We start from the raw sequence: 115,343 nt of genomic DNA, 5'->3' as shown, positions 1-115,343 counted from the left end.
CAGGTCGTCGCGCAGCCCGATCTGGCTATACGGCGCGGGCGAGAGATACATCCAGTTGGTGCCTCCCATTTCGAACTCGCCGTAGAGGTGCTGCACGTACTTGTCGGGAGACGCGTTGATGCGGGTCCAGGCCTGCTTCACCAGATCCTCGCGCGGGCCCCAGGTCAGGGCCTCCATGGGGCAGGCGTTCACGCAGGCCGGAAGCGCGATCTTGCCCGCCTGGATGTGCGGATGGCACATGTGACACTTCTTGACGTAGGGAATCAGCTTGTCGAACTCGTAGCAGGGCACGTTCCAGGGGCAGGCCATCATGCAGTAGCGGCAGCCCACGCACACGCTGGGATTGTATATCACCGCTCCCTCGGGAGTCTTGGTGAACGCCTTGACAAAACAGGCCGAGGCGCAAGCCGGTTCCTTGCAGTGCATGCACTGCATCTTCTTGAAGACGGACTCCTTGCCGCCCAGGTCCGCGGGTTCGTACTTGTTGACCACCGTGAACGTATAGGCGTCGGTACGCCGGACGGCGTCCGGCACGGACAGGTCGGAAAAAGGCTTGGCCGGCTTGGGCAGGTCGTTGACGGCGTTGCAGGCCCGTTCGCACTGGCGGCAGCCGATACAGCGGGTCGCGTCGAAGAGCACGCCCATGGAACCGGGGTGACCGGGAAAGTCCCCGCCCGCCGAAGCCGCGGCGGGGCCGGCCGCGACAGTGGCGCCCGCGGCGCCGAGAAGCCCCAGAAAGGTTCTGCGCTTCATAGACGCCTCACTTTTTGGCCGTATGGCAGGTCTCGCAATCGGTGGGGGCGGGAGCGCCCGCGGCCATGGCCTTGTGACACTGATTGCACTGGATGTGATAGGCGGCCATCAGGCCGGGCCGCTTGGGGTCCTGGCCCTGGAACGGCTTGGAGTGACAGCTCCCGCACTTGGGCGGAGTCTGGCCGAGGGGCGTGTGGTGATGGCATCCCTGACAGAGCGTGCCCGGCTGGGCATGGAAGGCTTGGGCCAGGGGCGAGCCCTTGGAGATGGCCGCCAGGGCCTCGACATGGACCGAATGGTCAAAGGTGCAGGCGTCGAACTTCTTGGAAAGCGATCCGATGACCACGCTGTCGGGACCGGTCGGCTGGGCCTGGGCTTGCGCTTCAACCTGGGCCTGGGTCTGGACCTTGGGTTGGTGGTGGCACGCGGTGCAGGAAGTAGGGTTGGGGCCGGCCGCGATGTGTTGATGACAACCGGCGCAGTTTTGCTTTCGGGTTTCCTTTTCGTGACAGCCCACGCAACTCATGCGGGCCCGAGGGTCGTGCATGGCCCGCGAGAGCTGGATGTACCCGCCGTCCGCCGCTCCGGCGCTGGTATGACAGGCGGAGCACCGGTCCATGGAGGCATGATGGCAGGTCTCGCATTGCGCGACCGCCGCCTCGTGCTTTTGGTGGTCGAAAGCGGCCTTGGACAGGGGGCTCGTGGAAGGCTGGCCGTCTATCCCTGTGCCGCTTATGACCATTTGCGGGGCTTGCGCGTTGGCCGCGCCGCCGCCGCTCCATCCCGACCCGACCGCGAGGGTCGTGGCCAGGGCCAGCGCCAGGATCAGGACTGCATTTCTTGCCCGGCGTAACACTCCTACGAATTTTGTCATACGCATCCGTCCTTCCCTTCAGATGTTATGCACTCCAAAGTTCGCACCGGGAGGATTTCTCCTCCCCTGTGAGCGCCTTTTGTCGACATTCCAAACCAAGCGGCCTCATCGAAACGCCTCGGTCGCGAAACGTCAGCGACAGGAGCACGCGCCGTTACGGGCGCATCTGGACAAAAGACAGGTCCGGATCGTGTAGGCAATATGCCTTGTATCTTCCATTAGCCTCCTCCGTGGTCCAGCGCAAGCGGGCGCGTGCGCAAAGTCGGCGGAAAAGACCAACAAAAAACGGGGCAGGGAAAGGAAGATGAGACGTGAGGCGAGACTTGATGTTCTATTTCAGCATGTTGCGTGCGTCATTCGCGCCGGGTTTACGTCCGCGCGACGCCGCACAACATCTACGATATATGGCCGGTTGGCGCAAGCCTTTGTCCTTGGGGCGACGGTGTCTTGCGTGGGTAGGGATGGCGTATGCTTCCGGTCGCGCCGCCCGGGAGTCCAAAGCGTCGCGTTGCGAAGCGCGGCTTTGGACTCCCGGATGTGTCGTTGGCGGGTCAGTTCGTCTTCCGGGGCATTTTCTCATAGAGATAGAAGAAGATGTCATCGCGCAGGTTCAGATACCCCTTGTACAGCAGATGCCCAATGTCGGGGTATCTGATGAGCAGTTTGAACGTGTCGCGCGGGACCGGGTACTCCTTGCCGAGCAGGCCTCGTCCGCTGCGCATTTTGACGGGGTAGATGTCGTGGTTCATGTGAAAGAAGTATTTCGCGCTTCGGCAAATATGATGAACATAGTTGACGACCGCGGATGCGTCCATTTCGCCCAGGCTGTTCTTGTTCATGAAGAGGTCGACCGAATCCTCGGGAAGCTTTTCGATCTCCCAGGAGGGGAGGAATATCAGATCGTATTGCGACAGGCTTTCCGCTGCGAAAGGTTCTTCTCCATACAAGAGCGCTTTCTTCTCCGGCCAGACATTGAGCAGATAGTAGGAGGCCAGGCACAAGGTCTCGGGGATGTCGAAATCGATGAACGTGAATTCCTTTTTGTCGCGCAGCGTGAAGTAGGCAAGTTTTCCATATCCGGCGCCAAGGTCGGCCACCACGGGCTTTGCAATGTCGCAGACCAGGCCGCTGAGCATGTCGCCATAGATATCGTTGAAGAACGAGCCGATTCCAACGAACGTCCCTTCGATGATCGTCCCGTTCTGGTTCCCCGCCTGCGGGTAGGACAGGCGCCGGATGTCCTTTTTGTCGCCGTTGATCCATCTCCAGGCTTGCAGCGATTTGCTGAAGATGTACTTGACATAGGCTCGCCGCAAAAAAGACGTTTCTGTCTTGCGGATCAGCGTCGTACTTTCGATGCCGTGATCCTTGTCCCAGGCCCCGAAGTTTTCCAGGAAGTGGTGGAACGTGTCCATGTCATTCTTTTCAAGGCCTTCAAACAAGCATTGATAGGCGTCTTCCAACTGTTTTTGCCACACAGAGGAAGGCACGTAGACCGGATTTGCGTGGGCCTGGTCTTCTTTCATGCGCTTGTAGGCGTCAAAGACACGCTTTGCGGTTCGGATCTGAAAGTCTGTCCTGTTCGAGGGGGCCTTGTATCCGGGGTTGTGTATCGTTATGGAGCGGGATTTGCGGTTTATGATGTTGTAGAAGACGGCGTAGAGCATGAACAGCCTGGTCTTGATCGCCGGCAGCAAGGTCTTGTCTTTGTAAGCTTCTATGACAAGCGCGAGAAACTCTTTGGCCTTCACGTACTGTACCCTTCACGTGTTGATGGTGTGCGGAAAAAAGACCTGCCGAAACGCTTGGTGTGGATACTATGTGCTGCGCCGCTTCGCGTGTCCTCCTGGATTTCACTTGGCTGCTAACAGCCCCTGGAGAAATATTCGCTGGCTGCGTTACACCAAAGAAGTCAAACCCTCAAGTATGTGAAATGCGCTTCGGGTTTGACTTTTTCTCTCGCCTTGCCAGGGGTTCTTGAGAAGGGTGTAGGAATCGACTTTTTCAACCGCCAGTTAACACTCGCATTCCGGGTTTCTGGCCTGGAGCTTTTGCAGGGTGGCGGTGAGAAGGGGATGGTCGCCGACTTTCTTGCGCGCGTCGCAGAGCACCTTGATCCCCGGGGCGTCTTCTCCCGTCTTGGCCAGGGCGGTCAGCAGCAGGTCGTAGGTGCGGGCGTTGTCCGGCGTGACCTCGATGGACCCCTTGAGGTATTCGAGCGAGGCCTTGTAGTGGCCCTTTTCCTGAAGTTTGAGGGCCAAGAGCGTGAACAGGCCGTGTTCGTCCACGTACAGGCTCACGGCTTCGCGGAAGTTGCGTTGCGCTTCGAGCAGGTTGCCCTCGTCGAGAAATTTTTGTCCCTTGAGCACGCATTGGTCTATCTTGAGCTTGCGCTCGCGCAGGGCTTCCAGGGTGACGCGTTCGGTTTCTTCCTTCACTTTTTGGTAGAGCGCGCCCACGTAGCGCAGGAGTTTCGCTTCCTGGCCCTTGAGGTAGGGCAACCCCTTGGGGGCGAGCTTGGCCACCAGGGCGATCTTGCCCACGTTGGAAAAGGCCTCGCGGAACTGAGTTTCAATTTCGCTTTTGTCCATTCCGGCGAGCTTGACCGAAACAAAGCCCTTGAGGGCCATGCCGAGGGCGTGCAGGGCGCGCAAGTCCTCGTTGCGCAGGTAGTAGCTTTTGCACCGGGCCAGGTCTTGCTTGATGGTCTTGGCGGTCGTCTTCATGCGCTCTCCCGATGGTTCAATGGGCTCCGGCCCAGTCGCGTCCCACGCCCATGTCCGCGACAAGGGGCGCATCCAGCTCGGTCACGTCCGACATCACGGTCCGCAAACGTTCGCCCGCCGGGCGGCCGTTTGCCTCCGGGGCCTCGATCACCAGTTCGTCATGCACCTGGAGCACGAGCCTGGCCCCCAGCCGCTCCAACTCAGCATCGTTGTCCGTGGCCAGCATGGCCATCTTGATGATGTCGGCGGCGCTGCCCTGGATCACGGTGTTGACCGCCTGGCGGTTGGCCTGGGCCTTGAGTTGGGCGTTTCGGGACCGGATGTCGGGCAAAAGGCGTCGCCTGCCGGCCAGGGTGGTGACGTAGCCCTGCGCCTCGGCCTGGTCCACCACCTGCTGGTAATAGGCCTTGAGCGTGCTGAGTCGTTCGAAATACTTGGCGATAAAGTCCTTGGCCCTGGCCAGGGTCAGACCCAGCTCGCGGCCCAGCTTCTGGGGCCCCATGCCGTAGAGCAGACCGAAGTTGATGGTCTTGGCCTGACGGCGCTGGGCCGGGGTGATTTTCTCGGGGGAAGCGTCGAAAAGCAGGGCCGCGGTCCGGGTGTGAATGTCCTGGCCCTGGCGAAAGGCTTCGAGCAGGGCCGGGTCCTTGGAAAAGTGGGCCAGCACGCGCAGTTCGATCTGCGAATAGTCGGCCGAGGCCAGCACGTGTCCGGGCGCAGCCACGAAACAGGCCCGCATGCGCCGGCCCAGAGCCCCGCGCACGGGGATGTTCTGCAGGTTGGGATTGCTGGAGGAAAGCCGCCCCGTGGCCGTGGCCAACTGGTTGAACGTGGTGTGGATGCGCCCGTCGGGACCGGCCAGTCTGGGCAACGGTTCGAGATAGGTGGAGCGCAGTTTTTCCAGCTTGCGGAATTCGAGCACCGAATCCACCAGCGGATGCTGCCCGCGCAGGCGCTCCAGGACCTCGGCCGAAGTGGAGGCCGCGCCTCCCGGTGTTTTGCCTGGCGTCTTGAGCCCCAACCGGTTGTAGAGCACGTCGGCCAACTGTTGGCTGGAGCGCAGGTTGAACACCACGCCGGCCTGGTCGTGCATGGCCCGGCTCAATTCGTCCAGCTTGGCGTTGACCTCGCCTGCGAAGGCCGCGAAAGCCGCCGGGTCAATGCCCACGCCCAGGCGCTCCATGCGCACCAGCACCGGAATGAGCGGTTGTTCGAGCCCGGCCAGGAGAGGGCCCAGACCCGCCTGTTCCACCCGGACGCTCAGGCGCTTGCCAAGCGCCAGGCAGACCAGGCCGTGGCGTCCGGGCGGGGCCTCGTCCGGGCTGTAGGTGGGATCGGTGAACAGGCTGTCGGCCAGGCGCTCCCAGGAATAGACGCGGTCCTCCGGGCTCAAAAGGTAGGCGGCCAGGCCGAGGTCGAAGAACCGGTCCAGGGGGACGGCGCTCCAGGCCGGATCGGCGCCAAGAAGCTCCTTGACGCTCGGGGTGTGGATGCGTTGCGCCCGGGCCAGCAGGGGAACGAGCTCGGCCGCGGGCCGGGTCACGGTGTACTGGGATGTGTCCAGCCCCAGACAAAAGCCCTGTTCCGCTCCCAGGTGGACCAGGGCGACTTGCGCGCCCGACAGGTCGGGCAGGTCGGCCGGCGGGGTCGGGGGATCGGGATCAAGGTCGGGTGCCGGGACCGCGGGCTTGGGAGGCAGCAGCGAGAGTTGCTCCTGGCCGGAGTGGGCCGGACCGGCGGGAGTCTGGGCGGAGCGACCCTGGACAAAAGACGGCGAGGCCTTGGCCGGCGTGGCCTGAAGTCCCAGGGTCTGGGCTTCGCGGGCCAGGGTGCGCAGTTCGTAGGAGGCCAGAAAGGTGGCCAGGTCCGCCGCCCGGGCCGGACGCACGGCCATGGAGTCCAGGGTCACGTCCTGGGCGGCGTCGGTGCGCAGCCGGGTGAGCTCGCGGTAGGTGAAGAGGTCGTCCAGGTGGGGCGCGATCTTGGCCCGGATGTTGGGTTTGAGGTCTTCCAGGCCGTCTTTGAGGGCTTCCAGAGTGGGAAACTGGGTCAGGACCGTCGCGGCAGTCTTGGGGCCCACCCCGGGGACGCCGGGGATGTTGTCGCTCGCGTCTCCGGTCAGGGCCTGAAAGTCCGGCCAGTGGGCCGGTCCCTGCGGAAAGTCGGCCATGAAGTCGGACAGGGTGACGAATTTTTCCTGTTTGCCCGAGGGGTCCCAGAGCACCACCGAGGCGTCCAGGCACTGACGCAGGTCCTTGTCCGAGCCCACGATCACCACGGGAAATTTTGCCTTGTAGCGGGCGGCCAGGCTGGCGATGGCGTCGTCGGCCTCCATGTTTTCCTGCCGGTAGACGGGCAGCCCCATGAGCTCCAGGCCCTGGGCGATGGGGGCCAGTTGTTGGACCAGGGGTTCGGGCATGGCTTCGCGCTGGGCCTTGTAGGCGGCGAAGAGTTCGTGGCGGAAATTGGGGCCGCGTCCGTCCAGGATGAACAGGGCGTGGGTGGGGCGTTCCTCGCGCAGCAGGCGCAGCCCCAGGCGAAGGACCGAAAAAAGCGCATTGGTCGGGAAACCGTCCGAACGGGTCAGGTCTCCAAAGGCGTAGAACCCTCGGTAGATGTAAGACGTTCCGTCGATGAGATAAAGCGGTTCGCCGGGGGTGGGCAGGCGGTCCCTCAGGGGCATGTCGTATCCTTTTCGGTTCTTGTAGCCTGTTGCTCGGGCTCAGGCAACCGTGCGGGCGCTTGGTTCGGGCCCACGTCAGGAGCGGGGATGGAGCCGGGGAAAAAATCGTTGCCCGGTGACGCAACATGGGGTAGGTACGCTGTCATCAAGCTCTCTCGCCTCCCTTGTTCGGGGAGAATATTCATCACCATGACCGCTGTTTGTGTTGGAGGTGCCGTATGACCCGGGTCATGAATATCGTCTTGTTGGCTGTTTTGATCGTCGGAAGTTACGCGTGGCGTCAGGATGTCGCACGCATGGAATATGCCCTGCATCAGTCTGAACACGAAACGCGTTCGATGCGCCTCGAATTGGAGAAGACCCGCGACGAATCCGCTTTGCTCCAGGCCGTGGTCTGGGCCAACCTTTCGCGCATCGCCGATCCCGTGCCCAACAGGGTCCTCACCGTGACGGCGTACTCCACGCTGGAGCTCATGCAGGACGGGCAGGACGAATCCATGCTCACGGCGTCCATGTCCAAACCCAAGGAAGGCGGGGTGGCCGTGTCCCGGGACCTGTTCAAACAGGGATGGGTGTTCGGCAAGAAAGTCTACATCAAAAACCACGGCGTGTTCACCATCACCGATGTCATGGGCGAAAGCCGCCACAAGAGCGTGGACATCTTCATGGACGACCACGGTCGCGCCGTCGAATTCGGCAGGAAGCGCATCGAGGTCGTGCTGCTCGACGTGTAACCGAAAGCCGGGATTTTCCAACGTCATCCGAAGGCCCGCCAACACGGGGCGCACGGCCGGGTGTGTCGTCAATACAGCGGATTGCAGCCTGTTTTTTTTTGCTCTTTCCAAGGTAGGGCTTCTTTGCTAGAGCCCAGCCACATTACCGGGGAAATTCGTTTCCCTCTGTCATTGACGTCAGCCCTCGGGCGGGTCATTTCCTCGGTTGCGCGTCCCACGGGACGCGTCCGATCCTGAAGATTCGTGAAGATCGGCGATCGTCCGGCTTCGCCGACCAGGCGGAATACGGCCTGTGCCGTCTTTCCAGGCCGAAAACAAGGGAGCCTCCATGTACCGTCGCGTCCTTACGCTTTTCGCGCTTTCGCTTTTCTGGTCCATGACCGCATGGGCGCAGGATTCAACCTATGACATGGAAAAATCCGTGTCTCGGGCCCTGTCCGCCAACCCGCAGATGCAATCCGCCAAACAGCAGATCTACGGCGCCCAAGAGGGCGTGCGCGCGGCCACAGCGGCCTTCGCCCCCACGGCCACGATCAACGCCTATTCCTGGACGGCCAGGACCAACACGCCCCTCAACCTGACCCAGACCCTGAGCGGGGGCGACACCGTGACCATGGGCCAGAGCAGCCAGTGGTACCACAGCTATCTGGTCAACGTGGATCTCAATGTCACCCAGCCCTTGTTCACGGGTTTTCGTCTGCTTTCCACCTATCAAAAGGCCAAGCTGGCCAGGACCCAGGCCGACGAGACCTTCCGCCGCACCGAACTGACCATGATCAAGACCGTGCAGACGGCCTTCTTGACCCTGCTCAAGTCCCGGTCGGACGTGAAGTCCAACGAGGACTCGGTGGCCAGGCTCAAATCCCAGCTCAAGGTGACCACGGCCTTCTTCGACGTGGGCCTGCGTCCGCGCCTGGACGTCTTGCAGGCCGAAGCCGACCTGGCCACGGCGGAACAGAGCCTCCTGGCGGCCAAGAACAGCGTCGACATCCAATTGGCGACCCTGAACTCGTTGCTGAACATGCCCTTGGACGAGCCCCTCAACTACGTGGGCGAACTCAACTATTCCCCGTTCAAGATGACCCTGCAACAGGCCCTGGACGAAGCCTATAAATATCGGCCGGACATCTCGATCGCCCTGAAAAGCGTCGAGATCGCGGAAAAGGACGCCAAAATCGCCCTCTCCCCCATGCTCCCGCAGTTGCAGGCCTCCTACGACTACATTCGCCAGAGCGACCACCTGGACTTCCGCAATACCGACGTGCCGGTGACGTCGGGTTTCTACACCGAACGCCACCAGTTTCAGATCACGGTCAGTTGGAAGGCCTGGGACTGGGGACAGACGTTTTTCTCCTACCGCCAGGCGGACGACAACACCAAGAAGCTGCGGGCCGACCTGGCCAAGCTGCGCCTGGACGTGGGGGCGGACGTCAAAACCCAGTACCTGAACATCCAGGACGCGGCCAAGCGAATCTCCGTGGCCCGCAAGGGCCTGGACGCCGCCAACGAGGGCTACCGCCAGGCCGTGGCCCGCTACCAGGCCCAGGTGGGCACCAACACCGATGTGCTGGACGCCCAGGCGCGCGTGAGCAAGGCCGAGGGACAGTTGACCCAGGCCCTCACCGACTACCAGACGGCGGTGGCCAACCTGAACTATTCCATCGGGCGCAAGAATCTCAGCTTGTCCCTCTAACCTCGCCCCATCGTTTCAGCGGCCCGCGATGCGTCCGGGCCGCTTTTTTTTTCGTTCAAATGAAAACGGTTATCAGTTCTCGCCAAACACCACGTCCTGACGTAAACTTGTTGTTCCGCCATCATTTCGACGACGGGTACAAGGAATCAAGCGCAGCATGAACGACAACACGCAAAGCGGGCGCCCAGGCTCCTCGGCCGCGCACGGGCAACCCTCCCCGGAGGACCGACCAGACGCGCGGCGTCGCGTGGGCATGCCCGGCCGGGAAAAAAGCAAACGCCTGGCCGATTTTTTGTTCGAAACGAGCATGTTGCGGCGTACCCCCCGAACGGGATATCAATTCCTGGGCTCGGGGTCGGAAAATGTGGCCGAACACAGCTTCGGCACCGCGGTCATCGGGTATGTCCTGGCCGACATGGCCGGGGCCGACCAGGCCAAGACCGTGCTGCTGTGCCTGTTCCACGATCTGCACGAAGCCCGCACGGGCGATTTCAACTACGTCAACAAGCTCTACGACCGCCTGGACGCCCGTGGGGCGCTGGAGGACGGTTTGGCCGGAACCGGGCTGGAAGCGCCCCTCCTGGCCCTGTTCGACGAGCTTGAAGGCGACGACAGCCCGGAAGCCCGACTGGCCCACGACGCCGACCAGCTCGACCTCATCGTCAAGCTCAAGGAGCTGGGGGACCTGGGCAATCCATACGCCGGCAAATGGCTCGAATGCTCGGTGCAGCGACTGCGCACGGACCAGGGACGCGAACTGGCCCAGGCCGTCATGACCACCGACCACACCGACTGGTGGTTTTTAGGGCCTGACGTCTGCTGGTGGCAACGCAAAAACGGGAAGGAGTGACATGCGTCTCGCCGTTCTTTCGGATACCCACCTTGTGGAGCCCACCGACTCCTTCAAACGCTTTTTCGACGAGCACGTGGTCCCGGCCGATGCCGTGATCCACTGCGGAGACATCTCGGGCAAGCCCCTGCTCGACTACATGCTGGCGAGCCATCCCCAGGTGTACGCCGTGGCCGGCAACATGTGCCAGTGGCCCCTGGGACGCGATCTGCCGCCGACCTTGAGCCTGAACTTGGCCGGCAAGCGGGTCGGCGTGACCCACGGCTGGGGGGAAAAGCTCAGCCTGGCCACCCGCGTGTACGAGGCCTTTGGCCCCGGATTCGACATCCTTTTCTTCGGCCATACCCACAAACCGGACAAGGTGGTCATCGGCAAGACCCTGCTGGTCAACCCGGGAAGCTTTTCCGGTCAGGAACCCTGCATGGCCTTCGTGGAATTGGACGATACGATCCGGGTCGATTTTCGCCGTTTTCCGGGAGCGCTCGCAACATAGGCCAGGGATTTTCAAAACCCGACCAGACGGCGGGTATGGCCGCGAGTACGGACCGTCGGCAGGGAGGTTGCCCAGTGACACGAGACGTCCAGCTCTACGAGCTCATGTGCAAGACCTCGCCCCACTGCGAGTTTTTGATCGATCAGGACGGGCGGCTCCGCTACGCTTCGGATTGCTGCTCCCTGCTCGGGATCGAGCAGGGGCGTCCTTTCGACCTGGAGCCCCTGGTCCGCCCGGAGGACCGGCGGACGCTGTCGGCCTTTCTGGCCTCGTTGCGTCTTTCCTGCGAAGCGAACTGGCGCATGTTCTCCGTGATGCTGCCCGGCGGAGGGGCCTGCGAAGCCCTGGTTTGCGGCCGTTGCATCGAAGGGCCGGACCGAACCCCCTGGCTGCGCATGTCCGTGACCGCCCTGGACAGCGAAACCCATCGCCGTCTGGCCTGGACCATGGATACCGTGGACCATCTCACCGGACTGGCCAACCGCGACTACCTGATCAAGCGCATGCTAGAGCTGCGTCACCGCCTGCTGGCCAATCCCGACATCGCCTTTGCCGGCGTGTACGTGGACATAGACCGCCTGAAAAAAATCAACGACGCCTTTGGTCCGGCCGCCGGCGACGCGGTGATCCGCAAGGCCGGCCTGCGCCTGCGCGGCCTGATGCCCGACCAGGCCCTGCTGGCCAGGCTTTCGGGGGACGAATTTTTCGTGCTGCTCGAAGGCCTGTCCCCGCGCGAAGTGGTGCGCCTGGTCAAGCGCATGATCAAGGGCTTGGCCGTGCCCTTCGAGCTGGACGAGCAGGAGGTGCAGCTTTCGGCTGGATTCGGCATGGTGGTCAGCCCCGCCGTGCTCGAAGCCCCGGAAGACATCATCCGCTACGCCAACATCGCCGTGCGCTACGCCAAAAAAAGCCAGCATCGGTTCAAGGTGTTCAACACGTCCATGCTCGAACGCTCCATTCGACGCATGGAGTTGGAGATAGACTTCTACCGGGGGCTCAAAAACGGCGAATTTTCCATGGCCTACCAGCCGATTCTCTCCCTGGACACCCAGGCCCTGACCGGGGTCGAGGCGCTCTTGCGCTGGAATCACCCCAAATGGGGAGAGGTCAAGCCGGCTGAATTCATTCCTCTCGCCGAGGATACGGGGTTTATTCTTCCTTTGGGGCGTTGGGTGCTCGAACAGTCCTGTCGGGACATGTGCGAGCTGATCGCGGCCAATCCCCAGGCGGGCGATTTCTCCATGAGCGTCAACCTGTCCCTGCATCAGCTCCATTTGCACGATATCGTCGATCAGGTCCTGGGAATTCTGAAGGCTACCGGGCTGGATCCTCATCGGCTCAAGCTGGAAATCACCGAAAGCGTGGCCATGACCAACCCCGACCTGGCGGCCGAGCGTATCCGCCAACTCAAGGACGCCGGTGTGCGGGTGTGCATAGACGACTTCGGCACGGGCTATTCGTCGCTCAGCCACCTGCAGTCCCTGCCCATCGACACCCTCAAGGTGGACAAGACTTTCGTGGGCAAGATGGACAGGAACCCCAAAAAACGCAAACTCGTGCGCTCGGTGGTGAACTTGGCCCACAACCTGCGCCTCAACGTGGTGGCCGAGGGCATCGAAATGCGCGAGCAATGGTCCATGCTCAAGGCCCTGGATTGTGAAAGCGGGCAGGGGTTTCTCTTTTCCCGCCCCCTGCCTTTGGACGACGTGCTCAAGTTCCTGGACAAAAAGTCCTAGCCCCTGACGAAAGTTCGGTTAGCCGCATGGGCTGGCCGTGTTGCCTGAAAACGTCAAGGCCTCGGCGGCGAGGAGCGCCGCTTCGGGCTTGACGTTTTTTCGCGCCATGTCGGCGCGGAGTCCCCGCTTTTCGCGCCGTCGCATTCTGTGGCGGGTCGTTTCAGCATCCGTGGCGCCGTCGAGAGCGCGCTGTTCAGGTCCCTCGCGGACAGACGCCGCGTTGCGCGCGTTGTGGTTGTCATGCCCGCGGCCGGGCCTTGCCCAACAAAAAGGCCCGGCCGCTCGAAAAAGCGACCGGGCCTGAGAAGACGAACCGAATCGGCTACTTGCCGGCGGCGTCCAGGTCGGTCTTGCCCAAGACGTCTTGGGCGACGACCTTCACACCCAACTTGTCGTAGAGGAACTGCAGGTAGGTTCCATACAACTCCTCCTGCCGCATGGGCACCAACTGGGAGAACACGCGGGCCTTGTCCTTGTCCCATTCCGCGTCGGTGGGCAAGGTGCGGCCGTCCAGCTTGGCCACCACGTAGCCCTTGGCCACGCCGTAGGCGTCAGGCAGCCAGCCCGGAGCCGCAAGGGAAAACGCCGCTTCGGCCAGCGTCTGGGCCAGACCCAATTCGGGAATGAAACCCTGCCGACCAAAGGGCTTGGTGGTCTTGAACTGGCCCTGGTACTGCTTCTCGACGGCCGCCAGGCCTTCGGGGGTGGCGATCTGGGCCGCCACTTCCTTGGCCTTGGCTTCGGCGAGCTTGAGCGCCTCCTTGGCCACGTAGTCGGCCTTGACCGCGTCGGCGATATCGTCGAACGGCGGGATGGTTTCGGGCTTGGACTCCACCACCCGGGTCAGCAGGAATCCCTCGCCGGCCGTGATGGCCTGGGGAACGACCTTGCCCGATTCCGTGGAGAAAAGCGTGCCCAGGGCCGTGGGCGGCAAGCCCAGGTCGGGCGGCGGGGCCTGGCGAGTGAAAAATCCGGTGCTTTGCACGGCCAGTCCCTGGCTTTTGGCCACCTTGGCCAGATCGGAACCGCCCAGCAGGTCTTCGAGCATCATGTCGGCGGTTTTGCCCACGGTTTCGGTGGCCTTTTCCTCGGCAAGCTCGTTTTTGATGTCGGCCTTGGCTTCCTCGTACGGCGTAACGCCTTCAGCCTTGCGGTCCTGCGCCCAGATGATGTGCAGTCCGTACTGCGAACGCACCGGGGCCGAAACTTCCCCCTTCTTCAGGGCGAAGGCCGCGTTTTCGAATTCGGGAACCATGGTGCCCTTGCCGAACCATCCCAGATCGTCGCCGGTGACGGCAGGCTGGCCGGGGGTGGCGATCAACTTGCTCAGGGGTTCGCCCTTGCGCAGGCGTCCGGCCAGATCGTTCAGGCGCTTTTCCGCCGCCTTCACTTCCTCGGGCTTGGCGTCCTTGGGCAAGAGCACCAGCAGATGGCTGGCCTTGATCATTTCGGGGTGTTTGAACTTGTCCGGGTTGGCGTCGTAATAGGCCTTCATGTCCTGCTCGGTCACCTGGTCGGGTTTGGCCAGGCTGTGCGGAGAGACCTCGATGTATTCGATCTTGATCTCGGCCGGACGTTTGTACTTGGCCTTGTCGGCTTCGTAAAAGGCCTCGAGCTTGTCCTTGGCGACGTCCACCTTGGAACTGAATTCCGATCCCGAAAACTCCAGGTAGCTGACCGTGGCCTGCTCCTTGGTGAAGTCATAGAGGGAGCGGGCTTCCGTTTGCGTGACCCAGGCCGGCAACACCGCGTAGGACACCATCTTCTCGATGAGCATGCTTTCGCGTTGCGCCTGTTCAAAGGCGTCCACGGATTGTCCCAGGGACTTGATCTTTTGTTTGTAGAGTTCGACATCGAACTTGCCCTGGTCGTTCTGAAAGGGCTTGATGCTGGCGATGAAAGCCTGCAACTCGGGCTGCGAAACGGTCACGCCCATCTTTTCGGCTTGATCGAAAAGCAGGGAGCGTCCCACCATTTTGTAGAACACCTGCTGTTTGAGCCCCATGCGCTCCAGGTCTTCCTTGCTGAGGTTGGGATTCTGGGACTGGGCGAGCCGGGCCTGTTCATCCACCTCTTGCAGGAAGTCCTTGATGAGTATGGGCCGATCGCCCACCGTGGCCAGAACGCCTGAGCCGCCGTGGCGACCCATGCCGGATTGGCCGAAGTAGAAAATGAACACGGCGATGATGATGGCGAATACCGCTTTCACGGCCCAGGACTGGGCATGCTGACGCATGTTATCCAACATGAAACGCGCTCCTTGGGGCAGGGATTGTCGGGCCTTGGGCCGAACGAAAAGGCCGGCGGCCGAAGCGCGCGACTTCGGCCGCCGGAAAGTTGACTTGTAAGGATTTAGTTGCCGCTCGCGCCAACCGCGTTGAGCGTACCGCCGACCAAGATAGTGTCGAGTTCCTGGCGGGTCAAATCATTTGTGAGACGGATCTTGGTGGTGCCGTCCACCACGGCGTCCACGGGCTTGCCCGGTTTGATCTTGGACACGGGAATCACCACACTCTGGCCTTCGGCGATCTTGTCGTAATCGGCTTTGTCTTCGAAGAGCAGGGGCAGGATGCCGAAGTTGATGAGGTTGGCGCGGTGGATGCGGGCCAGGCTTTTGACCACCACGGCGGACACGCCCAAATGCTTGGGAGCGAGGGCGGCGTGTTCGCGCGAGGAGCCCTGGCCGTAGTTTTCGCCGCCGACGATCACGCCTCCGCCCATTTCGCGGATGCGGGCCACGAAACCCTTGTCCACGTTGATGAAGGTGTGTTCCGAAATGGCCGGGATGTTCGAGCGCAAGCTCATCACCTGGGACCCGCCGGGGAGGATGTGGTCCGTGGTGATGTTGTCGCCCACCTTGAGGGCCACTTTCTGGTCGATGACCTCGGGCGCGGCCGCGAAACGGGAGAGCGGAGCGATGTTGGGTCCGAGCAGGATCTCCACCCCGGAGCCGTCTTCCGGAGGATACACGAAGAGGTGGCGGATGTTCGGGACCTTTTTGGGCATCTGCACCTTGGCCGGGGGCTCGCCCCAGGTGGCGGGATCGGTGAATTTGCCGTTCAAGGCGGCCTGGGCCGCGGTCTGGGGGCTGACCAGGTAGACCTGGGCGTCCTGGGTGCCGCTGCGTCCTTCAAAGTTGCGGTTGAAGGTCCGCGCCGCCACGCCGGCGGAAACCGGCGAGCCGCCGATGCCGATACACGGTCCGCACGTGCATTCGAACAGACGCGCGCCCGAGTCGAGCAGCGGTTCGAGAAGCTTTTCCGCGGCAAGCATCTTCACCACCAGCTTGGAGCCCGGGGCGATGATGGTGTCGGTGGACGGATCGGTGCGCTTGTCCTTGAGCATGAGCGCGACGGTCTTCAGGTCCGCGTAGGAGGAGTTCGTGCAGGAGCCGATGGCCGCCTGATCGACCTTCAACCCGTCGAGTTCGCGAATGGTCACGGCCAGGTCGGGCATGTGCGGACGGGCGGCCATGGGTTCGAGTTCGTTTAGGTTGATGATCACTTCCTCGTCGTAGGCGGCCGAGGGATCGGCCTTGAGGGGGGTGAAATCCTCTGGACGGCCCATGGCGGTCAGGAATTTTTTGGTCACCTGGTCGGCGGGGAACAGCGAGGCCGTGGCGCCGAGTTCCGCACCCATGTTGGTGATGGTGGCCCGTTCGGGAACGGACAGGGTGGCCACACCGGGCCCGGCGTACTCGAACACTTTGTTCACGCCGCCTTTCACCGTCAGCTTGCCCAACAGATAGAGGATCACGTCCTTGGCCGCGGCCCAGCCGGTGAGTTCGCCATCTAGCCACACGCGCACGACCTGCGGCATGGGGATGAAGTAGGGCTCGCCGCCCATGGCCAGGGCCACGGAGAGTCCGCCCGCGCCCATGGCCAGGCTGCCCACGCCGCCGGCGGTGGGGGTGTGGGAGTCGGACCCGATGAGGGTCTTGCCCGGCTTGGCGAAGTTTTCCAGGTGGAGTTGGTGGCAGATGCCGGTCCCGGGGGGCGAGAACACGGCCCCGTACTTGGCGGCCATGGTGCGCAGGAACCGGTGGTCGTCAGGGTTGCGAAACCCCTGCTGCAGGGTGTTGTGGTCCACGTAGCTGACCGACAGCTCGGTCTTGACCCGGGGCAGGCCCATGGCCCCGAATTGCAGCCAGGCCATGGTGCCCGTGGCGTCCTGGGTGAGCGTCTGGTCGATGCGCAACCCGATTTCGGAGCCGGGCTTCATCTTGCCGCTCATCAGGTGCGCGGCAATGATCTTCTGCGTGATGTTCTTGCCCATGAGGAAGATTCCTTGTGAAAAATGAGGTGGAACCACTTGCCCCGGCTTTTCGCCCGATGTCAAGCCGGGCGGGGGACGCCGAAGCGGACCAGGGAGCGGGGGGAAAGGAGGGGAGAATTGGGGGAGGGAACCTTTTTCAACAGAAGGTTCCCTCCCCAAAACCCCCACCCTCAAAAAAAAATTTAATTGTGGTAAAGTGTTAGGCGCTACTCCAGCTCCAGCACGCGTTTTTTGGTGGACCAGGATCGGGGCCAAACCTTCTGCGCGAAAAGGAGGCCTGCGGCGGGTCGCTTCTTCCCCGAAATGTTTTTCGTTCCGCTACAGCGCACGACGCAGTCGGTTGGCCGCGTTGCGGCGCAGTTGGATTTCGACGTCCAGCCGGAGTTTGTCCTGCCGGACGGCGAAGATTTGCTGCGCGAAGGTCACGCCCGCGTCCAGGTCTTCGCTGTCCATGAGGTGTCGGATTTTGGCCTGGCAGCGGCGCAATTCGTCCTCGAAGGCGAGAATTTCGGATTCGATGCGGGCGATTTCGCGTTGGGGATCGTCGTAGGTATCGGTCATGGAGTGCGCCTCGCGCAAGGAAAAGGGGGAGACGCCGCGTGGCGTCTCCCCCTTGTTGAAGCGGGATCGAAGCGCGGTCTACTGGCCGGAGCCGGAAGCGGCGCGCTGCATCTTGATTTCGACCTTTTCGGTCAGGCCTTCGTAGTAGGCGCGCAGGATGGTGAGCACTTCGTCACGGCCGAAGTGATCGGGCACGGGGGCGCCTTCGGACAGCATCTTGCGCAGCTTGGTGCCGGACAGGATGACGCGGTCGTCCTTGCTGTGCGGGCAGGTGCGCAGGGAGGCCATACCGTCGCACTTGAAGCAATAGAAGGTCCAGTCGATCTTCATGGCCTTGCAGATCAGGGCCTTGCCGGGCTCGACGGCGCAAGCGGCTTCGGGGGTGGCGTAGGGCATACGATCGAAGATCTCTTGAGCTTCGAACATGCCGTAGAAGTCACCAACACCGGCGTGGTCGCGGCCGATGATCATGTTGTTGATGCCGTAGTTCTGACGGAAGGTGGCGTGCAGCAGGGCTTCGCGGGGACCGGCATAACGCATGTCCAGGGGGTAGCCGGCCTGGATCACGTGGTCTTTCACGAAGTACTTTTCGACCAGGGTGTCGATGCACTTCACGCGCACTTCGGCCGGGATGTCGCCGGGCTTCAGGTTGCCGATGAGGGAGTGGATGACCACGCCGTCAACAACTTCGATGGCGATCTTGGCCAGGAATTCGTGGGAGCGGTGCATGGGGTTGCGCAGCTGCAGAGCGGCGACGTTGGCCCAGCCCTTTTTGTCCATCATGTCGCGCAGATCGGCGGGGCGGATGTAAACACCCTTGTACTTTTCGGGGTACTCGGATTCGGACAGAACCTTCACCGGGCCGGCCAGGCAAACGGCCTTCTGCTTCAGAACCATCTGGACGCCGGGGTGGTCTTTCTGAGCGGTTTCCCAGAAGGTGTCGTCGGCGGAGTCGGGGCCGGCGCCCTTGAAGACCTGGTAGCACTCCCACTTCTTCTCTTCGTCGGAGAGGGTGTACTTGTCGGTGACGGTCATGATGGCCATCATCTCGCCTTCGGCGCTCTCAAGAGCGATTTCCTGACCGGCGTTGATGCCGGCGGCGTCTTCGGCGGACACGGACAGGGTGACGGGCACGGGCCAGAAGGTGCCGTCTTTCAGGGTCATTTTTTCACAGACGGACTTCCAGTCGGCCTTGTCCATGAAGTAGGTGATGGGCGAAAAGCCACCAATGCCCATCATGATCAGGTCGCCCTTCTCACGGGGAGAGATGACAACTTTCTTCAGGCCGGCAGCCTTCTTAACGGCCGCTTCACGCTCGGAACCTTCGAGAAGGCAGATGGTAAGACCTTTGCCGCCATGGGGGGGGACCAGTTTGGACATGTGCGTTTCCTCTCCTTAATACGAATAGTTTGATATCGGTCTATGGTACCGTCCGGATACGCTTGGCCGCGATCCGCAGGGTGAAAACGGCTTGCGGCCGGCACTCGCGGAACGTTTGCGGTCAATATCAACGTTCGAGATTGGATATTGTGAAAAAAAAGACGATTTGTCAAGGCGCACTCGAAAAGTTTGTGGCCACATTGGAAAGGGAAGTTTTCAGGCGAGCGACAACGGCTACATCAAGCACTGCCATTAACTTTATATTTTAAGGAATGCCAGAAAGTATGTCCAGAGGAAAGGGTCCGGATTGAAACTTAAACCCGATGGGTTTGCCCGGGAAAGGCTTGATTGCCATGATGGGAAGTGGGGCCGCGTGAAGGCGAATTAAGAGTGGGACACGAACAATTCGAGTGATTGACAAGAAAATGTCGAAAAAACGAATCAAAAGGGAATTATTCGAAAAATAAAGGAAATTGAAGCAGGAGGCGGCGAACGGCGACGCGTCGGGAAATCCGGAATCACGCGGAACACCTTGGTCGGGCGGGATTTTTGAGAAAAACCGGCAGGCGTCTTGAAGAACAAAAGAACGAAGCCGGTCTTGCCACGCGCGGAAGACCTGTGATAGTGGGTTTGCCCACCCGAAAAAAGTGTGAAACGATACTCCCGGCAATTTGAAAATATGTAAGGGAACGGGTGGGTTGAAAGGGTTTGTAATTAATTTCACTTTCAACTTGACGTGCCGGGACGATCTCGTTACATCTCTCACAAGCCGTCCATTCGGACGGTGCTGACGCCGCCAAACCCGGAGCGAGCGGCGGGCGAACGGTCCGGTGATCCCGGCCTCCGGTGATAATCTGACCATGCCCGCAAGACGTTTTTCGTCTTACCGTCCGTCGCGGATAGGGGCTCAATGCCCCCGGCGCGGCGGTTTACGCCCGGCCGAGGCCGGTGCGGTGCGTTTTACCGTGTGGTTGCCTTTAATCCAGAAGTAAACAATCAAAGCGTGGAGGATGTGGGTATGCCTACCTTTGTCGATCCGAGCAAATGTGACGGGTGCAAGGGCGGCGAAAAGACCGCGTGCATGTACATTTGCCCCAACGATCTCATGGTTCTTGATCCGACCGAAATGCGGGCCTACAATCAGGAACCCGACGCCTGCTGGGAGTGCTACTCCTGCGTGAAGATCTGTCCCCAGGGGGCCATTGAAGCCCGGCCTTACGCTGACTTTGCTCCCATGGGCGGCACTTCCGTGCCCATGCGTTCCGCCGATTCCATCATGTGGACGGTGAAGTTCCGCAATGGCAACGTCAAACGTTTCAAGTTCCCCATCCGGACCACGCCTGAAGGCTCCATCAAGCCCTACGACGGCAAGCCCGAACCCGGCGATCTGGACAGCGAACTCCTGTTCACCGAGACCGGGGAGCTGTTCAAGCCCATCGAAGCTCTGGGCAAGAAGTTCGACATCTCCGACGCTGGTACCTCCCAGTGCTGGTTGGACGGCTTCTGCAAATAGCTCGGGGGAGATTCCGGCCGCATGAGCCGGAATTTGATTGCCACATTACGTCAAGCATCAGTAAAGGAGCACAACAATGCCCCGCATTCCTGTGAAAGAAGAGCCGAGAGGCGTTGCCCTTGCCGAACCGGAAGTGATCGAAAAAACCGTTGACATCCTGTTTGTCGGCGGTGGCATGGGCTGCTGCGGCGCCGCGTTTGAAGCCGTGCGCTGGGCCGACAAGGTCGGCGGACTGTCGATCATGCTGGTGGACAAGGCCGCCATGGAGCGTTCCGGCGCCGTCGCGCAGGGTCTCTCGGCCATCAATACCTATCTTGGCAAGAACAACGCCGACGACTACGTGCGCATGGTCCGCACCGACCTCATGGGCCTGGTCCGCGAAGACCTGATCTTCGACCTGGGCCGCCACGTCGACGACTCCGTCCATCTGTTCGAAGAGTGGGGCCTGCCCTGCTGGACGAAGGACGCTGACGGACACAACCTCGACGGCGCCCAGTCCAAGGCCGCCGGCGTGTCCCTGCGCACCGGCGCCGAGCCCGTCCGCTCCGGCCGTTGGCAGATCATGATCAACGGTGAGTCCTACAAGTGCATCGTGGCTGAAGCCGCGAAGAACGCTCTGGGCCAGGACCGTTACATCGAGCGCCTCTTCATCGTGAAGCTGCTCCTCGACGCCAACCAGCCCAACCGCATCGCCGGCGCCGTTGGTTTCTCCACCCGTGAGAACAAAGTCTACATCTTCAAAACCAACGCCATGGTCGTGGCCTGCGGCGGCGCGGTTAACGTGTACCGCCCCCGGTCCACCGGTGAAGGTATGGGCCGCGCCTGGTATCCCGTGTGGAACGCCGGTTCGACCTACACCATGTGCGCTCAGGCTGGCGCCGAGATGACCATGATGGAAAACCGCTTCGTCCCCGCCCGCTTCAAGGACGGTTACGGACCGGTCGGCGCTTGGTTCCTGCTCTTCAAGGCCAAAGCCACCAACTACAAGGGCGAAGACTACTGCGAGACCAACCGCGGCATGTTGAAGCCCTACGAAGATCGTGGCTACGCCAAGGGCCACATCATCCCCACCTGCCTGCGTAACCACATGATGCTGGCGGAAATGCGCGCCGGTCGCGGCCCCATCTACATGGACACCGCCACCGCCCTGCAGACCACCTTCGCCAAGCTCAACGCCGAGCAGCAGAAGCACCTTGAGAGCGAAGCCTGGGAAGACTTCCTCGACATGTGCGTGGGCCAGGCCAACCTGTGGGCCGCCATGAACATCGAGCCTGAGAAGGCCGGTTCCGAAATCATGCCCACCGAGCCTTACCTGCTGGGTTCCCACTCCGGTTGCTGCGGCATCTGGGCTTCCGGTCCCGACGAACCCTGGGTTCCCGACGAATACAAAGTCAAGGCTGACAACGGCAAGGTCTACAACCGTATGACCACCGTGAACGGTCTGTTCACCTGCGCTGACGGCGTGGGCGCTTCCGGTCACAAGTTCTCCTCCGGCTCCCACACTGAAGGCCGTATCGTCGGCAAGCAGTGCGTGCGTTGGTGTGTGGACCACAAGGACTTCAAGCCCGCCATCAAGGAAACCGCTGACGAGCTGAAGAAAGCCATCTACCAGCCCTGGTACACCTTCGAAGAGTTCAAGGGCGTGTCCACCGACCCGGTCATCAACCCGAAGTTCATCTCCCCCAAGAACTTCATGATGCGCCTGATCAAGTGCACCGACGAGTACGGCGGAGGCTGCGGCACCCTGTACACCACGTCGAAGTCGCTTTTGGACACCGGCTTCAAGCTGCTCCGCATGCTTGAAGAAGACTCCGAGAAGCTGGCTGCCCGCGATCTGCACGAACTTATGCGTTGCTGGGAGCAGTTCCACCGCCTGTGGACCGTTCGTCTGCACATGCAGCACATCTCCTTCCGCGAGGAATCCCGCTACCCCGGTTTCTACTATCGCGGCGACTTCCCCGGCCTGGACGACTCCAAGTGGAAGTGCTTCGTGAACTCGAAGTACGATCCCAACACCAAGGAGACCACGGTCTTCAAGCGTTCCTACTATCAGATCATCCCCGAATAACATCGGGATAAACGCGGCCGCGGGCTTTTCAGCCCGCGGCCGTTTCATCAGCCGAAAGCCGGCCGTTTGATCGCAAACGGTCTGAGCCGGGGCGCGCCGGGGCTTGGCGCCCCGGGTCAGGCCGTTTGACCGTGAAAGGTCAAATCCGAGCGAGGGAGGATTACATGTCAAGTAACGCGATACTGGTGGTCGGCGGGGGGTTCAGCGGGATTACCGCCGCCCTTGAGGCCGCCGAATTGGGGTACGAGGTCATCCTCGTGGAGAAAAACCCCTACCTGGGCGGCAGGGTGGCCCAGCTCAACCAATATTTCCCCAAGCTCTGCCCTCCAACCTGCGGCTTGGAAATTCAGTTTCAGCGCATTCGTAACAATCCCAAGGTGAAGGTGCTCACCCTGGCCACCTTGACCAAGGTGACAGGCAAGCCGGGCGATTTCGAAGTGGAAATCACCGTGGCTCCGCGCTACGTCAATGAGAAGTGTACCTCGTGCAACGCTTGCACCGAAGCCGCGGTCACCGAAGTGGAATGTGAGTTCGATTTTGGTCTGGGTAAACGCAAGGTGGCCTATCGGCCCAACCTGAACGCGTTTCCCCAGCGGTATGTTTTCGAGCGTGCGAAATGTTCCGAGGCTGAAGCCAAGTCCATCGCCGCTGCCTGTCCGTACGGAGCCATCGATCTGGAAGACACGACCCGCGAGTTGATTTTCAACGTCGGAGCCGTTGTCTACGCCACCGGGTGGAAGCCGTACGATATGGCCAAGCTGGAGAACCTGGGCGGAGGCAAACTCAAGAACGTCATCTCCAACATGCAAATGGAACGCCTTTGCGCGCCCAACGGTCCTACCGGCGGGTTGCTCATGCGTCCTTCCGACGGCGCCGCGCCCAAACGCATCGCCTTTGTGCAGTGTGCGGGCTCGCGCGACGAAAATCATCTGAACTACTGTTCCTATATCTGCTGCATGGCCTCGTTAAAGCAGGCCTGTTACATTCGTGAGCGTGTTCCCAGCGCCGATGTGACCATCTTCTACATAGATCTGCGCACCCCGGGCCGGTATCAGAAGTTTCTGGAAAAGGTTTCCGCCGATCCCAAGCTTTCCCTGGTCAAGGGCAAAGTTGCGGAGCTGACCGAAACGCCCAATGGTACCGTGCTGGCGACGGTTGAGAATGTGGACTTGGGGCTGAAAAACATTGAGGAATTCGACCTGGTGGTGCTGGCCACCGGCATGCAACCGGCCATCGCCGGCGAAACCCTGCCTGGTTCCGTGTCCGTGGATGAGGAAGGGTTCCTGATCGGCGGCGCCGAATCCGGCTTCATCGCCGCCGGTTGCGCCAAGCTCCCCTTGGACGTGATGCGTTCGGCCCAGTCGGCCACGGGCGCGGCCCTGGGGGCGATTCAAACGGTTGCGGGGAGGTAAGCATTCATGGCCGAAAAGATAGGCGTCTACATCTGCGGAGGCTGCGGCATAGGCGAAGCCGTCAAACTCGACGAAATCGCCACCGCGGTGCAGCGCAAATACGAGCCCCAATGCCCGGTCGTCAAAACCGTCCCCGTATTGTGTTCGCCTGAGGGCAAGTCCGCCATTGAGGCCGACATCAAGGCCCAGGGCCTGGACGGCGTGTGCCTGTGCGCTTGTTCGCCTCGCACCAAGTGGGATGTGTTCTGCTTCGACGGTCCGGTGCAGGTGGAACGGGTCAACCTGCGCGAACAGGCGGTTTGGAGTTACGACAAAGGCGCCGCGGCCGGGGACATGGCCAAAGGCATCAACAACGCCCAGATCATCTGCAACGAATACTCGTTGATGGGTGTCGCCAAGCTGACCAAGTCGAACATCCCCAATCCCGAGGCCGTCGACGCCTGCAAGACCATTTTGGTGCTTGGCGGCGGTTGGACCGGTCTGCACGCCGCCGATGCTGCGGCGTCCTTGGGACACGACGTGGTGCTGGTGGAAAAGGAAGCTGAACTCGGTGGCAAGGCGAAGTCCTTCTACAAGACCTTCCCGCTGAGCTATCCCTACGCCGAAGCGCATGACACCGGCCTTGACGCCCTGATCGGCAAGGTCAAGGCCAACAAGAAGATCCAGGTCATGACCTCCACGTCGCTGGAAAAACTTGAAGGCGCTCCGGGCAAGTACACCGCCATGCTTTCGGGTGGGAAAAACCTTCCCATCGGTGCCGTGGTCCTGGCCGCCGGCTGGACCCCCGGCGACGAAAAGTACCTTGCGCCCTTGGGCCTTGGTTCGGTCAAAAACGTCATCACTAGCACCGAGCTGGAAAAAATGGCCAAAGCCGGCCCCATCACCCGTCCCTCGGACGGGCGCGTGGCGCTGAACGTGGCCTTCCTGCTCGATACCAAAACGTGCACCCAGAAGTCGTGTCCTTCAGACGTGACCCTGGAATGCGACGCGACCCAGGATGCTCCCAAAGATCCGGCTCCCGCCGCTGAGGAAGGGGCTGAAGCTCCTGCGGATCAGTTCTGTGACCTGGAATCTCAGAAGCATCTGGCCATGTCTTCGGAAATCTCCACCCTGGTTGCCCTGAAACAGGCCAACTACGTGGTCGAGCGCAATTCCGGCGCCGTGGGCATGATCTTCTACGATCACATGATGACCCCGGGTATCAATGAGCGGTACTACAAGGCCGCCCAGGACAACCCCTCGGTCATGCTTTCCAGGGCCAAGGTGGAAGGCGTCCGTCAGGGTGCCGGAGACTCGGTTCTCATTGAGCTGGCCGACACTTTGCTCGGCGAGTCCGTGGAGATCGAAGCCGATCTGGTCGTGTTGCCCACGTCCATCGTCCCGGTCACGGCCCACTCTCCCGTGATCAACCTTTCGTATCGGCAGGGGTTGGCTTTCCCCGACCTCGGTCTTTTTGAAGGCTTTGCCGATTCGAACTACATCTGCTTTCCCTACGAGACCCGGCGTACCGGCATCTACGCCGCCGGCGCCGTTCGTCAGCCCATGGGGTTGGCTCTGGCCAAGGAAGACGCCATGGGAGCGGTGCTCAAGGCCATCCAGTGCGTCTCCAGCGCCAACCGCGGCGTGGCCGTGCATCCCCGTTCGGGCGACCGCAGCTACCCGGTGTTCAACTTCGTGCGCTGCACCCAGTGCAAACGGTGCACCGAAGAATGTCCGTTTGGCGCTCTTGATGACGATCCCAAGGGCACGCCCATGCCCAACCCCTCGCGTTGCCGTCGTTGCGGTACGTGCATGGGTGCCTGTCCCGAACGCGTCATCAGCTTCGACAACTACAATATCGACATGATCGGCACCATGATTCGCGAAATGGTCGTCCCGGCCAAAATCGAAGATGGTGGGCCGCGCGTGCTGATTCTGGCTTGCGAAAACGACGCCTATCCCGCTTTGGACATGGCCGCCGTACGCAAGAAAGCCTGGAGCCCCTACGTGCGCATCATTCCGGTGCGTTGCCTGGGGTCGGTCAACGCCATCTGGGTGGCTGACGCCATGAGTAAGGGCATTGACGGCGTGTTGCTTCTGGGCTGTAAGTTCGGCGACGACTATCAGTGCCACTTCGTCAAGGGATCGGAACTGTGCAACCGGCGCAAGGAGAACATCTCCGAATCGCTCAAACGCCTGGGTGTCGAACCCGAGCGCGTGGACCAGCTCCAGGTGGCCATCGACGAATACGATAAGGTGCCCGGCATGATCGACGAATTCATGAACACCATCGTGAAAATGGGTCCCAACCCGTTCAAAGGCTACTAGGAGGCTCAGGATATGACGCAACCGGTCAGAATCACCCCAGACCCGAGCTTCGTCCGGGAGTTGCAAGCCTCCGGCGGGGACTCGCTGAAAAAGTGCTATCAATGTGCCACATGTTCCGTGGCTTGCCCGCTGTCGCCTCCGGTGAATCCTTTCCCGCGCAAGGAAATGATTTGGGCGCAGTGGGGTCTGAAAGACAAATTGATGAACGACATCGACGTGTGGCTGTGCCACAACTGCGGAACCTGTTCGGATATGTGTCCGCGTGGCGCCCGCCCGGGCGACACCTTGGCGGCCATCCGCAACATGACCTACCGCAAGCTGGCCAAACCGTCGATCATTGGCGAATGGATGAGTTCTTCCAAGGGACTTCCCAAACTCATGGCCATCCCCGCCGTTCTGTATGGACTGATCTGGCTCTTCCGCATGGGCTTCAGCATGCCCGAAGGCGATATCGTCTACGGCAAGCTCTTCCCCGGCGACTACACCATTGACCCGATCTTCGGCTTGGTGGCGCTCTTCGTGTTCTTCACGTTCTTCAAGGCCGTGCGGACCATGTGGAACAGCTTCAAGGATGTGCCGCTGATCTTCAATGTCGGCGACACCAACGAAAAACCCACCATTCTTCAGGCGCTGATGGACGTGATCCGCGAGGAAATCGTCACCCACGCCAAGTGGAATGAGTGTGGCAAGGACAATACCGAGCGCTTCAAAGGCCACTGGGCTCTGCTGTTCGCTTTCGTGGCTTTGGCGATCGTTACTGGCATCGTGGCTTTCGGCCACTGGGGTTCCTACGTCCCCGGATTCCATTGGCTGCACGCGATAGGCAACACGCCTATGCCGCAGTGGAGCCCTGTGAAGATTTTGGCCAACGTGGGCGCCGTGCTCATGCTCTACGGTCTGACCATGCTCACTCGGCGTCGCATCAACGCCGATCCGCAGACCTCCACCTCGTCGTTCTACGACTGGTATCTGCTGGGCGTGATCTGGGCCGTCGGTTTGACCGGCTTCGCCAGCGAACTGCTGCGCCTTTCCGGCGTGCGCGGCTTGGCGTATCCCATGTACTACCTGCACCTGATCAGCGTTTTCATGCTTATCGCGTACCTGCCCTGGTCCAAGCTGGGGCACCTGGTCTATCGGACCACGGCCCTGGTGTATGCCCGCGTGTGCGGACGCGTCCCGCTCAAGCGCGACCAAGAAAAGATTTTCGAGATCTAAGGAGGAACTCCAAATGGCTGATACCAAAATCTTCCCGATGAACACCTTCATGTCGTACCTGAAGGGCGTGGACAAGGAAGGCCAGAAGAAGGCTGTCGTCGATTTGGTCGGTTACATGGCCGACACCGCCATCGATGAGGAGTTGGCTCCTTTCGCGGGCGCCATTGCCAAATCGTGGATCTACGAGCAGCATCCCGAGGTCATCAAAATGAGCGCGGCCGAGCTGGCCGCCGCCGGCAAGAACGTGTCCGTGCCCAAGCTGCCCGCCGACGTGCTGGCCGAAGTGAGCGGGCTCTTCAACCGCCTGGCCGACTACAAGACCGCCGCCAACGCCTACAAGGACGAGCTGACCAAGGTGAAGGCCGAGCTGGCTGAAAAGACCGCCGTTCTGGCCGACGTGGAAGCCCGCATGAAGGCTGCCGAAGCCAAGGCGAAGAGCTACGAAGAGTCCGGCAAGGACAAGGGCGAAGAGCTTCTCGTGGCTCCCCTGGGCAAGGTCAACGAGTACATCGGCAAGGTCGACGAGCTGCTCAAGATGATCGAAGATGTGAAAAAGCACGGCGTGGTGACCGTTGCCGCCGGTGGAGCCGCTTCCGCCGAGGGTGGCGCTCCTGCCGCCGAGGCAGCTCCGGTTCAGGATTTCGGTTACGAGGATCCCTTCTCGAAATCCAACTGGTAATTTCTGCCCTGAAAAAGATATCCCTCCAAAAGGGCTCCGGTTCGCCGGGGCCCTTTTTTTATGTCGAAGCACGGGGCCGAGGGTGCGGAGAAAGCGTGGAGCCAGGCTTTGCGGCATGCCATTTCCCACTCGACCAGCCACGATCAGGAAGCGATGGCCCGTCGACCGTTGAAAGAGTCGGTTCGTGTGGGCTCTACAACCTCCTTGCTGACAAGGCTCGAGAAACAGCTCCGTCCGAAACGTAGTGGGAATGTGTGAGAGCTTGACCTTTAATCAATGGCACTTGCGAGAATATGATTAAGCTGCTGGCTGCTTCTCTCCTTGTTTTTGAACCTTGTCATGCCCTTGTGTCGCGTACCGGGGAGACTACCGGGAATCTTGTCCTGCTGAAATGTCGTGTATCGAGTTTTATATTCCCACCGCGCAAACCTTACCGTGATTATTCTCGGTTATTGAACGCTGTGTAAAACGGACGGGCTTGCCTTCGACAGCGGCGATACGTTGGAACAACGCCCCCCCAGCATCCTGGCTGAGTCTGTTATACTAGCGTATTTGGTATAGAGAGGGCGTGAGAGAGCATTTCTTCCTGCCACGGTTTGCTCGACTGGAAACAGGCGGGAGTGCACTGCGTCCACGCAACCAAGCGTGGTGGGCAGGCATGGGGCAGGGTGCGGCATTGCGTTTAAATCGAAAGCACCGGTCCATTCGGATCACGAGGGACGCAACCTCCCTCCTAATGCGCGACGGTACGGCAACAATACACCAGGACGATATTCTTACGAACACGCAGGGAAACATTGCCTGAGTGTTCGTTTTCAACACCGTGTTCCGTGGATGTTTCTGGCTTTGTGTCGCTCGCGAGGTGCGCCGCGAAGGAGGACGTTTCATCCCTGTGCGAACGAGAGGGACGCCATACAACAAGGGGACCCGCCGTGGCGGGTCCCCTTGTTGTGTTTGAGCGTTCGGATGCGAATCCGATCGTGTGGTACGGAGGGTTAGACTTCCTGTCCCTGCAGTTGCATGGCTCGTCTGGCCTTGAACATGCTGCCCAGGATGATCACGGCGCCCACGCCCAGGGCCAGGACCATGAAGCTGAAGCTGATCTTGTCGAGCACGTTGATCATGGTGGGGGAGATTTCGGCCAGGCCAAGCTTGGCGAAGTACTTGGGCATGGCGCAGGCGCGGCTCACGGCCACCACGAGCATGATGGTGCCCATGACGATCTTGATCATGTGTTCCTTGACGTAGGTGGTGCCGATGGCGCCAAGCTGAACGCCCAGGAGCGAACCGGCCAGGATGATCAGGGTCAGGCGAATGTCGACCATGCCGGAGAGAGCCCAGTTGACGGACCCGGCCAGGCCCATGACAAAGGCGATGACCAGCTCGGTGGCGGAGGCGATCAGGCTGGAGGCGCCGAGCACGTAGATCATGCCGGGCACGCCCACGAACCCGCCCACGGCGATGGTGGCGGCCAGCATGCCGGTAGCGAAGCCGACGGGAAGCAGGAACCACATGGAGATGCGGATGCCGGCGCGCTTGAAGGTGATCATGGGCCAGAGGTTGATGCCCTGCAGGGTCTTGGCCAGGCCGCTGATCTGCTCTTCCTTGTTGGACTTGGCGGAGCGCAGGGCGTCATACATGACATAGCCGCCCACGACCACCAGCACGGCCACGAAGGACAGGCTGACGTACAGGTCCGAACCGGCAGGGCCCCAGGCGGCAAGGATCATCTTCTGGATCTTGATGCCGATTTGGACGCCGATACCCGCGAAAACAGCCAAGTAGAGGCCCAGCTTGATGTCAACGTGCCCGTACTTGTAGCGCTTGATGGAGCCGACCAGGGCTTTGGGGAACTTGTGGCACATGTTGCTGGCCACGGCCACGGCGCCGGAAACGCCCAGGCTCATCATGCCGGGGGTCAGCACGAAGGCGCCGCCCGAACCGATGAAGCCGCTCACCAAACCGCCGATGAAGCCCACGATAAACAGAAAGGTTACGCCCGAAGGGTCAAGCTGAATGAACCGTGCGGCGTCTTGAAGCATGTCCATGAAATCGTCTCCCTGAAAGGCTTGGGGTTGACGTCCCGCAGTGGGACGTTCCTTGTGGTCGCCAGGCCTGGCCGGATCGGCACGGCCGTGGCGTCCCCCTTGTCGGATACGGGCCGGGGAAAAGCGTCTGAACTTTTCCCCGGCTCGGGGTTAGGCGCTGACCGTGGCGCGGGGCCTGGAGTCCTTGCGGGGCGCGGGCCTGGCCTGGGTCTTGGTGGCGGTGGCGGCGTTGATTCCCAGCACCGTCCACAGCGCCCCGGCGAAGTTGCCGTGAATCCAGGAGACCAGAAACACGGAAGCGATGGGCAACGCGGCGTAGACACCGCCCCGGCCGAAATATTTGAGCAGCAGGGGCTCGTTGATATACACAGCGCAGTACAGGGCGCAGCTGGCCAAACCGTACATGATGAGCTTGCCTACCGGTTTCTTCGCATGCACTTCCATCGCTTCCTCCCAGAACCGATTACAGATGTCTTTGATTGGAACGAACCGGAAGGTCCCTGACCTCCCGAGCGGTCCATCCCCGCATTGTCCGCTTGTCCCGACACGGCCGGGACTGTATGCCACGGTCCGCCAACCCGGCGGTCCATAGAATCGAATTTAGACAGCCATGACCTCGAAGACCGGCATGCTCACCCGCAGGCGCGGTCCGCCGCTTTCCCGGCGAAGAGCCAGCACGAACTCCACCCGGCGCAGCTTGGAACAAAGTTCTTCCACCACCTCGCTCGTCTCGCCAAAGCCCACCTCCAGCCGGAAGGGGACTTCCATGGCCGAAGCCAGGGCTCTGAACTCCGCGGCCTTGACATCGCAGTCGGCGGCCCAGGCCTGGCGGGACTTCTCCCCGGCCGGTCCGGGCTGTCCGGCTTCGCGGCGAACGCACAGCGCGGCCACCTCGGCTCCCAGACGTTCGGCCAGGCTCAACGACTGGCGAATGAGGGAATCGGGAAAATAGCTCTGTTCGCTCACGGCGATGATCTTGCGCGTCTCGCCGCCGCCCTGCAGAAGGCGCACATCCCCGAAGGGGAGGCCTTCCTCGGCCAGTCCGGCGGACTGGCCGAGGTCTTCGAGCAGAGCGCGGATGCGTCCAGGTCCCCGACGGCGCACAACCTGCTGGTCGCGGTCGTTTGCCGATTGGGTACGTCCGCTCCGAAGGCCTTGGCTACGGGTAAGGTCGATCTTCCTGGTCATCTTTGGGCCTCGTGTCGCCGCCGGCCTAGGCGCGCAGGCGGGGACGGTTGTCAGGGCGCTTGGACTTTTCGGTCTCGGCGAAACGCTTTCCTTGGGGATGCACGCGTTCGGCGTCCAGATCCCGGGCTTCTTGCAGGCAATTGCGCTCGGCGAAAGCCGCTGCGGCGTAAATCCTCTCCATTCCTTCACGAATCGCACCCATGGCTGCCTCCTTGTCGTCTTTGTTTTCCTCGTTTCCAAGAAGCGTGCCAAGATTTAACATACTAGAATCACTGCTGTTATTGTTCTCGGGGAATCGCGGGTGTTGCGATGCGCAACGCCAGGACGGGCAAGATCGGGGGGAGAGTCGGAAAAGCCCGCCATTCAGGCGTTTGCGGGGGAGTGTTGCAATATTCAACGATGTTGCGCCATGCAACGGGTGTTGCGCGTCGCAACGTCCGCTTCCCAGGCTTGCGCAGGGTGGGCTATAGCCGTTACCTGACGGTGCCGCGAGGTTCGAAAAAAACGGCGAACGACCCGGCTGCACGGCAGGGACCGAACCCGGCCGGGCGTTTCGGGCGGCATGTCCGTTCATGCGGCAAGGCGGTCGCGCGCGATTCGTCCGGCGTTTCGGGTCGCCGCCGGCCTTGCGCAGCGTGTCGGCGCGTTTCTTGAATGGGGCGCGCAACCGTTTTTCCGGGCCACGGCCCGAATCTCAGTCAATACCGTTAAAGAAGGGGGCACGGGATGTTTTTCCAGAGACGAGAGGAACCCCGCCAGCCGGAGGCTCCGGTTTCGGATGTGGAGGCCCTGGAGGCGCGCGTGGAGTCCGCCGGACTGCCTGAACACGTGCTGGCCGCGGCACGCAAGGAGCTTTCCCGCCTCAAGCGCACGGACCCGTCCGTGGCCGAATACGGCGTGGGGCTGACCTACGTGGACGTTTTGTTGGGGTTTCCCTGGAACGTCTCCACCCCCGACGACTTCAGCCTGGAAAAGGCGGCCCAGACCCTGGCCAGGCGGCATTCCGGCCTGGGGCAGATACGCGACCGGGTGCTGGAATACCTGGCCGCGCGCTGCCTGAGCCAGAGCAGTGATTTTCACATCTTGGTGGTGGACGACGAGGAAATCGCCCGGGCCAACCTGAAATACGTGCTCGGCAAGGAAGGATACCAGGTGCGAACGGCCGCCAACGGCCAGGAGGCCCTGGAGGAAGTCCGTCGTTTCGAGTTCGACTGCATCCTGACCGACCTCAAGATGGACAAGATGGACGGCATGCAGCTTCTGGAAGAGGCCCGCAAGCTCTCTCCCCAGACCCAGGTCATCATGGTCACGGGGTACGCCACGGTGAACACCGCCGTCCAGGCCATGCGCCAGGGAGCGGCCTACTACCTGGCCAAGCCCGTGAACCTGAACGAACTGCGCGCCACCGTGGCCGAAGTGGTCAAGACGCGCTCCGGGCCCAAGGCCTTTCGCAGCCCGGCCCTGTGTTTCGCCGGACCTCCCGGAACGGGCAAGACCTCGGTGGGTCAGGCCATGGCGGAGTCCCTGGGCCGCAAATTCTATCGTCTCTCCCTGGCGGGCCTGCGCGACGAGTCCGAGCTCAAGGGGCACCGGCGCACCTACGTGGGGGCCATGCCCGGACGCATCGCCGGGGCGCTCATCCGTTTGGGGGTGAACAATCCGGTCATCATGCTCGACGAGATGGACAAGATCGGCAAGGATTTCCGTGGCGATCCGGCCTCGGTGTTCCTGGAGATTCTCGACCCCGAGCAAAACGGCCAGTTTCTGGACAACTACCTGGACCTGGGGGTGGACCTCTCCCAGGTGTTGTTCATCGCCACGGTCAACGACACGGCCGAGCTTTCCGGTCCGCTGCTCGACCGGCTGGAAGTGGTGTCCTTCCAGGGCTACAGCCTGCGCGAAAAGCTGGAGATCGCCCAGACCCACCTGATTCCCCGCCAGTTGCGCGAACACGGCCTGGTGCATCCCTTCCCCGTGTTCACCCCCGAGGCGGTCGCGCGCATCGTGGAAGACTATACCCGGGAGGCGGGCCTGCGGAACCTGGACCGCGAAGTGGCCAGCCTGTGCCGCAAGCTGGCCCGCATCCGTCTGGAAGAGGCCCAGAAAGCCCAAAGCGAAGCCGAAAAAGTCCAGGACGCCCCGGCCAAGTCCAAACCCCGGACCCAGCCCGCTCCCATGGTGGTGGATGAGGCCATGGTGATCAAGCTGCTCGGTCCCAGGCGTTTCCTGCGCGAGTCCGCGGCCGGTCCCGGCCGGGTGGGCGTGGCCACGGGGTTGGTCTACAGCGGCTACGGCGGCGAGATCATCTTCGTGGAGGCCACGAGCATGAAAGGCCACGGGACCCTGACGCTCACCGGGTCCCTGGGAGAGATCCTTCAGGAGTCGGCCCGCGCGGCCCTCAGCTTCGTGCGCAGCCACGCGTCCGCCCTGGGTCTGGACGAGGACGCCTTCACCTCGCTCGACGTGCATATTCACATTCCCGCGGCCGGGATTCCCAAGGAGGGCAGTTCGGCGGGCGTCACCCTGGCGGTGGCCCTTATTTCGCTCTTTTCCGGCCGTCCGGCCCGGCGTGATGTGGCCATGACCGGCGAGATCACCCTGGGCGGCGAGGTCTTGCCCGTGGGCGGGGTGCGCGAAAAGGTGATGGCCGCGGCCCGGGCCGGGGTGCGCAAGGTGCTTCTGCCCGCGGGCAACGCGCCGGAAGCCGGGGCGCTCGATCCCGACGACTACGGCGGGGTGGAGATCGTTTTCGTCTCCACCATCGCCCAGGCTTTGGACGGGGCGTTGGAGCAGACGGCCAACCCGTAGGGCCGGGCGCGTCCGGGGGAATCAGTCGGCCAGGCCGTAGCGCTTGATCTTGCGCCACAGTGATACCCGGTCGATGCCCAGGACTTCGGCGGCCCGGGTCCTGTTGCCCTGGCAGAAGTCGAGCACCTCCGCCACATGGCGGCGCTCCACTTCTTCCAGGGTGGCGGGGGTGGGGCGTGGGGCGCGCACGCGCACCGGAGAGGGGCCGCGCAGGTCCGGGGGGAGGTCGCCGGGTTCTATCTGGGAGCCCTGGCACCAGATCACCGCGCGCTGCACGATGTTTTCCAGCTCGCGGATGTTCCCGGGATAGCCGTAGTCCATGAGAAGGCGCAGGGCGGCGTCGCTTATGCCGGTGACGGTCTTGCCCAGGGGCGGGGCGTGGCGGGCGATGAAGTAGCCGGCCAACAGGGCGACGTCCTGACCGCGTTCGCAAAGCGGCGGCACGCGCAGGGTGATGACGTTCAGGCGGTAGTAGAGGTCGGCGCGAAAGGTTCCCCGCTCCACCTCGCGCAGGAGATCCTTGTTGGTGGCGGCAAGGATACGGGCCTTGAGGGGCAGTTCCGTGGTTCCGCCCACGCGAAAGAACACCCGCTCCTGCAGCACGCGCAGCAGGCGGACCTGCATGGCCGGGGTGGTTTCGCCGATTTCGTCCAGAAACAGGGTGCCCTCGCCCACCACTTCCAGCAGTCCTTTCTTGAGAACCCCGGCCCCGGAAAAGGCGCCCTTTTCGTGGCCGAAGAGTTCGCTGGCCAGGAGTTCCTCGTTGAAGGCCCCGCAGTTGACCGCCAGGAAGCGTTCCTGGGCCCGCAGGCTCTGGGCGTGCACGCTTCTGGCCACCAGCTCCTTGCCGGTGCCGGTTTCGCCCAGGATGAGCACGGTGGAATCCGTGGGAGCGACGCTGGCGATGTGCTCGCGCAAAGATTGCACGGCCGGGCTTTGTCCCACGATGAGCGGGCCGGACCCCAGGTCGGCCACCTGGCGGGTGAGGCGGGCCACCTCTTGGCGCAGGTGACGTTTTTCCAGGGCTTCGGCGGCCACGGCCCGGACCTCGCTCAAGTCGAAGGGCTTGGTCAGGTAGTGGCAGGCTCCCTTGCGCATGGCCTCCACGGCGGTGGATACCGAGGCGTAGCCGGTCATGACCACCACTTCGGTCTCGGGGTGCAGGCGCTTGGCCTCGGTAAGCACCGTCAGGCCGTCCACGCCGGGCATGCGCAGGTCCGTGAGCACCAGATCGAATTCGTGTTCGGCCAGGGCGCCCAGGGCTTCTTCTCCGCTGGCCACGCCGGTGACGGCGTAGCCTTCCTTGCCGAGCACGTGTTCCAGGTTTTGGCGGGCGATGTTTTCGTCGTCGGCCAAAAGGACCGAGGGCTGGGCGGTCACGATAGGTCCTGTCCGGGCTGGACCAGGGGCAGGCGGATCACGAAGCGCGCTCCGCGTCCCTCGGTCTTTTCCGCCGCGATGGACCCTTTGTGCTTTTCGATGATGCCGAACACGATGGAAAGCCCCAGGCCCGTGCCCTTGCCCACTTCCTTGGTGGTGTAGAAGGGATCGAAGACCTTGCCCAGGTCTTCGTCGGCTATGCCCATGCCGGTGTCTTCGACGGTGACCACGGCTTCCTGCGTCTTTTCGTCCTTCCAGGCCTTCACCCGTATGGCGCCGGGACCGGTTTCAATGGCCTGGGCGGCGTTGAGCAAGAGGTTGATGAAGGCCTCCTGCAAGCGCACGGAGTCCATTTCCAGCACAAGGTTGTCGGGCACATCGCGGGAGAGTTCCACCCCGGCGGGAATCTGGCTGGAGACCAACTTGGACGCGCGCTCCAGCACCTGGGACAGGGACGAGGGCTTGAGGGCGAAGTCCCTGGCCCGGGAGAACTCCAGCAGCCCCTTGACGATGTCGCGGGCGCGGTGAACCTCCTGGTCGATGTTGGTGAGCATGCGGCCGGCGAATTCCCGGTCGCACTGGTCGTCTTCTTCCAGAAGAATCTGGCAGGAGGTGGAGATGTTGTTGAGCGGATTGTTGAGCTGATGCGCGATGCCCGAGGTCAGAACGCCAAGCGACGAAAGCTTCTTTTCGCGCACGAGCTGCTCCTGGCGGCGCTCCAGCTCGCGGGTCATGTGGTTGAAGGCTTCGAGCACGTGTTGGGTTTCGTCGTGGGTCACGGGGACGGGCAGGGGTTCGAATCGGCCCTGGGCGATGGCCGTGGTGGCCTTGGTGATGGCGGCCAGGGCCATGAGGATCTTGCGGCTGATAAGCACGGTCAGGGCCAGGCCCGAGGCCACCACGAGAATGCCCGCCACGGCCAACTGGCGCTTGAGGGCGTCCACCAGGCGCGAGAGCCTGTCCCGCTCGCTGGTCTTGAGGGCGGTGAAGTGGTCCACCAAATCCTTGCCGGCCAGGCGCAGGGCTTCGGTGTCGCGTCTGGTCGGATCGTCGTCGGGCCGGGTCAGGTCGCCGCGCAGGGCGGCCAGGATCTGGCGGTAGCGCCCCAGGGAGTCGGCCACGCCGGCCAGGATGGTCCGCGCGGACTGGGGAGCTTCGGCGTGGCGGTAGTCTTCGACCTGGCGCTGGGCCTCGTCCAGGTAGACCATGGTTTCGGCGTAGTCGGAAGGATTGCGGTAGAGCAGGACGTTCTTTTCGTAACGCCTGATTTCCAGAATGGTGTTGGCCAGGTCGTCCACGGCCTCGATGCCCGTGAGGGTGGCTTCCAGCCCGGTCAGGGACGAATAGGACACGACCCCGATCACGGCGAAAAGCACCACGGGCAATACCGCCCCGAGGAGCACCTTCTGGCGCAGAGTGAAATACGGCCAGCGTACGGCCTTGCCTGTGGCGAACTCCATGACGTCTCCCTTCCCGCGTTGGCGGCCATCCCAAGCGCCGTCGGGCGCGCCGCGTGGACGAACCTTTCGTCTCGCGGCTCGGTCCCGCCTCGGACCGATTCCTTTTTCCCGCCCCATCGGACGGAAGATGATAGGCCAGCGAAGGCGCACTTTGTCAACGGGCGCGGGGCGGGGAAATCGGAATCAGCGGGAAGGTCGCCGCGGTGTTCGTGCGATGTGCGAAGGGAAAGGGGAGGGGAAAAACCCCGCGTCCGCGCATCCCGGGGGGAGCATGCCCGCCAAGCGGTCTTGCCGTCCTCCCAGGATGGACAGTTCTTGAAATTCAGGATACGCAATAACAATTGAATCAGGGGGAAAGCTTGTTCGGCCTCGTCCTGGCGCACCAGCCCTTTGCAGACCCTCTCCGCGACAGCACGCGCCAAGCGGTATTCCGTGCCGGTATTTTTTGTGAATTTTGTCGGCGCGGTCATTGTGCTTGAAGTGCTGTCCCCCTTGCGTGGAATTCCACGTTAACACCATACATGAGGACTTCCATGGCCAGAAAGCCTAATTATTCTTTTGAAAAGCGGGCCAAAGAGGCCGCCAAGAGCAAAAAGAAGGAAGAAAAGAGACAACGAAAGCTGGAAAAGAAGGCGGTTTCTTCCGACGAAAGTCAAGAGCAGCCAGCGGATGATGAAGCTCCGCAGCAGCCCGCGCAGGAATAAGCACGATATCGTGACGCGCGCGACAAGAAGACTCGGATTTTTCTTTCGGACAAGAAAAAGCGGGCCGGGAGTTTCCCCGGCCCGTCGCAGTTGAACGATTTCCCCGGAGCTTTCGCGCCTGCCGGCGGCGATTGCCCAGATTCCCGCCGTCCTTGCCGCAACGCTTGCCGGAAGTCCGGACCCGGGCGGATTCCCCTTGTCCGCGCCCTGTCCCGGTCCGTTCAATTCCCCTCGCCGGTCAGCCACCGCGTCCCGAACGCCAGATAAAACCGCAAGGCTCGTTCGATGTGCTCCACCGGGCAGGATTCGTCGGTCTGGTGGGCCTGTTCGGACTCGCCTGGGCCATAGATCACCGTGGGCGCGTCGCCCAGAGCGCGGGTCAACACCGAAGCGTCGGTGAAAAAGCTCACCACGCCGGGCGCGGGGCGCTGGCCTTCCAGACTCTCCAGGGTGTCTTGCACCCGCGTCACCAGCGGGTCGGTGGGGTCGGTGAGCACCGGGGGCACGTCGATAAAGGCGTCGAGCCGGGCCTCGGGCCACAGCGCGCGCAGTTTGTCCATGAGCCGGGCGTGGTCCATGGGGGGCACGGTGCGCACGTCGAGTTCCAGGGTGGCCAGATCCGGCACCATGTTCACCTTGTCGCCGCCGTGCAGCGAGCCCAGGTTCACGGTGGGGGAGCCCAGCAGGGGATGAGCGGGCTCCTCGGCCAGCAGTTCGGGCAGACGCGCGGCCGCGGCCACGGCCTTGCCCACCGCGTTCACCCCGCACTGGGGCATGGAGCCGTGCGCGGTCTTGCCGGCGAAGGCGGCCCGCACCCAGAAGGCTCCCTTGTGGCCCAGGAGGGGCCTGCACCCGGTGGGCTCGGCAACCAGCAGGGCTCCCGCGCGCTCGGGCAAGAGGCCGGAAGCGGCCAGGGCGCGCGCGCCGAGGCAGCCGATCTCCTCGTCGGCGGTGAGCGCCAGCACCAGATCCCCGGAGCGGTCGGCCAGCTCGGCCAGATCGACTGCGGCGGCCACTATGACGGCCAACCCGGCTTTCATGTCGCTTGCGCCGCGTCCGTAGAGTCGGCCCAGGCGCACCTCGGCCCCGAAGGGGTCCACGCTCCAGGCGGCCTGTCCCAGGGGCACGGTGTCCATGTGTCCGGTCAGACACAGGGGGGGGCGCTCTCCCGATCCCTTGAGCACGGCCAACAGGCTTTGTCCGCCGCCGGGGGTGCGCACCCAGGTCAGGGTGAAGCCCGCCGGCTGGAGTGTCCGGGCCGCCAGGGCGGCCACATGGCCGGTGTCGCCCGGCGGATTGACGCTCTTGGCGCGCACAAAGCGCCGAGTGAGTTCCAGCACGTCCACACAGGGGAAAGAACCGCTAGCCAAAGTAGGCCTCCCGGAAGACTTCGTTCGTTTCCAGCTCCCTGGCCGACCCTCGGGCCGCCACCCGTCCCTTGGCCAACACGTAGCCGCCGTGGGCGATGGCCAGGGTCTGCTTGACGTTTTGCTCCACGAGAAACACCGTCACGCCGGAATCGTTGATGGCCTTGATGACCCGGAAGTTCTCCTTGACGAACAGGGGCGAGAGTCCGAGCGACGGTTCGTCGATGATGAGCAGGGCCGGCTCGCCCATGAGTCCGCGCCCTATGGAAACCATGGCCTGCTCGCCGCCGGACATGGTTCCGGCCAACTGGTCCGCGCGTTCGCGCAGGCGGGGGAAGGTCGCGTAGACTTTTTCCATGCGCGAAGCCACCACCTGGGCCGAGGACTCCTGAAACGCGCCCAGGCGCAGGTTTTCGGCCACGGTCATTTTGGGAAACACTTTGCGTCCCTCGGGGATGGAGGCCACCCCCAGGCGTACGATCTTGTGGGTGGGCAGCCGGGTGATGTCGGTTCCCCGGAAGGTGATGCTCCCCCGCCGGGCCGGAGTCAGCCCCAGGATGGCCCGGATGAGCGTGGTCTTGCCCATGCCGTTGGAGCCCAACAGACAGGTGATGGTTCCCTGTTCGACGTGAAGGCTCACGTCTTCGAGCACGTCGGCCGAGTCGTAGCCCACGTGGATGTTTTCGACGGTCAGAATCGTCTCGGCCATCACTCGCCTCCCAGGTAGGCTTCCTGCACGAGCGGGTCCCTGGACACGGCCTGGTAAGGGCCTTGGCAGATCAGGGTCCCGAAGTTCATCACCGCGCAGTGGTCGGTGATGCGTTCCATCACGCTCATTTCGTGTTCGATGATGACGATGGCCAGATCGGCGGAGCGTTTCTTGACCAGCAGGATGTCGTCCACCAGGCGCATGGTTTCGTCGTGGGTCATGCCGGCCGAAGGTTCGTCCAGCAGCAGGAGCTTGGGGTGCGAGATGAGCGCCCGGCAGACCTCCACGCGCCGGCGGCTGATCATGGGCAGGCTCTCCACCGGGCGGGTCATGCTCGACGCCAGGTCCGGGTCGAACACGGACAAGAGTTCGGCGGCCTCCTCGCGGCAGGCGGTCACTTCGGCCAGCATGCGCGAGCGGGCGAAGAGGTTGTCCCACAGCCCCAGGCGCTGGCGGGTGTGCAGGCCCAGGGCGATGTTGTCGAATATGGAGAGCGGCCCCAGCAGACGCGAACGCTGAAAGGTGCGCGACACGCCGCGTACGTGCACTTCCTGCGGGGTAAAGCCCGTGACGATTTCGTCGTCGAGCACCACGGAGCCGGACGTGGGGGAGTAGAGCCCGGTGACCACGTTGAAGAAGGTGGTCTTGCCCGAGCCGTTGGGGCCGATCAGGCCCAGCACCTTGCCGCGCTCCACGTCCAGGGTGAGTTCCGACAGGGCGGCCAGGCCGCCGAATCGCTTGGTCAGCTTGGTGACCGCCAGAAGAACGTCCTTGCCCATCAGCGGCCTCCCTCGGTTGTCCAGAAGGTGCGCACCCCGCGCGGCACAAGGCCCTGGGGGCGGAAGAGCAGGATGAAGATGACCAGGATCGAATAGATGAAGAATCTGTACTCTTGCATGCTCTGGAATTTTTCCGGCAGCAGGATGACCACGCAGGCCGCGGCGGCCGTGCCCCAGGGCGAACCCAGGCCCCCCAGCAAGATGATGGAAATAAGGATGAGCGAATCGCCGAAGGCGAAGTTCGAGGGCGCGATGAATCCGAGCATCATGGCGAACACGGCGCCGGCCACGCCGCAGTAGAAATTGCCCAGGGTATAGGCCACGATCTTCCAGCGGGCCACGCTCAGGCCGAAGCAGGCGCTTACGGTCTCGTCCAGGCGCACGGCGTCCAGACACAGGCCGATCCAGCTGCGCTCCAGCCGGCGCACCAGGGCGAAGCCGGCCCCGGCCAGGAGCAGGATGAGCGCGATGTAGCTCAGATAGAAGCTGCCGCGCAGGCCGAAGAGCTTGACGTCCTTGTCGAAGGCCCATCCCAGCAGGGAAAAGGCCGGGACCTTCAGCCCCTGCGGGCCGCCCACGGCGTCTGTGACTTCGAGAAAGGTCTTGAACAGCAGGGCGAAGGCGATGGTCACCAGGGCGGCGTAGTGCCCCCGGGTCTTGAGCACGGGTACGATGAGGATGAGCCCGACCAGCGCGGCGGCCAGGCCGCCCAGAAAGAGCACGATCACGTGCGGCGTGGGGGTGTTTCGGGTCAGCAGGGCGGCGGCGTAGCAGCCCACCCCGAAGAACGAGGCCCCGCTGAAGTTCACCACCCCGCAGTAGCCGAACTGGATGGTCAGGCCCAGACAGGCCACGTAGTAGACCAGCACCGTGGCCACCAGGAACAGGACGAAGGGGTCGTCGTAAAAGTACAGGGCCACGCCGGCCACGGCGGCGGCGGCCAGGGCCGAGGTGGGACCGGCGTGGGCCGAGGCGCTGCGTTCCATGAGGTCCAGCAGGCCGAAGCGCTTGAGGGCCCAGACGGCGAGCGCGCCTCCGGCCAGCAGGGCCAGCACCAAGCTCTGGGATTCGGCCCCAAGCATCGCGCCCAGGTACACGGCCAACCCCAGGCAGGCCACGGCGGCCGGCAGCAGGGAAACGGGTCTTGCGGCGGTGTTCATGCTCACACTCTCTCGGTCTGGCGTTCGCTCAAAAATCCCGTGGGACGCACGGCGATGAACACGATGACCGCGCCGAACGCGAACACGTCCTTGTAGGCTCCCAGGAACACGCCTACGGTCTGGAGCATGGCGAAGGCGAATCCGCCCACGATGGCCCCGTAAATGTTGCCGAATCCGCCCACGGCCGCAGCGGAAAAGCCGATCACTCCGAGCAGAAGGCCCATGTTGAAGCTCATTTCGTTGTAGTACAGGCCGTAGATCACGCCGGCGAAGGCGGCCAGGGCCGAACCGATGGCGAAGGTGGCGTAGACCACCAGGTTGAAGTTGATGCCCATGACCTTGGCGGTTTCTTCGTCCTGGGCCACGGCCCGAATGGCCAGGCCGAGCTTCGTGCGATTGATGAGGGCCTGCACCGCGAAGATGAGCGCCAGCCCGGCCGCCAGCAGGATGAGGTTGTCCACGCGCAGGGTGAGCGACCCGAAGGTGTAACTGGCCGAGGGCAACAGGGCCGGAAAGGGCTTGGGATTGGCTCCGTCGGGAAAAAACAGGCGGATGGCCTCGCGCAGCACGGTGCCGAGCATCATGGTGATGAGCAGGATGTTGAGCGGCGGCGCGCCCTTGAGGGGGAGCACAACGGTCCTGGCGATGAGCGATCCCACGAGCCCGATCAGGGCCATGGAGCCCACGGTGATGAAGAGCAGCAGAAGCAGGGGGTTTTCAAGGCCGGCGGCCTTGGCTCCGAGAAACAGGGTGTAGGCCGTGAACACCCCCAGGGTGAGCACGTCTCCGTGGGAGAACTGGATCACGTCCAGCACGCCGAAGAACAGGGTGAACCCCACCGCCACCAGGGCGTAGACCAGTCCGAGCATGAGGCCGCCCAATAGGAGCTGGAGCGCTTGACCCATCACGTCCACGATGCGCCTCCTTCAAGTCGTTTGGGCGCGCCCGCCAAGCCGGTCCGGCGGGCGCGCGTCGTCGCTACCTGGCCAGCTTGCGCTTGCCCGTGGCGTATTCGGAATCTTCCCAGGGCACCCACTTCTTGTCCTGCACCACGTACTTGGTGATGACCGGGGTGACGTTCTGGCCGTGGTCGTCGAAGGTGATCTTGCCCACGATGGAGTCCACATCCTTCACCTTGCCCAGCTCGGCCGTGATCTTGGCCCGGTTGGGGCCGACCTTTTCGATGTCTTGTATCAACAGATTGGTGGCCGCGAAGGCGAACGCGCCATAGGCCTCGGGCGCTTCGGAGTATCCGGCCTTTTTGTATTCTTCGAGAAAGAACTTGCCTCCGGGCAGCTTCTCGATGGGGCCGCCCTCGCGAAAGGCCACGGTGCCTTCGGTCAGGGGACCGGCGCCTTCTATGTAGGCGTCGGAAATGATGCCGGAAACGCCCTGGAACACGCTGGGCACGCCCAACTTGTCCATCTGCAGGCGCACGCGCACGCCAAGGGGAGTCAGGCCGGCGAAGTAGATGACGTCAGGCTTGAGGGCCTTTATCTGGGTGAGCTCGGCGGTGAAATCCTGCTGGTCGGCCTGCACGGGAAAGGTCCCCACGATCTTGCCGCCGTCCTTGGTCAGGTATTCCTCGAAGTACTTCAGGTGTCCCTTGCCGTAGTCGGTGGTGTCGTGGATCACGGCCCAGGTCTTGAAGCCCTGCTTGGTCATGAAGTCGGCGGCGTCCTTGTTCTGGTCGATCATGGTGCCGTTGACCCGGTGCACTTCGGGATAGTCGTTGCCGTAGGTGATGTTGGGATGCACCGCTCCCCACACGATCATGGGCTGGCCGAACTTGTGGAACACGTCGGACGTGGCCAGAGCCACCACCGAGCAGTAGTGGGGCACCGCGGCCACCACGGACTTGTCCGCCGCGGCCTTGGTGGCCACCTGTACGCCGATGTTGGGCTTGCACTCGTCGTCGAGCACCACGAGTTCGTAGGTGTATTTGTTCTTGGGGTTGGCGTTGGCCAGTTTGACGGCCAGCTCGGCGGAGTTTCTCCCACCCAGGCCGATGGCGGAGTTGCCGCCGGTAAGGGGGCCTATGAAGGCCAGTTTGACCGTGTCCTTGGCCTGGGCCGGAGCGGTCAGGCACAGGGCGGCCAGGAGTACGGCGCTTATCAGGGTGCGCAAGCGGGTCATGCAAGCCTCCTTGGGGTTTCGAAGCGGCGGGCGGGTGCCGGCGCTTTCAATTTGTATTCATGATTGTATACAATTACCGTTGGGTCCGTTTAGGCATGAAATAACAAATATGTCAAGAATCACTCTTCAGGGCGCAAAAAAAAGCAACGCACGCTCCAGGGTGAGACCGGTCGCCAACAGGGATTCGTCGCCGCCGAAGCGACCGATCGCCTGAAGCCCGAGGGGCAGGCCGCCCAACTGGCCGGCGGGCAGGGTCAGCGCGGGCAGGCCGGCGTGGGTCCAGGGCAGGTTCATGACCGGGTCGCCGGTGGAGGACAGGCCCAGGGGAGCAGGACCGAGCGTGGACGGACAGATGAAAGCGTCGAACCCTCCGTCCACGAGCAGCCCGTTCAGGGAGGCGCGCAGCCCGGTCATGGAGCGTTTGGCCGTTTCCAGCGTTGTTTCGTCCACCATTCGGCCCTCTTCGATGAGAATGCGGGTCTGGGGACTGTAGCGCTTGGCGTGTCGGGGATACCGGTCCGCGTGGGCCTGGGCCATTTCCGCGGCGGTCAGGGCCTTGTGCAGGGCGCGAATGCGCTCCAGGTCCGCGAAGAGGGGGACGGAGCGCACCCGCCAGCCCCGGTCCTGCAGACGCTCCACGGCGCGGCGGAACACGGCCTGGGCGTCGGGGTCGACCAGATTGGCGAGCGGACCTTCGACCACGGCCAGCGCGCCCGGTTCGTGGCGTTGGTTCACGCCGCGCCAGTCCGTGCACAGCGCGTCCGCCGCCAGGAGGGCCCCGGCCATGTCGGTGGTGAAGAATCCCGCCTGATCGACACTTTTGCTAAAATCCACCATGCCGTCTCCGGGCAGGCGGCCTCGCGACGGCTTGAAGCCCGTAACGCCGCAGAAGCTGGCCGGCCGAATCACCGATCCCATGGTCTGGGTGCCCAGGCCCAGGGGGCAATAGCCTGCGGCCACGGCCGCGGCGGAGCCGCTGCTGGACCCACCCGGCGTGTGGGCCGGATTGCGGGGGTTTTTTGTTGGCGCGGGGCTGAAATGCGCGAACTCGGTGGTGTGCGACTTGCCCAGCACCAGGGCGCCGGCGCGCAGCAAACGGTCCACCAGGTCGCCCTGGGGACCGGCCAGCTCCTCGGGGGGCAGGGAGCTGCCGGCCCTTGTGGGCAGGCCGTCCACGTGCATGATGTCCTTCACGGCCACGGGCACGCCGTAGAGCGCGGGACGTCCGGCCGGGTCCGGGTGGCGGGCGGCCAGGGCCTTGGCCTGGGCTCGCAGGCGAGCGAACCGCTCCGGCTCGGGGAGCATGGCGGAAAGCGCGGGTTCGGCGCGCTCCATGCGGGCCTCCAGGTCGGCCAGCAATGTTTCCAGGGACAGTTTCCCGGTGCGCAGGGTCCGGGACAGTCCGGGCAGATCGGTGGGCAGGGCGCTCATGGCGATTCTCCTTGGCGCGATAAAAACGCCTGTCAGAAATGTCAGGAGAAAATCGATTGACGAATTTCAATGTTTGTATACACTGCTGTATACAATTACTCTCCGGGGGAGAACAATGGCGCAACGCGCCCCAAAACGCAAGAACCTGGGCCACGAAGTCTTTGAAACGCTCAAACTGCGCATTCTCAACTGGGAGTATCCGCCGGGACGGCGACTCATAGAGGAAGAGCTCTGCCAGGAGTTCGGCGTGAGCCGCAGTCCCGTGCGCGAGGCCCTGGGCCGGCTGGCGGCCTACGGGCTGGTTGAGTACGAGCCCCACAAGGGCTGCCAGGTCAAGCAGCTGGAATTGCGCACCATCAAGGACCTCTACCAGGTTCGCCTGGCCTTGGAGCTCTGGGTGGCCGAACGCCTGGCCCAGGACCCCGACGTTCTGCCCGCCCTGGCCCGACTGCGTGCGGACTGGACCGCGCCGCGCCACCGGTCCGTGGAACAGTGGGCCGAACTCGACCGCCAATTCCACGAGGGCTTGGCCCGAGCCGCCGGCAACGCGGTGCTCGTTTCGCAGCTCGAAGCGGTCAACGAGCGCCTGACGGTGCTTCGGCCCTTCGACTTCAGTGTGGAGGAACGCGCCGTCTCCACCTGCGCCCAGCATCTGGACGTGCTCGACCGCATCGCGGCCGGCGACCCGGAAGGCGCCCGGCGGGCCATACGGGTCAACATCGAAGACAGCCTGGGCAACGTGGAGCGGGTGGTGGGGGAGTTTTTGGCCAAGGCCTATCTGGGCGTGAAACCGGCGGGCTAGAACGCGACGGGGAAGAACGCGCTCCGTCCGCCGGGGACCGGCCCGCACGGGGCGTTTCCCCGACAGGGCGGAAGTCCGCTTCCCCGGAGCGCATGCGGGTGGACGTGGGTCCGACGAGTCGGTAGACAGGATGCTCCCGGTCGGGAACGGGTGTTCTCGGCCACACCTTTCGACGAGGACCTCCCCGCATGAGAGACGATATCCTGGCCGTCTTGCGCTCCCGCCCCGTTGTCGCCGACGGGGCCATGGGCACCCAGCTCACGGCTCGGGGCCTGTCCCCGGAGTCCTGCCTGGAACTGGCCAACCTGGACCGGCCGGATCTGGTGGAAACGGTGCACGCCGACTACCTGGGCGCCGGGGCCCAGGTGCTTGAAACCAACACCTTCGGGGCCAACGCGGCCAAGCTGGACCGTTTCGGCCTGGCATCCCGCACGGCGGAGATCAACCGCCAGGGCGCGCTGTTGGCCCGCCGGGCGGCCGCAGGCGCGGCCTGGGTGGCCGGTTCCATGGGACCGCTGGGGCGCGCCTTCGTCGGCTTGGCCCCGCGACCCGGCGAGGAGCGCCCCGACCCCGAACGCATGGGGGCCTGTTTCGCCGAGCAGGCCGCGGCCCTGGCCGAGGGCGGGGTGGACCTCATCATTCTCGAAACCTTTCCCGATCTCGAACAACTGTGCGTGGCCCTGGCGGCGGTCAAGGCGGCCACCGGCCTTCCCGTGGCCGCCCAGATGGTCTTCGGAACCCAGGGCAGAACTCTGGACGGACGAAGCGCCCGGGAGTGCTTCGAGACCCTGACCGGCCTGGGCGCGGACGTGGTTGGCCTTAACTGCGGGGTGGGGCCGCGCGACGCCCTGGCCGTAATCGAGGGCGCGGCCGGGTTTGACGGCCTGATCTCGGTGTTCCCCAACGCGGGATATCCCGAACGGGTGGACGACCGTTTGGTCTATCCGTCGTCGCCGGACTACTTCGCCGCCACCCTGGCCGCCTGCGCCCAGGCGGGAGCCCGTCTGCTGGGCGGATGCTGCGGGGCCGGCCCCGAACACATCGCGGCCCTTTCCAGGCTGATGGGCGCGTCCCGGGTGAGCGTCGGCGCCCAGGCGTCCCCCCCACCCGTCCGGACGTCCGCGCCGACGGGGTCGGTCCCGGCCCAGCCCGGACGTTTTCTCAAGGACGCCGGCCAACCCGGAGCCCGGCCGAAATTTCTGGTGGAACTCGACCCGCCCAAGCACCTGGACATTTCGGGCGTGCTCGAAGGGGCCTCGGCCCTGGCCGAAGCCGGAGCCGACGCCGTGACCCTGGCGGAAAACCCGCTGGCCGTTCCCCGGCTGTCCAACGTGGCCCTGGCCCATCTGGTGGCCACGCGTTGCGGGGTGGAAACCGTGGTGCACCTGACCGGGCGCGACCGCAACCTGATCGGCCTGCAATCGACGCTTATGGGCCTGGCCTGCCTGGGACTGACCAACGTGCTGGCCGTGACCGGGGACCCGCCCACGGCGGGCGGAGGCGAAAAGCTCACCGGCGTGTTCGACGCCCGCTCCTTCGAGCTCATCGCCATGCTGGAGGGCTTTCGCCAGGGGCGCAACGCCTTTGGCGAGGACATGCGCGCGGCAACGGACTTCCACATCGGCGCGGCCTTCAATCCCAACACGGCGGACATTCGCATGCAGGTGCGGCGCATGGAAAAAAAGATCGCGGCGGGTGCGCGCTATTTTCTCACCCAGCCCGTTTATTCCAGGCAAAAGGCGGACCTGGTGCTCGAAGCCACAAAGCACATCGACGTCCCCATTTTCCTGGGAGTCATGCCCCTGGCCAGCCTGCGCAACGCCCTGTTCCTGCACAACGAGTTTCCGGGCATCTCCATACCGGCCGAGGTGTTGGCCCGCATGGAACACGCCGGGGACAAGGGACAAGACGAGGGGTTGGAAATCGCCTGGGAGCTTATGGAATACGCCGTGCCCCACTTTGCGGGCATCTACTGCATTCCGCCCTTCAACCGCCACGCGGTGGCCGTGGAGCTCATCCGCCGCGCCCGGAGCCTGTAGGCTCGCCGGGCGGCTCGGGACGGCGTCCGGCAGGGACGAAAAGCGGCCTTCGGCGGCGCCGCCCGGTGCAAGACGGCGTAAGCCGCCGCGAACGGTCGTTCTTTCGCGTCTGGATGCGTGCAATGCGTTCGGGGGGAGCCTCTCGCGACCGCGCGAGAAGCTCCCCCCGATTTTCGAGCTGTTTGCGAGTATTTCTCTACAACCGTTCCGCCACCAAGTCGCCCATCTTCACGCAGCCCACCAGGGTCTTGCCGGGCTCCATGATGTCGCCGGTGCGGAAGCCGGCCTTGAGCACGTCGGCCACGGCGTTTTCGATGGCGTCGGCTTCGGCGGCCAGGTTGAAGGAGTAGCGCAGCATCATGGCCACGGAGAGGATGGTGCCCAGGGGGTTGGCCTTGTCCTGTCCGGCGATGTCCGGGGCGGAGCCGTGAATGGGCTCGAAGAGCGCGGGCCCGGAAGCGCCGAGCGAGGCCGAGGGCAACATGCCGATGGAGCCGGTGATGATGGAGGCTTCGTCGGAGAGAATGTCGCCGAAGAGGTTTTCGGTGACGATGGTGTCGAACTGTCCGGGATTGCGCACGAGCTGCATGGCGGCGTTGTCCACGTACATGTGGGAAAGCTCGACGTCGGGATAGTCCTTGGCGGTGTCGATGACGATTTCGCGCCAGAGCTGGGAGACTTCGAGCACGTTGGCCTTGTCCACGGAGCAGACCTTTTTGCCGCGCTTTTGGGCCACTTCGAAGGCCACCTTGGCGATGCGCCGGATCTCGGACTCGGAGTAGATCATGGTGTTTATGCCCACGCGTTCGCCGCCGCGCACTTCCTCGCCCCGGGGTTCGCCGAAGTAGGCTCCGCCGGTGAGTTCGCGCACCACCATGACGTCGAGTCCGTCGCCGATGAGGTCTTCGCGCAGGCAGCAGGCGGCCTTGAGCTCATCGAAGAGCTTGGCCGGACGCAGGTTGGCGAAGAGGCCCATGGCCTTGCGGATGCCGAGCAGACCCTTTTCCGGGCGGATGGACTTGTCCACGTTGTCCCACTTGGGGCCGCCCACCGCGCCCAGCAGCACGGCGTCGGCGGCCAGGCAGGCGTCGATGGTGGCCTGGGGCAGGGGGGTGTTCTGGGCGTCGATGGCCGATCCGCCGATGAGGGCGCGCGAGGTGGCGAAGGTGTGGCCGAATTTCTGGCCCACCTTGGCGAGTATCTTTTCCGCCTCGGCCATGATTTCCGGTCCGATGCCGTCGCCGGGCATGATGGTCACGCGAATGTTCACTCCGGTCTCCTTTGCTCTTGGCTCATGATCCTGGAAGACGGCGCGGAGCGGCGTGTGTCGTCAGCGCGTCCGCTTCGCCCGGAAGCCGGGGAAACGGACGCGCCGGGCATGAGGCTCGCTGTTTTCGAAGCCGTCTTCCCTTTGGGGGTTTTCGTTTTCAGGCCTGCAGGCGGTTTTTCACATAGCCGACCAGTCCGCCCTTATCGAGAATGCTCTGCATGAAGGGGGGCACGGCCTGGGTCATGAAGCTGACGCCGGTGGTGAGGTTGGTGACCTTGCCGGTGGCGGTGTCCACTTCGATTTCGTCGCCGTCGCCAATCTTGTTCACGTCGTCGCCGGCTTCGAGCAGGATGAGGCCCATGTTGAAGCCGTTGCGGTAGAAAATGCGGGCGAAGCTGTGGGCGATGACCACGGGCATGCCCGCGCCGATGATGGCCAGGGGCGCGTGCTCGCGCGAGGAGCCGCAGCCGAAGTTTTCGCCGGCCACCATGATGTCGCCGGGTTTCACCCGCTTGACCCAGCCGGCTTCCAAGCCTTCCATGCAGTTGGCCCCGAGCTCGGCGGTGTCGGTGGTGACCAGGAACCGGGCCGGGATGATGGCGTCGGTGTCGATATGCGCCCCGACCTTGTGGGCTTTACCTTTCATCTACGTTCTCCCTGAGGGGAGTTTCAGATCGGGGGCGTCGCCCCCGAACCCCCACCGGGGGAAATGATTTCCCCCGGACCCCCTCGTCATGGGACTTGCCGTTCACCGACCTTCTTGCCGGCGCTCGTCGGCGAAGCCCCTTAAAGTTTTTTGGAAGGGGGGTCCGGGGGGAAACCTTTTGTGAACAAAAGGCTTCCCCCCGGTTCTTCTCCTCTCCCAATATTACACTTTGCCCGGATGCTTGATCTCCCCGGCCAGGGCCGAGGCGGCGGCCACGGCGGGGCTGGCCAGGAAAACTTCGCTTTCCAGGGAGCCCATGCGCCCGCGGAAGTTGCGGTTGGTGGTGGAAATGGCGCGTTCGCCTCCGGCCAGGATGCCCATGTGGCCGCCCAGACAGGGGCCGCAGGTGGCGGGTCCGACCACGCAGCCGGCGTCCATGAAGGTTTCGATCAGGCCTTCCTTGAGGGCCTGGCGCCAGATGCCCGGGGTGGCGGGCAGCACGATGCAGCGCACGCTCTTGGGCACTTTCTTGCCCTTGAGCACGGCCGCGGCCTGGCGCAGGTCTTCGATGCGGCCGTTGGTGCAGGACCCGATGACCGCCTGGTCGATACGCGTGCCGGCCAGGTCGTCCACGGGTTTGACGTTGTCGGGCGAGTGCGGGCAGGAGACGCGCGGAGTGAGCTTGGAGCAGTCGATGACCACTTCGCTTTCGTAGTGCGCGTCGGCGTCGGGGTGGAGCTCCGCGTCGCCCGTGCGGCCGGCGTTTTTGGTGTACTCCAGGGTCTTGGCGTCGGCGGCGAAGAGTCCGGCCTTGCCGCCGGCTTCGATGGCCATGTTGGCCATGCACAGCCTGGCTTCGATGGACAGGGCTTCGGCCACGGGGCCCACGAACTCCAGGGCCTTGTAGAGCGCGCCGGAAACGCCGATGCGTCCGATGAGTTCCAGGATCAGGTCCTTGCCGACCACCCATTCGGGCAGCTTGCCGTCGAGCACCACGCGGATGGTGGGGGGAACCTTGAACCAGGTTTCGCCCAGGACCATGGCCCCGGCCACGTCTGTGGAGCCCACGCCCGTGGCGAATGCGCCCAGGCCGCCGTAGGTGCAGGTATGGGAGTCGGCCCCGAGCACCACGTCGCCCGGTCCCACCAGTCCCAGCTCGGGCAGCAGGGCGTGCTCAACGCCCACATCGCCGCCTTCGTAGTAGTGGGTCACGCCCATGGCGTGGGCGAAATCGCGCACGACCTTGACCTGTTCGGCCGAGGCGATGTCCTTGTTGGGCGTGAAGTGGTCGCAGACCAGGGCGATCTTGTCTTTGTCGAAGACCTTGGTCGCGCCCATTTCGCCGAAGCTCTTGATGGCCAGGGGGGCGGTGATGTCGTTGGCCAGGACCATGCTCACGCGGCAGGAGACGATCTGGCCGTCCTGGGTGATTTCCTGGTCCGTATGGCGTTGGAGAATCTTGTGGGCTAAACTCTGTCGCATTCCTTTTCTTCCTCCTTTTTCGCCAAGCGGTTGAGGGCGTTGATGAAGGCCTTGGCGCTGGCCACCATGACGTCGGCGTCGGAAGCGCGTCCGACGGCCTTTTTCCCGCCCTCCTCCAGACGTACGACCACCTCGCCCTGGGCGTCCGTTCCGCCGGTGATGGCGTTGACCGCGTACTGCAACAGCGACGGGTTGCGTCCCGTCAACTGGCTTATGGTGTTGAAGATGGCGTCCACGGGTCCCACGCCGAAGCTGGAGAGCTTGACCTCCTCGCCGTCGGCCTCCATGACCAGGGCGGCGGTGGGGGGCATGGCCATGTTGCCCGACAACACGGACAGATACTTGAGCTTGTACTTGTCCGGTAAGCGAAACACCTGTTCGAGCACCACGGCTTCCAGGTCTTCGGCCAGGACTTCCTTTTTCTTGTCGGCCAGGGCCTTGACCGCTTCGGTGACCACGTCGACCTGTTCGTTGGTCAGCATGAAGCCCATCTCGTCCAGTCTGGCCTTGACCGCGTTCTTGCCCGAGTGCTTGCCCAGCACCATGTCGTTGCCGGTGCGGCCCACGGACTGCGGGGTCATGATCTCGTATGTCTCTGGGCACTTGAGCACGCCGGCCTGATGGATGCCCGACTCGTGGGCGAAGGCGTTGCCGCCGATGATGGCCTTGTTGGGCGGTATGGGCTGGCCGATGATCATGGAGAGCAGGCGGCACGAGGGATATATCTGCTCGCTCTTGATGTTGGTTTCCAACTGATAGAGGTTGCTTCGGGTGCGCAGGGCCATGACCACCTCTTCCAGGGCGGCGTTGCCGGCGCGCTCGCCGATGCCGTTCAGGGTGACTTCGGCCTGGCGGGCTCCGGCGGAGAGGGCGGCCAGGGTGTTGGCCGTGCCCAGGCCCAGGTCGTTGTGGCAGTGGATGGCGAACACGGCCTTGTCGGCGTTTTTGACGTTGGCCAGCAGGTATTTGATGAGGTCGTAGAACTCTTGCGGCTGGGCGTAGCCCACGGTGTCGGGGATGTTCACCGTGGTCGCGCCGGCGTCGATGACGTTTTCCACCACCCGGACCAGGAATTCCCGGTTGGAGCGCGAGGCGTCCTCGCAGGAAAACTGGACGTTTTGCGTATGGCTCTTGGCCCTGCTGACCGCGGCTATGGCCATGTCCATGACTTCTTGCGGAGTCTTGCCCAGCTTTTCGCGCATGTGCAGGTCGGAGGTGGCCAGAAAGGTATGGATGCGGGGATTTTTCGCGTTTTTGAGGGCTTCGTAACAGCGGGTGACCTCGTCGGGCATGGCCCGGGTCAGGGCGGCCACCTGCACGTTGCCCACGGCCTCGGCGATGGCCTGGACGGAGCGGAAATCTCCCTCGCTCGACGCCGGAAAGCCAGCTTCGATGATGTCCACGCCCAGGGATTCCAGCTGTCTGGCCAGTCGGATCTTTTCCTTCTGGTTCATGGTGGCCCCAGGGGACTGTTCGCCGTCGCGTAACGTGGTGTCGAATATGAAGACGCGCTCGGACATGTCGTTCCTCCGCGAAGTGTGAAAAGCGTTGATACCGTTCGGAAACGCCTCGGTTAGCCGAGACGGGGTCCGATGACAATAGGCTGTTTAAGCGCGAAGAGGGTGTAAACCGATTACGAGAGCTCCGAGGTGGGCTCCCGTAGCTGGCTGGAGCGGCGGGGAAGGATGATGTAGGTGTAGACGGGGCCGGAGATGATGTACCCGGCGAAGACGAGGAAGCCCAAAATCTTGGGCTGAGAGGCCACCAGCACGAAAATCAGGATGGCGGTGACCATCACGCTGAAGGGGTGGGCCTTGATGAAGCCGTACTCTTTGAAGGACGAATAGCGCACCCGGCTGACCATGAGAAACGACAGCACATAGACCATGGCCAGGCAGACCTTGGGGGCCAGGGAGGCCACGCCGGAGGGCATGAACTGGACGAACAGGTAGAAGGTGGCCAGCGTGCAGGCCTGTGCGGGGATGGGCAATCCCAGGAAGAATTTCTTGTTGGGCGCGGCCGTGGTCAGCACGTTGAACCGGGCCAGGCGCAGGGCTCCGCAGGCCACCAGCAGAAAGGCGGCCATCAGACCCAGGTGTCCCAGGTCCTTGAGTTGCCATTGATAGACCATGATGGCCGGTGTGACGCCAAAAGCGACCAGATCGGCCAGGGAGTCGAGCTGCACGCCGAATTCGGAACTGGTTCCCGTGAGCCGGGCCACCTTGCCGTCGAGCCCGTCGAACAGGCAACTGACCAGAATGGCCAGAGCGGTGTTTTCGAAATCGCCGGAAATAGCCCATAAAATGCCCAGAAACCCCGAGAACAGGCTCGCGGTGGTGAGCAGGTTGGGCAGAATGTACACCCCTCTGGCGGGTGATTTCCGGACCGATTTTTCCATGGTTGGCCTTGCGGTTGTGTGAGCCGTTCGTGGTGAAACGGCCAGGCGGCGCTTTTCCGAAAGCCTTGCGATCAGGCCTTGCGGGCGATGACGGTCTGTCCGGCCCGGGTTTTTGTGCCTACCTCTAAGGCTGGACGATAGTCCTTCGGCAGGTAGACGTCAAGGCGTGACCCGAATTTGATCATCCCGTAACGCTGTCCCCGGTCCAGGCGGTCGCCCACGTCGCCCCAGAGCACGATGCGCCGGGCCAAAAGGCCGGCGATCTGCACCACGGTCCACTGCCCGCCGTCGTCACCCTGGATGCGCACGGCCAGACGCTCGTTGTCCGTGGAGGCCTTGTCCAGGCTGGCGTTCACGAACGTTCCCGGCCAGTAGCGCCGTGCGAGCAGGCGGCCCGCCACGGGGGAGCGGTTCACGTGCACGTCGAGAAGGTTCATGAAAATGCACACCACCGTGCGCACCTCGTCCCCCATGGGGTCCTGGACCTGGGCGATCTTCACCACCCGTCCGTCGGCCGGGGCCACGGCAAGGTCGGGCTCGTGCGGGGCCACCCGTTCAGGGTCGCGAAAGAAGTTGAGCGTAAGCGCCAGGGCGACAAGGGCCAGCACGGCCGGAATGCCCCAGCCCAGGAGGGCGAAGCACAGCGTGGCGGCCAGGGTCAGCGTGATGGCGGGCAGGCCCTCGCGGCACAGGGAGAAGCTCGGCGTGCGCATGGTCAACGTCCTTTCGCGACGACGGCCGGACAGATTTCGGCCAGATCGCGTTCGAAGCCCTCTCGGGTTTCGTAGAGTATGGCCGTGATCCCGAGCGACCGGGCGCGTTCGACGTTGCCGGCGTTGTCGTCCACGAAGAGCGACTCGCGGGCCGTGACCCCCATCTCGGAAAGGGCGGTGCGGAAAAAGGCCAACTCCTGCTTGGTGACGCCGTAGTGGTAGCTGTTGAAGACCTTTTCGAAGTGTTTCGAAAAGCCTTGCCGGGCGTCCAGAGCGGCCAGCCAGTCGGTCTGGTCGGAAAGCACGGCCGTGCGCACGCCGAGGCGACGCAGCCGGTCCACCACGTCCAGCATGAAGGGACGCAGCACGAAGGCGTCTTCCATGGCCTTGCGCCAGGCCGCTTCGTCGCCGGAAAGGCCCGTGCGGGTCTTGAACAGGCTCCAGAACATGGATTCGTCGCACTTGCCCATGACGTAGCCCGTCTCCCAGATCAGTTTCAGGGAGGTCATCCACAAGGTATAGGGATCATGTCCGTTTTGTTCGGCCATGGCGAACAGGGTGTGCTTGAATCCCTCTTCGGCCAACACGCCGCCGTAGTCGAAAAAGGCGCAGGTGTAGGAACAGGTGGTCATTTTTCGTTTTACTTCGCTTTGGTTTGGCATGAAGAGAAGTGGCTGTATCGTCTTCCCCCACCCTTTGCAAGGCGCGGCGGTTTCCGTGCCGGAAAAGGAGATTCCCATGGATGAACCCATTGTTCTCGGCGTGAGCGCCTGCCTGCTCGGCCAGCCCGTGCGCTATGACGGCGGCCACAAGCTCGACCGCTTCCTTACCGAAGAGCTTGCCCCCCACGTGCGTTTCGTTCCCGTGTGCCCCGAGACGGAAGCCGGATTGGGCGTGCCGCGCGAGTCCATGCGCCTGATGGGCGACCCGGGCGCTCCGCGCCTTTTGGGCAACTCCACCGGTCGCGACTTTACCGACACCCTGTCCGCCTGGGCCGTTCGGCGCGTGGAGGAGCTGGCCGGGGAAAAACTCTGCGGCTACGTGCTCAAGAGCCGGTCTCCGTCTTGCGGCATGGCCAGGGTCAAGGTGCATCCTTTCCTGGGCGGTTCGCCGGCGCTCAAGGGGGTGGGGCTTTTCGCCCGTCCGCTGCTGGAGCGTTTTCCCCTGCTGCCCGTGGAGGAGGAAGGACGCCTGAACGATCCCAAGTTGCGCGAGAATTTTATCGAACGCCTGTTCGTCATGCGCCGCTGGCGTCGACTGCTGGAAAACCGCCACACGCCCGAGGGACGCCTGCCCGGCGCCCTGATGGCCTTTCAGGCGTCGCACAAGCTGTTGGTCATGAGCCATGCTCCGGCCGACGCGCGGGCCATGGGAAAGCTCACGGCCGAGGCCAAAACCCTGCCCGAGGACGAACTGCTCCGCCGGTATCAAACGCTTTTGCTTTCCTCCCTGGCCAAGCCGGCCACAACGGCCAAGCACACCAACGTGCTCCAACACATCGCCGGGTATTTCCGGGGCAAGGCGGACGAGGGGGACCGGGCCGAATTGGCCGAGGTCATCGACCTGCACCACCGGGGGCTCGTTCCCCTGATCGTGCCGGTGACGCTTTGCGCCCATCACGCCCGCAAGCACAACGTGGAGTATCTGTTGGATCAATACTACTTGCATCCCCATCCCGTGGAGCTCAAGCTGCGCAACCACGTCTGACGCCGATGCGAACGCGTGTGAAAGTGCCCGCCGCCGGTTGGGCGGCCCTTGAAAATGGCGAACACAACCCCTCCGGAGCGAACGTGTACGACGTCACCATAGCAGGCGCGGGCGTCGCCGGACTTACCTGCGCCTTGGCCCTGCAGAACTTCGGTTTTTCCGTCCTGGTCGCGGCCAGGGCCTTGCCTCCCCAAACGGTTTCCGACCGGGCCGCGGCCCTGTGGCTGCCGCACTTGGCCGAGCCGAGCGAACGCGTGCTCGATCTGGCCGAGCGGTCTCTTGCCGTCTACGCCATGCAGGCTCCCCAGGAAGACAGCCCCGTGCGCGAGGCCGCTCTGACCGTTGTCACCCAATCCTCCGCGCCTCCCTGGTGGGCTTCCCGCTTGGGGCCGGAGCGTCTGCGCGCGGCCCGGACCGAGGAGTTGCCCGAGGGCGCGGAGCACGCCGTGGTGGCGCTCGTGCCCGTCATCGAGCCGGGACGTTACCTCCTGTCGCTGCTGGACGCCTTTCGCACCCAGGGCGGCGCGGTGGAGGTCGGCGAGGTGACGGACCTGTCGGCCCTGGACGGGCGCATCGTGGTCAACTGCGCCGGCCTGGGCGCCGGTCTTCTCGCTCGCGACCCCCTTCTTCGCCCCCTGACCCGTCACGCCATGCGCCTGGCCATGGCCCGTCCGGCGCGCGCCATTGCCAGCCTGGGGAGGGATGGCGGCTTGGTTCTGGTGGTCGACATGCCGGACGGACCGCTGGTGATCGGCGGCGAACAGGACGGCGTGGTTCGCCATGAACCCGACGAGCCCACGCTTGCCGACGTGGCCAGAACCGCCCTGGCCCTGGAGCCGGCCCTGGCCGGAGCCGACATCGTGGACGCCTGGGCCGCGCCGTGTCCGGTCCGTTACGCATTGCGCCTGGAAGAGGATCGACTGCCGGACGGCCGCCGCCTCATTCACAACTACGGCCACGGCGGCGCGGGCTGGACCCTGGCCTGGGGCTGCGCCGAAGAGGTGGTCCGGATGGTGGTGCGGCCGGAGGAGTGAGAGGGGGGGGGAGGAGGAAGACGCCTCCAGCGGCCCGAGAGGGCGCAAGGGCGACTGGCGGTCGGCAACATCCAAACGGCTGCAAGCGGTTTTGAAAAAATAAAGCACGGTGGCCGCTGACTGCGCGAAGCCGAAGGGGGTTCCCAAAAGGTTTGTCCCTAGGGCCTGCGGAGGCATTTCAAAAGACAACTTTTGCAAGCGCCTCGCATATTTTTCAAGGACTAGACACTCCGCGCGAGGGCGCAAACGCTCTTTGCGGGTGGGTTCGTCCGCATTCTCGAATCAGGGATCGGCGAAAACGTCGCCAACGCTTGCCTCCATGTCTTGCATGCCATCCCCCTTTTGCTCAGAAGACATCAGGGGCCGAGACCGTTTCCGGTCCCGGCCCCTGAACAGCTCGGTTTGTCGCATCTCTTAAGGCGCTATCGTCAGCCAATAGGCCTTGTTGGGGTCCAGGTACTTGGCCACGGCGTCGGCCACCTCTTTCGGACCGAGGGTCTTGGCCTTGGCGAGCAACTGGCGGTCGTAGTCCAGGGGCGAACCCAGGGCCAAGTTCGACGAGGCTTCCTGGCTGCGGCTGGAGAGGCTTTGGCGCTCGATGTAGTAGTCTCCCTGCATCACGTTGACGGCGCGGGCGATCTCCTCCTGGGGAAGGCCCTTGGCCGTCAGTTCGGCGGCCACCTTTTCAAATCCCTGCCGGGCCTGTTCGGCCTTTTCCGGATAGGTGCCTATGTACAGGGCCAGAAAGCCCGTCTTGGGGGCCTGCCAGAGAAACGCCGTGACCACGTAGCCCAGGCCTTGGCGGTCGCGCAGGTCGGTGAAAAGCAGGCCCCCCTGGCCGGCCAGGGCGGTCTTGATGAGCTCCAGCGCGGGGGAATCGGGGCTGTCGCGCCCCGGCACGGGGAACACCCAGAACAGGTGCGTCTGATTGCGTTCGCCGGCGGTGATGCGTTTCGACCGCTCCTTGCCCCAGGGCGCGGGTTCGTAGGGCGGGGCGGTAAGGGGCGTGCCGGCCTGGGCCAGGCGTTTGGCCAGGGCGATCACGGCCTGGCGGTCGAACTCCCCGCACACGGCCAGCACGAAGGGCATACGGCGCTGCTTGTCCCAGAAGGCCCGGGCCTGGTCGGGCGCGAAGGCCGCCACCTGGGCCGGGACGCCCTGGCGATAGTAGCCGTAGTGGCTGCCCGGCATCAGGAAGGGGAACAGGTTGCGAAAGGCCAGGGCCGTGGGGTTGTCTTTGGTCTGGGCGATCTGGGCCAACTGGATCTGGCGCGCCCTGGCGAACTCTTCGGGCGCGAACGCCGGTTGCAGGGCGATTTCCTGCAAGAGCCCGAGAACGTCCGGGGCGAACCGGGCCGGATACTTGGCCGAGAGGCTAAAGGTGTCGCGGCCTTCCTGGGCCGAAATGGCCGAGGCCCGGTCGGCCAGGAAGTCTTCCACCTGATGGGCCGTGCGCTTGGCCGTGGACCGGGTGAGGGCCTTGGCCGCCAGGTCGCCCAGGCCTTGCTGGCTGGGTTCGAGCAGGGCGTCTCCTCCCCGGAAGGTCAGGCTCACCGAGGCGTAGGGCAGGGTCGAGTCGGGCAGGAGCACCACGGTGCGTCCGCCGCCCAGATCCACCACTTCGGCCTCTCCGGTCTTTCCGGCTTCGGCCTGGTCCTGGCCGAGGGTTTTGGGCTGGGGCCAGTCGGCCTTCAGGGAGGCCAGCATGGCGTTTGCCTTGGTTTCGGCCGCTGCCTGGTCCTTGCCGGGCATGAGCAGGGCCAGGTTGGCGTTGCCTGGCGTGACGTAATGGTCCAAAAGTCCCGAAAGCTGGTTCCGGTCGACGGAACGCACCTCATAGATCGAGTTGGTTTCGCCCTGCTGACCGAAACCGAAGAACTGGTAGTAGCCGATCTTGGTGGCCAAGCCCTTGAGGGTTTCCTTGGCCCGGAACATGGCGTCTTCGATATTGAGCTTGGACCGGTCGATCTCCTGGTCCGTGAAGTCGGCGGCCTTGAGTCCGGCCAGTTCCCGGGTCAGGGCCTTCCAGAAGGCGTCGAGCTTGTCCGGGGAGAGCACCGCGTCCACCACGAGCATGCCTCCGCGCTCCAGGGTGATGGAGTTGACGTCGATGGAGTCCGCGAGTTGCAGTTCATAGCGAAGCTTGCGTTCGAGCTTGGACGTTTTGCCCCCGCCGAGCAGGTCGGCCAGCACTTCGAGGGGGGCGTCCTTGGCCGAATGCAGTCCCGCGGTCGGAAAGCTCAGGTGCAGGTAGCATTTGTTCCAGTCGCCGCCGACGCCCTGGCCTTTGGGACCGTTCTGGGCGGGGGAGCGGTCCTGGAAATTGGGGGGATAGATCGGTCGGTTGTCGTTCAGGGAGCCGTAGAGGCGTTCGGCCTCGGCCACCACCTTGGCCGCGTCCACGTCGCCCACCACCACCAGCACCATGGACTGGGGCTGGTACAGGGTGTTCACGTAGTCGTGCAGGTCTTGGCTGGTCACGGCCTCGACGGTGTTTTTGTACCCGATGACCGGATGGCTGTAGGGAGTGCCCTCCCAGGCCATGCCTTGGCTCATCTGAAAGAGACGGCGCCCGGGTTCGTCGAGTCCCTTTTCCAGTTCGGAGATGACCACCTTTTTTTCATTGGCCAGTTCCTGGGGATCGAACTTGGCCCCAAAGGTCATGTCCTTGAAGATGTCGAGGCCGAGCGCCCAGTGGGCCGAGGGCAGGTCGGCCAGGTAGACCGTGTAGTCGAAGCTGGTGGCCGCGTTGACGTCGCCGCCCACGGTTTCCACGTCCTTGGCCACGCCGCCCTTGGGGCGTTTGGTCGTGCTGTTGAAGACCATGTGTTCGAGCAGGTGGCTGATGCCTTCCTGTCCCGGCTTTTCGTAGGAGGAGCCGGCCCGCACGTAGAGCCGTTCGCTCACCAGGGGAAAGCGCTTGTCCTCCTGCACGAGCACGGTGAAACCGTTGGCCAGTTTGACCAGCAGCCTTCCGTTGTCCAGTCCGGGGACGGATGGCGTCTTGTCCCCGCCGGGTTGGGCTGTTTCGCCGCGCGTGGCGGACTGGGCCGGCGCGGCGGCTTTTCGGCGCATGTGGTCGTTGACGAAGTAGCCCGCGATGAGGGCCACCAACAGCAGAAGATATGCCAGGAGTCTGCGGTTCATCATTGGGATTCCTGTTTGGCTGAGTGTCGCATGGGCATTGATGCCGGAGCCGGGCGCCGGCCGGCGTGCGGCCGGTCCTTGCCGATGCGTTCGGTACGGGAGACTGCGCCAGACTGGGGCCGGTGTCAAACAGGCAATGCGATGGCCCGGGCCGGCCGGTTACGAGAGCGCCGTGTGGGACGCGGAGACCGGGGGGGCGCATCCTTTGGGCGCGCGCAGGGGGAAGGTCAGGTTCAGGCTGGCCCCGCGTATGGTCGGTTCCGCATGGACGCTGCCTCCCAGTTGGTCGGCCAGGCTGGTCACCAGTTCCAGGCCCAGGGTGGCTCCGGCGTGCAGGTCGAAATCGCCGGGCAGGCCCACGCCGTCGTCTTGCACGGTGAGGCGGGCCTGGTTGTCGCGCGCGGACAGGCGCACGTCGACCGCGCCGTGGTTTCCTTCGGGAAAGGCGTGCTTGAGGGCGTTGGTGAAGAGTTCGTTGAAGATCAGGCCGCAGGGAATGGACATATCCACGGGCAGGAACACCTGGTCCAGCGACAGGCGCACGGTGACGCGGTCATTGCAGGTCAGGCCGTTCACCAGCTTGCCGGTCAGCCGGCGCACGTAGTGGGCGAAGTCCACGTTGGCCAGGTCTTCGGAGGTATAGAGTTCCTCGTGCACCAGGGCCATGGCCAGGATGCGCGATTCACATTCCTTGAAGAGTTCCAGGGAGTTTTCGTCCTGAAAATTGGCGCATTGCAAGCTGATGAGGCTCGACATCACCTGCATGTTGTTTTTCACGCGGTGATGGATTTCCTTGATGAGGATGTTTTTTTCCTCCAGCGCGGCGGTGACGGCCGCTTGGGAGAGGCGGCGTTCTTCCTCCACGCCGATGGCCATGGCCAGAATGCCCAGGAATCGTTGCTGGGAGGGGTCCAGCTCGCGGCGTTGAGGCAGGCGCAGGCACAGTCCGCCCAGGGTCCCGCCGGCCCAGATGACCCGTTGGCAGACGTAGAATTCCTCGGTCCGGCCCTCGCCGGCCACTGCGTTTTCGCAGTATTCGCCGTGCATGTCGTCCAACACCTCTTCCATGCACCCGACAACGTCGCAGTCGGGGCGCGGATTGCGCACCACGCCGTCCGCCCCGGACCAGACGGCCACATGGTCGAGGGGGCGACGCTGTCCCCTGAAGAAATGGGACGACGTGGCCTCGACGAACTGTCCCGCGAGCGCCACCAGCAGGCGGATGTTGGCTTCGGGGTCCGGCCCGAAGGCCAGAAAGCAGGCGTTGAGTTTTTCGATGCGTTCGGCGGTGCGACGCTCCAGGGTGATGTCGCGGTTGCACGAACGTCGGCCCCACCACCGTTCGTCGTCGCGGGAAACCGCCACGCAGGTGTGGGAAATGGTGCGCACCTCGCCGTGCGGGGTCAGGATGCGAAACTCCAGGGTCAAGGGCTGGTCCGTTCGGGGGTCCCGGACGTGTTGCACATGCCGGCGGTACAGGTCCTGGTCCTCGGGGTGGATGATTTCCGCCAGGAGTTCGGGCCGTTCGAGAAATTCCCAGGCCCCGTGGCCGGTGACCCGCAGACAGGAGGGCGAACAGTAGACAAAGCGGCCCTGGGGATCGGTCCAGTATTCCCAATCATAGGTATGTTCGGCCACGGTGCGGAACTTTTCCTCGCTTTCGCGCAGGGCCTGCTCCTGGATCTTGCGGTCGGTGATGTCGATGAGAATCCAGGTGCGGCCCTTGGACGGGTCCGCCGGATCGAAGGCGCTGCCCGAGACTTCGCACCAGAAAACCGAGCCGTTCTTGCGCTTGAGCCGCAGTTCCCGGGTGAACGGCTCGGGCAATCCGGCCGCCTGGGCCACGGTGCGGCCGAATTCCTCGTACGCGTCCCGGTTCAGGTGCAGCGAGGCCGTGCTCCGGCCGAGAATTTCGTCCGGCCCGCAACCGAGCATGGCGCAGAACCGGGGGTTGGCCTCGGCCACGGTGCGCTCCCCGCTCACCACCAGAATGCCGGCCGCGTTGTTTTCCAGCACCTTCATCTTCCAGGTCAGGGTCTGCGTGAGCGAACGCTCCGTGGCCTCCACCTGGTCGAGCATGAGGTTGAAGCCGCGCCCCAGGTTGCCGATCTCGTCCAGGCGGGACTCGTCGGCCCGCACGTTGCGCACGCCCCGGCGCACCTGGTCCGAGACTTCCACCAGGCTTTCCAGGCCGCGCGACAGCCTTCCCGCCGTCCACAGGGCCAGGACCGAGCCCAGGGCCAAGGCCAGCAGCGCGTAGAGCATGCCCTCTCTGGTGGTTTGGCTCACCAGGCGCGCGTGTTTGGCCAGGCTCAGGCGCACCCGGATCCAGCCGACCGTCCTGTCTCCGGAAAAGATCGGCCGGGCCACGTCCACCACGGAGTCGGTCACCGACAGCACGCGTCCGGTCGCAGGCCCGCGCAGCAGGCCGCGACTGGCGGGGTCCACAAGGTTCAGACCCACCCGGCCCGCCTCGGTGTGAGCCAGAATGCGGCCCAGGGCGTCCGTGACGATGACGCTTTCGATGTCGGGCATGGCCTTGGCCATGCTGGAGACGATTTCACCCAGTCCGGCGATGTCGTCGGAGAGCACCCACGAGACGCTGCCCGAGGCCAGGGTGTCGGCCAGGCTTTGCGCCTGGACCATGGCCTGGTTGTGCAGGAAGTCCCGCTCATCGCCCACCACCATGGCGGCGAACCCGGCCATGAGCGTCACGTTGACCAGGGCCATGGACAACACCAGCCTGCGCCGCAGGGACTTTCCCAGGAACAGACTCAAGGCGCGGATCGGGGAATGCGTCATTGCGGTCGACCTCCGGAGCGGACGTGGGCCTGAAAGCGCGTCAAAAAAGTCCGCACGGGTTCGTAGGTCTTCAGGCTGGCCGGTTCGAAGCCCTGGGTCGAGAGGGCGTCCAGAATCGGACGGCACGTGGGATCATCCGCCATGGAAAGCAGGGCGTCGGTCACGGTCGCCACCACGGATTCGGGCACGTCGTCGCGCGCTCCCAGGGGAATTCCCGGCAGGCTGGGGGTTTTCCAGGCTACGCGCAGCTTGGCGGACTGGGCGGGGTGTTCGCGTTGAAAGATGCGCCACGGGGTGAGCCAGGCGCAGCCCGCGTCGCAACGCCCGGACAGCACGGACAAGATGGCCGACTCCTGCGACCCCACGTAGAGGGTGGTGGTCTCGTCCAGGGAGCCCAGGCCGTTTTCGGTCAAGAAAAGCTGGGGCATCATGGCCCCGGCCAGGGCCAGGGGCGAGGGGTAGGCCACGGTCTTGCCCTTGAGTTCCGCGGGCGTGCGCAACGGGTTGTCCTTGGGCACGAGAATCACCCCGCGGGAGTCGTTCGTCATCTTGGCCGCCACCCGGTAGCCGAAGCGGCTGGCCTTGAGCATCTGCGCGGGGTTGGGCAAAATGAAGGCGAACTTGCGGCGGGCCAGCTTTTCTTCGAAGGAAGCGTAGCTGCGCGAGGCCTCCAGCACGATGGAGATGTTTCGTCCGGCCAGGACCCGGTTCAGGGAGTCCGCCAGGGGGCCGTACAGGGACAGGAGCTTCTGGGGATTGTGCAGGGGATGCACCCCGAGCAGGTACCGGACATGGCCCGATCGCGGAGCCGGACCGTAAGCCGGGGGAGTGTCGTCGGAGTCGGGATTCGAACAGGCCGCGAGCGAGGCGGCCAGGATCGCCAGGAGCACCAGCCTGCCCAACTCCAGAAAGGCCTCGAAGGCGTTTTGTCCGTTTGCGTTGCGTGGCTTCACCAGGGTGCGCCTCTTTGTTCGCGAACCGCACGGGTTTTCGTCGCGTCGTCGATGTCGGTTTTTGCGTTCAACAGCGGCGCTCGGTGGTTGCCCGGCCGCTTTGAACCGACGAAGACGAACGTGTATAGCGAATTCTTGACGCGGTCGAAAGCGGTTTTCCGTCAGGAAAGGGGTGACATTCGTTTCCGTGGCCTGGCAACGGGTCTTCCGTTGCTGCCATGCGCCCCTGATTAAAGATGAATAATTATCACAGTTGCTGACGCAGGTGGTGCGGAAACGCCCGCTTCAGGGCCGCGTTGCGGTTTCTTGGCAAAGGAGTGTTGTCCTGGACGCCGCGGCGAAAACCGGACTGGAGGCGCGGAATTTTGTCAGGTTTTAACGATCAATGTGTACACGGCGCCAAAACATTTTTTTTCGTTTACCACGCCAAAACGCCCGGCCGGCTCCCGGGCGCGGGCCGGCCGACGGTGCGGCGGGGCGGGCTTGCCCGCGCGTCAGGAGAACATCTGGGCCAGCTTGGTCAGGCTGTAGTCCGTGGCCGCGATGCCCGGATTGACCGCTCCCACCAGCTTGAGGGGGCTCACGTACCGGTTTTCGGACCAATCGAACACGATTTCCAGGGCGTCCGGCCCTTCGGGTGACGCTTCGAGCACCATGGGGCGGATATCCACGGTTCGGGAGCCGCGCTTGGTCTGGCTGAACCAGGGGAAGCTCTCGCGGTCCATGAGGTCGCGCCATTGGGCCAGCCGGGTTTGGATTTCGTCCGGCGCGGTCAGAAAGCGCAGCAGAAAGCGCTCGGCCACGGGTTGGGGCACCTTGCGTCCCATGCCCAGGGTCTCGGCGCGCAGGGCGGTGAGCCCCTGGGGCAGGGCCGGTCCCAGCCGCCGGATGAGTTCCTCGTTGCTTACGGCCTCGCGCAGGAAAAGGGCGAACCATTCCTGCCGGCTTTCCACGCCGACGGGCAAGGCCCATCCGAATCCGATGAGCGGCAGGGGGTGGTATCCGGCGGAAAACGAGGGCTTGAGCCCGGCCCGGCGCAGGGAGCGTTCCAGCACGTTGGCCAGTTCGAGTTGGCTGAGAAAGGCGGCCGGTCCCGTCTTGGCGTACCAGACCCGAAAGTGGGCGGCCCGGTGGGTGATTTCCTCGCGCGGGGCGGGCGGCGCGCCGGGAGCGGCCAGGGGGGGGGTGACGGCGAATCCGAATTTCCACTCCGGCTCGCGGCGGTTGAGCTTGGGCGACAAATCGGGCGTGGTGAGTTCCGGGTCTTCGCAGAGCATGGAACAGGCTCCGCAGCGCAGGCAGGAGCCGTACCGGCAGTCGGGCGTGCTCTTGCCGGCCAGCCCGCGGTGGCGTTCCTGAAGCAGAAACGCCCGGGAGACGCCGCTCAAAAGATGTTCCCAGGGCAGGTGATGATCGGTGTGGCGCGCGGCCAGGTAGGCGTCGGGGTCGACGCCGCATTCCTCGAAGGCCCGCATCCAGGGGTCCAGATCGAGTTTGTCCACCCAACTGCAAAACAGCGCCCCGAGGCGATAGGCCCGTTCCACCACCGGGGCCAGGGCCCGGTCCCCGCGTGAAAACACGCCTTCGAGCCAGCTCATGCGCGGGTCGTGCCAGCGCATGGTGATCTTTTTGTGGCGCGACAGCAGCCCGCGCACCAATCCCAGGCGGCGTTCGGTCTCGGCCCGGCTGATTTGTTCTTCCCACTGGAACGGGGTGTGGGGCTTGGGCACGAAGGTGGAGAGCGCCACCGTGACCTGGAGCCGCTTGGTCCCCTGGGGAGCCAAGCGCAGGACCTTCACGGCCAGGTCGGCTATGGCTTCCAAATCGTGGTCGGTTTCGGTGGGCAGGCCGATCATGAAATAGAGTTTGATGGCCTGCCATCCGGCTTCGAAAAGCCTGGAGGCGTGGCTGAGCACGTCCTCTTCGGTGATGCCCTTGTTGATGACCGAGCGCAGTCGGGCGCTGCCGGCTTCGGGAGCCACGGTGGCCCCGGTGCGCCGCAGCCGGCTCATGAGGGTGAGCATGCGCGGGGTGAGGGTGCCGGCCCGGAGCGAGGGAAGGCTGATGGCCACCTGGTTTTCCAGGCAGCGGCCGGCGCTTTGTTCGAAAAGGGTCTCCAGGGCGGAGAAGTCGCCGGTGGACAGCGACAGGAACGAAAGTTCCTCGTACCCGGTGGCGGCCAAGCCCTCGGCGGCCAGATGGTCGAGCTCCTTGAGCCCGCGTTCGCGCACCGGGCGGTAGATCATGCCCGCCTGGCAGAACCGGCAGCCCCGGGTGCATCCCCGGGCGATTTCCAGGCTCAGGCGGTCGTGCACGGCCTGACCGCAGGACACCGGCGACAAAATGGGAAAGGCCACGGTGCTCAAGTCCGCCACCACGGCTTTTTCCACCTGGGTGTAGCCGGGGTCCAGGGGTTGGCCGTCCTCGAAAAAGCTGGGCACGTAGACGCCGGTGACGCGGGTGAAGCGGCGCAAAAGCTCCTGGCGGGAGAGGCCTTCTTCCTTGGCCCGTTCCACGATCTCCAGGAGCGCGGGCAGGACTTCTTCGCCGTCGCCCAACACCAGGGCGTCGAGAAAGGGGGTCAGGGGCTCGGCGTTGAAGGCGCATCCGCCTCCGCCCAGCACCAGGGGGTGTTCGAGGCCCCGGTCGGCGGCGCGCAGGGGCAGGCCGGCCTGGTCCAGCATGGACAGCACGTTGGTGTAGCAGAGCTCGTGGGTCAGGTGAAAGGCCAGCACGTCCATGTCGCCAAGGGGCGTGTCGGTCTCCAGGGTGCACAGGGGCTCGTCGTGCTCGGCCAGCACGCGGGCGGCCTCTTCGGGAACGGCGTAGACCCGTTCGGCGAAGAATCGCTCGTGCCTGTTCACGGCCTCGGCCAGGATTTTTTGTCCCAGGTAGGACATGCCGACTTCGTACAGATCGGGGAAGGCCAGGGCCACTCGGACGGAAAGGGTGGCCGGGTCTTTGCTGGGCGCGCCCCATTCGGCTCCGGCGAAATGGCTGGGCTTGGGAAGCAGGCGGAGAATCTTGCGCATGGAAAGGCTCGCTGGAGTCTGACGTTGCCCGACCCGCCGCGCGGCCGCATGAAAGCGGCCGACGCGACTGGCCGGGCCGGGCCGTCCGCCAGGGGCCGGCGGACGAAAGGCCGGTTACTTCTTGAGGATGAGGGAGGGCTGTCCGCCGGGAGCCGGGCCGCCCATGTTCTTGAGCAGGTTCATGTCCCGGGTGGAGGCGATGGTCAGGTTCGAGGTGGCCTCGAGGTATTTGTTCTTGAGTTCGTCGGGGAAGGTCTTGAACGTATAGAGAATGTGGTCGGCCCTGATCTCGCCGGTGATTTCGTTCTCGAACGGATAGCCGAAGGGCAGGAGCACCATCTGGACGCCCTGTTGGGTGGGCACGGTCTGAAGGATGGCGACGTCCTTGAGCAGGTTGGACTCGGCGTCCCATTTTCCCAGCACGGTTTCACCGTTGATGAGTTTTACCAAGCGGATATCGTAGGACATGGAAATTGGCTCCTTGAGGATGTCTGAAATACGTGAACGAAAGAAGGTATGTTCGGCGGTTGTCCGTGTCAAGATGGCGGCGGCCGATCCGTTCGGAGGGGGCGTCCGGTTTGTCGGAACATCAAGGGCGGACGCGGCGCTTCCCGCTGCCGGCGGCCCGGCTCAGGGCGCGGCATCGGGTCCCCAGACCTCCCGGACCAGAACGTAGGGCACGGACCCGCCGGGCGCCAGGGCCAGACCGTTTTCCGTCAGCCTGCCGGCCACTGCGCCGATCACCTTGAAGCCCGTGCCCAGGGGCATGCGGAAGGGCGCGCGCACCCCGATCCGCTCTCCGGGCTCGATGCGCCCGGGCAAAAAAGCTCGCCCGATGATGCGCGGTCCGGCGTTCGGGCGCATGAACAGGACGCCCAGCACCACGCCGCCGTCCTCGTCGTCGGGAGGGGCGAGCCAGGTCCGGTTCGAGCGGTTGGTCACCTCCACGAGCAATTCCTTTTCGGACCAGGGCCTCGCGGCGGTCGGAGACTTCAGGATGCGAAGCTCCAGCCCGGCCAGGTCGAAAGGCGTGAACGCCGCGCCCCCGCGTGGGGCCAGGACCAGAAAGTCCGGCCGCAAGGCGGCGCGCCGGCGGTTCAATTCGGCCAGGCTCATGTGCGAGCCCGGCCACTTGAGCCAAAATCCCTCCAGGGAGTAGTCCGGCACGAACCAGGGGCTGCGCGTGGCGAAGAGCACGGGCAGGTCGCGCTCCATGCGTCGGGCTTCCCAGGGAGCCAGACGCGTCAGGGGGGTGAGGAGCACGGCGTCGTCCGGGGCCGCTCCGGCCGGATACACCGCGCGCACCGCGCGTCCCGCCGGGATGTCCGGGCGCAAGTCGATGTCCGTTTGCAGCCCCAGATGGGCGATCAGCCGGCCGAGGGCCAGGGTCGCCTCGCTGTCCGGCGTGGCCTGGGGCGTGAAGAGGCTCACCGGGCGATCCGCGCGGGTGGAGGCCAGGCGGACGAGAAAGCCTTCCAGGGCCGACAAGTGTTTCTGGCTGTAATATAAAGAAGTGAACTGGTTGGCCCAGGCCGCGAGCGAACCCAGCAGCAGGACCGCTCCCAGCCCGGCCAGGGTCGCCCGAAGGGCGCGAAGCGCCGGGGAACGGGCGTTTTTCGGGGGGCGTCGGCGCTTGGGAAGCTGCGCCGTTAATGCCCGGCCGGCGCCGGCCAGGGCGACCGGCGCGCCGGAATCGGCCGCGGCCGTCCCCCCAGCCAGGCCCAGGTCTTCGGGACGCAGGCGCGAGGCCGCCAGGGCGTAGGCCGGCAACAGGTAGTAGGGGGCGTACAGCCCCAGAGCCACGTACTGGGCCGTCAGGGCCAGGGCGGCCGCGAACAGGGCCGCGTCGGCCTGGAATGCCCGACCCCGGCGCGCGCGGCCGACCAGGCCCCATCCCCAGAGGGCCAACCCGGCCAGCAGTGCCGGATCGTTCATCAGGTAGCGGGTCAGGGCCCAGGCGGGAGAGTCCTTGGCCTGCAAGGCCAGATAGCCGGATTGCACCCGGTGGGGCAGCACGAACAGGGCGTACCCGATCAGGTAGGCCGCGCCCACGACCATGAGCCCTATGTGAAACCACACCAACCCCGCTTCGGCCGATGGGTGAGAGCCTGTTGGCCCATCGCCGCCCGGGGGGTGCGTTTTTTTTCGCCGGAAAGCCAGGAACGCGGCGGCCAGCCCCGCGCCGCCGGCGGCCACCAGCATGGGGGCCACCGTCTCCTTGTAGAAGCACAACGCTGCGCACAGGACCACCACGCCGGCTTGCCGAAGCGCCGGGCCAAGCCTTCGCCTCCTGGGGCGTTCCGGCAGATCGCGCCCGTTAGGTTCCGGCCAGAATAGGCAGACCACGAGCAGTCCGATGAACAGATTGATTTCTCCGACAAAGAGCCGTTGCGAGGCGCAGGCCATGGCCGGGGTCAGCAGGACCAACAGGCCGAGCGCGGTCCGCCCCCAGCCGCGAAAGCCCCCCCGCCCCAGGGCCGAAAAGACCAGCCACGCCGCCAGCGCGAACTTCATGGCCGCCACGGCCCGAAAGACCCACGGGGCCGCGACTCCAACCTTGCGCAGCAGGGAAAATTCCAGCCCGTTGGCCGGAAAGAAACGGCCCAAATCCAGGTTGCGGGGAAAATAGAAGTGCTTGGCCCAGTACGTGTCCGCGTACAGGATGTGGTCGTCCACCAGCCCGAAGCCCCGCACGTCGAAGATCGCCCAGGTCAAGGCCAAGGCGACGACCGCGTACGCCGCAGCCGGAATGCGCCTCACGCCCGCTCCCGGGAAGAGGCCGGCCGAAGCGGCGAAAGGCGGAGGAGGAAGAGGAAGAGAGAAGAGAAAGAGAGGAAGAGGAATCGGGGGAAGAACCTTTTTTGAAAAAAAGGTTCTTCCCCCGAGCCCCCATCTCCAAAAAACTTTAGCATGGTTTGCACAACCACTTGCATGGACGAACCCCAACGATAGATAATGATGTGAGAAAACCATGCATGCGCAATCGCCGGCATGGACGTTCTTCGGCCAACGGCCATCCGCATGCGCGACCATCCGTGTGGACCCCGGTCCTGCGGCGAGAACATCACAAAAAAAGCCGAGTGCGCAACCGTCTGTATGGGGCCCCGTGCGTATGAACGTCTCCGGGGCGAGAATATCGCGAAAAAGTCCATGCGATGAATAACCGTCTGCATGGACGAACCCAAGCTAAAGTTTTTTGGGGAAGGAGGGGGTTTCCTCCCCCCGATCTTCATCTTCACTTCTTCATCTTCCCCGCGCCCGCTTCGCACGCTAGCCCGGATCGGGGCGTTTGTGGAGGGGGTGGGGTTCAGGGGCGGTATTTTTGCAGAAAGGCCTGGACGGTCAGGGTCCTGAAGTCGGGCAGAGCGGCCGCCAGGCGTTCCCGGGTCCAGTCCCACCAGGCCAGGTCCAGGAGTTGGCGGGCGATTTCCTCGGAAAAGCGGGGTTTGAGGGTCCTGGCCGGCACGCCGCCCACGATGCTGTAGGGGGCAACGTCGCGGCTGACCACGGCCCCGGCGGCCACCACGGCCCCGTTGGCCACGCTGACGCCGGGCAGGACCACGGCTCCGTGTCCGATCCACACGTCATGGCCCACGCGCACGGGGTCGTTTCTGCGCCAATCGAAGAACTCGTGGTCGTCCTCGCCCAGTCCGTAGGCGGCCGAGCGGTAGGTGAAGTGGTGCTGGCTGGCTCGCCATGTGGGGTGGTTGCTGGCCCCCAGGCGCGCATGGTTGGCGATGGAGACGAAGCGGCCCACATGGGCGTGCATGAGGTGGCAGCGGTCCATGACGTAGGAGTAGTCCCCGAGGGTGGCTTCGATGAGGGCGCTGTCGCGGCCCACCTCGGTATAGCGGCCGAGCGAGCTTTCCGTGATGCGCGCGGAGGGATGGACGAGGGGCGACTGGCCGAGACGGGTGTGGCTCACGGAAGGATTTCCTTTTGTCCGATGCAGCGCAGCCGGATGGCGCGCGACAGGGTGTCGATGGCGTAGATCGCCGCCAGGATGAGCAGGACGATGAAGAGCACCTGGTCCCAGGCGTTGATGCGGATGCGATCGGCCAGTTGCATGCCGATGCCGCCCGCGCCCACAACGCCCAGGATGGAGGCCGACCGGGTGTTGGACTCGAAATAGTAGAGCGTGGAGGAAAGGAGCACCGGCGTCACCTGGGGAAGGTATCCGTAGCGCACCACCTGGAGGGGGCTGGCTCCGCTGGCGCGCACGCCGTCTATTTGTTTGGGGTCCACGTTTTCAACGGCCTCGGCGAAGAGTTTGGCCAGCACGCCGGAGTCGGAGATGGCGATGGCCATGATGCCGGCGAAGGGGCCCAGTCCCACCACGTTGATCACCACGAGAGCCCAGATGAGCGGGTCCACGCCGCGCAGCACGTCGAAAAGCCGGCGCAGGAAAAAGCGGGGCAGTCTGGCCCGGGTGACGTTGGCGGCGCCCAGAAATCCCAGGGGCAGGGCGGCCAGGGTGGCGCAGAGCGTGCCCAGAAACGCCATGGCCAGGGTCTCGGCCATGGCCCCAAGCATCTGGCCCAGATAGCCGCCGCTGTCCGGTGGCCACATGAGGGAGACGATACGGACCAGTTTCCCGAGGCCGGTCCAGAGGTTGGGCAGGTTGAAAAAGCCCATGCGCCCCAGGCAGACGAGAGTCAGCAGGACAAAGCCGGCCAGCAGGACGTTTCGGGCCTGGCTTGGAAGGGAAAAGCCGGCCTGTTCCCCCTCGATGACCATTCGGCGCAATCGTTCGCAGCCGATGTCGAAAACGAAGACCACGGCCAGCAGCAGCAGAACCAGGGCGCTGATGTCGGGATAGATGAACTGGCGCACCACGAGCATGAGTTCCTGCCCGATGCCGCCCGCGCCCACAAAGCCCACCACCGTGGCGGCGCGCACGTTGATTTCGAATCGCAACAGGGCGTAGCTCAGGTAGTTGGGCAGGACCTGGGGCAAAACGGCGTAGCGCATGGTCTGGACCCACCCGGCGCCGGAGGCGCGCAGGCCGTCCACGGGTCCCATGTCCACGTTTTCGTTGACCTCGGCGAAGAGTTTGCAAAGCGCTCCGGCGCTGTGCAGGGCCAGGGCCAGCACGCCGGGCAGCGGCCCCAGGCCGAAGGCGAAGACGAAAATCAGGGCGAACACCAGGTCGGGCACGCTGCGGGCGATTTCCATGGCCCGTTTGGCGGCGAACAGCGCCGCCCTATTGGGGGTCAGGTTGGCCGAGGCCGGAAAGCACAACGCCAGGGCCAGGCCCGCGCCCAGGAGCGTGCCCAGGTAGGCGATGCCCGCGGTGTCCGCCAGAAGGCCCAGCCACCTGGGCAGGGCCCAGTACCAGGCGGCCAGGTCGTGACCCAGGTGGCCCGGACGCAGAACCGGGGCGATGTCCCGGATGTAGGAGAAGATGCCCGGCAGCCCGCGCGCCAGCTTGTCCAGATCGACCTCCCCGGCCACCAGGGAGCCGGCCAGGGCCAGGACGAAAAGCCCGGCCAGGCCCAGGGTGCTTCCCCGCCTGGCCCGGGCCATTTCGGTTCGGCGGCGCTCGAACAGGGCCACGGCTTCGGGATGGGCGTTCTTCCAGGGCGCGGCGGGCGCGCGTTCGAGGGCGATGTCGTGGTGCATGGGCTCTGTTTGTTTTGCGGCCGGGTCGCCGGGCGGAGTTGTCCTCCCGGCGACCCGGCCCGTGGGGGGACGAGCTTTGCCCAAGGGGGGGCCAGGGGCGAAGCCCCGGCTGCCCGGAGGCCTCTTTCCACCCCTTTGCCGTCTACTGGGCCTTGCGCTTTTCGAGGTTGGCCTTGATCATTTCGACGATGGGCATGTAGTCCTCCACCTTGACCTCGACCATGGTCTTGGCCTTGCCGTCGAAGAGCTTCTTGAACACTTCCGGGGCCTTGGTGGGCATTTCGAGCAGGGCCTTTTTCACGTCGGCGCGCATGTCCTCGGGCAGCCAGGAGGGCATGGTCCAGGGTTCGTTGGGCAGCAGGGGCGATTCCCAAATGATGCGGGTGGCGTTCGCCGGAATCATGCCCTTGGACTGCATGCGGGAGATGTTGCTGAACGCGTCGGAGTTCCACCAGGTGACGGCGGCGTCGAAGGTGCCGTTCATGAGGCCGATGACGCTGTTCTCGTGACTGCCGGAAAAGGTGGCCGAGCCGAAGAAGGTGTCCACGTCGACGCCCTGCTTGCCCAGGAAAAACCGGGGGGCCTGGTTGCCGGAGGTGGAGTTGGGGTCGGCCAGGGCCAGCTTTTTGCCCTTCAGGTCCTCAACGGTCTTGTAGGGGCTTTCGGTCTTGACCACCATCACGGAATGGTAGCCCACGTTGCCGCTGGCGTCGGTGTGGGTGACCAGGGGCACCATCTGCTTGTTGGTGACGATCCAGGCCTTGGCGAAGCTGGCCGGGCCGTACCAGGCCAGTTCGATCTTTCTGGCCTTCATGGCCTCGATGACCCCGGCGTAGTCCGTGGCCGGACGAATGGTGGTCTTCACCTTGAGTTCCTTGGCCAGGTAGTCGGCCACGGACTGCCAGCGGCCGAGCATGTCGGACTGGTTTTCCTCGGTGATGACCCCGATGTTCAATTCGGGGTATTTCTTGCGCCAGTCCGAGGCCTGGGCCAGGACCGGGCTGAGAACGCACAGGGCCAGAAAGGCCGCCAACAGGCGGCTTGCGAAACGCAAACGCATGGTGTCTCCTCCGGGTGTGGGCGGTTGGTGGGCTTGTTGGTCAGCAGACCGCGCCCAGGGGCTGGTAGGCCGGGGGCGCGGGGGTTTCGAGTTCGGTTTCGTCGAGGATTTCGGCCAGCTCCCGGCTGTCCGGGGTTAGTCCGTAGAGGGCGCGCACGGCGTCCATGGTCAGGTCTTCGGGGCCGCCGTCGAAAACCACGCGCCCGCCGGACATGCCGATGATGCGGTCGCAGCAGGTCTTGGCCGGGCGCAAATGATGCAGGTTGCACAGCACGGTGATGCCTTCCTCGCGGTTGACGGCGCGCAGGGCGGCCATGACCTGGCCGGCGCTTTTGGGGTCGAGGGAGGCGATGGGCTCGTCGGCCAGAAGCAGACGCGGTTCCTGCACCAGGGCGCGGGCGATGGCCACGCGTTGCTGTTGCCCGCCGGAAAGGCGTTCGGCCCGGGTGAAGACGAATTCTTCCATGTCCAGACGCGCCAGCGCGGAAACGGCCAGGGCGCGGTCCTCGGGCCCGAAGCGCTTCACCAGGCTCGCGACCAGTCCCACCCGGGAAAGCCGTCCCACCAGAACGTTGGTCGCCACGTCCAGTCGCCCCACGAGATTGAACTGCTGAAAGATCATGGCGCATTGGGCCCGCCAGACCCTCAGCTCGCGTCCCCTGAGGGTGGTGACGTCGCGTCCTTCGAAACGAATGGAGCCGGACGTGGGGTCGCCCAGGCGGTTGATCATGCGCAACAGGGTGGACTTGCCCGCGCCGGATCGGCCGATCACGCCCACCATCTGCCCCGGCGCTATGGTCAGGGTCACGTTGTCCACGGCGGTCTTCTGGCCGAATCGCTTGGTCAGTCCGTTCAGTTCAAGCATGGCGTCCTCCTGTCGGTCCGCTTGGGCGGTCCGCCGAAACCGGGACTACCGCGCCAATGTGGCCGAACGGTGACGCGGCGATGACGATTGCAACGGAAAGACTCTATCGCATGCGAAACGCAATGCAGTGCGTCGAAACAAGTCTGCAAGTTGTCTACGGCGTCACTGATGCGTGGCGCATGCGCGCGAAGGCCTGGGGCCTGGCGTGGATGAGCCGGCCCCGGCGAAACACCGCCACCGCCTCGGGGCGCACGCCGTGGGGGTCGACCAGAACCAGGTCGGCGCACAAGCCGGGTTCGATGCGGCCCCGGTCGTGGAGCAGCGCGGCCTTGGCGGGGTTGGCGCTCACCAGGTTCCAGGCGCTTGCCAGGCCGGCCGCCCCCTGGCGGTCGAGCAGGAACGGAGCTTCGAGCAGGGAGGGATAGTAGTAGTCCGAGGCCAGGATGTCGCACAGCCCTTCGGCCACGGCCCGACTGGCCAGGACGCCCGAAACCGTGTGACTGCGCCCGCGCAGCACGTTGGGCGCGCCGCACACCACGTGATCGCCGTGCTCGCGCGCGGCGCGGGCCGCCGCGTAGCTGGTGGGAAACTCGCAGATGCGGCAGCCCAGGTCCCGATACCGGGCGCGGATTTCGGGCGTGTCGTCGTCGTGGGAGGCCATGGGCAGCCGGCCCCCCGCCGCCCTGGCCAGGCGGGACAGAACCCCCGGCACCCGATCGGCCCGGCCGGCGGCCTGGTCCAGGCGGGCGCGGTACTCCTCCCGGGTCAGGCCCGTGCGGGCCACCAGGGCGTCCACCTTGTGGGGTTTGGCCATCTCGCCGTTCAAGTGGCCGATGTGGTCGTTAAAGGCCAGAAGATCCACCCGGCCCGCGACCAGCGCCGCTTCCACGGCGTCGGCCTGCTCGGTGTTGTGGGTCTCGAAGCGCAGGTGCAGGCGGGTGTCGCAGGCCAACTGCGGCCTGGCGGTCTCCAGGGCCTGGAAAAAGGCCTGGGCGGCCTCCATGCCGCGCAGCCCCGGCTCCCAGGACCAGGTGAGCCCGTGGAAGGCCGTGGTCACGCCGTTGGCCGCCAGTTGCCGGTCCGACTCGATCAGCGCCAGGGTGTGGGGAAAGTTGACCCCGGGCCGGGGCATGAGCTGGCGTTCGAAGGCGTCGCCGTGAATGTCCACGATGCCGGGCAGCACGAGAAGCCCCCTGGCGTCGAAGGGTGTCGCCCCCCGGCGCGCGTCTTCCAGGGAAAGGATGATCCCTCCTCCCAGCCCCAGGCTGGCGCCCCGCTGAAAGCCCTCCGGGGTGAGCACGTCTCCGCCTTCGATGGAAAGCTCGGGTTCGTTACGGTCCAGGACTTCTTGCAACACGTCCGTCCTCCAAAAGTGGGATGGCGATCCAGAACACGTCGGAGTGTCCGTTCTGTTACGGAGGCGTGTCGAGGTCATGAACAGCGTCCGAAAGTTCCAGTATTGCTATACAATGAGCGTTGTCATCTATTGACGATGCCCACGTTATGCATCACACGGCGCACATGCAAAAGGCTCCGTCACGCCGTGAAGTCTCCGGTATTCACCACGATGCGCACCCAGTCGCTGACGAACAGGGTGACCCCGTATTCCACGGGACGCCCCGGACCGTCGGCGTTGACCGACTCGCTCACCAGCAGCGGGCGGTGCCTGGCGCAGCCCAGAAGGCCGGCCTCGCGCGGGGTGGGCATGCGCGCCGTGAGCACCGTGCGTCGGCGGTGATAGTCGACCACCTTGGTCATGGCCATGCACGCGCTCACCGAAGCGGTCTCCCGGTAGGTCTCCACGATGCGGGGAAAGCGCGCCTTGGGAAAGAACCGGGTGGAAAGGCTGATGCGTCGGCCGTCCGCGTGGCCCAAGGTCTCCATCCAGATCAGGATTTCCCCCTCGGGCAGGTCCAGGGCCTGGGCCGCCGGCCCGTGGGCCGGGGTTTCGCCCCAGTCCGTGACCTGATGGCCGGGAATGCGGCTCTGACGGGACAGGATTTCGCTGAAATACGTGCGCCTGGCCAGGGAATAGTCGATCACGCGCTCGCGCACGAACCAGCCGCTGCCTTGTTCCACGCGCACCAGGCCGTCTTCTTCCAGGGCGGTGAGCGCGCGGCGCACGGTGTGGCGGTTCACTGCGAAACGCGCGGCCAGTTCGTGTTCGGTGGGCAGTTTTCCGCCGGGAGGCAACTGTCCATCGGCGATTTCGGCCTCCAGCGCCTGGGCGATGGCCCGCCACAGGGCCAGCCCCTTCATGCGAATCAGGGTCATGGGAACTCCTTGCGTTTGTCACCGGTTCGTCGGTGCCGGGTGGGAGAGTCCCTAACGAAGCGATGTGTACATATCTAGACAACTCAGAGGCGAGAACATGAATCCTTCGCAACAGGGCGCGGTCGTGCGCCGCAGGGTGTTGTCGGCCCTGGCCAAGGCCAGGGCCGCGGACGTGACCCGCGCCTGGGACGAAACCGGCGACAAGCCCGCCTACGAGACCTTGCGCGGCCCCCAGACCGGACTGGTCATGGTGCGGGGCCGGGCCGGCGGAACGGGCGAATCCTTCAACCTGGGCGAAATGACCGTGACTCGGGCCAGCGTGCGTCTGGAAGGCGGGCAGGTGGGCCACGGCTACGTGGCCGGGCGCGACAAGGACCACGCCCTGGGCTGCGCCCTGTTCGACGCCCTGGTGCAGGTCCCTGGCCGCCAGGGCGAGGTGCTCGTCCGCGTGGTGGAGCCCCTGGAGCGGGCGGTGGCCAAGCGGAGCGACCGCGAATCCGCCAGGATCGACGCCACCCGGGTGGAGTTTTTCACCATGGTGCGGGGGGACGACTGACATGCGCTCCGGTTTTCACGATCCCTCGCTGGACGCGGCCCGCTGTTTTCGGACCCTGCTCGAAGCCCTGGCCCGGCCGGGGCGGATTCTGGTCCTGCCCGACACGCCCGAACCGCCGGACGGCTTGCCGAGGGGCGTGGGCGCGGCCCTGCTCTGCCTGGCCGACCAGGACACCCCGCTTTGGCTCGATCCCCACGCGGGCGAGGAAACGCGTCAGTGGTTGCGTTTCCACTGCGGCTGTCCCCTGACCGAGGACCCGGCCCGGGCCGCGTTGGGGTGCGTGCTGCGTCCCTCGGCCATGCCGCGGCTCGCGGCCTTTTCTCCGGGCGATGTGGAATATCCCGACCGATCCGCCACGCTGCTTCTGGCCGTGGAAGGTCTGGACGGGGACGCGGGGTCGCCCGGGGTTGCCCTGCGCGGGCCCGGGGTGGAAACGGTCCAGCCCCTGCGCGTGTCCGGGCTGCCCGGGGATTTCTGGACCCAATGGCGGGCCAACGCGGCCCGCTTTCCCCTTGGGGTGGACGTGTTTTTCCTCGGCGCCGACCGGGTGGCCGGACTGCCCAGAAGCGCCCAAGCGGAGGTGACGCCATGTACGTTGCGGTAAAAGGGGGCGAGCGGGCCATCGACAACGCCCACGCCCTGCTGGCCGAGCGTCGCCGGGGCGACGCTCCCGAGCTGGGCCTGGATCAGATCATGGGCCAGATGAAGTTGGCCGTGGACCGGGTCATGGCCGAAGGCAATCTCTACGATCCCGAACTGGCGGCCCTGGCCGTGAAACAGGCCTGGGGCGATCTGGTGGAGGCGGCGTTTCTGCTGCGCGCCTACCGCACCACCCTGCCCAGGCTGTATTCCAGTCGCCCGGTGGACACGGCGGCCATGGCCGTGACCCGGCGCATTTCCGCCGCGTTCAAGGATCTGCCCGGCGGCCAGGTGCTCGGGCCCACCTTCGACTACACCCACCGCCTGCTCGACTTTTCCCTCGCCGGGGGAGCGGGGCGCGCCGACGCCCCCACGGGAGCGCAAAGCGGGAGCGACCGCGCGGAGAGCGAACCGGAGGAAGGGTCGCCCGGCCCGGAGCGGGGAGCGTCCCCTCGCGCCTACCCCAGGGTGTCGGCCATGCTGGAGGCCCAAGGGCTTGTGGACCCGGAAGCGTGCGGACCGGACGCCCCGGACGACCTGACCCGCGCGGCCCTGTCCTTTCCCGCGTCCAGGGCCTTGCGTTTGCAAAGCCTGGCCCGGGCGGACGAAGGATTTCTGCTGGCCCTGGGCTATTCCACCCAGCGCGGGTTCGGCAACGCCCATCCCTTTGCCGGAGAAATCCGCCAGGGCGCGGTGGAGGTGGAAATCGTCCCGGAGGAGTTGGGGTTTGCCGTCTGCATCGGCGAAATAGAGCTCACCGAATGCGAGATGATCACTCAGTTTCGCGGGGACGCCAACACTCCGCCGCGCTTCACCAAGGGCTACGGTCTGGTGTTCGGCCTTTCCGAACGCAAGGCCATGGCCATGGCCCTGGTGGACCGTTCCCTTCAGGCCGAGGACCTGGGCGAGGAAGTCCAGGCTCCGGCCCAGGACCAGGAGTTCGTGTTGCTGCACGGCGACAACGTGGAGGCCATGGGCTTCGTGCAGCACCTGAAGCTGCCCCATTACGTGGATTTTCAATCCGAACTGGCCATGATCCGGGCCATGCGGGCGAAATTCGCCGACCGGAAGGAGGACCAGGCGTGACCGGAAAAGACCCCCAGTACAACTTCGCCTATCTGGACGAACAGACCAAGCGCATGGTCCGTCGGGCGTTGCTCAAGGCCGTGGCCGTTCCGGGTTGCCAGGTCCCCTTCGCCAGCCGCGAGATGCCCTTGCCGTACGGCTGGGGCACGGGCGGCATCCAGGTGACGGCCTCGGTGCTGACCGACGCGGACACCCTGAAGGTTATCGACCAGGGCAGCGACGACACCACCAACGCCGTGTCGATTCGGCGCTTTTTCGTGCGAACGGCCGGCGTGGCCACCACCACGGCGACCGGGGAGGCCACGGTGATCCAGACCCGCCATCGCATCCCGGAAACGCCGCTTCGCGAGGGGCAGGTGCTGGTCTACCAGGTGCCCATTCCCGAGCCGCTTCGCTTCATGGAACCGCGCGAGACCGAAACCCGGACCATGCACGCCCTGGAAGAGTACGGCGTCATGCACGTCAAGCTCTACGAGGACGTGGCCAGGCACGGGCGCATCGCCACCAGCTACAACTATCCCGTGCTGGTGAACGGACGCTACGTGATGAGCCCTTCGCCCATTCCGCGTTTCGACAACCCGAAGATGCATCGCAATCCGGCCTTGCAGCTTTTCGGAGCCGGCCGGGAACAACGGGTCTACGCCGTGCCTCCCTACACCGAGGTCAAGAGCCTCGATTTCGAGGACCATCCCTTCAGCGTGGACGGCTGGGACGAACCCTGCGCCCTGTGCGGGGCCACGGATTCCTATCTGGACGAGATCGTCCTGGATGACGACGGGGAGCGGATGTTCGTCTGTTCGGACACGGACTTTTGCGCGGCAAGGCGACGGGCTTCGCAGGACGGGAAGACGCCTCCCGGAGTTGCGGGCCGGCCTGCGGCCGACATGCGTCCGGGTGACGGTTTCGTGTCGCCGGACATGCGCGCGAACGAGGCGCAGGCCCGGTCCGAGCCTTCCGGGCCCGGGCTCCGGGCCGCATCCGGGATCGCAGACAAGACCGCGCCGGGCGCGGGCGGGGAGGCCGCATGAATGTCGTCGAACCGTTGCTTGTGGCCCGGGGACTCACCAAATATTATGGCGACCGTTTGGCCTGCGCGGACGTGAGTTTTTCCCTGTGGCCCGGCGAAGTGCTCGGCGTGGTGGGAGAGTCCGGCTCGGGCAAGACCACGCTTTTGGGCCTGCTCTCCGGGCGTCTGACGCCCAGCGCGGGACGGGTCGTGTACGCGGACGAAGAGGAGCGGGTGGATGTCCACGACGCGCCCGAAGCCGCGCGCAGACGGCTCATGCGCACCAAGTGGGGCATGGTCTGGCAGAATCCGGCCGAAGGCCTGCGGCTTCGGGTTTCGGCCGGGGCCAACATCGGCGAGCGTCTCATGGCCCTGGGCCGGCGCCATTACGGCGACATCCGCCGGGAGGCCGGCGACTGGCTGGACCGGGTGGAAATCCCCCGCGACCGCATGGACGACCCTCCCTTGGCGTTTTCGGGCGGCATGCGCCAGCGGCTCCAGATCGCGCGCAATTTGGTGACCAAGCCGCGATTGGTGTTCATGGACGAACCCACGGGCGGGCTCGACGTATCCGTGCAGGCCAGGCTCCTGGATCTCATCCGGTCGCTCGCCGCGCGCATGCGCCTGGGCGTGGTTCTGGTCACCCACGACCTGGCCGTGGCCAGGCTGTTGGCTCACCGGCTCCTGGTCATGCGGGGCGGACACGTGGTGGAGACCGGACTCACCGACCGGGTGCTCGACGACCCCCTGCATCCATACACGCAACTGCTCGTTTCCTCGGTGCCCAGGGTGTGACCATGTTTGAAGACGACGTGATGATAGCGGTCGAGGGCCTGGCCAAGCGGTTTGTTCTCCATGTGCAGGGCGGGGCCGAGATCGAGGCCCTCTCCGGCGTGAACCTCGTGGTGCGCCGGGGCGAGTGCGTGGCCCTGGACGGGCCTTCCGGCGCGGGAAAGTCCACGCTGTTGCGTTCGCTCTACGCCAATTACCAGCCCACGGCCGGGCGCGTGTTCGTTCGCCTGGACAACGCCCTCGTGGACATGGCCGCCGCCGATCCCAGGACCGTCCTGGATGTGCGCCGCCGGGCCATGGCCTACGTCAGCCAGTTCCTGCGCGTCATCCCCCGCGTGGCGGCCGTGGATCTGGTGGCCGAACCCCTGGAGGACCTGGGCGAGGATGCGCTCCGGGCCCGGGAGCGTGCCGGGGCGCTGCTGGCCAGGCTCAACGTTCCGCGCCGGCTCTGGGGGTTGGCTCCGGCCACGTTCTCGGGCGGAGAGCAGCAGCGCGTGAACCTGGCCCGGGGATTTTCGGCGGACAAGCCGGTGTTGCTTCTGGACGAACCCACCGCCAGCCTGGACGCGGCCAACCGCCAGGTGGTGGTGGAGCTCATCCGCGAGGCCAAGGCCGCGGGCCGGGCCGTGGTGGGCATCTTTCACGACGAGGCGGTGCGCGACGTGGTGGCCGACCGGCTCTGTCGCCTGGAGGCCGCGTGAACGCGACGGTTTTCAAGAACGCGCAGGTGGTGTCGCCGGAAGGCGTTTTCTTCGGCCAGGTCGGGGTGGAGGCCGGGCGCATCGCCTGGGTCGCTCCGGACGAGGCCGGGCCGAGATCCTTCGGCCTGGAAGCCCTGTCCCCCAGCGCCCGGGCCCCGGACGTGGAGGACCTGGAGGGCGACTACCTGTTGCCCGGGCTGGTGGAGTCCCACACGGACCACCTGGAACGCCTGCTGGTCCCCCGTCCCGGCGTGCTGTGGCCGACGCCGCTTCCGGCTTTTCTGGCCCACGACGTGCAAATGGCCGCCGCCGGAACGACCACGGTCTTGAACGCCTTGTGCTGCGGCCAGTTCCACATGAAAAGCCTGCGCCGCGAGATACTCTCCGGGGCCGTGGCGGCCCTGGACGAAGCCTCGTCGCTGGGGCTGTGCCGATCCGAACATCTGCTGCACCTGCGCTGCGAGCTGGCCGATCCGCTCATGCCGGAGTACTTCGCGCCCTACGCCGACCATCCCCGGTTGTGTTTGGTTTCGCTCATGGACCATACGCCGGGGCAGCGCCAGTTCGCCGACCCGGACCAGTATCGGCGGTTCTTCCAGTCCAGGGCCAACTGGACGGATCGGGAGTTCGCCGAGGCCCTGCCGAAGCTGCTGGACGAGCAGAAACGCCACGCCGAAACGCACAAGGCGGCCATTGTGGCCCACTGTCGCGCCAAGGGGCTGCCCATGGCCACCCACGACGACGCCACGGTCCGGCACGTGGAGCAGGCCCTGGCCGACGGCGCGGCGGTGAGCGAATTCCCCACCAGCCTCGAAGCCGCCAGGGCGGCCAGGCGGGGCGGGATGAAGATCCTCATGGGCTCGCCCAACGTGGTGCGCGGCGCGTCGCACACGGGCAACATTTCGGCCCTGGACCTGGCTCGGGCCGGCCTGCTCGACATGCTGAGTTCGGACTACGCCCCCATGAGCCTGATGCAGGCCGTGTTCGCCCTGAGCAAAATCCCGGAGCTGCCCCTTGAACGGACCGTGGCCATGGCCAGCGCCACGCCGGCCCGGGTGCTGGGCCTGCATGACCGGGGAGCCATCGCGCCGGAATTGCGCGCCGACCTGGTGCGCGTGCGCCTGGTGGACGACTGGCCCGTGGTGCGCGCCGTGTGGCGCGAGGGCGAAAAGGTCCTCTGACGTGGCCGGCGGCCTGGTCTACGTGATGGGAGCCTCCGGGGCGGGCAAGGACTCGTGCATGGGCTACGCCCGCGAGCACCTCGACCCCGGGCTGCCCGTGGCTTTCGCCCACCGCTATGTCACCCGCCCCGCCTGCGCCGGGGGCGAAAACCACGTGAGCCTCAGCGAAAAGGAGTTCGTCCTGCGCCAGGGACTGGGGCTTTTCGCCCTGTCCTGGAGCAGTCACGGCCTGCGCTACGGCGTGGGCGCGGAAATAGACGCCTGGATGGCGTCGGGACTACGCGTGGTGGTCAACGGCTCTCGACAACACTACGACCAGGCCCGGTGCCGCTATCCGGGAATGACCGCCGTGGAGATCGTGACCGATCCCGAAACCTTGGCGTTGCGCCTGGCCCTGCGCGGGCGCGAATCGCGCCGGGACATCCTGGAACGAATGAACCGGGCGACTCGGTTTGCGACCTTTCGGCCCGAAGTGGTGCGCATCGACAACTCCGGTCCCTTGGCCCTGGCCGGGGAGAACCTGCTGCGGGCCATTCTGTTTTGATTCGCGGGCGGTATCGCCAAGCGAAATTCCGTGCGTTTTTTCTCATTCCCGGACTCGCAACGATTTTTCGCACATGCAGACTCGGCGCGCCCTGAGGGCCTGCCGGGAGGCTTTTTCCTTGCCATGACGCGCGGGTGGGTGTTGTTCTCTCGACGGTTGTCGTGGTATGGGTTGAATACGGGCTCCCCTTAACGGCGAGCGCATTACGCGCATGGGATACTCCAGGGCGAAATTCGGTCGATCATCTGATTTCTGTTGTTTTATCAACGATTCAGGCGGGCCATAGTCACGGTTCCGAAGGGCTTTCGACGGTCGTAAGACGATCGCGAGTTCCGGGGAGGCCACATCATGAAAAGTCAAGTTCCCAAGGGACAGGACGGGCAAGAACGGAGCGTTGCGGACCAGGGCGATTCCGGGGTGAGACTCCACGTGTCGGGCGGACTGGTGGCCGTGTGCGTGCCGCAGGGCGGCGAAGCGGATTTCGCGGCCCTGGCTTCGGCCTTTCCCGGACAGGCGCAGGCGGCCGTGGCCTTGCTGCGTTCCGCGGCCGGGGAAACGCAGTCCCTGGAGCGGCTGGGCGAGGACGTGCGCCTGGTGCAAGAGGCGAGCGCTCCCCTGGCGGGAAAGGTCTACGTGGCTCCTCCCGGCAAGAGCCTGGAACTCAAGGAAGGCAAGATCGCGGCGGAGCCTTCCGAAGACGACCAGCCAAGCGGGCCGGTCTGGCGCTTTCTGGACGCCCTGGCCCGGGAGGCCGGACCCGAGGCGGTGTGCGTGCTGCTTCCCGGCGTGGACGAGGAAGCCCTGGAAGGAGCCAAGCGCATTCGGGCCGAAGGCGGCATGGTGGTGGCGGTCCGCCCGGAGAACGGGGAGCGTCCTGGGGAATTCGACCAGGTGGCCGACGCGGTGCTGACTCCGGCCCAGGCCGGCGCCTCCCTGGCCGCGGTGGTGAGCGGCCTGCAGGACGCCGCCGCGGAGGAATCCGAGACGGCCAAGCGTCAGATCGCGCGGGTGGTGCACCTTCTGCAAAAGCGCAAGGGGCACGATCTTTCGGGCTACAAGCCGGGCGGGCTCATGCGCCGGGTGCGCAAGCGCATGCTGCTCACCGGGGAGACCAGCCTGGAGAGCTACGTCTCCTCCCTGGAGAGCGATTCCCAGGAAATGGACAAACTTTTCGAGTCCGTCTTCATCGGAGTCACGAGTTTTTTTCGCGACGAAGGAGCCTTCGAAGCGCTCAAGGCCAAGGCGTTGCCGGCCATTTTCGCGCACAAGGCTCCCCACGACGCGGTGCGGGTCTGGGTGGCGGGCTGCTCCACCGGGGAAGAGGCCTACGGCGTGGCCATGGCCATCTGCGAGCACATGGCCAATCAGGGACTCTCCCATCCCGTGAAGATTTTCGCCACCGACATAGCGACCCAATCCCTGGATACGGCGCGGCGCGGCGTCTATCCGCTCAAGGCCATGCGCAGCATCTCGTCGGAGCGCAGGGAACGATTTTTCGCACGCCGCGACTCGGCCTTCAAGATCAAGGACGAAGTGCGCGACATGGTGGTCTTCGCCGAACACGACCTGTTGCGCGATCCGCCCTTTCCCCGTCTGGACCTCATCGTCTGCCGCAATCTGCTCATCTATATGAGTGCGCGCACCCAGGAAAAGGTGATGGCCCTTTTGCTGGGCTCCCTGGTTTCGGGAGGGTTTCTCATGCTCGGCCCTTCGGAGTCGGCCGGGCAGAACGGCGGCTGCCTGGAGCCGGTGGACAGAAAGTGGCGGCTCTATCGGTGCAAAGGCCCGTTCAAGGCGCGACCGGCCTCTTCGGGGGGCTCCGTGCCGCGCGTCGTCACTCCCCTGACGGCCAAGGCTTCCGCTTCCGAGCCGGTCTGGGCGGCCGCACAGGAGGTGGAAAAGTCCCTGGTGCGCCAGTACGCGCCCACGGCCGTCCTGGTGGACACCAGCGGGCGCGTGTTGCACCTGCACGGCGACACCTCGGCCTATCTGACCCTGCCCCAGGGCGAACCCAGCCTGAACCTGTTCCGCCTCATCCGGCCGGACCTCAAGTCCGCCCTGCATGCTGCCATGTTTGCCGTGGAGCGCAGCGGGACACGGGAGGTGGTGCTGGGCGGGGCCGGCGCGAGCCCGGACGAGCGGGTGGACATCGCGGGCCAGCCGCTGTTTTCTTCGAACAACGTCCTGCGCGGCGTTCTCGTGACCTTCGAAGTCAAGCGGCGCGAGGAGCTTTCCGAAGGGACGTCGGAGGACGAAGGCGACGGGCAGTCCCTCAGACGCTACGAGGTGGAGTTGGAGCAGGCCAACCAGCGGTTGGAGCAGGCCATGGAAAGCTACGAGTCCATCAATACGGAGCTTCAGGCATCCAACGAGGAGTTGCAGGCGTCCAATGAGGAACTCCTGGCCATGAACGAGGAGTTGCAGTCGTCCAACGAGGAGATGGACGCGGCCAAGGAGGAGATGCAGTCCCTCAACGAGGAGTTGGCCACGCTCAACGTGGAGCTGCAAGGCAAGGTGGACGAACTGGCCGAATCCAAGGCCTTTGTGGAAAATCTTCTGCAAAGCATGGACGTGCCCGCCGTGTTCGTGGACCTTCTGCAGACCGTGGTCCGTTTCACGCCCAAGGCCAGGACCGTCTACAAGTTGAACGGAAACGACCTGGGCAGGCCCCTGAACCTCGTGGAGTCGCTGCTGGAGGATCGGCAGGCGAGCCGCGACGTGGAACGGGCCCTCGAATGCGGCCACGAGGTGGAGCGCGAAGTGCGCGGCATGGACGGGCGCTGGTTCGTCAAGCGCGTGACGCCGTTTCTTTCCCTGCGGGGCGAGGTGACCGGCGCGGTGCTCACCTTTGTGGACGTGACTCGGCTCAAGCAGGCCGAATTGGTGCTCAAGCGGGGCAACGACGAACTGGAAATGCTGGTGGCCAAGCGCAGCGGGGAACTGCGCGAAAAGGCCAGGCTGCTGGACATGGCCAACGTCCTGGTGCGCGATTTGGACGAGCGCATCACCTTCATGAGCGCCGGCGCCGAGGCTCTTACCGGCTACAGCGCCGCGCAGTGCCAGGGCCGGCGGCCCCAGGACATCTTCGGTCTCTCCACCCAGGAACAACGCCACGAAATTCTTTCCGAGTTGCTGCGGAGCGGGCAGTGGTCGGGCGAACTCTCCCTGCAGGCCCAGTCGGGGGAGATTCGCCATGTGGCCAGCACCTGGATTCTCAACCGCGACCAGAACGGTGCGCCGGTTTCGGTGTTCGAGGTCTACAACGACATCACCGACCTGCGTCAAGCCCAACGCGACCTGGCCGCCAGCGAGGAGCGGCTGCGCACCGTGGCGGACTTCACCTACGACTGGGAATACTGGGTCGGCGCCCAGGGCGACGTGGTGTGGATGTCTCCTTCGTGCGAGCAACACACCGGCTATACGCCCGAGCAGTTCATGGAAAAGCCCGAACTGCTGATCTCCATCGTCCACCCCGAGGATGTGTCCCTCTACGTGGCGCACCTGCAAGGCCTGCCCGGCGATCAGGGAGAAGGACCGGCCACGGACGTGGATTTTCGCATCGTGCATCGCGACGGACACATCCTCTGGATCAACCACCACTGCAAGGCCATCGCCCGCCAGGACGGCACGCCGCTCGGCCGACGGGTGAGCAATCGCGACATCACCGAACGCGTGCAGGCCATGAACGCGCTCAACGAAAGCGAAGAGCGGCTGCGGCGTCTGGTGGAGGCCGCTCCGGATTCCATCGTCATCCAGGTGGACGGCCGGTTCGCCTTCGTCAATCCGGCCGCGCTGGAGTTGCTGGGCGCCAACAACGCGGAGCAACTGTTGGGACTGCCCCTGGTGGACACGGTGCCCACGGCCCAGCGCGAAAAGTCCCGGGAACGCCTGCGCCAGGTCAACGAGGAGCGCGTCGCTCCGCCCGTGAGCGTGCAGCAGTGCCTGCGCCTGAACGGCAGCGTCGTGGACGTGGAAGTTTCGTCCGTGCCGTTCGAGTACCAGGGACGCCCCGGCGGCCTGGTGTTCGTGCGCGACATCAGCAAGCGGCTGGAGGACCAGCGAACCATTCGCAGTTGGGCCAAGTTTCCCGAGCAAAATCCCAACCCCGTGATCCGCGTGGACACGGAGCTTCGCATTATCCACGCCAACACGCCGGCCAAGAATCTGCTCAAGATCTGCGGCCTGGACGAGGGCATGGCCTGCGACGAAAACCTGGCCTCCCATGTGCGTCAGGCCATGGAGAGCGGAAAGCTCGTGCGCTTCGACTGGCCGGTCGCCGACCGTATTTACGAGATGAGCGTCAACCCCATTCTCGACGAGGGCTACGCCAACCTCTACGGCGTGGACGACACCGAAAGGCGCAAGGCCGAGGAGGGCCTGCGCGAAAGCGAGGAGCGCTTCCGCACCCTGGTGGAAGACGCCCCCGAGGCCATCTTCGTGCAGACCGAGGGCGTTTTCTCCTACGCCAACCAGGCCGTGGTGGACATTCTCGGGGCCAAGAACGGCGAGGAACTCGTGGGCATGCCGGTGCTCGAGATCATTCATCCCGACTACCGCGACATCGCCAGGCAGCGCATGCGGCTGCTCAACGTGGAACGCCAGGCGGTGGCCCCCCTGGAATATCCCTTCGTGGGACTGCACGGCGTCACCGGAAGGCTGGAAATGGGGGCCGTGCCCTTCGACTGGAAGGGCAAGAACGGCGGGCTGGTGTTCGCCCGCGAAGTGAGCGAGCGCCACCGCATCCGTCAGGAGATCATCGCGGCCAAGGAGGAAGCCGAGTCCGCCAACCGGGCCAAGAGCGAATTTCTGGCCAACATGAGCCACGAGTTGCGCACCCCGCTCAACGGCATCATGGGCACCATGCAACTGCTGTGCACCACCGAGCTCGACGGGGAACAGCGGGAATACGCCGACATGGCCCTGCGCTCCGGACGCAGGCTCACCGGCCTTCTGGGCGACATTCTCGATCTGTCGCGCATCGAGGCCGGACGTCTGAGCTTGCATCTGGAGGCCTTCAACCCCGAAGAGGTGCTTCGCGCCATGGAAGAGACGTTTCGGCCCCTGAGCCGGGAAAAGGGCCTGCCCCTTCTCTTTCAGGCCGAGGCCAACCTGCCCTCCAAGCTGCTGGGCGACGAACTGCGCATCCGCCAGGTGCTTTTCAATCTGGTGGGCAACGCCATGAAGTTTTCCGACAAGGGCGGGGTGAAGGTCACCGTGACGGTGCTCCCCCGGCGCGATCAACGGATCGCGCACCTGCTCTTTTCCGTGGAGGACCAGGGTCCCGGCATCGCCGCCGAACAGTTGGAGCGCCTCTTCAAGCCCTTTACCCAAGGCGACGCCACCTTCACCCGCAAGTTCCAGGGCGCGGGCCTGGGACTGGCCATCTGCAAGCGCCTGACCGACGCCATGGGGGCCACGCTGGTCTTTGACAGCGAAGTCGGACAAGGCACCGTGGTCTATTTCTGCGTTCCCCTGCGGGTGGCCGAAAAGGAACGCCTGGTGGACGCGGACAACGCGGGCGTACTGGCTATGCCGGGAGCGGGAGGGCTTGAAGTCCTGCTGGTGGAGGACGACTCTTCCAACTGCCTGGCGGCCAGACGCTGGTTGGAAAAGCAGGGGCACCGGGTCGGTGTGGCCGAAAACGGCAAGGAGGCCCTGGATGTTTTGTCGCAGGGCGTCTACGATCTGGTGCTCATGGACATTCAGATGCCGATCATGAACGGTCTGGAAGCGACCAAGCGCATTCGCGAGGGCGAAGCCGGCGAGGACAACCGCGATATCCCCATCCTGGCCATGACCGCGTACGCCATGGCCGGCGACAGGGAGCGTTTTCTGCAAGGCGGCATGGATGGCTATATCGCCAAGCCCTTTGCCGTGGCCGAACTGCGGGCCGTGATCGAAAAGGTCATGCTCCTGCATCGCCGGGAAGACAGGCAGATGGCCCGCGAGCAAAACGACGCGTAACCCGGCGGGTCTTGCCGCCTGAAGACCGCGCTCCCCCGCTCGGGAGACCGCGCTCCCCCGCTCGGGAGACCGCGCTCCGCAATCCTTGGCGCGGGGTCGTCTGGGCGCGCGTGGCTGGCCGTCGCACCGGTCGATTCGTGTAACCGGTTCAAAAAGCGCGCTGGCGCGGCGCGAAACGCAGGCAAGCCCGCAACGGATGCGAACTCCGCTTCGGGCTTGCCTGTGTTTCGCGGGCGCGGTCAGCGGGGCGTTGCGCCGTCTGTCCGTGCCGCTCCCTGGAAAATCCTGCCTGGGTTTGTAAGAATAAAGAGAGGCGTTTCAGATTGTTACCACGCAATACGTGCGGACGTATTGCGTGGGACCTACGACTGGGCCTTTCCGTCCGTCGGGGTCTCGGAGGCGCCGGGCGGGGACAGGGGCAGGCGCAGGATGAACCGGGCCCCGTGGCCGGGCTTGGATTCCACGCTGAGAAAGCCGCCATGGCGAGTGGTCACGATGAAGTAGGAGACCGAGAGGCCCAGGCCGGTGCCCAGGCCCACGGGCTTGGTGGTGAAAAAGGGTTCGAAAACGCGCTTGCGGGTGGCTTCATCCATGCCGGGTCCGTTGTCGCAGACTTCGATGCGGGCCATGTTGTCTTCCCGGACGGCCGACAGGGTGATGACCGGTTCGCGTCCTTCCTGGCGCATGGTCGACATGGCCTGGGCCGCGTTGCGCAACAGGTTGAGCAGCACCTGCTCGATTTCGGCCGCGCGGCAGGGGATGGGGGGCAGGTCCGGAGCGAAGCGGCGTTCGATGCGGATCTTGCGGAAATCGAACTTCTTCTTGAGATCGTAGTCCTGGCTGGCCAACTCCAGGGACTTTTCCAGCAAGTTCGGGATAGAGACCTGTTCGAAGGTCACGTCGCTCTTGCGGCTGAAATCGAGCATGTTATGCACGATGCGGGCCGCCCGGCGCCCCGACTCCTCGATGTTGTCCGCCATCTCCAGAATGCCGCGCTTTTGCAGGTAGCGGGCCAGGGCCTCCAGGCTCAGGCCGCAGCTTTCGGCCGTATCCTTGTTGGCCTGGCGTTGGGGCTCCATGCGGCGCTTGATGTTCTGGGCCGAGGCGATGATGGCCCCCAGGGGGTTGTTGATCTCGTGGGCCATGCCCGCGGCGAGGCCCCCCAGGGAGAACATCTTTTCCGACTCCACCATCATTTCCTCCACACGCACCCGTTCCGTCACGTCGTCCAGGCGCAGCACCACGGTGTCGCTTTCGCCCCGGGTCACGGGATAGGCCAGCACGTCCAGCAGGTGGTTCTTGTCGTGCAGGGTTTCGGGCAGATGGGCCAGTCGTTGGGGCTCGCTGGTGGCGAAGGCGCGCTGGGCCAGGTCCCACACCGGCTCCAGCCAGGGCAGCAGGTCGAGCAGGGCCCGTCCCTCGGCCTGGTCGGCCTCGATTCCGTAGCGAAGGACGGCCTGCCGGTTCCAGTGGGTGATCTTGCCCGAAGGGTCCACCCCGGCCATGACCGACGGCATGGAGTCGATGATGTTGCGCACGGTCTGGCTGGCCTGGCGCAGGAGTTGTTCGTTGGCCTTGCGTTCGGTGATGTCTTCCAGAATCCCCTCGATGAAGGCCACGTTTCCCTTCTTGTCCCGGATGCCCGTGGCGTGCAGGGCCACCCAGATCACTTCGCCGCTCTTGCGCAGCATCCGGGTTTCGTAGTGGGGCAGGGAGCCCTCGTCGCGCAGCATTTCGAGGAGCTTTTCGCGCTCGCCCGGGCGGGCGTACACTTGCTTGTCCACGTCCTTGACGCAGGCCATCAGGTCTTCCGGGTCGTCATAGCCCAGGATCTTGGCCAGGGCGGGATTGGCCTTGGTCACGCGGCCGTCGGGAAGGGTCTGAAAGATGCCCTCCAGGGCGTTTTCGAAGATGCTGCGAAAACTCTGTTCGGCCATGCGGGCCTCTTCCTCGGCCCGACGGCGCATGCACACTTCCTCTTCCAGGGCCTTGTTGGCCGAGGTGAGCTGGTTGGCGTGCTGCATGAGCAGCACTTCGCGCTCCTTGTAGTAGTCCACCCGGTGTCGGAGTTCTTCCGGCGAGAGATTCAAGTCAGCCAGCATCCGGCCATAGATTTCGAACAGGGCCGCCCGCTCCCCAAGCGAATACAGACCCGCCTCGTGGATGGCCTTGTGCGCCGAGGCCGCGCCGATCATGCCGGCCAGGATGCGTTCGGCTTCGGCGTACATGGCGGCCAGATCCACCACGCTCACCCACTCCAGTTCGGACAGTCCGGCCCGCTCCTGGGCTTCGCGCACGTGGTGGCGGGCGGCCAGCAGGGGCATGAACAGGGTGAACAGGCGCTCCAGCCGGTCGAGGCGCTCTTCGAGGATGATGTCGCGCGGCAGAACGTCGCGCGGAGTGGCGGCCACGCGCACTTCCATGAGGGCGAACAGCTCGGAGGTGAAGGCGGCCTCTTCCCGCCGGGGGGACGTGGCCAGGGAGAACACCACGTACGCTCCGGTATTGAAGAGAAACGACCAGAACATGGTGTGCGTCACGGGATCGAGCGCGGTCAGTCCGAACAGGGCCTGGGGGGCCAGCAGCGGCAGTCCCAGGGGGCCGTCGCCGGTAAAGGCGGCAAACAGATGGCTGCCCTTGCCGAGAGTTGGCAGGGCCAGGGTGTAGAGCCAGATCGCAAAGCCCAGTCCGAGTCCGGCCAGGGCCCCGGCGCGGTTGCCCCGTCGCCAGAAGAGCCCGAGAATGGCGGCCGGGGCGAACTGGCCTACCGCCACCAGGGAGACGATGCCCATGCTGTCGAGCATGGAGCTTTCGCCGATGAGGATGTGCACCAGGTAGCCGCCGGTGAGATATGTCGCCAGCACCGCCCAACGCAGGGGCAGCAGAAATCGCCGCAGCCAGGAAAGGGACGCCACCCGTCCGGCCAGGGGCAGGATGAGGTCGTTGGTGACCATGGTGGTCATGGCCATGGCGTTGATGGCCACCATGCTCATGCCGGAGGAAAACCCCCCGAGAAAGACCAGGAACGAGAGCCACGTGTTGCCGAAGTGCTGAGGCAGCACCAGCACGAGAGTGTCGGCCTGGCGCGGGTCGTAGCCCAGCAGGCGCCCGCTCAGGGCGATGGGCAGAACGGGCAGGGTGACGGCCAGCATGTAGAGGGGAAACAGCCACATGGCCGTGCGCACATGTCGGGGGGAGGAATTTTCCACCACGGCCACGTGAAACTGGCGCGGCAGCAGGTAGAGCACGGGCAGGAACAGGACCAACCGGCTCATCCATCCGCCGTAGTTGGCGGCGTCGCTTCCCAGGCTCATGAGATGGCCCAGGGAGGCCTGTTCGGCCTTGGCGAAGATGTCTCCGGGGCCGTCGAAGAGTCCCCAGCAGACGAACACGCCCACGCTGAGAAAGGCGGTCATCTTGACCAGGGATTCGAGCGCCACCACGGCCACCATGCCCTGGTGGCGTTCGGTGGGGTCCAGGCGGCGCACGCCGGCCACGATGGTGAAAAAGACCATGAACGCCAAGAGGATGGGGCCTATCCACTGGGACTGGGCGGCGTAGAGCGAATGTTCCTGGGGCTGGGTGAGCAGGCTGAAGCTGGCGATGATGGCGCGCAACTGCAGGGCCACGTAGGGGAGAAGACCGAAAAGGGCCAGGGTGGAGGCCAGCCCCCCCACCAGGTGGGACTTGCCGTAGCGCGCGCCCAGATAGTCCGCGATGCTGGTGATGTGGACGGCCTGCTTGAGCCGGACCAGCCGGGTGAGCACCCAGGGCATGGTCAGGCCCGCCAGCACCGGGGCCAGGTACGAGGGCATGAATTGCAGGCCCTGTTCGCTGGCTTGGCCGGTGATGCCGTAATAGGTCCAGGCCGAAAGATAGGTGGCGAGCGAGAGCGTGTAGATCACACTGCTGCCCGAAATCGCTTCGCGCAGGTTGGGACGGCTCTCCACGTACTGGGCCAGGGCCAGCATGCCCAGGGCGTAGAGCCCGAGCAGGAGCAGGGCCGTGCTGAAGGCGATCATGGAACCTGTCCCGGCGGGGGAGGGGAGGTCTCGGGCGGCGGCGACAGGGCGGCGTCCTCCCCCTGGGGGTCGTCTTCGGGGGGCTGGCAGAACGCCCACAGGGCGGCCATGACGATGAGCCCCCCCCACACGCAATAAATGTAGATGGGCATGTTCATGGGACAGCCCTGGGAAGGGATGCTCAGCAGGGGCCACGTCAGCATGAGCGCGCCGCAGAGCCCGGTCACGGCGAGAAACAATCGGGAGGCGAAAAAGGTCTTCAGGCGTTCAAACATGGGACAGATGGCGATCCTTTCGACGAAGGCCCGGGATGTCGAGTCTTCTGGCGCGTCCGTGCGTTTCACCATGGCCTGGGCGTGGGCAGGTCGGGTTCGGCGTCCGCAAGGCCTGCCGCGTCGTCTTGGCCGGGGTCGCCGAAACGGTTGCCGCGCGGTCCGTTCGCGACGACAAAGACCGTCCAGCATGAAAAGCATACACCGGATACGCCTGTCTTGTCACGCTATTCTCGAACCGCCCGAGAGGTTGCGCGGGATTGTGTCCGCGCAATCGGAACCGACGCGGCGTAAGCCCGGTCGGATCACTGTTCGTCCAGCAGTCGGCCCAGTTCGCCGCGCTTGAGGGAAAAATGGTCGAACCAGAGGTCCAGGTCCTTGTCCCGGGGGTGGGCGCCTTGTCGGCGCAGATAGGAGAAAAAGGCCAGGGCTTCGCGAAAATCCGGGGCCAAGGCCAGGCAGTCGCGCAGGGTGCGCCAGGACTGCTCCGGGTCGCCCTTTTCCAGCCAGGCCCGGGCGATGTTGAGCAGCAGGTGCTCGTCGTCGGGGCACAGGGACTTGGCCCGGCCGTAGTAGGACAGGGCTTCGTCGTAGAGGCCTTTCTTGCGCAGGGAGATGCCGAATTCGTTGAAAAGATGCTTGTGCTCGGGGCTGAAGGTCTCGTCCAGGGCGGCCAGTTTTTCCAGGGCGTAGCGTCCTTTTTCCAGTTGGTTGAGGGCCAGGTAGGCCAGGCCCAGGCCGAAGTTGGCCCGAATGTTTTCCTCGTCCACCTTGAGGGCCTGGAGGTATTCGATTTTGGCTTCGATGTTTTGGCCCTGTTCGCGGTAGGTGTCGCCCTGGGCCACGCGCTGGGTGAGCAGGCGGTAGGTGAGTTCGGGCTCGGGCGTGAAGAGTTCGAGAAAGTCCTCCTGGCTGACCAGACGACGCCTGGCCGTGGGCAGGTGGTTTTCGTCGAGGAGTTGGACCGAAACCGCCCCCAGTTCCGCCGGGCGCGCGAACCAGTAGAGCTTGCCCTGACTGGACGCGACGGAAGCGTCGACCGTGGCCGGGGAGGAAAACACGCCCTTGAGTTTCGCTCCGCCGAAGGCGTTCGTTGGTTTGCCCACGGCGCTTCCCATGTCCTAGGGATTGATGAGCACGACCACGCGCCGGTTGCGGGCCTGGTTTTCGGGCATGGGCTGGCCTTTGTCGTTGGTGTTGGGGGCCACGGGTTTGGTGTCGGCGAAGCCGACGACCGAAATGCGGTCCCTGGCCACCCCCCGGTCGATGAGGTGCCTGGCCACCCGGGAGGCCCGCGCGGCCGAGAGTTCCCAGTTGGAGGGGAACACGAAGGACTGGATGGGATCGGAGTCGGTGTGCCCTTCGACGGTCACCTTGTAGCGCGTGCCCAGAAGCACCGAGGCGATGGAATCGAGATAGCGCAAGGCGGCCGGGGTCAGTTCGGCGCTGGCCCGGTCGAAGAGCACCGCGCCCTTGAGCGTGACGGCCACGCCAGCGTCGCGTTTTTCCAGACTGACGGCGTTTTGGTCCAGCGAGAACTTGGCCGCGAGTTCGTTTTTGATCTCGTCGATGGATTTGGGCTTGGGACCGGACTGGGCGGGATGGATTGGCGCAGTTTCCGGGGCGGCCTGGGCCGGGGTTTCGGGCCGGGACCCGGTGGACTCCAGGGGAACGATGGCCGGGATAGGCGCAGTGACCGCCGGCGAGCCGGGCTGGGCCCGGGTGATGGGCTGGCGTATCACGGGCTGGGCCTGGCGGGTGAAGCGGTGGGCGGCCTTTTCGGCCTTGAGCGCCGCTTCGAGGGAGTCGGCCACCTTTTTGTAGCGCTCCTGGTCCAGGTGGGACACCGAAACCATGAGGATGAAAAAGCACAACAGCAAGGTGAGCATGTCCGAAAGGGAGACGAACCACGTCCCTTCGTCCTGGTCTTCGCTGCTGCGGCGTTTTTTGAGTTCGGACAGTGTCAGCATGGCGGACTCTCGCCTGGCCCGGGAGCGGGCCCGTTAGGGGACGCGTGCGTGGGAGCGGGGCGCGGCAGACTTCCGTCGCGCGCACGACCGGCGTTTCAGGGCCGCTTGCCGATGGAGGCCCAGCGCCTGGGCGGCAGATAGGCCTTGAGTTTGTCGTAGACGATGGCGGCCGGGGTCTTGTCCTTGATGAAAAGCGTGCCGTCGCGGATGACGCACATGAGCAGCACCCGTTCCTCGATGCGTTTTTCCACTTTCACGGCGATGGGCAAAAAGAGCAGGTTGGAAAGCAGAATGCCGTACAAGGTGGTGGTGAGGGCCACGGCCATGTGCTGCCCCAGGCTTCCGATACCGGCGCCCATGGTTTGCATGAGCCCGATCAGGCCGATGAGCGTGCCGATGAGCCCGTAGGCCGGCGAGAGCTTGGCCATGGTGCGGTAGATGCCGGCCGAGGAGAGTTCCTGCTGATAGGTCTGTTCGATGCGGGTTTCGAGAATTTCCTTGATTTCCTCGCGCGAGTAGCCGTCCACTAGCATTTGCAGGGCGTTTTGCAGGAATTCGTTCTCGATGCCGGGCAAGGTCTTTTCCAGGTGGATTCTCCCCCGGGCCGAGGCCTCGCGCGCGATGTGCACGATTTCTTCGATGTAGTTGCCGATGGGCAGTTCCTCGCGTTTGAGCGCGGTGAGGAAGATGTTGAAGACCCGGGTGACTTCCTTGAGGGGAAAACAGATGAACGTGGAGGCCAACGTGCCGCCGAGCACGATGGCCAGCCCGGGCAGGTTGAGAAACACCCGTACCGAGTCGGTGGCGAAAAAGGTGGCTACGCCCAGGATCACGACGCCTGCGGCGAAGCCGATGACAGTGGCCACGTTCATGAGTGGAGTCCCTTCATGGTCTTAATCTGGGTCAGCAGTTCGTCTTCTATGTCGGCGGCCTCGGCGGGATCAAGCTCGCCCATGCGCGACATTTCGTCTTCGACCACGGAGGCGATCTTTTTGGAAAGCGTGCCCAGGAGTTTCGTTCTGGCCTCGTCGCCCGCCAGGGCGCACAGCACGCCCACCTTGTAGAAGCCCAACCGCGACAGGGCTTCCGTCAGGGTGGCGTTGTCCACGGCCACCACGTCGTCCACGCAGGTCATGTCCTGGGGGCGCAGCCTGGGTCGCCTGGCCTTTTGAAAAGAGGGAAGGCCCTTGGCTTCCGCGAACAGCATGGCCTGGGCCTTGTGGAAAAAGAACACGCTTTCGGGAATTTCCCCGTAGGCGATTTTTTTCAGGATGATTTCCGGGGTGGATTCCACGGCCTTGGCGAAATCGGCCAGGTCGATGAACACCAGGTCCGAGCCGTTGGCGTCCTGCTGTGCCGTTTCCTTGGCCATGTTGCGGGTCACCTGGGCGAAACGGTCGGCGTCCGGAATGACGATCTGGCGCTCCTTGATGAACTGGCCGGTCTTCTTGCGTCCACCGAGTAGGGGATCCTTGCGGTAGTGCGCGCCCAGCACGTCCGACACGTCGATCACGTGCAGCTTGGCCAGCTTGTCGAACACGTCGTCGATCTCCACCTGGGAGACGAGCAGGATGTCCTTGATGGTGCGCGACAGTTCCGCCGACGAAAGCGTGGGCGGTCCGGTCTTGGGTTGGGACGCCTGGGCCGCTCTGTGGCACAGAAGCAGGATGTGGCAGATCGAGGCGAACGTGTTGGCGAAGGGCTTGGGCTCCACCCGGGCCTTGAGGGCGGCCACGCGTTCGGCCAGGTAGGTGGTCATGATCTGCACCGGGCGGGGGCTTTTGAGCAGAAGGGTCTGCAAAAGCGTCTGGTCGAGCGCGAACACCTCGGTATACTCCAGGGCCTCGGCGCAGTCGGTCCGGGTTTCGCCCGAAACCACGCCCATTTGACCGAACATCTTGCCCGGTCCGAGCACGCCCAGGTTCACCCGCCTGTTGCCGGAAAGCCTGTACAGGGCCACGGCGCCCTGTTTCACGAGGTAGGCCTCGCTGCCGACCTGGCCTTCCTTGTAGATGACATGGCCCTTGTGAAAGACCTTGATCTTGTCGGCCACGTCCGGGTTTTTTTTCACGCTGGGCGCCCCCTGCCGGCGTTTTACGCTTTTGCGAAAACGGCTTCCCGTTTTCATGAGGCCCCTACGGGCCGGTGTCAAGGGAACGAGGCCCCTTGAATTCCCGAGCCTGTAACGATAATCGCTTCCCACCGCGATGACAAGGACGAGCCGGCCCCGGCCGGCTGTTTGTCCAAAACCGGCCCCGCGCCGAGAAGGATCGCCATGCCCGCTCCCGCCACTTGCCAAGACGTCAGGGTGCTCTCCGCGAAACCCCACAGCGCGGAAGAAGAAGGCCGCGGCCTGTTGCGCATCGAACTGGAAAACCCCGGTTGGACCGTGGTCCCCGGGCAGTTCGCCATGCTGCGCAGTCCCCGCTTCGGCCAGGACCTCCTCTGGGGACGGCCGTTTTCCATCAGCCGGGCCACCCCCGACACGCTTACCTTCTGCGTCCAGGTGGCGGGGCGCGGCACCGCCCGTCTGGCCGAATTGACCCCCGGCGAGACCGTCACCCTCTGGGGGCCGCTCGGACAGGGGTTCGCCCTGGAACCGGACACGCCGACCCTGCTCGTGGCCGGCGGCGTGGGGCTGGCGCCCTTTGTTCAATACGCCCTCATCCACCCCCGGCCCGAAAACCTCGCCCTGTTTTTCGGGCACAGGGTCGCGCTCGGCTGCTATCCCTTCGCGGAAATCGCCGGCGTGTGCCGGGCCGAATCCTTTCAGGACCAGGGGCCCCGGGATATTCCGCGCCTGATCGCCCGGCTGGAGGCCCTTGTCGCGGACCACGCCGGGGGCCTGGTCCTGGCCTGCGGCCCCACGCCGCTCTTGCGCGCCGTCAAGGATCTGGCCGCGAAATCCGGCGCGCGCGCCCAAGTCAGCCTGGAAAACCGCATGGCCTGCGGCGTGGGGGCCTGCCTGGGCTGCGTGGCCAAGGACGCGGAAGGACACCACGTGCAGACCTGCACCCACGGGCCCGTGTTCTGGGCCGACCACATCACCCTGTAGGAGGGCGAACATGGACCTTCGCGTCGATCTGGCCGGGCTGGGGCTCAAAAATCCCATCCTCACCGCCTCCGGCACTTTCGGCTACGGCCTGGAGTTCACCCCCTACGGCGACTTGAAAACCTTGGGGGGGATCGTGGTCAAGGGCCTTTCCCTCAAACCCCGCGAGGGCAATCCCATGCCCCGGGTGGCCGAAACCCCGGCCGGCATGCTCAACGCCATCGGGTTGCAGAACTGCGGGGTCGAACGCTTTCTTTCCGAGAAGCTCCCCCGGCTCCCTTGGCGCGACACCCCCGTCCTGGCCAACCTGTACGCCTGCGACGCCGACGAATTCGGCGAGCTGGCCTCGGTCCTGGCCGACGAGGACGGCGTGGCCGCCCTGGAAGTCAACATTTCCTGCCCCAACGTCAAAGCCGGAGGCGCGCTGTTCGGCCAAGACCCCGCCCAGGCCGCCAAGGTTACCCAGGCCGTCAAGAAACGCGCCGGGCGCAAGCCCGTGATGGTCAAGCTCTCCCCCAATGTCACCGACATCGCCGCCATCGCCAGGGCCGTGGCCGACGCCGGGGCCGACGCCCTCAGCTGCATCAACACCCTCACCGGCATGGCCGTGGATGTGCGCTCCCGCCGTCCCCGCCTGGCCAATCTGGTGGGCGGACTTTCCGGGCCGGCGGTCAAGCCCGTGGCCCTGCGCTGCGTGTGGCAGGTCTGTCGCGCCGTCTCCATCCCCGTGGTGGGACTCGGCGGCATCGCCACCGCCGAAGACGTGCTCGAATTCATCCTGGTGGGAGCTCGCGCCGTGCAGATCGGCACCGCCAATTTCCTGCGACCGGACACCGCCTTCCGACTGGTTGAACAAGTCGCCGAGCTCATGGCCGAACTCGGCCTGGAACGGTTGGAAGACCTGCGCGGGCGGTTGGAGGTGGAATAGGGCCCGGGAGAGGGAAGAGGCCTCCGGCGGCCAGGGGCGCCGCCCCTGGACCCCGCTGGGGGCGGAGCCCGCCCCCAGCCCCCCGCGAGTGGGTGCGGGAGAGGGGAAAATCCGACCCGTTGTTTTCCTAGCATGTGGGTTCGTTTCGGGAACCTCCTGAACCGGCTTTGCGGTTCAGGAGGTTCCCGAAACCGTGCTTTTCCTCCCTTCCTTTCCTTCGCGCCTGTCCCCTCTCTGGCCCGACCGACCCCTTTTCCGCAGGCGATCGGGGGGTCCAGGGGGAATCATTCCCCCTGGCGGAGGCTGGGGGGCGGAGCCCCCTCTTGACGCTTCCTCTTCTTTCCGTCTCCCCCCTTCCCCACCTCGGTGCCGGTTTGCTTTCCTCGGGCTTGTGGTCTAGAGCATTCGGGTATGGTGAGGGATTCCCGGTGAGTCAGCTTTACAGGTATTTGCCGGCCATGGATCAGGTGCTGGCGCGTCTTTTGTCCGAGCCGGACCTGCGCGGCGCGCCCCGGCCGCTTCTGCGCGACGGGGCTCAGGCCTATCTGGACGACCTGCGTGCAGGCATACGCGCCGGCAAGGTGACGGCGGCGGCCGAGCTCGACAGGGAGAGGCTTTGGCCTGGTCTTTTGCATTTTGTCCGAGAGTACGCGCGTCCCCGGTTTCGCCGGGTCCTGAACGCCACCGGGGTGGTGGCGCATACCAATCTGGGCCGTTCGCTCCTGGCCGAGAGCGCGGCGCGGGCGGCCTACGAGGCCTGCCGGCACTATTCCAATCTCGAATTCGATCTGGCGACGGGCAAGCGGGGCAGCCGCTACAGCCACGTGGAGCGCCTGCTGTGCGCCTTGACCGGAGCCGAGGCGGCCCTGGTGGTGAACAACAACGCCGCCGCGGTGCTCCTGGTGCTGGAGACCCTGGCCAAGGGGCGCGAGGTGGTGGTCTCACGCGGGCAACTGGTGGAGATCGGCGGATCGTTTCGCATTCCCGACGTGATGGCCCGCAGCGGAGCCCTTCTGCGCGAGGTCGGGGCCACCAACCGCACGCATCGGTTCGACTACGAACAGGCTATCGGGCCGGAGACGGCGGCGCTGCTCAGGGTGCACACCTCCAATTTTCGGGTGGTGGGCTTCACCAAGGAGGTCCCCCTGTCGGAACTGGCCGAGTTGGCCAGAGCCCACGGACTGCCGCTCATCGAGGACCTGGGCAGCGGAAGCCTGGAGGACCTGGCCACAGCCGGCCTGCCGGGCGAGCCCCCGGTGCGTCGGGTGGTGGAGTCCGGAGCGGACTTGGTGACTTTTTCCGGGGACAAGGTGCTGGGAGGGCCCCAGGCGGGAATCATTGTGGGCCGGGCCGATTTGGTCGCGGCCGTAAAGCGCAATCCCCTGAACCGGGCGCTTCGCATCGACAAGATGACCTTGGCCGCTCTGGAAGCCACGTTGCGCCTGTATCTTGAGCCTGAACGCGCCCGGCGCGAGGTGCCCACCCTGTCCATGATCCTGGCCGAGCCGGAAGAATTGGCGACCAGGGCCAAGGCCTTGGCCAGGGCGGTGCGGCGCGCGGCCGGAGAACATTTCGCCGTGGCCTGCGCGCCGGGATTTTCCCAAGTGGGCGGCGGGGCGTTTCCTGAGCGGGGGGTGGCCACCACCCTGGTGCGGCTGACGCCGAAACGTCCGGGGCTCACGCCGGACCGGCTGCGCGTCCGCCTGCTTCGGACCGATCCGCCCCTGGTGGGCCGAGTGGAGGACGGAGCGTTTCTGCTCGATCCCCGAACGTTGGACAAAACCGAATATCCCCTGGTCGGGGCCGCGCTGGCTTGCGCCGCCCTGGCGGGCACAGACATACAGGAGGACGCATGAGCGCCGATCTGGAATACGTCGCCAAGAATTGCTGGGAGGTCTACGCCTCTCCCGAACACCGCCAGGCCATGGACGAATTGGCCAAACGCTACGTGGAGTTTCTGACTCGGGGCAAGACCGAACGCGAGGTCACGCGCCTGGTGCGCGGCACGCTGCTGGACGCGGGGTTCGCGGAGTGCGGTCCGGGGGCGTTCTCCGGCCCGGCGTGCTTCCGGGTGTTCAAGGGCAAGTCGGTGTTTATCGCCCGCAAGGGCCGGCGCCCCCTTTCCGAGGGATTTCGGCTCATCGGGGCGCATTCGGACTCGCCCCGGCTCGATTTCAAGCAGCATCCCCTCTACGAGGAGTGCAACGTGTCCCAGGCCAAGACCCACTACTACGGCGGCATACGCAAGTACCAGTGGCTTTCCCGGCCGCTGGCCCTGCACGGGGTGGTGGTGAAGACCGATGGAACTGTGGTCGAAGTGTCCATCGGCGAGGAACCGGCCGACCCCGTGTTCGCGGTGGCCGACCTCATGCCCCACCTGGCCTACAAGCAGGTGGAAAAGAAGGTGACGGAAGCCTTCGAAGCCGAGAAACTCAACGTTATCCTGGGCCACGAGCCTCTGGCGAACGGCGGGGACGAAGAGGCCAAGAGCGGGTCGAAAAATCCCATCAAGGCTCAGGTTCTCAAGTTGCTCAATGAGCGCTACGCCATCGCGGAGGCGGACCTGTTTTCGGCGGAATTGCAGGTGGTGCCGGCGGGTCCGGCGCGTTTCGTCGGGTTGGACCAGGCGCTTATCGGCGGCTACGGACACGACGACCGTTGCTGCGTGTACACCGCCCTGGAGGCCGTCCTGGCCGAGCCGGAACCCGAACACGCCCAGGTGGTGCTGTTTTGGGACAAGGAGGAAATCGGTTCGGAAGGCTCCACCAGCGCCAAGTCACTCTTTTTCGAATACTGCATCGAGGACCTGATCGACGCCTGGGAGCCGGGCGCGCGCCTGTCGCGCGTGTTTGAGAACTCCAAGGCCCTGTCCGCCGACGTGCATGGGGCCATGGACCCGGACTATCAGGACGTGCACGAGAAGCTGAACGCCGCCTACGTGGGCCACGGACCGGCCTTTGCCAAGTTCACCGGCCACCGGGGCAAGGTGGGGGCCAACGACGCCCACCCCGAATACGTGGCCTGGCTGCGCGGCCTGCTGGACGGGGCGGGCGTGCCCTGGCAAATGGCGGAACTGGGCCGGGTGGACCTGGGCGGCGGCGGCACGGTGGCCAAGTTCCTGGCGATCTACGGCATGGACATCATCGACTGCGGCCCGGCCGTGCTGGCCACGCACAGCCCCTTCGAGCTGGTGAGCAAGGCCGACGTGTACGCCACCACGCTGGCCTACAGGGCGTTTTTGAAGAGTTGAAAAAGGGCGGAAAGGAGCGTTCATGCCCGTAATCCTCGGCACGGCCGGCCACATCGACCACGGCAAGACCACCCTGGTGAAGGCCCTGACCGGCATAGACTGCGACCGGCTGGCCGAGGAGAAGAAGCGCGGCATCACCATAGAACTGGGTTTCGCCTTTCTGGACCTGCCCGACGGGCAGCGTTTGGGCGTGGTGGACGTGCCCGGCCACGAGCGATTCGTGAAGAATATGGTGGCCGGGGCCTCGGGCGTGGATTTCGTGGCCCTGGTCATCGCGGCGGACGAGGGGATTATGCCCCAGACCCGCGAGCACCTGGAAATCTGTTCGCTGCTCGGGGTGAAGCGCGGCGTGGTGGCGCTCACCAAGGCGGACCTGGTGGACGAAGAGTGGCTGGCCATGGTCACCGATGAGGTGCGCGTCTTTTTGGCCCCCACGTTTCTCGCCGGGGCCGAGGTGATTCCGGTCTCGGCCCATACCGGCCGGGGACTGGACGCCCTCAAGGCCGAGCTGGTCCGTCTGGCCGTCGAAACCGGCCCGTCCCGACGTTTCGACCTGCCCCGGCTGCCCGTGGACCGCGCGTTCACCATGAAGGGCCACGGCACCGTGGTCACGGGGACGCTCCTGGCCGGCAGCCTGGACGTGGGCCAGGACGTGACGCTCTATCCCGGGGGCCGGTCGACGCGCATCCGCTCGCTCCAGGTGCACGGCCAGCCGGCCCAGCGGGCCCGGGCCGGGCAGCGCACCGCCGCCAATCTCCAGGGGCTGGAGGTGGAAGACGTGGAACGCGGCGACACCCTGGCCCCGCCGGGTTCGCTTTTTCCCTCCACGTCATGGACCGTGGTGGCCACCTGCCTGGCTTCTTCTCCCAGGGGATTGCGCCATCGGGGGCAACTTCACCTGCACCACGGCACGCGCGAGGTCATGGCCAGACTCTACTTTTTCGACCGCGATCGGCTGGAGTCGGGCCAGACCGCCCTGTGCCAGGCGCGTTTCGAAACGCCTCTGGCCGGTGTCTTCGGCGACCGCATGGTCATGCGCGCGTTCTCGCCGCTGCGCACCGTGGCGGGCGCGACCCTGGTCTGCCCGGGCGCGCTCAAGCTCAAGAAGACCTCGCCGGAACTGGCCGTGCTGGCCGCCCTGCCCGAGGCCGCGCCCGAGGACCTGGCGCTCGCGCACTTGCGCCTGGCCGGGCGGGAAGGGGCCTCCTTCACCAGACTGGTGGCCTTTACCGGATTGGGCTCCAGGGACCTGGCGACAACGCTCCAGGATCTGTCCGCCCGGGGCAAGGCCAGCCAGTTCGACCGCGAAAACCGCATGTGGATATCGGGCGAAGTGCTCGACGAGTTGAGCGAACGCATCCTTTCCCGCGTGGACGCCTTCCACAAGGCCAACCCGGCCCGTCAGGGCTTGTCGCGCGGGGAGCTGACCTCGGGATTGCCCCTGACGCTGGCGCCCAAGCTCATGCACTTTCTGCTGGAAAAGCTCCTCAAGTCCGGGCGCGTCGTGCAGGAGCAGGAGCTTTTGCGCGCCAGCTCCCACAGCGCCAGCCTCGGCCTGGATCTGGCCCGGGCCCGCGACGCGGTGCTGGCGGCCTACGAGGCCGGCGGCCTGACCCCGCCCAATCTCAAGGACGTGATCGAGCCGCTGGGACTCACCGCGAAACAGGCCCAGCCGGTATTCAAGCTTCTTCAGGACGAGGGGCGCATCGCCCGCACCAAGGACGACCTCTTTTTCGCGGTCTCGGCTTTGGAGCGGTTGCGGGAACTGGTGCTCGGCTACTTTGCCGATCGCCAGGAGCTCGGCCCCCAGGATTTCCGCGAACTCACCGGTCTGACCCGCAAGTACGCCATCCCTCTGCTCGAATATCTGGACAAGATTCGCCTGACCGTTCGCGTGGGCGACAAGCGTCTGCTGCGCGCCCGTTCCTGACGCGTTCGCGCGATCGACGGGCAGCGGCCGCGACCGTGCTTCTCGGCCGGGCGCGGCGTCAAGCCGGATTGGTGGGCGTGGGCTTTGGTTCGGGGGACGGGGTCTGCGGCTTGCCCGCGGCGTCCAGGCCGAACCAGCGCTCGGCGAAAAGTTCGGCACTCACGGGTTTGGAGAACAGATAGCCCTGTCCGAGCTGGCAGCCGAGTTCAAGGAGTATGGCGCGCTGTTCCTCGGTTTCCACGCCTTCGGCCAGGGTGGTGAGGCCCAGCCCGCCGCCCAGGGCCACGATGGAGCGCACGATGACCTTGTTTTCCGGGTTTGTGGCCAGGTGACGCACGAACTGGAGGTCGACCTTGAGTTCGTCCAGGGGCAGGCGTTGCAGGTAGGCGAGCGACGAATACCCCGTGCCGAAGTCGTCCATGGCCAGGCGAACGCCCATGGAGCGCAAGGCGTCGAGCTTGGAGAGGACGCCCAGGTCGATGTGCAGAAGCGAGGTCTCGGTGATTTCGAGCACCAGTTGGCGGGGTTCGATGCCGTAGGTCTTCAGGCACTGGGAGATTTCGGAAACCAGGTGCTGATTTTCGAGATGGCGTACCGAAAGGTTCACCGACACCGAGGGGGCGGCCGTTTTGGGGTAGCGGCTCCGCCAGTCGGCCATGTCGCGGCAGGCCCGGTCCAGTACCCAGCGTTCCAGGGCGGTAATGCGACCGGACTGTTCGGCCAGGGGGATGAATTCGCCCGGCATGACCAGGCCGCGTTCGGGGTGGTTCCAGCGCACCAGGGCCTCGGCCCCGGCCAGGAGTCCGCTCTGCAGGTCCACGATGGGTTGGTAGTGGAGAAACAGTTGGTTTTCGGCCACGGCGGAGTCCAGGTTCTGTTCCAGGCGTAGCCGGCGTTCGGTCTCCGCGAGCATCTTGGGCACGTAGACCTGAAAGCGTCCGCCTCCGCGCGCTTTGGCCTGGTACATGGCGATGTCGGCCTTGCGGATGAGGTTTTCGGGCGTGTCCCCCCCGCCGGAATCCAGGAGCATGCCCACACTCACGCTCAAGCGCGCCTCGCGGCCGTCGGAGATGGTGAGGGGGGACTTCATGGATTCCATGATGCGACGCACCACCCGGGTGACCAGCCGGGGGCTGGCGATCTCTTCGAGCAGGATGACGAATTCGTCCGCCCCGTAGCGGGCCACGGTGTCGAGTTCGCGCACGCTTTCCACCAGGCGGGCGGCGGTCTGGCGCAACACCTTGTCGCCGGCCAGGTGTCCCAGGCTGTCGTTTATGGTCTTGAAGCGGTCCACATCCACGAAAAGCACGGCGAAACGGAAGCCTTCCAGGCGCTTGGCCCGGGCCTGGGCCTGGCGCAGACGCTCCACGATGAGGTTGCGGTTGGGCAGGCCGGTCAGGGCGTCGGTCAGGGACATGGATTCAAGCTGGTCTTCGAGCACCTTGCGCCGCGAGATGTCGCGCTCGATCCCCCGATACCCGACGAGCGCGCCCGAGGCGTCCAGGACGGGCACGCCATTGACCACTGTGCGCACCTGGCTGCCGCGTTTGGTCCGGCGACGGACTTCCATCTCTCGGATGGGGGCCTTGCGGGCGTGGAGGGAACGCAGCTCCACGGCGGCCGTTTCGTATCCCTCCCCGGCCATGAGGGAAAGGAAGGGCCTGCCGATCATCTCTTCGTGGCTGTAGCCCAGAATGTCCTGAATCCGGCTCGAACAGTAGGTATAGGCTCCGCCGGCGTCTGTTTCCCATATCCAGTCGGCCATGCTGTCGGCTATCTGGCGGAAGCGTTCCTCACTGGCGCGCAGGGCGGACTCGGCCCGGTCGCGCTCGGTCTGACGCTTTTCCAGCGTGCGGGCCATGGAATCCACGGCTTCGGCCAGGGTCCTGGTTTCGGTCACGCCGCAGGGCGCTCCGGTGCGGGCTTCCAGGTCGCCCTGTCCGATGCGTTGGGCGGTTTCTGCTATCCGGCGCAGGGGCAGCACGAGCAGGTTTTCGCCGATCATCCAGGCCATGGCCAGGGCCAGCATGCCGGCCAGGGTCAGGAGGGCCATGTTGCGTTGCACAGCGGCCAGGGCTTCGCGCCCCATGAAGGCCTTGGGCGTGGAGACCACCAGGTACATGTACGGCGACGTTTCGCCGTGCAGGCGCAATTTGGCGTAGGCGTAGACACGCACGGTGTTGTCCGATCCGCGGGCTTCGTAGAAGCCCTGGTCGTTTGGCATGGAGGCGCATTTCCACACGCTGTAGGCGGTCAGGGACTTGCCCGGCTGGGGGGCGCTGGCGCTGACGGGCTTGCGGGAAATGCGCACGCCGTCGCCGTCGATGATGGAGAAGATGGCCTGGGGCGGGAGTTCCAGCGCGCCGAAGAGCCTGTTCAGGCTCGATATCCGTAGCCCGGCGGTCAGGACGCCCTGCACTTGCCCGGCGTCGTCGAGAATGGGATAGACAAAGGGCAGGATCGGTTCGCCCGTGACCCGGGAAATCATGTACCGTCCGCATGTGAACCGTCCCGTGGTCATGGCGCGGCGGACGAAGGGGGAGTCGGAAAAGTCCCGGATTTCGCTGTGCGAGGCCGAGGCCGTCATTTCGCCGTCGGGGCGAAGTAGCAGGGCGTTGCTCAAAAGCAGGTTTTTCGACCGCACCCGGTCGAGGATTTCGGCGGACTGGGCCGGATCCATGGAGCGGATCGGAGGCAGCACGGACAGAGTGGTGAGGATGCGTTCGATGCTGAAGGCGGTTTCGGCCAGGGTGTGGGCCAGGGACTCCACCAGGCGCAGGGAATCGTCCGTGCGTTCGGCGAGTATGCGCTCGCGCAATTCCATCCCGGAATACCCGATGATGGCCAGGGCCGGCAAAACGGCCAGCAGCACCAGAAAGATCAGGCTGGTGCGCAGGGAGCGATTCAACGGAGCGCGCATGGACCTGGTGGCGAAAGGATTCTGTTGTGGAGTTCGTCGGGTGGATTGTCTATAGACGAATGGATACGTCCGGAGGCGGGCAAGGCGGGTGCAACCGTGAACATTTCAATATTTTGAAGGGAGAAAGCGGTGGAGTCAAGGCAAAAATTCAAGGAGTTATGAGACGGTGACCAGAAAGGAACGCCTTTTCATAGAAATACTGAATATAAAGGGGGTCGAAATCGTTTCCGAGCGTTTGCTTTCGAAGACTTCGCATACAAGGCGGACGAAACGAAAAAACGGCTTCGGCGCTGCACCGAAGCCGTCGCGGTTGTTGGAAGAACAATTCGACGACCGGACTACACGGCGATGATATCGAGTTCGGGCGCGCGTTCGAGCACCCCGTGTTCGGTCAGCAGGGCGAAGAACGTGCGCAGGCCGGCCTGCTCTTCCGCGCCCAGGTCATAGCTTAGGCATTCGTAGTAGCGGCGCAGATCGGCCTTGGTCATGCCGGTGGCCGCCGGACTGGTCAGCTCGACCACTGCGTCCACCGCGGCCACGCCGGCCTCCTTGGCGCGCACCATCAGGCGGCAGGCTTCGGCCACGGCGTCCGGTCTGGCGGCGCAGGCCTCGCGCCGGGCCACCCAGACTCCGAACACGAAGGGCAGTCCGGTCATTTCCCGCCAGAGTTCTCCCAGGTCGAGTTGCCAGGGAAAATCCGCGTGTCCGCGCAGGCTGAGCGCCTCGTCTCCGATGGCCAGCACGGCCGGGGCCGAATCTTCGGCGGCCAGGGCCTCGCGCACCGTGGCGCTGGCGATGCGGTAGGCCGGGCGCACGTGGTAGAGCTTGTCCAGGAGCACGCGCAAGAGCGTCGCCGAGGTGTGGGTTTCGGCGGTGACCAGGATGGTCTTGTCCCCCAACTCGCGCGGATCGACGCGGCTGAGCAGCAGCACGCTCTTCACCGGCCCCCGGCTGCCGATGGCCAGGTCCGGCATGAGGCGGTAGAGTTCGGGATGGCGGCCGTATTCCACGCACGACACCGAGGACATGTCCAGCCCGCCGGAGCGGATGAGATCGTTCAAGACCGCCGGCGGACCGGCGGTGAAGGCGAAATCGTGGGGCATCCAGCCGGCTTCGAGGGGGTGGTAGATGGGCAGGACGTTTAAGTAGCTGATGCGCCCGAGGCGCAGGGGGGAAGCGCTCACAGGAACCTCCGCTGGCACGGGCGAATGCCCGCGCATACGGACGCGGGAGTCGGGAGCTCCCGCGTCCGTCGGTTGAAGATGGTTGCGGACGGCTCGCCTCAGGAGCGGGGCCGATCCTCCAGGATGGTATAGTCCATGGCCCGCCTGGCGGGGCGAAATCCCGCGCGCTCGATGGCCCGGCGCACGCCCGCTTCGTCCATGCGGAAGCGCACTCCGGCGGCGGCCACCACGTTTTCCTCGATCATGGTGGAGCCGAAGTCGTTGGCGCCGAACCAGAGCGACACCTGGGCCACGTCCTGTCCCATGGTCACCCAAGAGGCCTGAAGGCTCGCGAAATTGTCCAGCACGAGGCGCGACAGGGAGAGCACGCGCAGATATTGCTGGGGCGAGGCCTTGGCGCCGCCGAGCACCGTGTTGTCGGGCTGAAAGCTCCAGGGGATGAAGGCCGTGAACCCGCCGGTCTCGTCCTGCAGGGCGCGCAGGTGGAAGAGGTGTTCCAGGCGCTCCTCCCAGGTTTCCACATGGCCGAACATCATGGTGGCGGTGGTGCGAAGTCCTTGGCGGTGGGCCTGGCGCATGACCTCGAGCCATTCGGCCGTGGAGCACTTGCGCGGGGCGATTTCGGCCCGCACCCGGTCGGAGAGGATTTCCGCGCCGCCGCCCGGTATGGAGGACAGTCCGGCCGCCCGCAGCCGTTCGATGACCTGGGCCACGTTCAGTCCGGCTTGGTGGGCGAAATAGGTGATCTCGGGCGGGGAAAAGGCGTGGATGTGCAGTTGGGGATATTTGGCGCGCAGAAAGCGCAGCATGTCCTCGTAGTAGTCGACGCCCATGTCCGGGTTGTGGCCGCCCTGCAACAGGATCTGGAATCCGCCCAGGGCCAGGGTCTCCTCCACCTTGCGGCACAGTTCGTCGCGCGACAGCACGTAGCCGCCGGGCATGTCCGGGGCCTTGAAAAACGCGCAGAACTTGCATCCACACTGGCAGATGTTGGTGGAGTTGATGTTTCTGTCCACCACGTAGGTGACCACGGGCTCGGGGTGCTTGGCCAGGCGCGCGGCGTGAGCCAGGCGGCCCAGGTCGTGCAGGTCGGCCCGGTTGGCCAGGGTCAGGGCCTGGTCGAAGGATAGACGCTCTCCCGCCTGGGCCGCGTCCAGGGCGTTTCGCAGTTCGGGGCTCGGGGCGTTCAGGACGTTCTCAGGCATGGCTGGCCTCCGTGGCTTCGCGGAACAGACCGTCCCGACGTTTGGGCGTGAACCCGCAGGAGCGGATGGCCGCTTCGAGTTCGGCCACGGAAAGCTCCTGCGCGGACTGGCTGCCCGCGTCGTGTCCGATGCGCTCCTCCACCACGGTGCCGTCCAGATCGTCGGCCCCGTAGGAAAGACACAGCATGGCCAGCTTGACCCCCAGCATCACCCAGTAGGCCTTGATGTGGTCGAAGTTGTCGAGCATGAGCCTGGCCAGGGCCGTGGTCTTGAGCGCGTCCTGGGCGGTGGGGCCGCTGGCGGATTCGCCCAGGGGGTTGGCTCCGGGCAGGTAGGGCAGAGGGATGAAGCACTTGAACCCGCCGGTCTCGTCCTGTTGGCGGCGCAGGGCGTCGAAGTGCTCCAGGCGTTCCTCCAGGGTCTCCATGTGGCCGAAGAGCATGGTGGCGTTGGTGGCCAGCCCGGCCCGGTGGGCCTTGCCCATGACCGAAAGCCAGCGCTCGCCCGAAATCTTGGCCGGGCACACCTTGGCCCGAACCCGGGGCGAGAACACCTCGGCCCCGCCGCCGGGCATCATGTCCACCCCGGCCTGGCGCAGGGCCGTGAGGGCCTCGGACTCGTCCATTCCGGCCAGGTCGGCCAGATGCGCCACTTCCACGGCGGTGAGCGCCTTGATGGAGGCGTCGGGATAGGCCTGGCGCACCCGGCGGCAAAGCTCCAGGTAGTAGTCAAGGCCCAGGCTCGGGTGACAGCCGCCCACGATGTGCACCTCGTCGAGGTGGCCGAAGGCCGTCAGTTTGGCCAGCGCGTCTTCCACCGTGAGCACGTAGGCGCCTTCCTGGCCCTCGCGGCGGCGGTAGGCGCAGAAGAGACAGTCGTTGACGCAGATGTTGGTGGGGTTCACGTGCCGGTTGAGCACGTAGTGGGTCACGTCGCCGTGGCGGCGGGTGCGCGCGTGATGGGCCAGGGCGCCGGCCAGGTGGGGACCGGGCGAGCGGTACAGGGCCAGGCCGTCGGCCAGGCTCAGGCGCTCCCCGGCCAGGACCTTGCGGCAGGCGTCGCCCAGCCCGTGGCGGTCGTAGAGGGCCGTATCAAGCATGAATTCCTCCTTGGGCCAGTCCGGCGGCAAGCATCCGGGCCAGCCCGCTAGCCGCGCCGGCGAGCGCGCGCGGATCGTCGTCCCCGGGAACGCCCACGCCTTGCGCGCCGCCAGCCGCCTGGGCCTGGATGAACCGGTCCAGGGCCGCGTCGAGCAGGAACACGGCCAGGGCGGTGTCCAGGGTTTTCGGCAATTCTTCCGAGGCCTTCGCCTCTTCCACAAAGGGCGTGAGAAACTTTGTCGACAGGGCGCGCACCTGCCCGAGGTAGCGCCTGCGCAGGGGAAAGTCGTCGTTGAAAAGCATCTTCAGGTGAATGCGGTACACCACCGGGTGATCCTCGACGAAACGCGCGCCCACCAGAAACAGCCGTTCCAGCCGTTCGGCCAGGGGCCGCCCCCGGGTTTCGTCGCGCGCGGTGCGCAGAAATCCCGCGAAGCGCTCCACCGATCCGGCGAACACGGCGGAAAATAGTCCCTCCTTGTTGCCGAAGTACTTGAATATAGATCCCTTGGCGATGGACAGCGTGGCCGACAGGCGGTTCATGCTCGCCCCGTTGAAGCCGTGGTCCGCGAACTCGCGGCCGGCTTCTTCCAGCACGCGGCGCTGTTTTTCCGGGTCGATATTTTGAAAGGTGGTTCTTGCTTCCATGGGGGTGTCCGGGTAGGGTGACCGGGTGGTCATCGTCTATCCCCAAGCGCACGCCGCGTCAACAGGAGTCGCCATGAAACCCGAACTGAGCCTGGGCATTTCGCCGTGCCCCAACGACACCTTCATCTTTCACGCCCTGGTCCACGCCCTGGCCCCCAAGGATCCCGGATTTCGCCTGGAGCGCGTGGTCATGGACGACGTGGAGAACTTGAATGGCCTGGCCGCCAGGGCCGAACTCGACATCGTGAAGATTTCCGTGGCCGCTCTGGCCCAGGCCGCCAGCGACTACGTGGTCTTGCCCAGCGGGGCGGCCCTGGGGCGGGGCTGCGGCCCCCTGTGCGTGGCCCGGGCGGACCGCGACCCGGCCGCGGCGCCCAGGACCCTGGCCCTGCCCGGCGCGCACACCACCGCCGCCCTGCTGGCCGAAATGGCCGGGACTCCGGGCGAGCGCGTCTATTTGCGCTACGATCAGGTCATGCCCGCGGTCATGGCCGGAGAGGTCGAAGCCGGGGTGCTCATCCACGAAGGGCGTTTCACCTACGCCGACCACGGCCTGACCTGCCTGACGGACTACGGCCAGTGGTGGGAGGACCGCTTCGGCCTGCCCCTTCCCCTGGGTGTCATCCTGGCCCGGCGCTCGCTCGGGGCGCAAACCATCGCGGCCGTGGGCCGGGCCATTCGCCAGAGCCTGTCCCACGCCTACGCCCATCCCGAAGACAGTGCCGGGTTCATCGCCGAAAACGCCCAGGAACTCTCGCCCGAGGTCACAGCCAGCCATATCGCCACCTTTGTCACGGACTTCAGCCTCGATCTGGGACCCGAAGGACGGCACGCCATCGCCGCCCTGGCCGACGCCGCCTTCCGCATGGCCGGGCGGCAGGCCCCGGCTGGCGGGTTGTTCGCGTAGAAAGGGAGGGGCCAGGATCGTCCGCGCCGTCGGCTCGGTCCCCGGATCGGCCCTGTTTCCCGCGAGCGCGGGCCGGGGCGGCGAAGATACGCGCTCTTGCTTTTCCCTCTCACTCGGCCAGGCGCACGTCGGCCAGCAGCGCCGTGACAACCTTGCGGTGCGCGGTGGGGAAGGTGAGGCTGTCGAAGGCCTGTCGCGTGATCCAGCGATGGGCCACGGCTTCTTCGAGGTCCAGGCGGGGGGTGGGGTGGTCGGGCAGGTCGCCCGGCAGATCCAGAAGAAAGGCGTGCAGGGTGAGGCGGTAGCGCGTGTAGGCGTGCTTCACCACGGTGAGCTTGCCGGCGATGGCGGCCTCGAATCCCGTTTCCTCCCGCACCTCGCGCAGGGCTGTCTGTTGCGGGGTTTCGCCCGGCTCCATCTGTCCGCCGGGGAATTCCCACAGTCCGGCCCAAATGCCGTGGGGCACGCGTTTTTGCACGTAGAACAGGCCCTTGCGGGCGATGACTCCCACGCCCATGCCGATGGGAATGATGGTCTTGGCCGGGGCTTTGACCGGCAAGTCCAGGGCGAGGTTTCGCGCCTTGGCCAGGCAGCTTGCGGCCAGGGGACAGGCGCGACAGTCGGGATTGCGCGGTCGGCAGACGAGCGCGCCCAGTTCCATGAGGGCCTGGTTGAAGTCCCGGGCGCGGCCCGGCGGAATAAGCCCGGCCGCCAGGGAGCGCAGGACTCGCTTGCCTTCGGGCGTGGCCGGGGGCGTGGTCAGGGCGTAGATTCTGGCCAACACGCGCTCGACGTTGGCGTCCACGGCCGGGGTGTCGGCGTTGAAGGCCACGGAGGCCACGGCTCCGGCGGTGTAGGCCCCGATACCGGGCAGCTTGGCCAGGGCCTCTGGGGACCGGGGAAGTTCCCCCTGCAGGTCGTGGGCCACGATGCGGGCGGCCTTGAGCAGGTTCCTGGCCCGGCCGTAGTAGCCCAGTCCCTCCCAGAGTTTGAGCACGGCGTCTTCGCTGGCCCCGGCCAGGGCGAACACGTCGGGGAAGGCGGAAACGAAGCGGTTGTAGAACGCCACGGCCCGGTCCATCTGGGTCTGCTGGAGCATGGTTTCCGAGAGCCAGACCCGATAGGGATCGTAGTCGCCGCGCCAGGGCAGGTCGCGGCTGTTGGCGGCGAACCAGTCGAGCAGCGGGCCGGAGAGTTCCTCGCGGCAAGGGCCGGGGGGCGGAGGGACGGGAGGTTGGGCGGACGAGCGTTCCGACATGTTCGCCATGATACCCCGAAGCCGGAAGGGAGTCGAGCGGGGGCTTGGGCTTCGGGGAGCCGTGTCGAGGGCCGGGCTCGCGGAGGGGGAGGCCGCGAGCCCGGACCCCGAGGGGAGTGCGGGGAGAAGGTGGAACGGTGGGCGATGGCCAGGCAGAAGTGGTGGGGGGGACTACTTCTCGATGACGGCCCAGACGATCACCAGGGCGAAAAAGCCGTAGGAAAGCAGAGTGGAAAAGCGTGTGCGCGTGTTCATGCGGGTGACCTCCTTGCGACGGACGAGCGCGGGGCTCGGGTCGGGGATATTTCGATTCGGACAGGGGGGTGGCCACATCCCTCAACAGGGCAGACGGTTTGCGGGTCGGGGCGGTTACAGGAACGCCGGACGTCTTTTCATTCCCCATGGGAGGGCTTATGTTGGAAAGGCGTCGGCCAAAGAGGTCGAGGGCGCGTGTTTCGGCCGCGCGGGCGTTCTCCCCGACGCCCGGAGCCGGCGCGCTTGGCCCGGTTTCGTCGTCCGTCCGGGCCGTTTTTCCCGCTCGGGCTGACGCCGCCCCGGCTCCTTCGCCGCGTGGCGAACCTTCGCCAGCAAGGACAACCCCATGCGCAAGCTTCTGCTTTCGGCTTCCCTGGCGGCGTTTTTGGCCGTGGGTGCGGCCCAGGGCCAGTGCCAGGATTTCAGGGGACAACGCTACGCCGACCCGGCGCCCGTTCCGGTCGCTCCGGGGCCGGGGCCCGATCCCAGACTGCATCCGCAAAGTCCCCCACCCGAACCGCGTCCCCACAAGACACCGGTGATGCGCTATCGCTATTATCCGGCGGTGAACATCTACCTGGACCCCTTGACCGGGTTGTATTGGTCCGCCGGACCCGGCGGGTGGGCGCTTGGTCCCCTGCCTCCGGGCGTGCCGCCCCATCGCCTGGGACGCCCGGTGACGATTTGGGGCGAAGAAGGCCGTCCCTGGCGCCGGATGGACCCCAGGTAGGTTCGGTGGGCGGGAAAATTCGGCTTTTGCGGAAACAAGAAAGGGATGCCGTCGGCATCCCTTCTTGAAGGCTCGCGCCGGCCGACCGCAGGGGGGGAGGGGGAATGAGCCGGCCGGCTCGAGCGTACGTCGGACGCTGGGTCGTCCGCCAAGGCGCCGCGGAAAGGACCGCGCGCCAAAATGGTTCAATCGGGAAAAACAATCCCCTTGGCGGCGCAGCACTCGGTGAATGCCTTTTTGAAGTCCGGTGTGGAGACTCTTCCCAATATGAGTTG

General features: G+C 64.9%; 89 protein-coding genes (2 of these 89 running past the window's edge). 34 read left to right on the top strand and 55 right to left on the bottom strand.

The annotated features are described in order from the left end of the window. From hmcB to ACYQ01_RS06330, 3 genes are all read right to left on the bottom strand, one after another. Positions 1–753 carry the 5' portion of a sulfate respiration complex iron-sulfur protein HmcB gene (gene hmcB, locus ACYQ01_RS06340; protein WP_459932984.1) on the bottom strand. 204 nt of this gene lie to the left of the window's left edge, so the window shows 753 of its 957 coding nt (coding positions 1–753); the start codon lies at positions 751–753; its stop codon lies off the left edge, out of view. A 7-nt stretch (positions 754–760) separates the two neighbouring features. Then, complete coding sequence (locus ACYQ01_RS06335; RefSeq protein WP_459932983.1) at positions 761–1,627, bottom strand: cytochrome c3 family protein; 867 nt, start codon at positions 1,625–1,627, stop codon at positions 761–763. Positions 1,628–2,178: 551 nt separating this feature from the next. After that, complete coding sequence (locus ACYQ01_RS06330; protein ID WP_459932982.1) at positions 2,179–3,153, bottom strand: putative sugar O-methyltransferase; 975 nt, start codon at positions 3,151–3,153, stop codon at positions 2,179–2,181. Here ACYQ01_RS06330 and ACYQ01_RS06325 point away from each other — a divergent pair. Continuing rightward, positions 3,133–3,495: a hypothetical protein gene (locus tag ACYQ01_RS06325; protein WP_459932981.1), complete on the top strand. Its 363-nt coding sequence runs from the start codon at positions 3,133–3,135 to the stop codon at positions 3,493–3,495. The genes ACYQ01_RS06330 and ACYQ01_RS06325 overlap by 21 nt on opposite strands. Positions 3,496–3,642: 147 nt before the next feature. On the opposite strand, the gene ACYQ01_RS06320 is transcribed toward ACYQ01_RS06325, so the two are convergent. Together ACYQ01_RS06320 and polA are read right to left on the bottom strand one after the other, a co-directional pair. Next, entirely contained in the window at positions 3,643–4,353 is a 711-nt protein-coding gene (locus tag ACYQ01_RS06320; RefSeq protein ID WP_459932980.1) for a tetratricopeptide repeat protein, read from the bottom strand. 16 nt (positions 4,354–4,369) lie between these two features. Continuing rightward, positions 4,370–7,036 carry a DNA polymerase I gene (gene polA / locus ACYQ01_RS06315; RefSeq protein WP_459932979.1) on the bottom strand — a complete coding sequence of 889 codons (2,667 nt, stop codon included), beginning with the start codon at positions 7,034–7,036 and terminating at the stop codon, positions 4,370–4,372. A gap of 296 nt (positions 7,037–7,332) precedes the next feature. On the opposite strand from polA, the gene ACYQ01_RS06310 reads away from it, so the two are divergent. The 5 genes from ACYQ01_RS06310 to ACYQ01_RS06290 all read left to right on the top strand — a co-directional run bounded on the left by ACYQ01_RS06310 (position 7,333) and on the right by ACYQ01_RS06290 (position 12,542). Beyond that, positions 7,333–7,770, top strand: coding sequence for a 3D domain-containing protein (locus ACYQ01_RS06310; RefSeq protein ID WP_459932978.1), 438 nt, complete (start codon positions 7,333–7,335; stop codon positions 7,768–7,770). A gap of 328 nt (positions 7,771–8,098) precedes the next feature. Continuing rightward, the gene (locus tag ACYQ01_RS06305; RefSeq protein ID WP_459932977.1) at positions 8,099–9,463 is read left to right on the top strand and encodes a TolC family protein; all 1,365 of its coding nucleotides are present in this window, start codon (positions 8,099–8,101) and stop codon (positions 9,461–9,463) included. A gap of 253 nt (positions 9,464–9,716) precedes the next feature. Beyond that, positions 9,717–10,313: an HD domain-containing protein gene (locus ACYQ01_RS06300; RefSeq protein WP_459933897.1), complete on the top strand. Its 597-nt coding sequence runs from the start codon at positions 9,717–9,719 to the stop codon at positions 10,311–10,313. Between the two features lies 1 nt (position 10,314). Beyond that, positions 10,315–10,806 carry a metallophosphoesterase family protein gene (locus tag ACYQ01_RS06295; protein WP_459932976.1) on the top strand — a complete coding sequence of 164 codons (492 nt, stop codon included), beginning with the start codon at positions 10,315–10,317 and terminating at the stop codon, positions 10,804–10,806. A 74-nt stretch (positions 10,807–10,880) separates the two neighbouring features. Beyond that, a complete protein-coding gene (locus ACYQ01_RS06290) occupies positions 10,881–12,542 on the top strand; it encodes a putative bifunctional diguanylate cyclase/phosphodiesterase (protein ID WP_459932975.1) in 1,662 nt (553 codons plus the stop codon). A 322-nt stretch (positions 12,543–12,864) separates the two neighbouring features. Here ACYQ01_RS06290 and ACYQ01_RS06285 read toward each other — a convergent pair whose 3' ends face one another. From ACYQ01_RS06285 to sat, 4 genes are all read right to left on the bottom strand, one after another. After that, positions 12,865–14,790 carry a peptidylprolyl isomerase gene (locus tag ACYQ01_RS06285; RefSeq protein WP_459932974.1) on the bottom strand — a complete coding sequence of 642 codons (1,926 nt, stop codon included), beginning with the start codon at positions 14,788–14,790 and terminating at the stop codon, positions 12,865–12,867. Positions 14,791–14,894: 104 nt separating this feature from the next. After that, the gene (locus tag ACYQ01_RS06280; protein ID WP_459932973.1) at positions 14,895–16,817 is read right to left on the bottom strand and encodes an aconitate hydratase; all 1,923 of its coding nucleotides are present in this window, start codon (positions 16,815–16,817) and stop codon (positions 14,895–14,897) included. Positions 16,818–17,135: 318 nt separating this feature from the next. Continuing rightward, complete coding sequence (locus tag ACYQ01_RS06275) at positions 17,136–17,378, bottom strand: hypothetical protein (protein WP_459932972.1); 243 nt, start codon at positions 17,376–17,378, stop codon at positions 17,136–17,138. Between the two features lie 78 nt (positions 17,379–17,456). Continuing rightward, on the bottom strand, positions 17,457–18,758 hold the full coding sequence (sat, locus tag ACYQ01_RS06270) for a sulfate adenylyltransferase (protein WP_459932971.1): 1,302 nt from the start codon (positions 18,756–18,758) through the stop codon (positions 17,457–17,459). A 1,018-nt stretch (positions 18,759–19,776) separates the two neighbouring features. On the opposite strand from sat, the gene aprB reads away from it, so the two are divergent. The 6 genes from aprB (at position 19,777) to ACYQ01_RS06240 (ending at position 27,952) form a co-directional block, all read left to right on the top strand. Further along, positions 19,777–20,271, top strand: coding sequence for an adenylyl-sulfate reductase subunit beta (gene aprB / locus ACYQ01_RS06265; protein WP_459932970.1), 495 nt, complete (start codon positions 19,777–19,779; stop codon positions 20,269–20,271). Between the two features lie 76 nt (positions 20,272–20,347). Continuing rightward, complete coding sequence (gene aprA, locus ACYQ01_RS06260) at positions 20,348–22,339, top strand: adenylyl-sulfate reductase subunit alpha (RefSeq protein ID WP_459932969.1); 1,992 nt, start codon at positions 20,348–20,350, stop codon at positions 22,337–22,339. Positions 22,340–22,503: 164 nt separating this feature from the next. Next, complete coding sequence (locus tag ACYQ01_RS06255) at positions 22,504–23,751, top strand: CoB--CoM heterodisulfide reductase iron-sulfur subunit A family protein (RefSeq protein ID WP_459932968.1); 1,248 nt, start codon at positions 22,504–22,506, stop codon at positions 23,749–23,751. Positions 23,752–23,757: 6 nt separating this feature from the next. After that, on the top strand, positions 23,758–26,058 hold the full coding sequence (locus ACYQ01_RS06250; protein ID WP_459932967.1) for a hydrogenase iron-sulfur subunit: 2,301 nt from the start codon (positions 23,758–23,760) through the stop codon (positions 26,056–26,058). 12 nt (positions 26,059–26,070) lie between these two features. Beyond that, positions 26,071–27,273 (top strand): quinone-interacting membrane-bound oxidoreductase complex subunit QmoC, encoded by a 1,203-nt coding sequence (qmoC, locus tag ACYQ01_RS06245; protein WP_459932966.1) that lies wholly within the window; start codon positions 26,071–26,073, stop codon positions 27,271–27,273. 13 nt (positions 27,274–27,286) lie between these two features. Continuing rightward, positions 27,287–27,952, top strand: coding sequence for a hypothetical protein (locus tag ACYQ01_RS06240; protein ID WP_459932965.1), 666 nt, complete (start codon positions 27,287–27,289; stop codon positions 27,950–27,952). A 995-nt stretch (positions 27,953–28,947) separates the two neighbouring features. Here the strand turns inward: ACYQ01_RS06240 and ACYQ01_RS06235 are convergent. From ACYQ01_RS06235 to ACYQ01_RS06220, 4 genes are all read right to left on the bottom strand, one after another. Then, complete coding sequence (locus tag ACYQ01_RS06235) at positions 28,948–30,000, bottom strand: sulfite exporter TauE/SafE family protein (protein ID WP_459932964.1); 1,053 nt, start codon at positions 29,998–30,000, stop codon at positions 28,948–28,950. A gap of 150 nt (positions 30,001–30,150) precedes the next feature. Further along, a complete protein-coding gene (locus tag ACYQ01_RS06230; RefSeq protein WP_459932963.1) occupies positions 30,151–30,444 on the bottom strand; it encodes a hypothetical protein in 294 nt (97 codons plus the stop codon). A 156-nt stretch (positions 30,445–30,600) separates the two neighbouring features. Next, positions 30,601–31,188 (bottom strand): hypothetical protein, encoded by a 588-nt coding sequence (locus ACYQ01_RS06225; RefSeq protein ID WP_459932962.1) that lies wholly within the window; start codon positions 31,186–31,188, stop codon positions 30,601–30,603. Positions 31,189–31,213: 25 nt separating this feature from the next. Then, on the bottom strand, positions 31,214–31,390 hold the full coding sequence (locus tag ACYQ01_RS06220) for a hypothetical protein (RefSeq protein WP_459932961.1): 177 nt from the start codon (positions 31,388–31,390) through the stop codon (positions 31,214–31,216). Between the two features lie 524 nt (positions 31,391–31,914). On the opposite strand from ACYQ01_RS06220, the gene ACYQ01_RS06215 reads away from it, so the two are divergent. After that, entirely contained in the window at positions 31,915–33,996 is a 2,082-nt protein-coding gene (locus ACYQ01_RS06215; RefSeq protein ID WP_459932960.1) for a S16 family serine protease, read from the top strand. A gap of 21 nt (positions 33,997–34,017) precedes the next feature. Here the strand turns inward: ACYQ01_RS06215 and ACYQ01_RS06210 are convergent, their stop codons facing one another. Then, positions 34,018–35,376 carry a sigma-54-dependent transcriptional regulator gene (locus ACYQ01_RS06210; RefSeq protein WP_459932959.1) on the bottom strand — a complete coding sequence of 453 codons (1,359 nt, stop codon included), beginning with the start codon at positions 35,374–35,376 and terminating at the stop codon, positions 34,018–34,020. Beyond that, positions 35,373–36,836, bottom strand: a complete 1,464-nt coding sequence (locus ACYQ01_RS06205; RefSeq protein ID WP_459932958.1) for an ATP-binding protein — start codon at positions 36,834–36,836, stop codon at positions 35,373–35,375. Before ACYQ01_RS06205 ends, ACYQ01_RS06210 begins: the two co-directional genes overlap by 4 nt. A 533-nt stretch (positions 36,837–37,369) precedes the next feature. Here ACYQ01_RS06205 and ACYQ01_RS06200 point away from each other — a divergent pair. Next, positions 37,370–37,540 carry a hypothetical protein gene (locus ACYQ01_RS06200; RefSeq protein WP_459932957.1) on the top strand — a complete coding sequence of 57 codons (171 nt, stop codon included), beginning with the start codon at positions 37,370–37,372 and terminating at the stop codon, positions 37,538–37,540. Between the two features lie 221 nt (positions 37,541–37,761). On the opposite strand, the gene ACYQ01_RS06195 is transcribed toward ACYQ01_RS06200, so the two are convergent. The 7 genes from ACYQ01_RS06195 to ACYQ01_RS06165 all read right to left on the bottom strand — a co-directional run bounded on the left by ACYQ01_RS06195 (position 37,762) and on the right by ACYQ01_RS06165 (position 45,122). Beyond that, on the bottom strand, positions 37,762–38,910 hold the full coding sequence (locus ACYQ01_RS06195; protein WP_459932956.1) for a M20 family metallopeptidase: 1,149 nt from the start codon (positions 38,908–38,910) through the stop codon (positions 37,762–37,764). Continuing rightward, complete coding sequence (locus tag ACYQ01_RS06190; protein WP_459932955.1) at positions 38,903–39,616, bottom strand: ABC transporter ATP-binding protein; 714 nt, start codon at positions 39,614–39,616, stop codon at positions 38,903–38,905. The genes ACYQ01_RS06195 and ACYQ01_RS06190 overlap by 8 nt, the downstream gene beginning before the upstream one ends. Then, positions 39,616–40,395 (bottom strand): ABC transporter ATP-binding protein, encoded by a 780-nt coding sequence (locus ACYQ01_RS06185; protein WP_459932954.1) that lies wholly within the window; start codon positions 40,393–40,395, stop codon positions 39,616–39,618. Before ACYQ01_RS06185 ends, ACYQ01_RS06190 begins: the two co-directional genes overlap by 1 nt. Next, positions 40,395–41,555 carry a branched-chain amino acid ABC transporter permease gene (locus tag ACYQ01_RS06180; protein WP_459932953.1) on the bottom strand — a complete coding sequence of 387 codons (1,161 nt, stop codon included), beginning with the start codon at positions 41,553–41,555 and terminating at the stop codon, positions 40,395–40,397. The genes ACYQ01_RS06185 and ACYQ01_RS06180 overlap by 1 nt, the downstream gene beginning before the upstream one ends. Before the next feature lie 2 nt (positions 41,556–41,557). Further along, a complete protein-coding gene (locus ACYQ01_RS06175) occupies positions 41,558–42,460 on the bottom strand; it encodes a branched-chain amino acid ABC transporter permease (protein WP_459933896.1) in 903 nt (300 codons plus the stop codon). A 73-nt stretch (positions 42,461–42,533) separates the two neighbouring features. Next, positions 42,534–43,691 carry a branched-chain amino acid ABC transporter substrate-binding protein gene (locus ACYQ01_RS06170; protein WP_459932952.1) on the bottom strand — a complete coding sequence of 386 codons (1,158 nt, stop codon included), beginning with the start codon at positions 43,689–43,691 and terminating at the stop codon, positions 42,534–42,536. A gap of 126 nt (positions 43,692–43,817) precedes the next feature. Next, positions 43,818–45,122, bottom strand: a complete 1,305-nt coding sequence (locus tag ACYQ01_RS06165) for an amidase (protein WP_459932951.1) — start codon at positions 45,120–45,122, stop codon at positions 43,818–43,820. A gap of 115 nt (positions 45,123–45,237) precedes the next feature. Here ACYQ01_RS06165 and ACYQ01_RS06160 point away from each other — a divergent pair, with 115 nt between their 5' ends. After that, the gene (locus ACYQ01_RS06160; RefSeq protein ID WP_459932950.1) at positions 45,238–45,924 is read left to right on the top strand and encodes a GntR family transcriptional regulator; all 687 of its coding nucleotides are present in this window, start codon (positions 45,238–45,240) and stop codon (positions 45,922–45,924) included. A gap of 188 nt (positions 45,925–46,112) precedes the next feature. Next, complete coding sequence (locus ACYQ01_RS06155) at positions 46,113–47,963, top strand: bifunctional homocysteine S-methyltransferase/methylenetetrahydrofolate reductase (protein WP_459932949.1); 1,851 nt, start codon at positions 46,113–46,115, stop codon at positions 47,961–47,963. A gap of 196 nt (positions 47,964–48,159) precedes the next feature. On the opposite strand, the gene leuB is transcribed toward ACYQ01_RS06155, so the two are convergent. From leuB to ACYQ01_RS06120, 7 genes are all read right to left on the bottom strand, one after another. Continuing rightward, entirely contained in the window at positions 48,160–49,212 is a 1,053-nt protein-coding gene (gene leuB, locus ACYQ01_RS06150) for a 3-isopropylmalate dehydrogenase (RefSeq protein ID WP_459933895.1), read from the bottom strand. A 178-nt stretch (positions 49,213–49,390) separates the two neighbouring features. Beyond that, entirely contained in the window at positions 49,391–49,879 is a 489-nt protein-coding gene (locus tag ACYQ01_RS06145) for a 3-isopropylmalate dehydratase small subunit (protein ID WP_459932948.1), read from the bottom strand. A gap of 222 nt (positions 49,880–50,101) precedes the next feature. Next, positions 50,102–51,361 (bottom strand): 3-isopropylmalate dehydratase large subunit, encoded by a 1,260-nt coding sequence (leuC, locus tag ACYQ01_RS06140; RefSeq protein WP_459932947.1) that lies wholly within the window; start codon positions 51,359–51,361, stop codon positions 50,102–50,104. After that, positions 51,346–52,881, bottom strand: a complete 1,536-nt coding sequence (locus ACYQ01_RS06135; protein ID WP_459932946.1) for a 2-isopropylmalate synthase — start codon at positions 52,879–52,881, stop codon at positions 51,346–51,348. The genes leuC and ACYQ01_RS06135 overlap by 16 nt, the downstream gene beginning before the upstream one ends. A 113-nt stretch (positions 52,882–52,994) precedes the next feature. Continuing rightward, the gene (gene pssA, locus ACYQ01_RS06130) at positions 52,995–53,759 is read right to left on the bottom strand and encodes a CDP-diacylglycerol--serine O-phosphatidyltransferase (RefSeq protein ID WP_459932945.1); all 765 of its coding nucleotides are present in this window, start codon (positions 53,757–53,759) and stop codon (positions 52,995–52,997) included. A gap of 71 nt (positions 53,760–53,830) precedes the next feature. Continuing rightward, the gene (locus tag ACYQ01_RS06125; RefSeq protein ID WP_459932944.1) at positions 53,831–54,472 is read right to left on the bottom strand and encodes a phosphatidylserine decarboxylase family protein; all 642 of its coding nucleotides are present in this window, start codon (positions 54,470–54,472) and stop codon (positions 53,831–53,833) included. A 2-nt stretch (positions 54,473–54,474) separates the two neighbouring features. Continuing rightward, positions 54,475–55,104 (bottom strand): HAD family hydrolase, encoded by a 630-nt coding sequence (locus ACYQ01_RS06120; protein ID WP_459932943.1) that lies wholly within the window; start codon positions 55,102–55,104, stop codon positions 54,475–54,477. Between the two features lie 106 nt (positions 55,105–55,210). Between ACYQ01_RS06120 and ACYQ01_RS06115 the strand changes: the two genes are divergently transcribed. Both ACYQ01_RS06115 and ACYQ01_RS06110 read left to right on the top strand, forming a co-directional pair. Continuing rightward, positions 55,211–56,179: a YbgA family protein gene (locus ACYQ01_RS06115; RefSeq protein WP_459932942.1), complete on the top strand. Its 969-nt coding sequence runs from the start codon at positions 55,211–55,213 to the stop codon at positions 56,177–56,179. An 83-nt stretch (positions 56,180–56,262) separates the two neighbouring features. Continuing rightward, a complete protein-coding gene (locus ACYQ01_RS06110; protein WP_459932941.1) occupies positions 56,263–57,213 on the top strand; it encodes an FAD-dependent oxidoreductase in 951 nt (316 codons plus the stop codon). 414 nt (positions 57,214–57,627) lie between these two features. Here ACYQ01_RS06110 and ACYQ01_RS06105 read toward each other — a convergent pair whose 3' ends face one another. From ACYQ01_RS06105 to phnF, 12 genes are all read right to left on the bottom strand, one after another. Beyond that, a complete protein-coding gene (locus ACYQ01_RS06105; protein ID WP_459932940.1) occupies positions 57,628–60,363 on the bottom strand; it encodes a M16 family metallopeptidase in 2,736 nt (911 codons plus the stop codon). A 156-nt stretch (positions 60,364–60,519) separates the two neighbouring features. Then, positions 60,520–63,162, bottom strand: coding sequence for a PAS domain S-box protein (locus ACYQ01_RS06100; RefSeq protein ID WP_459932939.1), 2,643 nt, complete (start codon positions 63,160–63,162; stop codon positions 60,520–60,522). Then, the gene (locus ACYQ01_RS06095) at positions 63,159–64,115 is read right to left on the bottom strand and encodes a phosphate/phosphite/phosphonate ABC transporter substrate-binding protein (RefSeq protein ID WP_459932938.1); all 957 of its coding nucleotides are present in this window, start codon (positions 64,113–64,115) and stop codon (positions 63,159–63,161) included. The genes ACYQ01_RS06100 and ACYQ01_RS06095 overlap by 4 nt, the downstream gene beginning before the upstream one ends. A gap of 494 nt (positions 64,116–64,609) precedes the next feature. Then, positions 64,610–67,147, bottom strand: coding sequence for a TIGR03960 family B12-binding radical SAM protein (locus ACYQ01_RS06090; protein ID WP_459932937.1), 2,538 nt, complete (start codon positions 67,145–67,147; stop codon positions 64,610–64,612). A 114-nt stretch (positions 67,148–67,261) separates the two neighbouring features. After that, positions 67,262–67,615 (bottom strand): hypothetical protein, encoded by a 354-nt coding sequence (locus ACYQ01_RS06085; protein ID WP_459932936.1) that lies wholly within the window; start codon positions 67,613–67,615, stop codon positions 67,262–67,264. A 162-nt stretch (positions 67,616–67,777) separates the two neighbouring features. Further along, positions 67,778–69,907 carry a hypothetical protein gene (locus tag ACYQ01_RS06080; RefSeq protein WP_459932935.1) on the bottom strand — a complete coding sequence of 710 codons (2,130 nt, stop codon included), beginning with the start codon at positions 69,905–69,907 and terminating at the stop codon, positions 67,778–67,780. A gap of 547 nt (positions 69,908–70,454) precedes the next feature. Further along, the gene (locus ACYQ01_RS06075; protein WP_459932934.1) at positions 70,455–71,072 is read right to left on the bottom strand and encodes a DapH/DapD/GlmU-related protein; all 618 of its coding nucleotides are present in this window, start codon (positions 71,070–71,072) and stop codon (positions 70,455–70,457) included. Continuing rightward, positions 71,069–72,769: a phosphonate ABC transporter, permease protein PhnE gene (phnE, locus tag ACYQ01_RS06070; protein WP_459932933.1), complete on the bottom strand. Its 1,701-nt coding sequence runs from the start codon at positions 72,767–72,769 to the stop codon at positions 71,069–71,071. The genes ACYQ01_RS06075 and phnE overlap by 4 nt, the downstream gene beginning before the upstream one ends. Positions 72,770–72,911: 142 nt before the next feature. Further along, entirely contained in the window at positions 72,912–73,829 is a 918-nt protein-coding gene (phnD, locus tag ACYQ01_RS06065) for a phosphonate ABC transporter substrate-binding protein (protein WP_459932932.1), read from the bottom strand. A gap of 40 nt (positions 73,830–73,869) precedes the next feature. Then, on the bottom strand, positions 73,870–74,694 hold the full coding sequence (gene phnC / locus ACYQ01_RS06060; protein WP_459932931.1) for a phosphonate ABC transporter ATP-binding protein: 825 nt from the start codon (positions 74,692–74,694) through the stop codon (positions 73,870–73,872). Between the two features lie 154 nt (positions 74,695–74,848). Beyond that, positions 74,849–76,051 carry an alpha-D-ribose 1-methylphosphonate 5-triphosphate diphosphatase gene (locus ACYQ01_RS06055; RefSeq protein ID WP_459932930.1) on the bottom strand — a complete coding sequence of 401 codons (1,203 nt, stop codon included), beginning with the start codon at positions 76,049–76,051 and terminating at the stop codon, positions 74,849–74,851. Between the two features lie 179 nt (positions 76,052–76,230). After that, complete coding sequence (phnF, locus tag ACYQ01_RS06050) at positions 76,231–76,968, bottom strand: phosphonate metabolism transcriptional regulator PhnF (protein WP_459932929.1); 738 nt, start codon at positions 76,966–76,968, stop codon at positions 76,231–76,233. 97 nt (positions 76,969–77,065) lie between these two features. Between phnF and phnG the strand changes: the two genes are divergently transcribed. The 9 genes from phnG to ACYQ01_RS06005 all read left to right on the top strand — a co-directional run bounded on the left by phnG (position 77,066) and on the right by ACYQ01_RS06005 (position 89,437). Further along, positions 77,066–77,524: a phosphonate C-P lyase system protein PhnG gene (gene phnG, locus ACYQ01_RS06045; protein WP_459932928.1), complete on the top strand. Its 459-nt coding sequence runs from the start codon at positions 77,066–77,068 to the stop codon at positions 77,522–77,524. A 1-nt stretch (position 77,525) separates the two neighbouring features. Next, positions 77,526–78,128 carry a phosphonate C-P lyase system protein PhnH gene (phnH, locus tag ACYQ01_RS06040; protein ID WP_459932927.1) on the top strand — a complete coding sequence of 201 codons (603 nt, stop codon included), beginning with the start codon at positions 77,526–77,528 and terminating at the stop codon, positions 78,126–78,128. Further along, positions 78,113–79,249: a carbon-phosphorus lyase complex subunit gene (locus ACYQ01_RS06035; protein ID WP_459932926.1), complete on the top strand. Its 1,137-nt coding sequence runs from the start codon at positions 78,113–78,115 to the stop codon at positions 79,247–79,249. Before phnH ends, ACYQ01_RS06035 begins: the two co-directional genes overlap by 16 nt. Continuing rightward, positions 79,246–80,277: an alpha-D-ribose 1-methylphosphonate 5-phosphate C-P-lyase PhnJ gene (locus tag ACYQ01_RS06030; protein ID WP_459932925.1), complete on the top strand. Its 1,032-nt coding sequence runs from the start codon at positions 79,246–79,248 to the stop codon at positions 80,275–80,277. The genes ACYQ01_RS06035 and ACYQ01_RS06030 overlap by 4 nt, the downstream gene beginning before the upstream one ends. Beyond that, a complete protein-coding gene (gene phnK / locus ACYQ01_RS06025; protein WP_459932924.1) occupies positions 80,274–81,050 on the top strand; it encodes a phosphonate C-P lyase system protein PhnK in 777 nt (258 codons plus the stop codon). Before ACYQ01_RS06030 ends, phnK begins: the two co-directional genes overlap by 4 nt. Before the next feature lie 2 nt (positions 81,051–81,052). Beyond that, positions 81,053–81,748: a phosphonate C-P lyase system protein PhnL gene (phnL, locus tag ACYQ01_RS06020; protein WP_459932923.1), complete on the top strand. Its 696-nt coding sequence runs from the start codon at positions 81,053–81,055 to the stop codon at positions 81,746–81,748. Beyond that, positions 81,745–82,929, top strand: a complete 1,185-nt coding sequence (locus ACYQ01_RS06015; protein ID WP_459932922.1) for an alpha-D-ribose 1-methylphosphonate 5-triphosphate diphosphatase — start codon at positions 81,745–81,747, stop codon at positions 82,927–82,929. The genes phnL and ACYQ01_RS06015 overlap by 4 nt, the downstream gene beginning before the upstream one ends. A gap of 1 nt (position 82,930) precedes the next feature. Continuing rightward, positions 82,931–83,473 (top strand): phosphonate metabolism protein/1,5-bisphosphokinase (PRPP-forming) PhnN, encoded by a 543-nt coding sequence (gene phnN / locus ACYQ01_RS06010; RefSeq protein ID WP_459932921.1) that lies wholly within the window; start codon positions 82,931–82,933, stop codon positions 83,471–83,473. 348 nt (positions 83,474–83,821) lie between these two features. After that, entirely contained in the window at positions 83,822–89,437 is a 5,616-nt protein-coding gene (locus ACYQ01_RS06005; protein ID WP_459932920.1) for a PAS domain S-box protein, read from the top strand. 362 nt (positions 89,438–89,799) lie between these two features. On the opposite strand, the gene ACYQ01_RS06000 is transcribed toward ACYQ01_RS06005, so the two are convergent. The 6 genes from ACYQ01_RS06000 to ACYQ01_RS05975 form a co-directional block, all read right to left on the bottom strand. Then, the gene (locus ACYQ01_RS06000; RefSeq protein WP_459932919.1) at positions 89,800–93,459 is read right to left on the bottom strand and encodes a sodium:solute symporter family transporter; all 3,660 of its coding nucleotides are present in this window, start codon (positions 93,457–93,459) and stop codon (positions 89,800–89,802) included. Further along, the gene (locus ACYQ01_RS05995; RefSeq protein WP_459932918.1) at positions 93,456–93,734 is read right to left on the bottom strand and encodes a hypothetical protein; all 279 of its coding nucleotides are present in this window, start codon (positions 93,732–93,734) and stop codon (positions 93,456–93,458) included. Before ACYQ01_RS05995 ends, ACYQ01_RS06000 begins: the two co-directional genes overlap by 4 nt. 302 nt (positions 93,735–94,036) lie before the next feature. Next, positions 94,037–94,837, bottom strand: a complete 801-nt coding sequence (locus ACYQ01_RS05990) for a tetratricopeptide repeat protein (RefSeq protein ID WP_459932917.1) — start codon at positions 94,835–94,837, stop codon at positions 94,037–94,039. Between the two features lie 15 nt (positions 94,838–94,852). Next, on the bottom strand, positions 94,853–95,701 hold the full coding sequence (locus tag ACYQ01_RS05985) for an OmpA family protein (RefSeq protein WP_459932916.1): 849 nt from the start codon (positions 95,699–95,701) through the stop codon (positions 94,853–94,855). Between the two features lie 95 nt (positions 95,702–95,796). Further along, a complete protein-coding gene (locus ACYQ01_RS05980; RefSeq protein WP_459932915.1) occupies positions 95,797–96,573 on the bottom strand; it encodes a motility protein A in 777 nt (258 codons plus the stop codon). Beyond that, positions 96,570–97,772, bottom strand: coding sequence for a cyclic nucleotide-binding domain-containing protein (locus tag ACYQ01_RS05975; protein ID WP_459932914.1), 1,203 nt, complete (start codon positions 97,770–97,772; stop codon positions 96,570–96,572). The genes ACYQ01_RS05980 and ACYQ01_RS05975 overlap by 4 nt, the downstream gene beginning before the upstream one ends. A 204-nt stretch (positions 97,773–97,976) precedes the next feature. Here ACYQ01_RS05975 and ACYQ01_RS05970 point away from each other — a divergent pair, with 204 nt between their 5' ends. The 5 genes from ACYQ01_RS05970 to selB all read left to right on the top strand — a co-directional run bounded on the left by ACYQ01_RS05970 (position 97,977) and on the right by selB (position 104,861). Next, positions 97,977–98,756, top strand: a complete 780-nt coding sequence (locus ACYQ01_RS05970; RefSeq protein WP_459932913.1) for an iron-sulfur cluster-binding protein — start codon at positions 97,977–97,979, stop codon at positions 98,754–98,756. 10 nt (positions 98,757–98,766) lie between these two features. Then, complete coding sequence (locus ACYQ01_RS05965; RefSeq protein ID WP_459932912.1) at positions 98,767–99,681, top strand: dihydroorotate dehydrogenase; 915 nt, start codon at positions 98,767–98,769, stop codon at positions 99,679–99,681. 428 nt (positions 99,682–100,109) lie between these two features. Beyond that, on the top strand, positions 100,110–101,537 hold the full coding sequence (selA, locus tag ACYQ01_RS05960; protein ID WP_459932911.1) for an L-seryl-tRNA(Sec) selenium transferase: 1,428 nt from the start codon (positions 100,110–100,112) through the stop codon (positions 101,535–101,537). Further along, positions 101,534–102,931, top strand: a complete 1,398-nt coding sequence (locus ACYQ01_RS05955) for an aminopeptidase (protein ID WP_459932910.1) — start codon at positions 101,534–101,536, stop codon at positions 102,929–102,931. Before selA ends, ACYQ01_RS05955 begins: the two co-directional genes overlap by 4 nt. A 22-nt stretch (positions 102,932–102,953) precedes the next feature. Further along, complete coding sequence (gene selB, locus ACYQ01_RS05950; RefSeq protein WP_459932909.1) at positions 102,954–104,861, top strand: selenocysteine-specific translation elongation factor; 1,908 nt, start codon at positions 102,954–102,956, stop codon at positions 104,859–104,861. 58 nt (positions 104,862–104,919) lie between these two features. Here selB and ACYQ01_RS05945 read toward each other — a convergent pair whose 3' ends face one another. The 5 genes from ACYQ01_RS05945 to ACYQ01_RS05925 form a co-directional block, all read right to left on the bottom strand. Further along, positions 104,920–107,781 (bottom strand): bifunctional diguanylate cyclase/phosphodiesterase, encoded by a 2,862-nt coding sequence (locus tag ACYQ01_RS05945; RefSeq protein WP_459932908.1) that lies wholly within the window; start codon positions 107,779–107,781, stop codon positions 104,920–104,922. 338 nt (positions 107,782–108,119) lie between these two features. Then, positions 108,120–108,965 (bottom strand): menaquinone biosynthetic enzyme MqnA/MqnD family protein, encoded by an 846-nt coding sequence (locus tag ACYQ01_RS05940; protein WP_459932907.1) that lies wholly within the window; start codon positions 108,963–108,965, stop codon positions 108,120–108,122. 98 nt (positions 108,966–109,063) lie between these two features. Further along, positions 109,064–110,170, bottom strand: coding sequence for a cyclic dehypoxanthinyl futalosine synthase (gene mqnC, locus ACYQ01_RS05935; protein ID WP_459932906.1), 1,107 nt, complete (start codon positions 110,168–110,170; stop codon positions 109,064–109,066). Next, positions 110,163–111,269: an aminofutalosine synthase MqnE gene (gene mqnE / locus ACYQ01_RS05930; protein ID WP_459932905.1), complete on the bottom strand. Its 1,107-nt coding sequence runs from the start codon at positions 111,267–111,269 to the stop codon at positions 110,163–110,165. The genes mqnC and mqnE overlap by 8 nt, the downstream gene beginning before the upstream one ends. Next, on the bottom strand, positions 111,262–111,951 hold the full coding sequence (locus ACYQ01_RS05925; RefSeq protein WP_459932904.1) for a TetR/AcrR family transcriptional regulator: 690 nt from the start codon (positions 111,949–111,951) through the stop codon (positions 111,262–111,264). Before ACYQ01_RS05925 ends, mqnE begins: the two co-directional genes overlap by 8 nt. Positions 111,952–111,991: 40 nt before the next feature. Between ACYQ01_RS05925 and ACYQ01_RS05920 the strand changes: the two genes are divergently transcribed. Then, positions 111,992–112,825 (top strand): 1,4-dihydroxy-6-naphtoate synthase, encoded by an 834-nt coding sequence (locus tag ACYQ01_RS05920; protein WP_459932903.1) that lies wholly within the window; start codon positions 111,992–111,994, stop codon positions 112,823–112,825. Positions 112,826–112,934: 109 nt separating this feature from the next. Here ACYQ01_RS05920 and mutY read toward each other — a convergent pair whose 3' ends face one another. Together mutY and ACYQ01_RS05910 are read right to left on the bottom strand one after the other, a co-directional pair. Next, positions 112,935–114,092 carry an A/G-specific adenine glycosylase gene (mutY, locus tag ACYQ01_RS05915; RefSeq protein ID WP_459932902.1) on the bottom strand — a complete coding sequence of 386 codons (1,158 nt, stop codon included), beginning with the start codon at positions 114,090–114,092 and terminating at the stop codon, positions 112,935–112,937. Between the two features lie 162 nt (positions 114,093–114,254). Continuing rightward, complete coding sequence (locus ACYQ01_RS05910) at positions 114,255–114,416, bottom strand: hypothetical protein (protein WP_459932901.1); 162 nt, start codon at positions 114,414–114,416, stop codon at positions 114,255–114,257. Between the two features lie 268 nt (positions 114,417–114,684). On the opposite strand from ACYQ01_RS05910, the gene ACYQ01_RS05905 reads away from it, so the two are divergent. Next, positions 114,685–115,068, top strand: coding sequence for a hypothetical protein (locus tag ACYQ01_RS05905; protein WP_459932900.1), 384 nt, complete (start codon positions 114,685–114,687; stop codon positions 115,066–115,068). Between the two features lie 185 nt (positions 115,069–115,253). Here the strand turns inward: ACYQ01_RS05905 and ACYQ01_RS05900 are convergent, their stop codons facing one another. Further along, positions 115,254–115,343: the final stretch of an enoyl-CoA hydratase/isomerase family protein gene (locus ACYQ01_RS05900; RefSeq protein ID WP_459932899.1), read on the bottom strand. It continues 720 nt past the right edge of the window; only the last 90 of its 810 coding nucleotides appear in the window; its start codon lies beyond the right edge, outside the window — the gene reads right to left on this strand; it ends in the stop codon at positions 115,254–115,256.

The organism is Fundidesulfovibrio butyratiphilus (assembly GCF_054657235.1).
Note: the sequence above shows the minus strand (reverse complement) of the source record. Positions and strands in the feature narration are given on the sequence as shown.

Coding starts and splice junctions, on each gene's coding strand:
- ACYQ01_RS06335 (WP_459932983.1), bottom strand. CDS start 1,627: ATGACAAAATTCGTAGGAGTGTTACGCCGGGCAAGAAATGCAGTCCTG.
- ACYQ01_RS06330 (WP_459932982.1), bottom strand. CDS start 3,153: ATGAAAGAAGACCAGGCCCACGCAAATCCGGTCTACGTGCCTTCCTCT.
- ACYQ01_RS06320 (WP_459932980.1), bottom strand. CDS start 4,353: ATGAAGACGACCGCCAAGACCATCAAGCAAGACCTGGCCCGGTGCAAA.
- polA (WP_459932979.1), bottom strand. CDS start 7,036: ATGCCCCTGAGGGACCGCCTGCCCACCCCCGGCGAACCGCTTTATCTC.
- ACYQ01_RS06310 (WP_459932978.1), top strand. CDS start 7,333: ATGGAATATGCCCTGCATCAGTCTGAACACGAAACGCGTTCGATGCGC.
- ACYQ01_RS06305 (WP_459932977.1), top strand. CDS start 8,099: ATGTACCGTCGCGTCCTTACGCTTTTCGCGCTTTCGCTTTTCTGGTCC.
- ACYQ01_RS06300 (WP_459933897.1), top strand. CDS start 9,717: ATGCCCGGCCGGGAAAAAAGCAAACGCCTGGCCGATTTTTTGTTCGAA.
- ACYQ01_RS06295 (WP_459932976.1), top strand. CDS start 10,315: ATGCGTCTCGCCGTTCTTTCGGATACCCACCTTGTGGAGCCCACCGAC.
- ACYQ01_RS06285 (WP_459932974.1), bottom strand. CDS start 14,790: ATGTTGGATAACATGCGTCAGCATGCCCAGTCCTGGGCCGTGAAAGCG.
- ACYQ01_RS06280 (WP_459932973.1), bottom strand. CDS start 16,817: ATGGGCAAGAACATCACGCAGAAGATCATTGCCGCGCACCTGATGAGC.
- ACYQ01_RS06275 (WP_459932972.1), bottom strand. CDS start 17,378: ATGACCGATACCTACGACGATCCCCAACGCGAAATCGCCCGCATCGAA.
- sat (WP_459932971.1), bottom strand. CDS start 18,758: ATGTCCAAACTGGTCCCCCCCCATGGCGGCAAAGGTCTTACCATCTGC.
- aprB (WP_459932970.1), top strand. CDS start 19,777: ATGCCTACCTTTGTCGATCCGAGCAAATGTGACGGGTGCAAGGGCGGC.
- aprA (WP_459932969.1), top strand. CDS start 20,348: ATGCCCCGCATTCCTGTGAAAGAAGAGCCGAGAGGCGTTGCCCTTGCC.
- ACYQ01_RS06255 (WP_459932968.1), top strand. CDS start 22,504: ATGTCAAGTAACGCGATACTGGTGGTCGGCGGGGGGTTCAGCGGGATT.
- ACYQ01_RS06250 (WP_459932967.1), top strand. CDS start 23,758: ATGGCCGAAAAGATAGGCGTCTACATCTGCGGAGGCTGCGGCATAGGC.
- qmoC (WP_459932966.1), top strand. CDS start 26,071: ATGACGCAACCGGTCAGAATCACCCCAGACCCGAGCTTCGTCCGGGAG.
- ACYQ01_RS06240 (WP_459932965.1), top strand. CDS start 27,287: ATGGCTGATACCAAAATCTTCCCGATGAACACCTTCATGTCGTACCTG.
- ACYQ01_RS06235 (WP_459932964.1), bottom strand. CDS start 30,000: ATGGACATGCTTCAAGACGCCGCACGGTTCATTCAGCTTGACCCTTCG.
- ACYQ01_RS06230 (WP_459932963.1), bottom strand. CDS start 30,444: ATGGAAGTGCATGCGAAGAAACCGGTAGGCAAGCTCATCATGTACGGT.
- ACYQ01_RS06225 (WP_459932962.1), bottom strand. CDS start 31,188: ATGACCAGGAAGATCGACCTTACCCGTAGCCAAGGCCTTCGGAGCGGA.
- ACYQ01_RS06220 (WP_459932961.1), bottom strand. CDS start 31,390: ATGGGTGCGATTCGTGAAGGAATGGAGAGGATTTACGCCGCAGCGGCT.
- ACYQ01_RS06215 (WP_459932960.1), top strand. CDS start 31,915: ATGTTTTTCCAGAGACGAGAGGAACCCCGCCAGCCGGAGGCTCCGGTT.
- ACYQ01_RS06205 (WP_459932958.1), bottom strand. CDS start 36,836: ATGGAGTTCGCCACAGGCAAGGCCGTACGCTGGCCGTATTTCACTCTG.
- ACYQ01_RS06200 (WP_459932957.1), top strand. CDS start 37,370: ATGGCCAGAAAGCCTAATTATTCTTTTGAAAAGCGGGCCAAAGAGGCC.
- ACYQ01_RS06190 (WP_459932955.1), bottom strand. CDS start 39,616: ATGGCCGAGACGATTCTGACCGTCGAAAACATCCACGTGGGCTACGAC.
- ACYQ01_RS06185 (WP_459932954.1), bottom strand. CDS start 40,395: ATGGGCAAGGACGTTCTTCTGGCGGTCACCAAGCTGACCAAGCGATTC.
- ACYQ01_RS06180 (WP_459932953.1), bottom strand. CDS start 41,555: ATGAACACCGCCGCAAGACCCGTTTCCCTGCTGCCGGCCGCCGTGGCC.
- ACYQ01_RS06175 (WP_459933896.1), bottom strand. CDS start 42,460: ATGGGTCAAGCGCTCCAGCTCCTATTGGGCGGCCTCATGCTCGGACTG.
- ACYQ01_RS06170 (WP_459932952.1), bottom strand. CDS start 43,691: ATGACCCGCTTGCGCACCCTGATAAGCGCCGTACTCCTGGCCGCCCTG.
- ACYQ01_RS06165 (WP_459932951.1), bottom strand. CDS start 45,122: ATGAGCGCCCTGCCCACCGATCTGCCCGGACTGTCCCGGACCCTGCGC.
- ACYQ01_RS06160 (WP_459932950.1), top strand. CDS start 45,238: ATGGCGCAACGCGCCCCAAAACGCAAGAACCTGGGCCACGAAGTCTTT.
- ACYQ01_RS06155 (WP_459932949.1), top strand. CDS start 46,113: ATGAGAGACGATATCCTGGCCGTCTTGCGCTCCCGCCCCGTTGTCGCC.
- leuB (WP_459933895.1), bottom strand. CDS start 49,212: ATGCCCGGCGACGGCATCGGACCGGAAATCATGGCCGAGGCGGAAAAG.
- ACYQ01_RS06145 (WP_459932948.1), bottom strand. CDS start 49,879: ATGAAAGGTAAAGCCCACAAGGTCGGGGCGCATATCGACACCGACGCC.
- leuC (WP_459932947.1), bottom strand. CDS start 51,361: ATGCGACAGAGTTTAGCCCACAAGATTCTCCAACGCCATACGGACCAG.
- ACYQ01_RS06135 (WP_459932946.1), bottom strand. CDS start 52,881: ATGTCCGAGCGCGTCTTCATATTCGACACCACGTTACGCGACGGCGAA.
- pssA (WP_459932945.1), bottom strand. CDS start 53,759: ATGGAAAAATCGGTCCGGAAATCACCCGCCAGAGGGGTGTACATTCTG.
- ACYQ01_RS06125 (WP_459932944.1), bottom strand. CDS start 54,472: ATGCGCACGCCGAGCTTCTCCCTGTGCCGCGAGGGCCTGCCCGCCATC.
- ACYQ01_RS06120 (WP_459932943.1), bottom strand. CDS start 55,104: ATGACCACCTGTTCCTACACCTGCGCCTTTTTCGACTACGGCGGCGTG.
- ACYQ01_RS06115 (WP_459932942.1), top strand. CDS start 55,211: ATGGATGAACCCATTGTTCTCGGCGTGAGCGCCTGCCTGCTCGGCCAG.
- ACYQ01_RS06105 (WP_459932940.1), bottom strand. CDS start 60,363: ATGATGAACCGCAGACTCCTGGCATATCTTCTGCTGTTGGTGGCCCTC.
- ACYQ01_RS06100 (WP_459932939.1), bottom strand. CDS start 63,162: ATGACGCATTCCCCGATCCGCGCCTTGAGTCTGTTCCTGGGAAAGTCC.
- ACYQ01_RS06090 (WP_459932937.1), bottom strand. CDS start 67,147: ATGCGCAAGATTCTCCGCCTGCTTCCCAAGCCCAGCCATTTCGCCGGA.
- ACYQ01_RS06085 (WP_459932936.1), bottom strand. CDS start 67,615: ATGTCCTACGATATCCGCTTGGTAAAACTCATCAACGGTGAAACCGTG.
- phnE (WP_459932933.1), bottom strand. CDS start 72,769: ATGCACCACGACATCGCCCTCGAACGCGCGCCCGCCGCGCCCTGGAAG.
- phnD (WP_459932932.1), bottom strand. CDS start 73,829: ATGCGTTTGCGTTTCGCAAGCCGCCTGTTGGCGGCCTTTCTGGCCCTG.
- phnC (WP_459932931.1), bottom strand. CDS start 74,694: ATGCTTGAACTGAACGGACTGACCAAGCGATTCGGCCAGAAGACCGCC.
- phnF (WP_459932929.1), bottom strand. CDS start 76,968: ATGACCCTGATTCGCATGAAGGGGCTGGCCCTGTGGCGGGCCATCGCC.
- phnG (WP_459932928.1), top strand. CDS start 77,066: ATGAATCCTTCGCAACAGGGCGCGGTCGTGCGCCGCAGGGTGTTGTCG.
- phnH (WP_459932927.1), top strand. CDS start 77,526: ATGCGCTCCGGTTTTCACGATCCCTCGCTGGACGCGGCCCGCTGTTTT.
- ACYQ01_RS06035 (WP_459932926.1), top strand. CDS start 78,113: ATGTACGTTGCGGTAAAAGGGGGCGAGCGGGCCATCGACAACGCCCAC.
- phnK (WP_459932924.1), top strand. CDS start 80,274: ATGAATGTCGTCGAACCGTTGCTTGTGGCCCGGGGACTCACCAAATAT.
- phnL (WP_459932923.1), top strand. CDS start 81,053: ATGTTTGAAGACGACGTGATGATAGCGGTCGAGGGCCTGGCCAAGCGG.
- ACYQ01_RS06005 (WP_459932920.1), top strand. CDS start 83,822: ATGAAAAGTCAAGTTCCCAAGGGACAGGACGGGCAAGAACGGAGCGTT.
- ACYQ01_RS06000 (WP_459932919.1), bottom strand. CDS start 93,459: ATGATCGCCTTCAGCACGGCCCTGCTCCTGCTCGGGCTCTACGCCCTG.
- ACYQ01_RS05995 (WP_459932918.1), bottom strand. CDS start 93,734: ATGTTTGAACGCCTGAAGACCTTTTTCGCCTCCCGATTGTTTCTCGCC.
- ACYQ01_RS05985 (WP_459932916.1), bottom strand. CDS start 95,701: ATGCTGACACTGTCCGAACTCAAAAAACGCCGCAGCAGCGAAGACCAG.
- ACYQ01_RS05980 (WP_459932915.1), bottom strand. CDS start 96,573: ATGAACGTGGCCACTGTCATCGGCTTCGCCGCAGGCGTCGTGATCCTG.
- ACYQ01_RS05970 (WP_459932913.1), top strand. CDS start 97,977: ATGCCCGCTCCCGCCACTTGCCAAGACGTCAGGGTGCTCTCCGCGAAA.
- ACYQ01_RS05965 (WP_459932912.1), top strand. CDS start 98,767: ATGGACCTTCGCGTCGATCTGGCCGGGCTGGGGCTCAAAAATCCCATC.
- ACYQ01_RS05955 (WP_459932910.1), top strand. CDS start 101,534: ATGAGCGCCGATCTGGAATACGTCGCCAAGAATTGCTGGGAGGTCTAC.
- selB (WP_459932909.1), top strand. CDS start 102,954: ATGCCCGTAATCCTCGGCACGGCCGGCCACATCGACCACGGCAAGACC.
- ACYQ01_RS05945 (WP_459932908.1), bottom strand. CDS start 107,781: ATGCGCGCTCCGTTGAATCGCTCCCTGCGCACCAGCCTGATCTTTCTG.
- mqnC (WP_459932906.1), bottom strand. CDS start 110,170: ATGCCTGAGAACGTCCTGAACGCCCCGAGCCCCGAACTGCGAAACGCC.
- mqnE (WP_459932905.1), bottom strand. CDS start 111,269: ATGCTTGATACGGCCCTCTACGACCGCCACGGGCTGGGCGACGCCTGC.
- ACYQ01_RS05925 (WP_459932904.1), bottom strand. CDS start 111,951: ATGACCACCCGGTCACCCTACCCGGACACCCCCATGGAAGCAAGAACC.
- ACYQ01_RS05920 (WP_459932903.1), top strand. CDS start 111,992: ATGAAACCCGAACTGAGCCTGGGCATTTCGCCGTGCCCCAACGACACC.
- mutY (WP_459932902.1), bottom strand. CDS start 114,092: ATGGCGAACATGTCGGAACGCTCGTCCGCCCAACCTCCCGTCCCTCCG.
- ACYQ01_RS05910 (WP_459932901.1), bottom strand. CDS start 114,416: ATGTGGCCACCCCCCTGTCCGAATCGAAATATCCCCGACCCGAGCCCC.
- ACYQ01_RS05905 (WP_459932900.1), top strand. CDS start 114,685: ATGCGCAAGCTTCTGCTTTCGGCTTCCCTGGCGGCGTTTTTGGCCGTG.